Consider the following 111425-nt stretch of genomic DNA (forward strand, 5'->3'; position numbering starts at 1 on the left):
CGATCATCCCAGATCTCCTTCAAGACCGCTCGACTTACGATCGTGAGCAAGGACAGCAGTGCACCCAGGATTGCGATCTTCAGCTCAAGAGCAAGACGCTCCCACCTCGTCGGGTTTTGTCTGACCTGATCTTTCCAGAAGGCGCTCGCCGTTCCGACGAAGCGCACCTGGTTGCCGCCCGGGAAGCTCCCATCGATATCGCCGATCAGAGCGTAGGAATCGATCGGATTGGGGGTCTGCGCCACCCCGTCGACCTCGAAGCGAACGAAGTTTCCGCGGAGCTGAATGACCTCCAACTTGCCGTCCCGACCGATCCGCGAGCTTTTGTCGTCGCCATAGGACAGGCGGATCCATCCGCCGTCGCCATCGACCGATAGCGAAATATCGTCGCCGATCGTTGCATCGCCAGAGACGAGATTGCGCGTCAACCGAAGAAGAACGCCCGGATCGAGGGGTGGATTCCTGAGCACCCTTTTTTCCGATCGCATCAGTTGTCGGATAGGGATCGGCCTGCAGGCCGACCGCTTCGTCTCGGTGGTCCTCGTCGGCGCGGCGATATCGATATCCAAGGGCTTATCGTCGACGCTAAGCCGGAGCCGTTGCCCCGACAGCTTCGGCCGGTCTTCCGAACCATCGATCAAGATGGCGGACAGATAGTAGGCATGGTCCGCCACCTTTCGGGAGATGTTGAGTTTGGTTTCGGCCCCGACGAACTGGGTTACTCTTCGAGTGGAAGCCGCGCTGTCGTCACCTCCGGACAGATAGAAGAGTATCGGCGTATCAGCCTTCAATTCGGCACGCCCGAATGACGTCGAAAGGCTCGGAACGGTGAGGTTGGAATAGCCCTCGCCGAAGGCGAGATTGACTTTAGAAACCCGGCCGAGGGAAAAGCCCTCTGTGTTGCGGCCCTTGTAGGCCACCGCCTCTTCGGCCGTGCAACCATCGTAGAACTCGACCGAAGCGCTGAACGCGCCGGCCCGTTGCGATTTCCATTCTGATCTCAGGTTACCCTTGGGGTGGAGCCAATTGATGGAAGCCTGACTGGCCTCACCCGGTATCATCCGAAATTCCGACTGCGGCCGCCTTTCGGTTGGCTTGGCCGTGACGAACATCCCATCCGCCGGGTTGGAGACCACGGCATCGAACCTAACAGGCGTCGGTCGATAGAGAGCCTCGACCAGGACGTAGGTCGAGACATTGATTGCAAGTCCGAAGACCACCACCGTCAAGGTCGCCGCCGCGGAACGCCTCCAAGTTTGAAATGGCAGATGCCGGTATACCGTATCCGCCAATAGCATGATCGATACGATCAGGGCCGCTGCGACGAAGCCTCCCGCGCAATCGGCCATGGCGATGCCGATGGCCCGATCGCCGTTCGCTCGATCGAAGACAAGCAAGAACAACAGATCCACACAAACCAATATAAATACTAGAGAAAAAATAAGTGTAAAAAACAGGTCTTTAGCTTTTGACCGGATTGAAGCGATCAAAGCGACTAAAACACTGATTATAAATAGTTGGTAAGTTATGCTACCGTATAACCACGTAGACAAGCTTGGGAAATGGATCAAGCTGCTTTTGTAAGCGGATTCATAAATCGACGCAGCCCCGCTGCTTATAAAAAGAGATACATAATAAAATATAATTGGGCCTGGTGATATCACCAGAAAAATCGCCAGTATCAGATTTACTAGCGCAAATCGCCTATCGTAAATCCCGACCAATACCTCGCGAGAGAGTGGGATCTTGATTTTCCGTATCGCTCGGAAAGCCGAATGGGCTAGCAGTCGAGGTCTCCTGAACATTCTTGCGACCAGACCTCATGACCTCCTCCAAAAACCGCTGAGACGGAATCGATGGATGGGCGTTTCTCGCGTTAAACTGGGTATATTCCGATCGTTCGCCTGTGGAAAGATAGCTCGACTTCTGGCACGTACGAGAATCGTGGATCGACGCCCACGCCCGACCCGACAACGTCTACTTCCGTGCGATGCGTCGGCGTCAGCATTTGCCGCTGCGAGCGTCCTATTCCCTAATCTGCCCAGCGCCCCGCTTGGGTCGAATGCTGCCAATCCGCCTTGCAGTGCTGAGTGTCAGGTTTCAGGCAGTGCTTCAATGTCCGCCCTAGGTCGATTTCGACTTCGACATACTCCGCGGCAAGGCCCGCTTTCGGGCAAGGAGCCAGAGTCCGTCTCTCGCGCGTTTCGGACGCTGGAGGCGCCGACAGTTCACATGTCGTCGCCGATTCTGCGCCGGCTGCACTCGCGACATTGAATGCCCGCGCAATCGACAGTTTCAGCGGCAGCTTCCGTGATCGCAGCGTCATTGCGGAATCACGAATCGGCATCGGTGATTTCATCGCCGTAACGATCTGGGAGGCGGGCGCCGGCGGCCTGTTCTCCGCGCCGCTGTCGACCGACCGATTCACGCCGGGGTCGCGTACGGCAACGATCCCGGAGCAGGCTGTTGCCCGCGACGGAACCATCTCCGTCCCCTATGCCGGCCGCGTCAGAGTGGCAGGCAAGACTGCGGCGGAGGTTCAGGAGACGATCGAGGAGCGGCTCGCCGGCAAGGCGATCCAGCCGCAGATCCTGGTCACGATGAGCAAGCAGATCAGCAACACCGTCGCCGTCACCGGCGAGGTCGCATCAGGTGGCCGCATTCCGCTGTCCAACAAAGGCGACCGGGTCCTCGAAGTGATTGCCGCAGCCGGCGGCATTCGCGCCCCTGTCAACGAGACGGAAGTCCGCCTGACGCGGGGCCCGCGGACGCTCGCTGTCCCGATGATCACGATCGTCAACAATCCCAACGAGAACATCTATCTCCGCGGCGGCGATACGCTGACCCTGGTGCGCAACCCGAGGACCTTCATCGCTGCGGGCGCGACCGGCCGGAACGCCGAGATCCCATTCGAGGCCGACGCCATGAACCTCGCCCAGGCGCTGGCTAAAGCCGGCGGCCTGCTCGACTTCCGCGCCGATCCCGAAGGCGTGTTTCTGTACCGGTTCGAATCGGCGGAGACGCTTCGGCGCATCAAGCCGGATAGTCCGCTCCTCGCCTATGGCCGGCAGGTCCCGGTCATCTATCGCGTGAACCTGCGTGACCCGAACGGGCTCTTTGTTGCGCAAGGGCTGCGCATGCAGCGCGGGGATATCCTCTACGTCTCGAATGCGCCGCTGACGGACGTGCAGAAGGCGTTCTCGATCTTCCAGAGCCTGGCGTCGCCTGCGGTGCAAGGCGTCAGCATTGCCTCCGGATACCGATAACAGCTCGACCGTCCCAAGCCCGTGCGAGGGCTTCAGGAATTACTCAGCACCGCGACGGCATAGACGCAGGTCCGGTCGCTCTCGTTCTTGAAGACGCAATCGCTGGGAGGGCCGAGCTCGAGGCAATCGTCTTCCTTCATCTCGTGCCGCGTCTGCCCTTCCACGAAGACGAGCTCTCCATCCAGCACCCAGATCAGTTGGCGCATGAAGGCGTAGGCCGAGGCGGGCATCGGCACCTCCTTCCCGGCCGGCAATTCGATGCGCACCAGGTCGAGCGGCAGGTCAGAGCGCGGCGAGACATGGCGGCGCACATAGCCGGTCTGCGGATCGACCCATAGCGGCTGATCGGCCTTGCGCAGGAGCCGCCCCTGCTGCATCTCCGCCCGCGCCATCAACGTCGACATGCTCAGGCCGAAGGCTCCGGAGAGCTTGCCAAGCAAGGTCGCCGTCGGGCTGCTCTCCGCTCGCTCCACCTTGAAGATCATGGCGCGGGATACCGACGCCTTTTCGGCAAGATCGGACAGCGACCAGCCCCTGCCCTCCCGCTCGATGCGAATGCGAGCGCCAATGCGCTGATCGATGCCGTCAGATTTTGCCATGCGTGATACTATAGTGGACGGATCCGCAAAATCAAAAGCGGATGACGGTCGGTATCCCCTCCCCGATGCAAGCCGCTCCCGCCCGACACTCCGCCATCGGCGAAAGCCGGTCTTGCCGCACATTTCCCTCGCGCCGACGGCGGTTGACTCGCCCCGGTCGATCCTGCTGTCTGCAGGCGAGCGCGACGATGCGCGGTTGGCAAGGGATGGTGCTGTCGTTGAGCGTCCAGGACAGTTCGACCGGCTCGGGAGCTCCGGGGGAGACCCGCAAAACACTGGAGATCGCGCTCGGCCGTCAGATCCGCGCGATCCGGCGCTCGCATGATTTGTCGGTCGCCGATCTCGCGACGGCTGCCGGGATTTCGGCCGGCATGCTGTCGAAGATCGAGAACGGGCAGATCTCGCCCTCGCTCAACACGATCGCGGCCATCGCCGCCAGCGTCAACGTGCCGATCAGCACGCTCTTTGCCGCCTTCGAGGAGAAGAGCGACTGCTCCTATGTGCCGGCCGGCAAGGGCGTCAACATCGAGCGGCGCGGCACCAAGGCCGGGCATGTCTATGAGCTTCTGGGCCATGCGCTTGGCGGCGATGTGGTGGTCGAACCCTATCTCATCACGCTGCGCGAGGACGCCTCGCCCTTCACCGGCTTCCAGCATGCCGGCGTCGAGTTCATCTACATGCTCAGCGGCGAGGTGGTCTATCGGCATGCCGAGGGGCGCTATCGCTTGAAGCCGGGCGACGCGCTCTTGTTCGACTCCGGGGCGCTGCATGGGCCGGAGGAGTTCGTGCAATTGCCGATGACCTATCTGTCGATCATCGTCTATCCGCGCCAGGCGCCTTAGATTTCTTGACAAGAACTTTTGTTTCTTGACAGGATAAGTACCCATGCTAGGACTCTGCCCATGACGGGAGGGTCACATGTGCGGGATCGTCGGCTTATTCATCAAGGCGCCTGAGCTTGAGCAAGATCTAGGCCGGCTCCTCTCCGCCATGCTCGAGACGATGAGCGATCGCGGGCCCGACAGCGCGGGCTTCGCCATCTACGGCGCGGACAAGGCCGACCTCGTCAAGCTGACGCTCAGCCATTCCGACCCTGCCGCCTTGGAGCGTCTCGCCGCCGAGCTCGACGCCCATCTCGGCTATCCCGCGGAGCTTACTATCCGCTCCAACCATCTCATCGTCTCGGTCCGCCGCGCCGACGAGGAGCGCGCGCGTGCCTTCGCGACTGCTGCAGGCCTGCGCGTCGTCGGGGCCGGCAAGCGCATGGAGATCTTCAAGGAGGTCGGGCTTCCCATCCAGGTCGCGGAGCAGTTCGGCCTCTCCGGCATGTCCGGCACGCACGGCATCGGCCATACCCGCATGGCAACTGAATCCGCCGTGACCACGAACGGCGCCCATCCCTTCTCGACCGGGCGGGACCAATGCCTCGTGCATAACGGCTCGCTCTCGAACCACAATTCGGTGCGGCGCGAGCTGACGCGCGAGGGCCTGTCCTTCGAGACCGAGAACGACAGCGAGGTCGCCGCCGGCTACCTGACCTGGCGCATGCGCGAGGGTGCGTCGCTGCGCGTGGCGCTGGAGGACAGCCTTAAGGCGCTGGACGGTTTCTACACCTTCGTGGTCGGCACCGAGAACGGCTTTGCCGTGCTGCGCGACCCTGTCTCCTGCAAGCCGGCGGTGATGGCGGAGACCAAGGACTATGTCGCATTCGGCTCGGAGTACCGGGCTCTTGCCGGCCTGCCCGGCATCGAAAGCGCCCATATCTTCGAGCCTGAACCAGCCAAGGTCTACGCCTGGGAGCGCGCCTGATGCCTGTCGTCGACCTCGCAACGGTTCCGCTGCGCTCGCTGAACGCGGATCTGCACAAGCTGCCCCAGAACACCAATGAGACGCATTGGACGATCAGGAATCCCGGCGGCAAACACGCTCTGGCGGTTGGGCTCGACGCGCCGGTGACCGTCGAGATCGAGGGGCATGTCGGCTATTATTGCGGCGGCATGAACAAGGAAGCCAGGATCGTGGTCGCCGGCAATGCCGGGGTCGGCGTCGGCGAGAACATGATGTCGGGCGAAATCCGCATCAAGGGCGACGCCAGCCAGGCGGCCGGCGCCACCGGGCGGGGCGGCCTTCTCGTCATCGAGGGTGATGCCTCGGCCCGCTGCGGCATCTCGATGAAGGGCATCGACATCGTCGTGAAGGGCTCGATCGGCCCAATGAGCGCCTTCATGGCGCAGGAGGGCAACCTCGTCGTGCTCGGCGATGCCGGCGAGGCGCTGGGCGATTCCATCTACGAGGCCAGGCTCTTCGTGCGCGGCACGGTGAGGAGCCTCGGTGCCGATTGCGTGGAGAAGCCGATGGAGGCCGCCGACCGCACGGCGCTGGCCGGCGTCATCGCGCGCGCGGGCCTCGGCGACGACGTCTCGCCGGACGAGTTCAAGCTCTACGGCTCCGCCCGCACCCTCTACCATTTCCACGTCGACAACGCCTCGGCGTATTGAGCGAGCCCCCCATGACCGCGTCACTCAAGCCCATGCCGACTGCACCGCTTAGCGACATGCCAGCGACCGCGCAGACCACGCCACGCTTCTCCGCGACCTTCGACCCGCATACGATCTCGGAGATCCAGCGCGCCGCCGCGACCGGCATCTACGACATCCGCGGCGGCGGAGCGAAGCGCAAGCTGCCGCATTTCGACGACCTGCTCTTCCTGGGCGCCTCGATCTCGCGCTACCCGCTTGAAGGCTATCGCGAGAAATGCGGCACCGATATCGTGCTCGGCGCCCGCTTCGCCAAGAAGCCGATCCATCTGAAGATCCCGATCACGATCGCTGGAATGAGCTTCGGCGCCCTGTCGGGTCCGGCCAAGGAAGCACTCGGGCGCGGGGCGACGATCGTCGGAACCTCGACGACGACGGGCGATGGCGGCATGACGCCGGAGGAGCGCGGCCACTCGCAGACACTGGTCTACCAGTACCTGCCCTCGCGCTACGGTATGAACCCGGATGACCTGCGCAAGGCCGACGCGATCGAGATCGTGATCGGCCAGGGCGCCAAGCCCGGTGGCGGCGGCATGCTGCTCGGCCAGAAAATCTCCCCGCGCGTCGCCAGGATGCGCAACCTGCCGGAAGGCATCGACCAGCGCTCGGCCTGCCGCCACCCGGACTGGACCGGGCCCGACGATCTCGAGATCAAGATCGAGGAGCTGCGCGAGATCACCGATTGGGAGAAGCCGATCTATGTGAAGGTCGGCGCGAGCCGGCCCTATTACGATACGGCGCTGGCCGTGAAATCCGGCGCCGATGTCGTGGTGCTCGACGGCATGCAGGGCGGCACGGCGGCGACGCAGGAGGTCTTCATCGAGAATGTCGGCCTGCCGATCCTGGCGGCCATCCGCCCGGCCGTGCAGGCGCTGCAGGATCTCGGCATGCATCGCAAGGTCCAGCTCATCGTCTCCGGCGGCATCAGGACCGGCGCCGATGTTGCCAAGGCGCTGGCGCTTGGCGCGGATGCGGTCGCGATCGGCACCGCGGCGCTTATCGCGCTCGGCGACAACGACCCGCGGCTGGAGGCGGAATACGCCAAGCTCGGCACCACGGCCGGCGCTTATGACGACTGGCATGAGGGGCGCGACCCGGCCGGTATCACGACGCAGGACCCCGAACTCGCCGCGCGTCTCGACCCGGTCAAGGCCGGCCGCAGATTGGCGAATTACCTCTCCGTCCTGGCGTTGGAAACGCAGACCATCGCGCGCGCCTGCGGCAAGAGCCATGTCCATAACCTCGAGCCGGAGGATCTCGTGGCGCTGACCGTGGAAGCCGCCGCCATGGCGCGCGTGCCGCTGGCCGGCACCAACTGGATTCCCGGCAGCGCCGGGTTCTGAAAACCACAGACGGGGCCGTCCAACGAGGCGGCCCTTATCGTTTGAAGAATGGGGAACTGAATGACCGTCGATCTCGCGGCCGCCGCCAAGGAGCGCGGCATCAAGTATTTCTTGATCTCCTACACCGATCTGTTCGGCGTCCAGCGCGCAAAGCTGGTTCCCGCCAGCGCCATCAACGGCATGGCGAAGAGCGGCGCCGGTTTCGCAGGTTTCGCGACCTGGCTCGACATGACGCCGGCCGACCCCGATCTCTTCGCCGTGCCCGACCCCGACAGCCTGATCCAATTGCCCTGGAAGCCGGAGGTCGGCTGGCTCGCCGCCGATCTATGGATGAACGGCAAGGAGGTCGCGCAGGCCCCGCGCAACCTGCTCAAGCGCCTGGTCGGGGATGCCGCCGCCCAAGGCTATACGATGAAGACCGGCGTCGAATGCGAGTTCTTCCTGACCACGCCCGACGGCCTCCAGGTCTGCGACAGCGCCGACAAGCAGACAAAACCCTGCTACGACCAGTCGGCGCTGATGCGCCAATACGACGTCATCGCCGAACTCTGCGACGCCATGCTGGCGCTCGGCTGGAAGCCCTATCAGAACGACCATGAGGACGCGAACGGCCAATTCGAGATGAACTGGAATTTCGGCGATGTGCTCGTCACCGCCGACCGGCATTCCTTCTTCAAATACATGGCGAAATCGATCGCCGAGAAGCATGGACTGCGCGCGACCTTCATGCCGAAGCCGTTCCTGAACCTGACCGGCAGCGGCTGCCACGCCCATGTCTCGGTCTGGAACGGCGAGCGCAATCTGTTCGAGGACGAGGCCGGCGAGCTTGGCGTCTCGCAGCTCGGCTATCACTTCATCGGCGGCGTGATCCATTCGGCCGACGCGCTCTGCGCCTTGTTCAACCCGACGGTGAATTCCTACAAGCGCATCAATGCGCCGCGCACGACCTCGGGCGCGACCTGGTCGCCCAACACCGTGACCTATTCCGGCAACAACCGCACGCATATGATCCGCATTCCCGAGGGCGGCCGGTTCGAATTGCGGCTGCCCGACGGCGCGGCCAACCCCTATCTCCTGCAAGCCGGCATCGTCGCCGCGGGCCTCGACGGCATCCGCCACAAGCGCGATCCTGGCAAGCGCCTCGACATCAATATGTACACGGACGGCCATCTGGTGGAGGGCGTCAAGAAATTGCCGCTCAACATGCTCGACGCGCTGCGCGCGCTCGAAGCGTCGGAGGTCCTGAAGGAGGGCCTTGGCGCCTTCGTTCCCGCCTATCTCAAGCTCAAGCACCAGGAATGGAACGATTACGCACGCCATCTCACCCAGTGGGAACGTGACGTGACGCTCGACTGCTGAGACAGAAGCGGCTTTCTCGGGCCGCGCCGTCAGGCGCCGACCTTGGCCAGCACATCGGCGCGCAGGAAGCGCTCGATGAACAGCATGAACAGCACGGAGGGAACGAGCAGGATCAGCGCCGTGATCGAGGCGACCTGATAATTGCCGCCCATCGCCGCGTTGTAGAGCAAGAGCGGCAGCGTCGTGACCTGCGGCACGCCGACGAAGAACGTGCCGGTGAATTCGTCGAGCGACTCCAGGAAGACGAAGATGCCGCTGGCGATGATGCCGGGCGCGGCCAAGGGCAGCGTCACCGTGAAGAAGGCGCGCAAGGGCGAGGCGCCGATATTGCGGGCGGCGAGTTCGAGATCCTTGTCGACCGCAGCAAATGCCGCCGCCGCGATCCAGACGGAATAGACCAGGCCATGGGCGGCATGGACGAGAACGACGGCGAAGACCGTGCCGTTGATGCCGATCTGGTAGAACACCCGCGCGACATTGATGTAGATCGCGACCGAGGGAAACGCCTGCGGCAGCAGGAACATCACCATGAACAGCGCCCGCATCGGCAGCTTCAGGCGCGCCAGCGCATAGCCCGCCGGGATCGACAGAGCGAGCGCGACGACGACCGTCAGCACGGCGATCCAGACCGAGGTGCCGAGCGAGGCCATGGCATCGCCGGTCGGGCGGAAGACCTGCTCCCAATAGCGTGTGCCATAGGTCACCGGCAGTTTGAACGGCGTGTACCAGCGCTCGGCGACCGACCAGAGCGCGAGATTGGCCAATGGGCCGATCAGCACGAAAGCGAAGGCGGCAAGCAGCGCAGCGGCAAGCGCCGCCCGGGCGGTCGAAGCGAGACGGATCATGGCGCCGCCTCCTTCGACAGGCCGCGCTTGAGGTAGAGGATCGCGGCGCCGGCGCTGATCAGATAGGTGATGACGCCGAGCGCGTTGGCTGTAGCGTAGTCGCCATAGGAGTTGATGCGGAAGGCCATGTCGACCGTCAGCATGGTCGGCTGCGAGCCCGCGACCATCATCGGCACGGAGAGCACCGAGAGCATCGTCACGAAGGACAGCACGAGCGCGACGAGTAGCGTCGGCATCACCTGCGGCAGGGCGAGTTCGACGAGCACGCGGACACGCGAGGCGCCGAGATTGCGGCCTGCCTCCAGCGTCGCCCGGTCGATCGAGGCGAGCGCGCCGGCGAGCAGCAGCGCGACGAAGGGGGTCTGCTTCCAGACGAAGGTCGCGATGATGCCGCGCCAGTCAAGATAGCTCACGGCGCTCAGAGGCTCCATCAGCCCGAGCGAGACGAAGGTGTTGTTCATCAGCCCGTTCTTGGCGAGGAAGGTGCGCATGCATTGCGCCGCGACGATGAAGGGGATGAACAGCGGCCAGCGATAGAGCGCCTTGAGCGTGCCGACGATCCAGGGATTCTCGCCCAAGGTCAGCGTGCCGGCGATGACGATCGCGGCAAGCGCGGTCAGCCCGCAGGACGCCAGCACGATCACCACCGTGAAGACGATGTCGGTCGAATACAGCTCATAGGCCTTGGCGAACCAGTCCAGCGTCAGCGAGCCGTCCGGCTTGGTGAAGGCCGAGATCAGCGAGAAGCCGAGCGGGTAGAGGAACAGCGCAGCGACCAGAAGAAGGCCGGGCGCGATGAGGATCAGCGCCAGTTGGCGTTGAGAGAGCATGGGCAGGCGCCGATCAGTGATGCGCGGGGACCCCATCCGTCATTGCGAGGAGCAGAGCGACGAAGCAATCCAGGGGCCGGTACACGCGGTTCTGGACTGCTTCGCGGAGCCTGTACCCGGGCTTGCCGAAGGCAAGACCCGGGTGCTCGCAATGACGGCGGAGAGGACGAAGCCGTGTCAGTTCGAGACCTTCTTCTCGTAGCCCTCGAGGATGTCGTTGAAGTAGGGCGCGATCGGGAAGGACTTGGCGTTCTTCGAGAGATCGCTCGGGGTGATGTCGGTGAAGAGCTTGTTCCAGGCCGCCTGGTCGAGCTTGCCCTCGAGGTTCTTGGCGTCGATGCCCGGATACCAGTTGAACTTCTTGACGATGCCGTCGGCCTGCACCTGCGGGCTGGTGGCGAGCGCGATGAACTCCTCGGCGAGCTTGCGGTTGGCGGTCTTCTCCGGCACCGCGTAATACATCGGCTGCCCCGGCATGCCCGGAGAAGCGAGCTTGAGCTTCATGTTCGGCGGCAGCTTGCCGTCGGCCTGCCAGGAATAGAACATGTCGACCCAGACAGGCCCCATCGCGATCTCGCCGCGGTTGAGCATGTCGAGCGTGCCGGCATTGCCTGGCGTGATGACGACCGACTTGTTGAACTCCTTGAGATCGGCGAGCGCGCCGTCCCAGGACGCCTTCACAGCCGGATCATAGGGACCCTTGATCAGCTTGTCGGCATCGCCGCCGAAGGCGTAGACCCAGCCGGCGACGAAGGCGACGCCGGACATGCCGCCCTTGATGCCGTTATAGCCGAACTGCTTGGGGTTCTTCTTGGCCCAGTCGCGCAGCTCCGCGAAGGTGTTGGGCGGGGATTTGAGCAGATCGGCATTATAGGCGAGCGCGGTCTGCGACTGGAACATCGGGATGACGAAGCCCGAAACGTCGGCACCGAGCGCGTTCTTCGCGGACTCGCTGGAGACGAGTTTCGCGGTGTCGACCTTGTCGGTGTATTTGGCGAGGAGGCCTTCCTTCACCATCGTGCCGGCGGCCTTCTGGTGGATGACGACGACGTCGAAATCGGTGGTGGCGGCGCTCTTCTGCGCGTCGAGCTTCTCATAGATCTTCTGCGAGCCGGAATCGCCGGCGCCAGTGCCGACGGACACGACCTTCACGCCGGGATGGGACTTCTCGAACATCGGTCCGAGATAGTCCTTCACATAGTCGACCATGTTCTGGTCGCCGGCGGTGGCGACGTTCAGGGTCTGGGCCGAAAGCGGAGATGCCGCCATCAGCGCCGCGAGCGAACAGGCAATGGTGAGGATGCGCATGGGTCTGACTCCTTGTTGAGTAGAACGCGGTCAGGCGGCGATCGTCCCGGCCTCGGATGCCGGGAAGATGTGGAGGCGCTGCAGCGGGATGCGCAGGCCAACTTTGGTTCCGAGTTCGTGGCGGTTGGCGTCGTCGACCGTGATCTGGCGGCCTGCGGCCTCGACCCGGTAGCGATAGACGCCGCCTGGATAGGCGCGCGCAGCGATGAGCCCCGGTACGATCAGATCGTCGACCGAGGTCGCGTCGCTGGCGTCGAGCCGCGCGACGTCGTCGCGGAAATAGGCAACCGCATCGCCGCTCGGCAAGGCGCTCGACACCTCGTTCGCGAAGCTCGCCGTGGCCTCGCCTGCACTCAAGCGAGCACCCTGCTCGGAGCGCTCGACGCGCAGCGGCAGGACGTTCTCCGCGCCCATGAAATTCGCCACGAAGGCGGTCGCCGGGCGGTCATAGACCTCCTCGGGCGTGCCGACCTGCGCGATCCTGCCCGCCTGCATGATGACGAGCCGGTCGGCCATGGTCATGGCCTCCTCGCGATCATGCGTGACATGGACGGCGGTCAGGCCCAGACGCTGCTGGATCGCGCGGATCTCATGGCGCATCGTCATGCGGATCTTGGCGTCGAGATTGGAGAGCGGCTCGTCGAGCAGCAGGATGCCGGGGTCGATGGCGAGCGACCGGCCGAGCGCGACGCGCTGGCGCTGGCCGCCCGAGAGCGCCGTGACCTTGCGGTTCTCATAGCCGGCAAGGCCGAGGAATTCGAGCATGGCGGCGACCTTGGCCGCGATCTGCGCCTTGGTGGCGCCGCGCAGCTTCAAGCCGTAGCCGATATTCTGCAGCACGGTCATATGCGGCCAGAGCGCATAGGACTGGAACACCATCGCCATGCCGCGCTTCTCCGGCGGCAGCGAGGCGACATCCTTGCCGCCGACGATGATCGAGCCGGATTCCACCGGCACGAAGCCGCTCAGCGAGCGCAAAAGCGTGGTCTTGCCGCAGCCCGACGAGCCGAGGAGCGCGGTGAAGCTGCCGGGCGTGAAATCGAGGCTGACGCCGTGCAGCACCCGCGTGCCGCCATAGGCGACATGAAGGTCGCGCACGGCAATGGCCGCGCCGCTTTGCGGCCCGTGCTGCAATTCCGTTGGCAAAACGCCGTCTCCCTTGCCGCGATCTTTTTCAGAATGATTGGAACGTCTCTTCCAATTTCTGATACGCTTGGAATAAATATAACGCCCGTCTCCGGCCGTGTGCAATAGGTTTGTGAACCTCTGATGACGCCCCTGATCCACTCCATCTGGCTGCTGCCGAAAACCGAGGACGAGACGCTGCTGGCGGAGGTGGTCGCGGAGCTGTCGCGCCGCTTCGACACGCCGCTCTTCGCACCGCATCTGACGGTGAAGGGCGACACCGACCTGCCCCTAGCGGCGCTCGAAGCCGCGATCGCCGAGGCGGCCGGCGAGGTCGCGAGGTTTGCCGAAGAGATCGCCGCGATCGAGACGAGCGAAAGCTATTTTCGCTCGTTCTATGCACGCTTCGCGGTCAGCGCGCCGCTGGCGCGATTGAAGCAGAAACTCGACGCCGACGCAGCCGACGCCTTCATGCCGCATGTTTCGCTGCTCTATGGCCCGGTCGCGCCAGAGCTGAAGGCCGCAGCGGCAGCGGAGGTCGGACGGAGGCTGAAAGGGCGAGCCATCAGCTTCGACCGGCTCTGCGTGGTGCGCTCGGGCCAGGATATCCCTATCGCCGATTGGCGCGTGATCGCGACCGCGCGGCTCCGCTGAAACAGCCGCCGGCTCAGCCCGGCGGGATCAGCGTCACACCCGAATTCGCGAAGCCGAGCTTCACCGGCGTGCCCGCGGCCAGCATCGGGCGAGCGCCGTACTGCACCACAAAGAGATCGGCGGCCTCGGTCTCGACGATGATGTCGAGGTGGTTGCCGAGATAGGTGCATTTGCGGATCGTGCCGGGCAGCCCCTCGCCCGTCGCCTCCGACAGGATCAGGCTCTCCGGCCGTACCGCGATCCGGGCTGGTCCCGGCCCAAGCCCGCGCGCCGGCAAGGAGACGCTGGCCGAGCCGATCGCGACATCGGCGCGCCCCTCCGCGACGGAGCGGATCGTCACGTCGATCAGATTGGCGTCGCCGATGAAGTCCGCGACGAAGGCGTTGGCCGGCTCCTCATAAAGCTCGCGCGGCGCGCCCTCCTGCGCGATGCGCGAATTCGACATCACGATGATGCGGTCGGAAACGGCGAGCGCCTCCTCCTGGTCATGGGTGACATAGGCGACCGTCAGATTGAGACTCTGCTGCAATTCGCGGATCTCCTCGCGGACCCGGCGGCGCAGCTTCGCGTCGAGGTTGGAAAGCGGCTCGTCGAAGAGCAGCACCTGCGGCTCCAGCACCAGTGCGCGCGCCACCGCGACGCGCTGCTGCTGCCCGCCGGAGAGCTCCGAAGGGTAACGGTTCTCGAAACCTTTCAAGCCGACGAGTGCAAGCTTCGACAGCGCCATTTCGCGCGCCACATCCTTGCCCAGCCCCTTCACCGTCGGGCCATAGGCGGCGTTCTCCAGCACGCTCATATGCGGAAACAGCGCATAGGACTGGAACACCATGCTGACGTCGCGATCGGCGGCCGAGAGCCGCGTCACATCCTTGCCGCCGATCAGGATCTGGCCCGCGCTGGCGATCTCGAGCCCGGCGATCATCCGTAGCGTCGTGGTCTTGCCGCAGCCGGAGGGGCCGAGCAGGGTGACGAGCTTGCCGGCCTCGATGGCGAAGCTGACATCGTCGACGGCCGTCACCGCGCCATAGCGCATGCTGACATTGCGGAACTCGACGGATGCGGGGCCGGCCTTCGTCAACTTGCTGCTCCTTGACTGATAGGATTGGAGACCGAACCGGAGAGTGCGACGACTTTGTGCCGGCCGACTTGGCGCCGGCCGAGCTTGCGTTCGCCGACGCCGAGCTGGATCAGTCCGATGCCAGCGGCCATGACCACGATCAGCACCGAGGAATAGGCGATGGCCAGGCCGAACTCGCCGGCCTCGACCCGGCCGACGATATAGGCGGTGGCGAGGTTGTACTCGGCCGAGACCAGGAAGATCACCGCGCTGACGGCGGTCATGCTGCGTACGAAGCTGTAGACCAGTGCCGCAACCAGCGCCGGGCGCAGCAGCGGCAGCACGACGCGCCAGAGCGTGGTGAAGCTGCGGGCGCGCAGCGTCGTCGAGGCCTCGTCCAGGCTCTTGTCGATCTGCGACAGGCCGGCGATGCCGGAGCGCACGCCGACCGGCATGTTGCGGAAGACGAAGGCGATGATCAGGATCAGCCCGGTGCCGGTGATCTCGATCGGCGGCACGTTGAAGGCCAGGATGTAGGCGACGCCGAGCACCGTGCCGGGAATGGCGAAGGAGAGCATCGTCGCGAATTCCAGGGTGCCGCGCCCGCTGAATTTCTGCCGCGTCAGCAGATAGGCGGTGAGCAGGCCGATCAGCGCCGTCAACGGCGCCGAAATCGCCGCGACCTTGAGCGTCGTGAAGAACGAGTTCCAGGCCGCGCCCTCGAAGAAGAGTCCGCGGCTGAAATCGATCGCGAAACCGGTGCGGTAGTGCTCCAGCGTCGGAGTGTAGTCGCGGCCCATCGTCTTGACGAAGCCGCCGACGAGGATGACGAGATAGATCACCAGCGTGAGCGCCACCCAGGGCGCGACCGCCAGTCCCGCAAGCCAGGTGACCCGGCGCGGCAGCGGCGTCGGCAGGCCGGCATCGCCCTTGCCCGTCACGGTCGTGTAGGACTTGCCGCCGAGCCAGCCCTGCTGCAGCCAGAAGGCGCCGAGCGTGAAGGCAAGCAGCACCATGGCGAGCACCGCTGCCTGGCCCTGGTTATAGGCCGCGCCGACGACGGCGAAGAAGATCTTGGTCGAGAGCACCTCGAAATTGCCGCCGAGCACCAGCGGATTGCCGAAATCGGCCATGCTCTCGACGAAGCCGAGCAGGAAGGCGTTGGCGATACCCGGGCGCAGCAATGGCCAGGTCACGGTCGAGAAGGTCTGCCAGCGGCCGGCCCCCAATGTCTGCGAAGCTTCCTCCAGGCTCGGACTGATGCCCTGGACCACGCCGATCAGGACGAGGAAGGCGATCGGAGCGAAGGCGAGAACCTGCGCCAGCAACACGCCGGGCAAACCATAGATCCAGCGCGAGCGCGGAATCCCGAACCAGTCCGCCATGATGCCGGTGAAGAAGCCGGAACGGCCGAAGAGCAGGATCAGCGCGAGCCCGATCACGAAGGGCGGCGTGATGATCGGCAGGACCGTCAGCGCCCGCATCAGGCGCTTGCCGGGCATCGCCGTGCGCTGGAGCAGCAGCGCGCAGGCAAGGCCGAGCAGGGTCGTGATCACCCCGGTCAGCACGGCCAGGACCAGCGTGTTCCAGGCAACGCCGCAACTCGTGCCGCTGGAGACGCAACCGAGCCCCCAGATCGTGGCGCTGAAGAACCTGTCCGAGAAGGCCGAAAGCGCGACATGGCCGTTCTGATCGACCAGCGCGCTCTTCAGGATGACCATGACGGGCCAGAAGATGAACAGCCCGATCAGCAGGACGACGATGCCGATGGCCGAGGTGGTGAACAGGTCGCCCCGGCAATAGCCGCGATAAGCCAGGCCATGGCAGGTCAGAAGCAGCAGCGAGAGCACCGTCAGGAAGGCGCCCCCGCCCATGCCGCCCTGCGCGACATCCGCGCCGAACAATGCCGTGGCCCAGCCGGCGGCCGAGCCCTTGAGGACGATGCCGAAACCCTGCAGGAAGAACGCCGCCAGCCCCACGCCGCCGGCCGCAACAAGCACACGCGCCACCTTGCCGGAATCGGCGCCGCGGCAGAACGCCGTCGCCACCAGAAGCGCCGCTCCGATCGGCAGCAGCCAGGGCGCTTGCCCGGACAAGGCGAGCGCCAAGGCGCTGCCCGCCTTGCCGAGCGGATAGCCGGAGAGCCAGCCGAACTGCACCAGGCTCATGCCCTCGGGCAGATACCAGGGCAGCACGGCATAGCCGAGCCAGCCGATCAGGAGCACGAGTTGCGTGGCGCGGCGCATGTCAGCCGTCTCCGCCCGAGGGCCCGTCGCCTACTTCGGCAGCGCCTTGACCTCGCGGTCCCATTTGGCGAGCAATCGCGTGCGCTCGGCCGAGGAGCCGTATTTGACGAAGTCGTAGTCGATCAGCTTCATCTCCGACATCTTGGGCGATTGCGGCGGCACCGGCGCATTCTTGTTCGACGGCACCTGATAGGATTTCGCCGGTCCGGCGAGCCCTTGTGCTGCGGGCGTCAGCGCCCAGTCGTAGAACTTCTTGGCGTTGTCGAGATTGCGCGCGCCCTTGACGATCGACATCGAGCCGATCTCGTAGCCCGTGCCCTCGCAGGGCGCGACCGGCTTGATCGGATCGCCCTGCACCGCGAAGACGACGGCGTCGTGGATGAAGACGATGCCGACGGCGGTCTCGCCCAGGCTCGTCGCCTTGGCCGGCGCGGCGCCCGATTTGGTGTATTGGTTGACGTTCTTGTGCAGGGCCTTGAGGTAGTCGAAGGCCTTGTCCTCGCCCATCAGCTGCACCACCGTCGCCAGCAGGTTATAGGCCGTGCCCGACGAATTGGGATCGGCGACCTGGACGTCGTCCTTGAGCTTGGGGTCGAGCAGATCGGCCCAGCATTTTGGCTCCGCCATGCCCTTGGACTTGATCTGCTGGGTGTTGAAGCCGAAGCCGAGCGCGCCGGCATAGACGCCGATCGAGCGCTGCTTGGCGGCCTTCCACTGCGAGATCGCCCAGTCGTTCAGGTCCTTGTTGGCCGGCGACTCATATTCCTGCGTCAGCCCTTCCTCGGCCGCCTGGAGATGCGGGTCGCCAGTGCCGCCCCACCAGATGTCGCCACGCGGATTGGCCGATTCCGCCTTGAGCTGGGCATAGATCTCGCCCGCCGATTTGCGCGTCATCGCGACCTTGATGCCGGTCTCCTTCTCGAAGGCGGTCGACATGGCGCGGCACCACTCTTCCTGGACGCCACAATACATCACCAGCGCGCCCTGCGCCTTCGCTGGAGACGTCGCCAACGGCGAAGCGGCAGCAACAGCGGCGAACACTCCGGCGGCAAGCCAGGATTGGGTCTTCATGGTCGTCCTCCCTGGTCGAACGTTTCGTTCGTTGTTTTGTCGTTGGCTGAACTCTGACGGCTTTCGCGCAAAGATCAACGGATCAGTTGCTGGCTAAGAAATTCCGCTGATCGCCCTCACCTCGCCGGCCAATGCCGGCGTGCAGCACAGGACGGGGTTGCCTCTTGCGATGGCGTCCCCGGTGAAGAAATCATTGAGCACGGCACCGGCTTCGCCGGCGATGACGACGCCCGCCGCGACGTCCCAGGCATTGATGTGCAATTCGACATAGGCCTCGGTGCGGCCATTCGCGACATGGCAGAGCCCGAGCGCGCCGGAACCGGAACGCTTGACCGATGCGCCTGCCGCCAGGCCGCGCCCGACCATGGCGAGATAATCGGCTGCGGGAATGCGCGTCGACCAGCCCATCTCGACATAAGCGCGCGTGATGTCGCTCGCCCCCGAAACCTGGATCGGCTGGCCGTTCATGGTCGCGCCGCGCCCGCGCCGGCCGAGATAGACCTCGTCCAAGGCCGGGGCGGCGATGATGCCGATCTCCGGCACGCCGTGATTCAGGAAGCCGATCGAGATGCACCAGTTGCGGTCGCCGCGCGCGAAATTCGAGGTGCCGTCGATCGGGTCGATGATCCAGACCGCGTCGGAATTCTCGCCGCCGCCCTCCTCGCCAATGACGGCATCCGAAGGGAACAGCACGCCGAGGCGCTGGCGCAGAAAATCCTCGACAGCGCCATCGGCGACGGTGAGCCAGTCCTGCGCGCCCTTCATGGTGACACCGAGGCTGTCGCGCTTGCGGAAATAGTCGAGCGCCATCCGGCTCGCCTCGGTGACGAGGCCGAGCACGGCATATTGGCGCAGGTCGAGTTCGGCGGGCGACATGGTCAATTCGCCTCCAGCGTGACAGTGACAGGCTTGCCCGTGCGCGCCGACTCCGTGGCGGCGTCGGCCAGGATCTGGGCCTTGAGGCCGTCGAGACCGGAGGGCCTTGCCGCCGTTCCGCCCCGGCAGGCGGCGATGAAAGCCTCGAGCTCGGCGCGATAAGCCGCTGCATAGCGCTCGAGGAAGAAGTTCTGCACGGGATCGGCGCGGAAGCCGGCAACGGTCGCAATCTCGACCGTGGTCTCGTGGATATTGCCGGCGCGCAGCATGCCCTTGGAGCCATGCACCTCGATGCGCTGGTCATAGCCATAGGTGGCGCGCCGAGAATTCGAGATCTGCGCGATCCTGCCCGAGGCGGTCTTCATCAGCACGGCAGCGGTGTCGACATCGCCGGCCTGCCCGATCGCCGGATCGACCAGCGCCGAACCCAGCGCGAAAACCTCGACCGGATCCTCGGCCAGAAGGAAGCGCGCCATGTCGAAATCATGGATCATCATGTCGCGGAACAGCCCGCCGGAACGAGAGACATACTCGACCGGCGGCGGCGAGGGATCACGCGAGATCACGCTGACGATCTCGATCGCGCCGGCCTCGCCTGCGCGCAGGCGGCGTTCGAGCGCCGCGAAGCTGGGATCGAAGCGGCGGTTGAAGCCGATCATCAAGGGCTTACCAGTCTGCGAGACCACCTCCAGGCAGCGACGGATGCGCTGCGCATCGAGATCGACCGGCTTCTCGCAGAACACCGCCTTGCCGGCCGAGACGGCCGCTTCGATGAGATCGGCATGGGTGTCGGTCGGCGTGCAGATCAAAATGGCGTCGATGCTGGCGTCGGCCAAAATGGCGTCGATGCCGGCAACATGCGCGCCCGTCCCCGCCGCCAACGCGGAAGCCGCCTCGTTCGAGGCGTCGGCGACCGCGACCAGCGCGGCATCGGCCCGCGCGGCAACGTTCAGTCCGTGAATGCGGCCGATCCGCCCGGCGCCCAGCAATCCAAATCGCATTGTCGTCATCGTCCTGTGGTCAAGCTTCGTGTCGTCGGGCTCGCATCAATCATGCGCACCCAGAATCGTCTGATCGAAATCGATATTGGAGCCGGTCATCAGACCCGATTCGCCTGACGCCAGATAAGCCACCGCCTTGGCGACCTCACGCGGATCGAGCAACCGACCGAAGGGCTGCTTGCGCGCCGCCTCGTCGAGCCAGCCATCCCTTGCATCATGGCGTAGCCGCATGATCGCATCCTCGCCCGGCGTCGCCATCCAGCCGATATTGAGGCCGTTGACCCGGATGCGCTGCGCCAGCAGGCCGAAGGCGGCGTTCTTGGTCAAGGCGGCGAGCGCCGCCTTGGAAACGCTGTAGGCGGAGAGGAAGGGCTGGCCGCCATGAGCCGACATCGACTGGATGTTGACGATCGCACCTTCGATACCGAGCCGCGCCATCGCCTCGGCCGCATCCTGAATCAGGAAGAAGGGCGCGCGCAGATTCACCGCCATGATGCGCTCATAGAGCTCGGGCGTCGTGTCGAGGATCGTGCCGCGATCGGTGTCGCCTGCGGCATTGACCAGGACGTCGATGCGCCCGAAAGCGGCCTCGGCTGCCGGCATGATCGCCTTCACGGCGTCGAGATCGGCGAGGTCGGCCTCATGAAAACGGACATCACAGCCCGCGCCGCGCAGCGACGCCGCCACGGCTTCGCCGCGCGCCCGGTTGCGGCCGGTCAGCAGCAGGCCGGCGCTGCCGCGCGATGCGAATTCGCGCGCAATCGCCTCGCCCAGCCCCTGGCTGCCGCCGGTCACGATGGCGACCTTGCCCGTCAGATCCCTGCTGAAGGCATCACGGTTCGGCACCTGGCGTCACGCTCCCATGCGCATCATTTTGATATGAGCGGATTGTTTTTCTCGTAGATTGGAATAAACATTCCGCCCGCCGGCTTACGAAGTCAAGGCCGCGCCCAAGCGGGAAACGCATGCCAGCCGAGCCACAGCCAGCCTCGCCAATCAAGGACTTCGACGGCTTCGTCGCGCTGCTGCGCCAGCGCCGGCCGATGCTGCCAAAGCGCCTGAAGCAGGTCGCCGACCACGCCCTCGCCCATCTCGACGACATGGCCTTCGGCTCGACCGCGCAGATCGCCGAACGGGCCGGCGTGCAGGCCTCGACGCTGGTGCGCTTCGCCCAGGCGCTCGACTATTCCGGCTTCAGCGAGATGCAGGAGGTCTTCCGCTCGCGCCTGCGCCGCCAGGTCGTCGACCATCGCGAGCGGCTGGCGGCGCTGCGCAGCACGCAAGCCGCGACAGGCGGCGCCGTGGCGCTGCTGGAGGGCTTCGTCCATGCCAGCGAAACCTCGCTGACGCAGGTCAAGGCAGCGATCCGACCTGCCGATCTTGAAGCGGCTGTGACCCTGCTGGCCGGAGCCCGGACGATCGTGCTGGTCGGCGCCAGACGCATGTTCCCAGTCGTCTCCTATCTCGCCTACGCCTTCGGCAAGCTCGGCATCCGCGCCGTATTGGTGGACAATGTCGCGGGGCTGGGGCCCGAGCAGGCGGCGATCGCCGACCCGGGCGACGTCGTGCTCGCGGTGAGCTACGCCCCCTATGCCGCGATGACCGTCGAGATCGCGGCAGCCGCGCATCAGCGCGGCGTGCCGGTGCTCGCCCTGACCGATAGCGCGCTCAGCCCGCTCGCCGAGAATTGCCGCCTCTGGCTCGAGGTCGCCGAGGCCGATTACGGCGCCTTCCGCTCGGTCGCCGCGACCTTCGCGGTGGCGATGACGCTGGCCGTCGCGACAGCCGAGAAATCCGGCCTCTCGGCCGATCCAGACCTCGATCGATAGAGCGCAGAGCCATGCCGACAGCCGCCTCCGACACGACGCTCGACGTCATCGCCATCGGCCGCTCCTCGGTCGATCTCTACGGCCAGCAGATCGGCGGCCGGCTGGAGGATATGGGGACCTTCGTCAAGGCCGTCGGCGGCTGCCCGACCAATATCGCCATCGGCACGGCACGGCTCGGGCTGAAATCGGCGGTGATCACCCGCGTCGGCGACGAGCAGATGGGCCGGTTCATCCTCGAGCAACTCGAACGCGAGGGCGTCGAGACGCAAGGCGTCGTCACCGATCCCAAGCGCCTGACAGCGCTGGTGATCCTGGGCGTGCGCGACGAGAAGACCTTTCCGTTGATCTTCTATCGCAGCGACTGCGCCGATGCGGCCTTGCATGAGAGCGAGATCCATGAGGCCTTCATCGCCTCGGCCAAGGCGGTCGTCGTGACGGGAACGCATTTCGCCATTCCCGATGCCGCCGCCGCGCAGAAAAAGGCGATCCGCTTCGCCCGCAAGCATGGCCGCAAGGTCGTGTTCGACGTCGATTACCGGCCCAATCTCTGGGGCCTGGCCGGCCATGCCGCCGGCGAGGAACGTTATGTCCGGTCCGATAATGTGACGCGGCATTTGCAGGAGATCCTGCCGGATTGCGACCTGATCGTCGGCACCGAGGAGGAACTCCACGCCGCCGGCGGCTCCGAGGATACGCTCACCGCCATCCGCACGATCCGCAGCTTGAGCACCGCGACCATCGTCTGCAAGCGCGGGCCGATGGGCTGCGTGGTCTTCACCGGCGCGATCCCCGCCTCGATCGAGGACGGCATCAAGGGGCCGGGCTTCCCTGTCGAGGTCTATAACGTGCTGGGCGCCGGCGACGCCTTCATGTCAGGCTTCCTGCGCGGTTTTCTGCGTGACGAGCCGATCGAGACCTGTTGCGCCTGGGCCAATGCCTGCGGCGCCTTCGCGGTCTCGCGGCTGCTCTGCTCGCCGGAGAGCCCGACCTTCCCGGAGCTGCAATATTTCCTGAAGCAGGGCTCGAAGCATCGCGCGCTGCGCCACGATGTCGAGATCAATCACGTCCATTGGGCGACGACGCGGCGACCCCAGCCCGCCGGCATCATGGCGCTCGCCATCGACCATCGTGCCCAGCTGGAGGATATGGCCGACGCCGTGGGCGCCCCGCGCGCGCGCATCGCCGCCTTCAAGACGCTCGCGGTCGCGGCCGCCGCGCGGGTCGCAGCCGGGCGGCCTGGCTTCGGCATGCTGATCGACGGCAAGCATGGCCGCGAGGCGCTGTTCCGGGCCGGCGACCACGGTTTCTGGATCGCGCGGCCGCTCGAACTGCCGGGCTCGCGGCCGCTGGTGCTCGAGACGGACGCAACCGGCTCGCTGGGGGCAACGCTGGCGGAATGGCCGGTGGATCACATCGCCAAATGCCTGTGCTTCTACCACCCGGACGACCCTGCCGAGCTCAAGGCCGCACAGGAGGCGGTGCTGAAGCGCGTTGCGCTGGCCTGCCGGCAGGTCGGGCGCGAATTGCTGGTCGAGATCATCGCCTCCAAGCACGGCCCGCTGCATGACGATAGCACGGCGCTGGTGATGGAACGGCTGTACGCCATCGGCATAAGGCCGGATTGGTGGAAGCTGGAAACCCAGCCCTCGCCCGCCGCCTGGCAGGCGATCGACACTATGATCGCGACGCGCGATCCCTATTGCCGCGGCGTGCTGTTGCTCGGGCTCGATGCGCCGGAGGACATCGTCATGCAGGCCTTCCGGGGCTCGCGCAATGCCGCCTCGGTCAAGGGCTTCGCGGTCGGCCGCACCATCTTCGGCGAGGTGGCGCGCGCATGGCTTTCGGGCGCGATCGACGACGAAGCCGCGACTGCGCGGATGGCACAGAACTTCGGCAAGCTAGCCGCTGCCTGGGAAAGCCGGTGAGGAGACAGCCGATGGCCACGATCAGGCTCACCATGGCGCAGGCGCTGGTCAAGGCGCTCGCCGCGCAGAAAACAGTGATCGACGGGCAGACCCTGCCGCTCTTTGCCGGTGTCTGGGCGATTTTCGGCCATGGCAATGTCGCGGGCCTCGGCGAGGCGCTCCATGGCGCACGCGACACGCTGCCGACCTACCGCGCCCATAACGAACAGGCGATGGCGCATGCGGCGATCGCCTTCGCCAAGGCCTCCCGGCGGCGCCGGATGATGGCAGTGACGAGCTCGATCGGCCCCGGCGCGACCAATATGGTCACCGCCGCCGCGGTCGCCCATGTCAACCGCCTGCCGCTCCTGCTCCTGCCGGGCGATGTCTTCGCCGGACGCCGGCCCGACCCGGTCCTGCAGCAGATCGAGGATTTCGGCGACGGCACCGTCTCGGCCAATGACTGCTTCAAGCCGGTCTCGCGCTATTTCGACCGGCTGACCCGGCCCGAGCAATTGATACCGGCCTTCGAGCGCACTATCGCCGTTCTCACCGATCCAGCCGAATGCGGGCCGGTGACGCTAGCCTTGTGCCAGGACGTACAGGCCGAGGCCTTTGATTATCCGGAAGGCTTCTTCGCCGAGCGCATCTGGACGCCGCGCCGCCAGCGGCCGGACGAAGTCGAACTGGCTGAAGCGGCCGCGCTGCTCAAGGCCGCGAAAAAGCCCTTCGTCGTGGTCGGTGGCGGTGTGCTCTATGGCGAGGCTGAGGCCGAACTCGCGCGCTTCTGCGAGGCGCATGGGCTGCCAGCGGCCGAGACGCAGGCCGGCAAGAGCACCCTGCCCTTCGATCATCCGCTCAATCTCGGCGCGATCGGCGTCACCGGGACCGGCGCGGCCAATGCCATGGCGGGAGAGGCCGATGTCGTGCTCGCCATCGGTACGCGCCTGCAGGACTTCACCACCGGATCCTGGTCGCTCTTCGCCAACCCTGCCTGCCGCATCATCGGGCTGAATGTGCAGGCATTCGACGCCGGCAAGCAGCGCGCCCAGCCCCTCCTTTGCGATGTCCGCGCCGGGCTCGCCGAACTCGAAGCGGCGCTTGCAGGCCACCGCGCGCCCGAGGCCTGGACGGCGCAGGCGAAGGCGGCAAAGACCGACTGGCTCACGACCGCCTCGCGTTACACCGAGGCCGGCAACGCAGCGCTCCCGAGCGACGCGCAGGTGCTGGGCGCCGTGCAGCGCTGGAGCAAGCCGTCCGATGTCGTCGTCTGTGCCGCCGGCGGCTTGCCGGGCGAGCTGCACAAGCTCTGGCAGGCCGGCGCGCCTGGCGGCTACCACATGGAATACGGCTATTCCTGCATGGGCTACGAGATCGCCGGCGGGCTCGGCGTGAAGATGGCCGACCCCGCCCGCGAGGTCGTCGTCATGGTCGGCGACGGCTCCTATCTGATGATGAACTCCGAGATTGCGACCTCGGTGATGCTGGGGCTGAAGCTCACCATCGTCGTGCTCGATAATCGCGGGTTTGGCTGCATCAACCGACTGCAGGGCGCGACCGGCGGCGCTCCGTTCAACAATCTCCTGGCCGACAGCCGTCACGAGACATTGCCGGCGATCGATTTTTCTGCCCACGCCGCCTCGCTCGGGGCGGTCTCGCGCAAGGTGGCAAGCCTTGCCGAACTCGATGAGGCGCTACGCGAGAGCAGGGCCCATGACCGCACCAGCGTCATCGTGATCGACACCGACCCGGCAATCTCGACCGATGCCGGCGGGCATTGGTGGGATGTCGCGGTGCCCGAGATTTCGACGCGAGCCGAGGTCGTCCAGGCCCGCCAACGTTATGACGACGCGCTCAAGACGCGACCATGATCGAATACCATCGTCATTGCGAGCGAAGCGAAGCAATCCAGGAGGGTGCGTGAGACTCCTGGATTGCTTCGCTTCGCTCGCAATGACGGGGAACCGTGCCTCTCTCTGATCACCTCGAAGATTACGGAACCAACGACATGCCTATCCGCATCGGCGCCAACCCCATCGGCTGGTCGAATGACGACCTGCAGGAGATCGGCGGCGCGACCTCGCTCGAAACCTGCCTGGATGAGGCCCGCCAGGCCGGTTTTGAGGGCATGGAACTCGGCCATAAATTCCCGCGCGAACCCGCCGCGCTCAAGGCTGCGCTCGCGCCTTTCGGCATGGCCTGCATCTCGGGCTGGTACTCTGCCGAATTGCTGCTGCGCGACGCCGATGCGGAAATGATCCAGCTGCGGCCGCATCTCGATCTGCTCAAGGCGATGGGTTCGAATGTCTTGGTCTTCGCCGAGACCTCGAACGCGATCCATGGCGACCGCGGCAAGCCGCTCTCGCAACGGCCGGTGATGGCGGCGGGCGACTGGGCACAATTCGGCAAGCGGGTCACCGAGATCGCCGAGCGCACGCTGAGCGAAGGCGTCCGGCTGGTCTATCACCATCATATGGGCACGATCGTCGAGAGCGAGGCGGATATCGACGCCTTCATGGCGGCAACCGGCAAGGCGGTGCATCTGCTGCTCGATACCGGCCACGCAAGCTGGGGCGGGGCCGACCCTGCCGCGCTCGCCGCGCGCTATCGGGAGCGGATCAGCCATGTCCATGCCAAGGATGTGCGAGAGAGCGTGATGGAGCAGGCCAAGGCCGGCGACTGGAGCTTTCTCGATGCCGTCCTCGGCCAGGGCGGCGATCTCGGCGTCTACACCGTGCCCGGCGACGGCATGGTCGATTATCCCGCCGTCTTCCGCGCCCTGCCCGGCTATTCCGGCTGGGTCGTGGTCGAGGCCGAGCAGGACCCTGAGAAGGCCCATCCCCTGACCTATGCCAAGAGGGGCGTCGCCCATCTGAGGCTGAGCCTGAAGGAGGCCGGGCTCGCCTGAGCCGGAGCACATCATGTCGAAACTGCTCGTCAAACCCGCCGCCCGCGATTCCGAGGGCCGCATCCACAACGTCACGCCGGCATCGGCCGGTTGGGACCATGTCGGCTTCGAGGTCTACAAGCTCACCGACGGCCAGAGCCTGTCGAAGGAGACGGGCGATCGCGAGATCTGCATCGTCCTGCTCGCGGGCAAGGTCGCGGCCAGCGCGGGCGGCACGGAGTTCGGCACGATTGGCGGCCGCAATTCCCCGTTCGAGCCCGACCCCTGGTCGCTTTATGTGCCGGCCGGAACATCCTGGAGCGTCACGGCCGAAGGCGCCTGCGAAATGGCTGTGTGCTCGGCCCCGGGCAAGCCGGGGCTCAAACCCCGCGTCATCGCGCCAAGGGATGTCGGCTGCCTGACACGCGGCCAGGGCACGAACACCCGCCATGTCCGCAACATCCTGCCCGAGACCGAGCCTGCCGAAAGCCTGCTCGTGGTCGAGGTGATCACGCCCTCGGGCTCTTGGTCGAGCTACCCGCCGCACAAGCACGACCGGGACGCGCTGCCGCAGGAATCGCTGCTGGAGGAAACCTACTACCACCGCCTCTCGCCAGCGCAGGGTTTCGCCCTCCAGCGCGTCTACACCGACGACCGCGCGCTCGACGAGACGCTCGCGGCCGAGGATGGCGATGTCGTGCTCGTGCCCAGGGGCTACCATCCGGTCGCCGCGCCGCATGGCTACGAGCTGTATTATCTCAACGTCATGGCGGGGCCGAAGCGGGTCTGGAAATTCGCCAACGACCCCGCCCATGAATGGATGCTGGAGAGCTGAGCGAGGCTGTCTGGAAACCTCCTGAGCCCTCATCCTGAGGAGCCATTCCCTTGGGAATGGCGTCTCGAAGGATGAGGGCTGGAGTTTCCAAACCGGCTCTGAGCGAAACGGCTCCACCCGGCGAGGCCACGAGGAGCGGGCAGGGTTCCGCGCGAGGGCCTCAGTTGACGCGGCGCTTTTCGAGCTTCCGCGCCAGCGTCCGGCGATGCATCCCAAGCCGCCGGGCGGTTTCCGAGATGTTGAAATCCGTCTCGACCAGGGTTTCGTGAATGCGCTCCCATTCGAGGTTCTTCAGCGAGGTCGGCCGCTGCGAAAGCGGCACCTCCGCATTGCCGGTCGACTTCTCGAAGGCCGCCTCAATATCGTCGCTGTTGGAGGGCTTCGCGAGGTAGTGGCAGGCGCCGAGCTTGATCGCCTCGACCGCCGTGGCGATGCTGGCGAAACCGGTCAGCACCACGATCTTCATCAGCGGATCGTGCCCATGCAGCAGCTTGATGCATTCCAGGCCGGAGCCGCCGACGAGCTTGAGGTCGACGACGGCATAGCCCGGGGAGGCTGTCGCCAGCAGGTCCTGCAGGCCGGCGACGCTGTCGCAGGACAAGACCACGTAGCCGCGACGCTCGAAGGAGCGGCGCAAGGCACGCGCGAAGGAAGGGTCGTCCTCGACGATCAGGAGCGTGCGCTCAGGCTGCATCGACAGCTCCCGGAGAAAGGCTCGCCAGAGGCAGCGCGAGCGTGACATGGGCGCCGCGGCCGATGCGATTGCGCGCCGTCACCGTGCCACCGAGCTTGCGCAGCACATTGACCACGAGAAAGAGCCCCAGCCCGCTGCCGGGGCGCTGCTTGGTCGAGCGATAGGGCTGGCCAAGCTCGGCGAGGATCGTCGGGTCGAAGCCCGGCCCGGCATCATCCACCGCGATGAGCAGCTCGTCGCCGCGCCGGCCGATGGTGACCCCGACCCAATGCGGCGAGGCCTCGAGCGCATTGTCGAAGACGTTGAAGATGACCTGCTTCAGGGCCGGGTCGGAGACGATGCTGTCGTCAGGGCTGAAGCGATTGTCGTAGTCGAGCGCGATGGGCGAGCGATGCGAGCGCCACTCCGCGACCAGGCCATCGACGAAGCCATTGACGGTGGTCTTCACCGGCCCCTCGCCGCGCGCTTCGCCGGAGGACATCAGGATGCCGGTGACGATCGATTTGCAGCGGTCGATCTGGCTCTGCATCTCGCCGGCCTCCTGGACGAGATCGGGATCGCTCCTGAAGACGGGCATGCGCTGCCAGTCATTCAGGATGACCGAGAGCGTCGCCAATGGCGTGCCGAGTTCATGGGCAGCGCCCGAGGCCAGCAGGCCCATCCTGACGATATGGTCTTCCTCCGCCGCGCGCTGACGCAGATCGGCGAGGTGAAAATCCCGGATGCGCAGGTTCCGGTTGATCCGCGCGATGAAGAAGACGAGCAGGCTCGCCGCCAGCACGAAGCAGACGAACATGCCCTGGATGTGCAGCGTAAGGAGCTCTCCGGCCAGTTCCGGCGGCAGCACCAGCGGCCGATAGGAGAAGATCAGCCCGATGAAGCAGCCGCTGGCGACGACGACCAGGAGCCTGGCCGCCCAGACCTCGAGCAGCACGGCGCCGAGCGCGATCTGCAGGAGATAGAGTGAGATGAAAGGGTTGCTCGCACCGCCGCTGAGATAGAGCTGGATCGTCAGCGCGGTGACGTCGAGCATCAGTTCGGCGACGAGTTCGCCATGGTTGATCTCGGTGTTCTGCCGATGGCGCAGCAGGCTGACGACGTTGAGACCGACCAGGAACAGGATGACGCCGGCCATCTGCGGCACCGGCAAGGCGATGCCGAACCAGAGCTGCACGATCAGCATGGTCAGCACCTGGCCGCCGACGGCGAACCAGCGCAGCTGCACCAGGAGCAGCAGGTTCTTCCGGCTTGTCGTGTCCTGAACGCTAATGCTCGTTCTCCACTGCGCGCCGCAGCCGATACTCGCCGCGAATGACGAAGGCCGCCGCCGCGGCGAGCATGAGCGCCAGCGTGAACCAGGTCAGCGCGTAGACGAGATGATTATTCGCAAAGCGCAGCACTGTCAGCCCGCCGACGGGAAAGCCCGCGGGACCCTGCGCCGCATCGGCATCGATGAAATAGGGCGCGACCTCGCCAAGGCCACGTACAGCCGCGATCGCGGCGACATCGCGTGAATACCAGCGATCGGCGGCGGGATCATTGTGGCGCAGGAAGCCGCCTCCGGGTTCGCTCAGGCGCAGGAGGCCCCTGACCGTGACCTGCGCATCCGGGGCTTGACCACCCGACGCGGAGGCCGGTGCGCTCAGTTGATTGCGTTGCTCAGGCGTGACGAAGCCGCGATTGACCAGCACCGTGAAGCCCGCGCCGGTGCGCAGCGGCGTCATGAGCCAGTAGCCACCGCCGCGCTCCGTCACCGCCTGCACGAAGGCTGCGCGATCCTGCTGGAAAAACCCGCTCACCTGCACCCGCCGGTATTCGTCATCCGCGACCGCCGCCCAGTTCGCCGGGCCGGGAGCTGGCACCGGCTCCGCATGGATGCGGCTCTCGACGCGAGCGATCAGCGCCTCCTTCCAGCCAAGGCGCTGTACTTGCCAGATGCCGAGCGCCAGGAAACCCAGAACGCCGATGAGGGCGACACTGCCGAGGAGGACGAGCAGGCCCATCGAGCGAGGCCCACGGCCCCGCCCGCTCGCCGCCCCATCGCCATCATCACGCGCTTGCTTGCCCAGCGTGGCAGGCGCTGCCTGCCGCCTGGCCGGGCGCATCACTGCATCTGGCTCATGTCGTGGCCGGGCATCATGTTGGTGTTGAGGTGGTACATCACCCAGAGCGAGCCGGTCAGCGCGATGACCACGAGGATGATCGTGAAGATCAGCGCCAGCATCGTCCAGCCGCCCTCCGAGCGGCCGTTCATGTGCAGGAAGAAGACCATGTGCACGACGATCTGGACCACGGCGAAGGCCATGATGATGATTGCCGTCGCCTGCTTGTTGTCCAGGACGTTGTTCATGACCAGCCAGAACGGGATGGCAGTCAGCACGACCGAGAGCAGGAAGCCGGTCAGATAGCCGCGAAACGAACCATGCGCCTCGACATGATCGCCATGGTCGCCGTGATCGCCATGCGCTTCGGAGCTCATCGCAGCATTCCCGTGAGATAGACGAAGGTAAAGACGCCGATCCAGACGACGTCGAGGAAGTGCCAGAACATGCTCAGGCACATCAGGCGGCGGCGGTTGGCCGCGATCAGCCCGTGCTTGGCGACCTGCACCATCAGCGTCACCAGCCAGATCGTGCCGAAGGTCACGTGCAGGCCGTGGGTGCCGACGAGGGTGAAGAAGGCCGACAGGAAGGCGCTGCGCTGCGGCGTCGCGCCGATCTCGATCAGGTGGTGGAACTCGTAGAGCTCGATGCTGAGGAAGGCGAGGCCGAACAGGCCGGTGACCGCCAGCCAGATCTGGGTCGCCGCGACACGGCCCTTCTCCATCGTCAGCATGGCGAAGCCATAGGTGATCGATGAAAGCAGCAGCATCGTCGTGTTCAGCGCGACCAGCGGCAGCTCGAACAGGTCCTTGGGCGAAGGCCCCGCGGCATAGTTCGCGCCGAGCACCCCATAGATCGCAAACAGCACCGCGAAGATGAGACAGTCGCTCATCAGATAGATCCAGAAGCCGAGCGCGGTGCTCGAGCCTTCCGGATGGTCGTGCTCGTCCTTCAGGTAGAAGGCGATCTCGGCATTGGCAGTCTTGGCGTCGTCTTGCGCGGCGATATCGGCTGTCGTCATGGCTCAGGCTCCCGCGCCGGCCAGGAGGCGGGTACGCTCCGCTTCCGTGCGCACCACCTCCTCGACAGGGATGTGGAAATCGCGGTGGTAGTTGAAGGTGTGGGCGATCGTCACGGCGAGCAGCGCCACGAAGCCGAGCACGGCCAGCCACCACATGTACCAGATCAGGCCGAAGGCGACGGCCATACTCAGGCCGGCGAGGATGATCCCGGTCGGCGTGTTGCTCGGCATATGGATCGACTTGTAGCCGCCGAGCGGGCGCTGATAGCCACGGCGCTTCATGTCCGACCAGGCGTCGTTGTCATGGATGACCGGCGTGAAGGCGAAATTATAGGCCGGCGGCGGCGACGAGGTCGCCCATTCCAGCGTCCTGCCGTCCCAAGGGTCGCCGGTGGTCTCGCGCAGCTTGTCGCGCCTGAGGATGCTGACGCCGATCTGCACGAGGAAGGCGACGATGCCGAGCAGGATCAGGAAGGCGCCGAAGCCCGCGATGACGAACCAAATCTGCAGGGACGGGTCGTCGAAGACACGCATCCGGCGCGTCACCCCCATCAGGCCCAGGATGTAGAGCGGCATGAAGGCGAACCAGAAGCCCACCACCCAGAACCAGAAGGAGAGCTTGCCCCAGAACGGATCGAGCTTGAAGCCGAAGGCCTTGGGCCACCAGTAGACGATGCCGGCGAAGAGCCCGAACAGCACGCCGCCGATGATGACGTTGTGGAAATGGGCGACCAGGAACAGGCTGTTGTGCAGCACGAAGTCAGCCGGCGGCACCGCCAGCAGCACGCCCGTCATGCCGCCGACCGTGAAGGTCAGCATGAAGGCGAGCGTCCACATCATCGGCAGTTCGAAGCGGATGCGGCCGCGATACATCGTGAACAGCCAGTTGAAAATCTTGGCGCCGGTCGGGATCGAGATGATCATCGTCGTGATCCCGAAGAAGGAATTCACGCTCGCCCCGGAGCCCATCGTGAAGAAATGGTGCAGCCAGACCAGATAGGACAGGATTGTGATGACGACGGTGGCGTAGACCATCGAGGTGTAGCCGAAGAGGCGCTTGCCCGAGAAGGTCGAGGTCACCTCGGAGAAGATGCCGAAGGCCGGCAGGATCAGGATGTAGACCTCCGGATGGCCCCAGATCCAGATCAGGTTCACATACATCATCGGGCTGCCGCCGAAGTCGTTCGTGAAGAAGTTGGTGCCGACATAGCGATCGAGCGAGAGCAGCGCGAGGACCGCCGTCAGCACCGGAAAGGCCGCTACGATCAGGACGTTGGTGCATAGCGACGTCCAGGTGAAGACGGGCATCTTCATCATCGTCATGCCCGGGGCCCGCATCTTCACGATGGTGCAGACGAGGTTGATGCCCGACAGCAGTGTGCCGATGCCTGCGACCTGCAGCGCCCATATGTAATAGTCGACCCCGACATCGGGGCTGTAGCCGATGCCCGAGAGCGGCGGATAGGCGAGCCAGCCGGTGCGCGCGAATTCGCCGACGAAGAGCGACATCATGACGAGGACGGCGCCGGCCGTCGTCATCCAGAAGCTGAAATTGTTGAGGAAGGGGAAGGAGACGTCGCGCGCGCCGATCTGCAGCGGCACGACGAAGTTCATCAGCCCGGTGACCATCGGCATCGCCACGAAGAAGATCATGATCACGCCATGGGCGGTGAAGACCTGGTCGTAGTGATGCGCGGTGAGGTAGCCTTCCGAGCCGTTGAAGGCCATGGCCTGCTGCAGGCGCATCATGATCGCGTCGGCAAAGCCGCGCAGCAGCATGACGAGGCCGAGCACCATGTACATGATGCCGATCTTCTTATGGTCCACGCTGGTGAACCATTCGCGCCAGAGATAGCCCCAGACGCGAAAATAAGTCAGCGCGCCGACAACGACGATGCCGCCAAGCACGACCGCGGCGAAGGTCACGAGCAGGATCGGCTCGTGCAGCGGGAACGACTCCAGCGTCAATCGGCCGAAGATCATCTTGAGGAGAGCGGAAGCGTCAGGCACCGGACTATCTCGCTTCAGGAATTGGATGGGCGGCCCGGGCCGGACAGCAGGAGCGAGTCCAGGCGACGGAGCGAGAGATTGGGCAGTGGCAGGCCGGCACCGCGGATCGCGCTCGCTTTGGGCGGAACCGGCGTCATCGGCGCCGGCGCCCGCGCCTGCATCGCCGCGGCCTCCTCGGTGGTGCAGACGCTGAGCACATAGCTCGGATCTGCGCCGAAGACCGCGCCGCGGCGGGCATATTTGTCGTAGGAGAGCGGCAGCGTATTGGCGATGCCGGCCAGGCCGAGCCCGCCCTTGGCGTCGACGGCGGCCATCTCGTTCATGCACATCTTGCCCGGCTCGACGCACATGTTGAGGATGGCGTTGAAGAGCTTCGGATCGACATTCGTATAGCGGCGCACCGGATCGTTCTCGCTCGGCCGCTCCAGCTGCAGATAACTGGCGCGATCGAGCGTCGCTCCCGCTGCCTTCGCCTGCGCGATCCAGCCGTCGAAATCGGCATCAGTCAGCCCGTGGAAGGCGAAGCGCATGCCGGAGAAGCCGGCGCCGCTATAATTCGCCGAGAAGCCCTGATAGCGGCCGGGCCGGTTGATCACCCCGTGGAGCCGCGTCTGCATGCCGGCCATCGCATAGATCTGGCCGGCGAGCGCGGGGACATAGAAGGAGTTCATCACCGAGGAGGACGTGATGCGGAAGCTGATCGGCCGGTCGACCGGGGCTGCGAGCTCGTTGACGGTCGCCACCCCGTATTCGGGGTAGATGAACAGCCATTTCCAGTCGAGCGCGACGACGTTCACCTCGAGCGGCTTGGCCGCCTGCGGGACGGGACGGCCGGCCGCGATGCGCCCGAGCTGGCGATAAGGATCGAGCAGATGAGTGCCCATCCAGGTCAGCGCGCCCAGGCAGATGATGATCAGCAGCGGCGCCGACCAGATCACCAGTTCGAGCCCGGTCGAGTGATCCCAATCGGGCTCGTAGCGCGCCTCCTTGTTGGAGTGCCGATAGCGCCAGGCGAAGAAGACCGTGAGCGCCATCACCGGTATGATGATCAGCAGCATCAGGATGGTCGAGATGACAACGAGGTCGCGCTGCTGCGCAGCCACATCCCCCGCCGGAGCGAGCACGACGAAATTGCAGCCGCCCAATAGCGCGAGCAGCGGCAGTACGGCGATGATCCGAAAACGGCTCACGGCACCAACCTGTCAGCGTTAATCTGTCAGGATGAGCGCTAGCGGCTGAGCGTCAAGCGGAACATTGGACAATTTGCCCAATCCTCGCCTAGCCTGTCATCAGTCAGAAGTGCATGAGTGAAAAGCGGACTGCCGTCAGGCTACGGGCCGGCGGATCGCCAAACGATGCGAGCTCGGGCGCACATGTCAACCACACCAACGACAGCGGAACGCGACGCCAGGATCATCAACGCGCGCCACGGCGAGATCAATCCGGGCGAGATCGCGATCGGCGTCGTCATCGGCCGGACCTCCGAGTTCTTCGACTTCTTCGTCTATGCGATCGCATCAGTGATCGTGTTCCCCAAGCTCGTCTTCCCCTATTTGGATCCGCTGACCGGCACGCTGTATTCCTTCGCCATCTTCGCCCTGGCCTTCGTGGCGCGCCCGCTCGGCACCGTCATCTTCATGGCCGTCGACCGCGCCTATGGCAAAAGCGCCAAGCTGACGATCGCGCTGTTCCTGCTCGGCACCTCGACCGTGGCCATCGCCTTCCTGCCGGGCTACGAGCAGATCGGCGCGGCCTCGATCTGGCTTCTGGCGCTGGCACGCGTCGGCCAGGGCATCGCGCTTGGCGGAACCTGGGACGGGCTGGCCTCGCTGCTCGCCCTCAACGCCCCCGACAAATATCGCGGCTGGTATGCGATGATCCCGCAGCTCGGCGCGCCGCTCGGGCTGATCGTGGCGAGCGTGCTCTTCGCCTTCTTCGTCGGTAATCTCTCGGCCGAGGATTTCTTCAGCTGGGGCTGGCGCTACCCGTTCTTCGTCGCCTTCGCGATCAATGTCGTGGCCCTGTTCGCCCGGCTGCGCATGGTCGCCACGCCGGACTACCAAAACCTGTTCGAGAACCGCGACCTCCATCCCGCGCGCATCCGCGACACGCTGCGCAGCCAGGGTGGCAGCGTGTTGATCGGCGCCTTCGCGCCGCTGGCGAGCTTTGCCATGTTCCACATGGTCACAGTCTTTCCGCTGTCCTGGGTCTTCCTGTTCACGCAGGAGGGGCCGGCGCGCTTCCTGATCATCGAAGCCGTCGGCGCCGTCTTCGGGATCGCGGCGATCGTCGCCTCCGGCCTGATCGCGGACAGGATCGGGCGGCGTTCCCTGCTCGGCGGCTGCGCGGTGGCGATCGCCGTCTTCAGCGGGTTCGCGCCGCAATTGCTCGATGGCGGCGTGGTCGGCGAGACGGTCTTCATGATCGTCGGCTTCGTGCTGCTCGGCCTGTCCTTCGGCCAGTCCTCCGGCGCCGTCGCCTCGAGCTTCTCGCCGGGCTTTCGCTATACCGGCTCGGCGCTGACCTCGGATCTCGCCTGGCTCTTCGGCGCAGGCTTCGCCCCGCTCGCAGCCCTCTTGCTCTCGACCCAGTTCGGCCTGATTTCCGCGGGCGCCTATCTGCTCTCGGGAGCGGCCTGTACCCTGGTCGCGCTGCGGCTCAACCAGAGATGGGAGAGACGCAAACCCGAGACTCCGCAAGTCTGACGAAGTCGATAATTCGGCGGAACCGCCCGTCTTCGCTTACGAAAAGCCGATTCCGGTCCCAAAATCTTCCCTATATTTGCCTGGATTTGGCCGCACTTCATTCAATCCCGGTTCATGGCGCGGCCTCGACACTGCAGCGCTCTGACTTGTCCTTGCCGGGAGGGCGCAATGCCTGGGCTTCATCTCCTCCGTCTGGCGGTCGTCGCGCTCTGCGTCGCCGTAGGTTTCAGTCCCAGCCACGCCCAGCAGCTGGAAAAGCGGATCGCGCTGGTCATCGGCAACGGCGCCTATCAGGCGAGCCCGCTGGCGACACCCGCCAATGATGCCGGCCTGATCGCACAGACCCTTCAGGCCGCCGGCTTCGACGTCGTCGGCGCGCGCGACCTCGACACCGCGACGCTGCGCGCCTCGCTGCGCGAATTCCTGGACAAGGCTGGTGCCTCCGGGCCAGACACCGTCGCGCTGGTCTATTTCGCCGGGAACGGCGTGCAATTCGAGGGCGAGAACTATCTCGTTCCTGTGGATGCGCGGATCGCGCGCGATACCGATGTGCCGCTCGAGGCGGTTCGGCTGAGCGACCTCACCAAGTCCCTGGCGGCCGTACCGTTGAAGGCGCGCATCGTCGTGCTCGATGCCGCCTATGCCAATGGCTTCGCTAGATCCGGGCAGCCTCTCGCCGGCGGCCTGGCCCTGATGCAGCCGGATGCCGGCACGTTGCTCGCCTTCAACGCCGCGCCAGGCACGATCGGCCCCGACAACAAGGGGCCCTATGGCGCCTATGCGACCGCCCTCTCGGAGATGATCAAGGAAGGCGGCCTACCGCTAGACGACCTGTTCGAGCGCGTCCGCCTGCGCGTCGACGCCCTGACGCATGGCGCCGAACTGCCCTGGCAGGTCTCGCGCGTGCAGGCGCCGTTCCTGTTCTTCGAACGCAGCCAGGCCGCCCCGCAAGCGCAAGCCGTCCGCTTCTCCGAATTGCGCTCCAGGCCGATCCGCGATTTCGATGCCGGCGAGGCTTATCTTGCGGCTTTGACGCGCGACACGATGCGCGGCTATCTCGATTTCCTCGCCGCCTATCCCAGCGACCCGCTCGCCAAGCGCGTGCGCGCCATCGTCGCCGCACGCCGCGAGGCCGCAACCTGGCGCGAGAGCGCCTTCGCCGATACGCCCGATGCCTATTGGTCCTATCTGCGGCGCTATCCGCGCGGCCCCCATGCCTATGATGCGCGCCGCCGCCTCAGCCATTTCGCGGCCGTGCTGGAGCCGCCGGCCGCCTTCGCCATGCTCGCCTATGACGTGCCGCCGCCCCCGCCGGAGGAGATCGTCTATGTCGAGCGCCCGGCCGTCTATTTCGCGGACCCGGTCTACGATCTGCCGCCCCCGCCGCCGGTGCCGGTGTTCTTCCTGCCGCCGCGGCCGGCCTATTTCGTCGACCTGCCGCCGCCCCCGCCGCCCGCCGTCGCCTTCGTGCTGCCGATCCCGGTCTATCATCCGGTTCCGGCCTGGATCGAGCGCCCGGCCTATGTCGCCCCGCCGCCGCTCAATGTCGTCAATGTCAACATCCACAACACGGTGGTGATCAACCAGGCCAATCAGACGGCGATCGTCACCAATCCGGCCGGCCAGCAAGTTGCCCCCATCCCGGCCAATCTGCTGCCGCCGCAGCCGGCCGCGCCCACGCCGGCTCCCGGTAACGGTCCGTCCAATTTCATCCAGGCGCATCCTGTCGCGAGCGCCGCGATAGCCGCCGCAGCCGTCGCATTGCCGGCCGCCGCGGCGCTGCATGGGGCGAGACAGCAAGCAAGACCTTCCGACACTCCAAGACCCGCAAATGCCCCGGGCCAGCCGCCGGTCGCGGCACCCCAGGCAGTCGCGCCGAACCCGGCTGCGCCCGTCAACAACGCCCTGCCCGGCGCTCGCCCCCAGATGCCCGCTCAGGCCGCGCCTGCCCAGGCCGCTCCAGCCGCCAATCTGCAGCCGCATGCGCAGCCGCTGCGCCCCGGCCAAGCGCCGGCCCTGCCCGCCGTTCCGGGCGCGCAACCGCTACCCACTCCCAACGCGCCTGCCACCGCCGGCCGTAACACGCCGCCGCAGACTCCCGGCGTGGCGCAGACGCCCGCCGCTCCTGCCCAGGCGAACCCGCAGGCGCCCCGCCCGGCTGGACAAGCGGCACCGCCTGCCGCCCCTGCCACCATCGCCCGCCCGTCGCCCGCCTCGCCTCCGCAGGCCGCGACAAACGATGCCGCGGCTCAACGCCAACAGCAGGCCGCACAGCAACGCGCTCAACAAGCTGCTCAACAGCAGCAGGCGGCTCAAGCCGCCGCGCAGCAACGCGCCCAGCAAGCCTCTCAGCAACAGCGACAGCAGCAAGCGGCCCAGGCCGCGGCTCAACAACGCGCCCAGCAGGCAGCTCAACAGCAGCACCAACAGCAAGCCGCTCAGGCTGCGGCACAGCAACGTGCCCAACAGGCGGCTCAGCAACGGCAGCAGCAAGCAGCTCAAGCCCAACAGCAGGCTGCCCAGCAACAGCGGCAACAACAGGCAGCCCAAGCCGCAGCGCAGCAGCGGCAGCGGCAGCAGCAAGCGGCTCAAGCCCAACAGCAGGCGACCCAGCAACGCGCCCGGCAGGCGGCTCAGCAAGCCGCCCGTCCGCACCCCGCGCCGCAGCAGCAGAAGCGGCCGAACTGCGGACATCCCGGCGAGCCGGTCTGTCACTGATCAGGTCGAGGGCTTAGAGCGTTTTCGAGCGAAGTGGACACCGGTTCGCTCGCGACAAACGCGAAGCGTTTGCGCGGAGAAAACGCGTTAAAACAAGAATAGCGGGACGCCGGAGGACGCCCCGGCCTCACCCCTCGACCTTGACGCTCCAGCTCATCGCCCGGCTTTCGCCGGGCGCCAGCAGCAGGATGCCGGGCTTCTCCGTGAACTCGCCATCCCAGCCCAGCGGGCTCGCCATGCCGAACCAGGGCTCGATGCAGAGGAAGGGCGCGCCATCGGGCTTCGACCAGATGCCGAGATCGCGATAGCCTTCCCACGAGACCTTGATGGCTCGCGCCGTACGCCCGGCCTCGTCCCTTGCAATGAAGCGGACGGAGCGGCTGGCGAGTGAAGGCAGGATCAGCGCGTCCTTCACGAACAGCTCCGGCGATAGCGGCAGGACACGGCCCTGCAGGGGCAATGGCACCCGCGCATCGAGCAATCCGTCAGTCAGCAGCACGGCGCTCCCCTCCTCCGGCGCACCGAACTCCAAGACATGACGCTCTTTGGGAACGCCGGGCATGAGCGGCCAGTTGAAGGCGGGATGCGCGCCGACGCTGCAGGGCAGCACGACATCGCCCGGATTGGTCACGCGCGTCGTCACGCTCAATGCGCCGTCAGCAATGGCGTAGGTCAATTCGAGGATGAAGCGGAATGGATAGATGGCTTGCGTCTGCGCATTCTCGGTCAGGCGCAGCACCGCACGCGCCTCGCTTCGCTCGACCCAGTCGAACAGGCTGTCACGTGCAAAGCCGTGCTGGGTCAGGTGATAGTCGCGACCCTGATGCCGCAGCCGGCCTTCCGCCAGCCGCCCGACGATCGGGAACAGCACCGGCGAGTGACGCGGCCATTGCGGCCCGGCCTGCCAGAGGAGCTCGCCCTCCTCCACGCCCAGCAAGCTGACCAGCTCGGCGCCGTCCGGCTTGATCGTCGCCGACAATGCCGCGTCGCCGATGCTGTGGCTTGCTTGCGAGGGTTGCATGCTGGTCTCTCCGGTTCTCGACGGACGGGCGCGCATCTGGCGCAGACGCAGCATTCCTAAGCCATCCCGGAAGAACTCGGCTACTCTGCCGCCGGCATCGCATGATTGCAGGCATGGCTTGCGATCGGAGACATGGAGCTTTGCGGGGAGAGATGGGCACGGTTCGCTACGAGACGGAAAACGGCATCGCCCGGCTGGTCCTCGACCAGCCGCAGAAGATGAACGCGATGAGCTATGAGATGTGGGCGAGCCTGCCGGGCCTCGTCGCCCGCGCGGAGGCCGACCGCGAGGTCCGCGCCATCGTCGTCGCTGGCGAAGGCGGGCGCGCCTTCTGCGCCGGCGCCGACATCTCGCAATTCGGCGAGAAGCGCGACAGCGCCACCGAAACCCGGGCCTATGACGAAGCCTATCTGCAAGGCTGCGCCGCGCTGGTCCATGCCGCCAAGCCGACGATCGCGCTCATTCGCGGCATCTGCTTCGGCGGTGGCTTCGGCCTGGCGATGAGCTGTGATCTCAGATTGGCACGGGCCGATTCGCGCTTCCGCGTTCCCGCCGCGCGGCTCGGCCTCGGCTATGCCTATGAGGGCGTGCGCATGCTGGTGGCCAAGCTCGGCTTCGGCCCAGCCTCCGACCTCCTGCTCAGCGCCCGGATCATCGCCGGCGAGGAGGCGCTGCGCCTGGGCGTCGTCACCGCGCTCTGGGGCGCGGACAGCTTCGAGCAAGAGGCCTGCGACTACCTCGCGCGGATCGCCGGCAATGCACCGCTGACCTTGCGCGCCCTCAAACATGCACTGAGCGAACTCGCCCGCCCGGAGAGCGAGCGGGACATCGCCGCTGTCGAGGCCTCCATCGCGGCCTGCTTCAGCAGCGCCGATTATCGCGAGGGCCAGCGCGCCTTCAAGGAGAAGCGCGAGCCGGCCTTCACCGGGGAATAGAGCCCCGGAACGACAGCCATCGCGCCATCGCAACAAGGACCAATCGCATGGATCTGAAACTGACCGGCCGCCGCGTCCTGATCACTGGCGGCTCGAAAGGCATCGGCGCAGCCTGCGCGACAACCTTCCTGGCAGAGGGCTGCTCCGTGGTCCTCGTCGCGCGCGACACTGAGCGCCTCGCGGCCACGGCGGCGGCCCTCGGCGAGGCCAACCGCGTCGCAAGCTGCGCCGCCGATCTCTCGGTCGCGGCTGAGCGCGAGCGCGTCGCAGCCAGCTACCCCGATATCGACATCCTGGTGAACAATGCCGGCGCGATCCCCGGCGGCGGACTGCTCGACCTGTCCATGGAAACTTGGGAACAGGCCTGGGCGCTGAAGGTGACGGGCTATATCCATCTGACCAAGCTCTATCTGGCGGGGATGAAGCAGCGGAAGGCCGGCATCATCGTCAACATCATCGGCGGAGCCGGGCGCAGCCCGCGCTACGACTATGTCTGCGGCGGCACCGGCAACGCCGCCCTGATGGCCTTCACCAGCGCAATCGGCGGAAAATCGGTCGATTGGGGCGTGCGCGTCTTCGGCATCAACCCTTCGCAGACCCGCACCGACCGCATCATCTCGCTCAGCAAGCGGCGCGCTGCGACCTCGCTTGGCGACGAAGCCCGCTGGGAGGAGATGCTGACGAACCTGCCATTGGACCGATTGATCGAGCCCGAGGAGATCGCCAACGCCGCCGCCTTCCTGGCCTCGCCGGCCTGCGGCTATGTCAGCGGTACCGTGCTCGATGTCGATGGCGGCGGGGCTTTTCGGGCGTGACGCTCTCCTCGTCATTGCGAGGAGCATTGGCGACGAAGCAATCCAGCGGGACGTCGAACCCTGCCGCTCCTGGATTGCTTCGTCGCTTTGCTCCTCGCAATGACGGCAAAGACGGCGCCTTCGAGACCCGTTTCGCGGCTCAATACTCGGCGTAGATCTCGATGATATTGTCCTCGGGATCGCGAAAGAACAGCGTGCGGTGACGCCAATTGGACAGATCCGTCGGCTCCCTCAGGATCGGCACGCCCTTGGCGACCAGTTCCGTATGGCAGGCATCGACAGCGGGAGGGGCCACGCGAAAGGCAAGCTGAACCGCCGCCGATCCGGGCAGTGTCTTGCCATCGTCGCAGACGCTCCAAACGCCGCGCGGCCGCAGCGCAAGCAACGCGGCGCCGACACGAAAGCTGACCCAGTTCTCAAGATCGATCTCGATCGGAAACTGCATGATGTCGCGGTAAAATGCGCGCGTTTGCGCCATCCTGCTGCACAGGATGACGGTGTAATCGAGGTTACCTATCCCGCCCAGGCTCACTACCATGCTCCTTGATCTGGGGGGTCAGCCGACGCGGTTCAGGCGCCCGCCTGTCAGCGGCTGCGGCGCGCCGGTCGTGCCGGGCAAGCTGAGCGGCAGCCCCTTGACCGAGCGGATCGCGAGATAGGCGAAGGTCTGGGCTTCCAGCGCATCGCCGTCCCAGCCCGCCGCCTCGACAGGCTCGACGGGAACGCCGAGGCGGCTCGCGAGCCGCGCCATGAAATGCCGGTTCAGCCGTCCGCCGCCCGTGACGAGCCAGCGCTTGGGCACGCCAGGCACATGGCGCAGCGAGGCGACGACGCTCTCGATGGTGAAGGCGGCGAGCGTGGCGGCGCCATCGGCATCCGGCAAGGTCTCGACCACCTGGGCGCGGCGGTGGAAATCATTGCGATCGAGCGATTTCGGTGCGGGACGGGCGAAATAGGGGTTCTGCATGAAGACCTCGACCAGATCCTGCCGCACCTGCCCGCTCGCTGCGAGCGCGCCGTCCGCGTCGTAGCTGCGGCCCTGCCGGCGCAGCACGAAATCATCGAGGATCGCGCTTGCCGGGCCGGTGTCGAAGGCGATCACGGTCTCGCCGTCGATATAGGTGACGTTGCCGACGCCACCGAGATTCAGGACCATGACTGGCTGCTCCAGCGCCTGCGCCAGCGCCCGGTGGTAGAGCGGCGCGAAGGGGGCGCCCTCTCCACCCGCCGCGACATCGGCGTAGCGGAAGCGATCGACGGTGGCGATGCCAAGTGCCTGCGCCACCGCCGGCCCATCGATGAGTTGGCGGGTGAAGCGCTGTTCGGGCCGGTGATAAACGGTCTGGCCGTGCAGGCCGACGAGATCGATTCTGGCGGGATCGAGCTTTTGCTCAGCGATGAAGCGCTCGACCGCGGCGAGATGATCGGCGGTCACCGCCGCCTCGAGCTCAATCAGCGGTTCGGTCAGCGCGCGCTCGGCCTCAGCGACCAGTGCCTGCAATTCACGCCGGGTGCTGTCGCGATAAGGGTAGGAGGCGCCGGCGCCGAAGCGCGGCGTGTGCTGGCCGTCGCTGCTGACGATCGACACGTCGATACCGTCCATCGAGGTGCCGCTGATGACGCCGATGGCGGTGAGGGTGGTCTTGTCGTCCAGCGTCACTATGTTCGCCATCCTCGGTCACGAACGCGGCGTCATCCCGGACCCGGGGGCGACTTGTCCGGGATGACGCCGCGGTTTCCACAAGCGTCATTCCAGAATCAAGCGCCTCAATCCCCCGGCTGGGCGCCCTCATAGCCGCCGATGATGACAAGATCGGATTTGCCGGCCTGGGCGAGGTACTTCACCGCCTCCTGGTATTCCGGCGAATCGTAGCAGGCACGCGCCGTCGCCTCGTCCTTGAACTCGAGGACGACGTTGTGCTTGCGACCCTCACCGCGGGCGAGCTTGTAGTCGCCGCCGCGCACCAGGAACTTCGCGCCGTATTTGGCGAAGGCGATCGCGTTCAGCGCGCGGTAGCTGTCATAGGCGGCGGTGTTCTCGACATCGACACGCGCGATCCAATAGCCCTTCGCCATGGCTTCAGACCCCCTCGACCACGACGATGTCGAGTTCGCCGGCGCCTTCGCGCAGCTTGCGCGCCTCGGCATATTCCGGCGAGTTGGCATAGGCCTTGGCGGAGGCGAAATCGGCGAATTCGAGCACGATATTGCGGGCCCGGCCCTCGCCCTCGGCCACCGTCATCTGGCCGCCGCGCACAAGCGGCGTGCCGCCATATTGTTTGATCGCTTCGGAAGCCTTGGCGGCATAGGCCGCCCATTTGGTCGCGTCGGTAACCTTGGCGCGCGCCACGACATATCCCTTGGGCATTTCCGTATCCGTCTCTGCGTGGTTCGGTTGAAGCGCGAGCTTATGAGGCCGCGGCGATCTCGTCCATGATCGCGGCAGCCGCTCCACGCGGGTCTGCCGCGCGGATGATGGGACGCCCGATGACAAGGTGGTCGACGCCGGCGCGGATCGCCTCGCCCGGCGTCAGCGTCCGTTTCTGGTCACCTGCGGCGCTCCCGGCCGGGCGGATGCCTGGCGTCACGATCAGCATGTCGGCGCCGACGACGTCGCGCACGATCTCGGTCTCGGCAGCGGAACAGACGATGCCGTCGATACCGGTGGTGCGGGCCTGCTCGGCGCGCAGGCGCACGAGGTCGCGCACGGCGAGCCCATAACCGGCATCGCGCAGATCGCCATCGTCATAGGAGGTCAGGGCCGTGACCGCGAGAAGCTTCAACGCGGCTTCCGCCCGCCCCTCGACCGCGCCGCGCATGGTCTGCGGATAGGCGTGCACGGTGAGGAAATCGACGCCAAGATTGCTCAGCGACTGCACGCCTTCCGTCACCGTATTGCCGATGTCGTGCAGCTTCAGGTCGAGAAAGACCTTCTTGCCCTCGGCCACCAGTTGCTGGGTGAGCTGCAGGCCGCCAGCGAAGGCGAGTGCGTAGCCGATCTTGTAGAAGCTCGCCTCGTCGCCGAGCTGCGAGACGATGCGATAAGCGTCCCAGATCGTCGGCACATCGAGCGCGACGATCATGCGGTCGCGGATATCGTTGATCTTCTGCGTCATTGGCCAGCCACCTCCTCCATCGCGCGCCAGGCGTGGTGCACGATTCGTGTCGCGGCGTCGAATGCGAAAAGATTGCCACCCCCGCCAGGCTGATCCCGTTTGCGCGCTATCGGCTCCGCCCCGAGATGGCAGAGAAGCAATGTGCCGACGCCGCCATGCCCGACGAACAGGACATCCCCCTCGCCCGGTTCAGCCAGCACGGCCTCGACCTCGGCCACGATCCGCGTCTGCGCATCGACCGCCCGCTCCCAGCCGCGAATGCTGAGCGTCGGCGAGGCGAAGAACGCGTCGGCCATCGCCTCGAACTCCGGCGGCGGCAGATAGCCGGTCGCCGAGCGGTCATTCTCGTGCATGGCGTGGCGGATTTCGACGGCAATGCCGAGCACTGAGGCAATGCATTGCGCCGTCTCGATCGCCTTGCGTTCGGCGGACGATACGATCCGGCGCGTGGCGCGCAGCAACGGCGCGCCTGCAAACGCCTGCGTTCGCGCCAGGCCAAGTGGCGACAAGCCCCAATCGGGCACGGGAACCGCAGGGTCGATCTGGACCTGCGGGTGGCTCAGATAGCGCGCGGTCGCCATGCCCACGCTCAAGCCGCGTCGCGCATCACCTGCTGGAACACCTGCGCCCAGACATCGCCTGTCTGCGCGCCGGAGACCGCGAGCTTGCCGTCGATGATGAAGAAAGGCACGCCGGTGACGCCGACCTTCTGGGCGTGAGCCTCCAGCCCGATAATGGTCTCGCGCAATTCGTCATTGGCGAGCTCGTCGCGGGCAGCCTGCTCGTCAAAACCCTGCTCGACTGCGATCTCGACCAGCGTCTCAAGATTGCCGATGTCGCGGCCTTCCTGGAAATAGGCCTTGAACAGCGCCGCCGTCATGTCGCTGCCACGCTGCACGGTCGAGGCGGCGGCGATCAACATATGCGCCATGCGCGTGTTCACGCTCCTGGTGACCTTGGCCCAGTTGAAGGTGATGCCGCTTTCGAGCGCCGCCTCCGAGAGCCTGACCTCGATCTCCTTGCGCTTGCCTGGGCCGAACTTGGCGTCGAGATAGGCCGTACGGTCCATCCCTTCCGCCGGCATGTCCGGGTTCAGCTCATAGGGCAGCCAGGTGATGGCGACACGGTCGGTGAGGCCATGCGCCTCGAGCGCCTTTTCCAGCCGCGCCTTGCCGACGAAGCACCAGGGGCAAACGACGTCGGAGACGATCGCAATGGGCATCTTCTCTTGCATGGCAGTGTCCTTCCATGGCCGCACGCTGGCGGTTCTATGCGTCAGGCCGGCGGGTAGCGGTGAAGCTCACCATGGCGATCCTCGGCGAAGGCCTCCGCGCCGGGCGTCTCGCAGCCCGAGAGAAAGGCGGGGCCGACCGGAATCTTGCCCGCCCCACCCGGGATGTCGAGGATATAGGTCGGCTGGCACAGCCCTGAAAGATGGCCCCTCAGGCTTTTGACCAGCGCCTGCCCCTCTTCCAGCGAAAGCCGGAACTGCGCGGTGCCGGGCGCGAGATCGGGATGGTGCAGGTAATAGGGCTTCACCCGGTTCTCGACGAAGGCGCGCATCAGCGCACCAAGCGTCTCGACATCGGCGTTGACGCCCTTGAGCAGCACGCTCTGGCTGATCAGCACATGGCCGGCCTCATTGAGGCGGGCGAGCGCCGTGCGGGCCGCATCAGTGAATTCGCGCGGGTGGTTGGCATGGACCGCGATGTAGCTCGCCTTGCCGGAGACACGAAGCGCACGGGCATAGTCTGCCGTGACTCGCTCGGGCTGGACCATCGGCACGCGGGTATGCCAGCGCGCGACCTTGATATGCGCGATGCCGGCGAGCCGCGCCGCGATCTCGCGGACACGCCTGGCGGAGAGGATCAGGGGATCGCCACCCGTCATGATGACCTCCCAGATATCGGGCCGGGAGGCGAGATAGGCCAGCGCTGCGTCGAGCTTCTCTCCGGTCAGCGCGTCCCCGCCCGGCCCGACCATCTCGCGGCGGAAGCAGAAGCGGCAATAGACCGGACAGGCATGGACAAGCTTGAGCAAGGCGCGATCGGGATAGCGATGCACCACGCCCTCGACCGGCGAATGCGCCTCGTCGCCGATGGGATCGGCCAGTTCCTGCGGCAAGGTGACGAGCTCGGCCGCGTCGGGCACGAATTGCCGCGCGATCGGGTCGGCCGGGTCGGCGGGGTCGATCAGAGCCGCCATGGCCGGCGTTACGGAGACGGCGTAGCGCCGGGCGACGGCATCGAGCCCGTCACGCTTTTCGGGCGCGACGAGCCCCTGCGCGATCAGCGCATCGATGCTGCGCATGGGCGTATGGGCGTTCATGCCTGCCTCCTGCCCGGTTCCGCCACCGGCGTCCAGAGCACATCCTCGATCCGCCGCGCGCCGGTGCAGAGCATCACCAGCCGGTCGAAGCCAAGCGCGATGCCCGAAGCCGGTGGCATCTGCGCGAGCGCGGCCAGGAAATCCTCGTCGACCGGATAGCGTTCGCCATAGATGCGCGCCTTCTCGTCCATATCGGCCTCGAAACGCCGGCGCTGTTCGGCCGGGTCGGTGAGTTCGCCGAAGGCGTTGGCGAGTTCGACGCCACAGGCATAAAGCTCGAAGCGCTCGGCAATCCTGCCATCGCCGGGCTTGGGCCGCGCCAGGGCGGCCTCGGAAATCGGATACTCGCACAGGATCGTGGCACGGCCTCGACCGAGATACGGCTCGATCCGTTCGGACAGGACGCGGCTGAAGATGTCGGACCAGCTATCGTCTTCCGCCAGCCTGATGCCGGCTGCGATGGCGGCTCCGGCAAGCGCAGCGCGATCGGTCGCGCCATCCGGCTTGATCGTCGCCAGCAGATCGATACCGGCATGGCGGACGAAGGCGTCTTGCAAGGTCAAGCGCTCAGGCTCGGCAAAGGGATCGGCCTCCACGCCGCGCCATTGCAGCAATGTGGCGCCTGCCGCCCGCGCGGCCTCGGCCAGCAACGCGGCGCTGTCGGCCATCAAAGTCTCATAGTCCTCGCCAGCCCGGTACCATTCCAGCATCGTGAATTCGGGATGATGCAGCGCCGTGCGCTCGCGGTTACGGAAGACGCGGGCGAAATCGAAGATCCGGCGCTCACCTGCCGCCAGCAGCTTCTTGGCGGCGAATTCGGGCGAGGTGTGCAGGTAATAGGGGTGACCCGCGCCGGCATCGTCGATCAAGACCGTCGCGAAGCCGTGCAGATGCGTCTCGTTGCCAGGCGAGAGCTGCAGGATCGCCGCCTCGACCTCGACGAAATCGCGCACCTCGAACCAGTGCCGGAGCGCCGCCTTGATGCGCCCGCGCGCCAACAGGGCGTGCCGCCGGTCCGCATGGATGTCCGGCCGCCAGAAGGTCGGAGCTGCGTCTTTCATAGGATCTCGGGTCAAAGCGTCTGACAGCTTCCGTTTCGGCGACGAATGCGGTAGTTGCGCGGCAACGAATTTCGAATAGCGCGCGAAGGCGCCGCGCACCAGCAAGGACATCTCACGTGGTCAAGGTCATCGCTTCATCCGTCCGCAAGGGTAACGTGCTCGAACTCGACGGGCATCTCTGCTCGGTTCTCTCGGCCGAGAGCTTCTTCCCCGGCAAGGGCACACCGACGACGCAGATCGACATGCGCCGGATCCATGACGGCACCAAGATGACGCAGCGCTATAAGACGACCGAGCAGGTCGAGCGCGCCTATGTCGAGGATCGCGACTACACCTATCTCTACCAGGACGGCGAGCAATACGTCTTCATGAACCCCGAGACCTTCGACCAGATCAACGTCGACGGCGACGTGGTCGGCGACATGGCGCCTTATCTCCAGGAAGGCATGAAAGTCTCGCTCTCGGTGTTCGAGGAGAAGGCAGTCTCGATCGAGCTGCCGCAGCGCGTCGTCGTCGAGGTCGCGGAGACCGAGCCCGTGACCAAGGGCCAGACCGCCTCGTCCTCCTACAAGCCCGCGATCCTGGTCAACGGCGTGCGCACCGCCGTGCCGCCCCATATCGGTCCTGGCGTCCGCATCGTGGTGATGACGGCCGACGGCTCCTATGTCGAGCGCGCCAAGGATTGATCTGGGCTAGGTTTGTTTGCGGCCAACCCCTGTAAAAGGCGCCGCAGCGATCGATCCTAAAAGTTGAGAGCATTGCTCCAGCGAAAAACCGGTACCCACTTTTTCGTGCAATGCTCTATATCCGCGATGCGACGGGCCCATCCGGGCCCGTTTTCGTATCCGAGGATAATCGCATGCCCATGACCGCCCGCACCGCCGCGCTTGCCGGCTTCACCCAGACGCTCAAGGCACTCGACGCCATCCTCGACAAGACGGTCGCGCAGGCCACCGAGCGCAAGATCGACCCTGCGGTTCTGCTGTCGTCGCGGCTGTCGCCCGACATGCTGCCCTTCACGCGCCAGATTCAGCTCGCCTGCGATTTCGCCAAGAATGCGGCGGCACGGGTCAGCGGGGCCGAGAATCCGAAATTTCCCGACGAAGAGACCACCGTCCCCGAGCTCAAGGCGCGTATCGCCAAGGTGCTGGCCTTCGTCGCAAACACCGATGATGCAGCGCTGGATGCCGGCCTCGCCAAGGATGTGACCTTCCCGCGCGGCCCGTCGGCGACGGTGACGATGAAGGGCGAGACCTACCTCACGCGCTTTGCCGTGCCGAACTTCTATTTCCACGCCACGACCGCCTATGCGATCCTGCGCGAGAACGGCATCCAGATCGGCAAGAGCGACTTCCTGCACGGCGTTCTCGACGCCTGATCTATAGCGGGAGGGCAAGATGAAGCCGCGCGATGCAACGCGGATCGAGCGCGCCACGGCCGACGACGCCGCCGAGATCGCCGAGCTCTATCTTGCCTCCCGCACTGATGCCCTGCCGTTCCTGCGTCGCGTCCACAGCGACGCGCAGACGCGCTGCTGGATCGCCGACACGCTTTTGGCGACGCGCGAAACCTGGATCGCCAGATCGGGGCAGAGCATCGTCGGCGTCCTCGCCTTGCAGGGCGAGGATCTCGACCAGCTCTACCTGCTGCCAGGCTGGTATCGCCGCGGCATCGGTTCGCTGCTGCTCGCCAAGGCCAAGGAGCTGAGCCCCACACGGCTCACGCTGTTCACCTTCCAGCGCAATGCCCGCGCCCGCGCCTTCTACGAAGCTCATGGCTTCCATATCGTCGAGATGGGCGACGGGACAGGCAATGAGGAGGGCGAACCGGACATCCTCTATGAATGGCGCCCGAATCGAAGCTGATGCGCGCCCTTGAAACCGCCGCATTGCTCTCCCATATAGGGATCACGGCGATGTCGAGGGCGTTCCACTGTCCTCCAGCGCCGGTGAAGACGGCCATGAGCCGAACGTTTGACGCCGGATGTACGCGCAGCCGTTCAGGACATGGCCGTTGGTTCTTCCAGGGCCCGTAGCGGATATCCGCTGCGGGTCTTTTCGTATCAGCCCCGCAGAAACTCGTTGTTCAACCGCTCCTCGCCGAGCGTGCTCGCCGGGCCGTGGCCGGGCAGGAACTGGACGTCGTCGCCGAGCGGCAGGAGCTTGGCCTTGATGCCGGCGATCAGCGTCTCGTGGCTGCCATAGGGAAAATCGGTGCGGCCGACCGAGCCGGCGAAGACCGTATCGCCCGCCAGCAGGAAGCGCAGATCCTTCTGGAAGAAGGTGACATGGCCCGGCGTATGCCCCGGCACATGCTGGACGGAGAAGGCGACCTCCCCGACCGTGACCTCATCGCCCTCAGTGAGCCAGCGCGTCGGCGTCACCGGCCTGATGCCGCGCATGTCGAAGCGCAGGCCCGAAGCCGGCAGATCGTCGAGCAGGAACTTGTCCGCCTCATGGGGACCGATGACCGGCACCGACAAGGCGTCGGCGAGATCGGCCGCGCCGCCGGCATGGTCGATATGGCCATGCGTCAACCAGATCGCGACGGGCGTCACCGAAAGCTCGCCCAAGGCGCGCTGGATCTGCGGGACGTCGCCGCCGGGATCGACGATCGCAGCCTGCATCGTCTTGGTGCACCAGACGATCGAGCAATTCTGCTGGAAGGGCGTCACCGGCACGACGGCGATGCTGAGCGGGGCGGTCGTATCGCTAGTCATCCATCAATCCCGTGGCTGCTCAAATCAAAAACCGGCCGTGACATATCGCAGAGCCGCAGTGCGACAGCCATACTCCAAATGCCGCCCTGCCCAAACCCATTCGCCGCGGTGCGTTTCGAGGGCGAGGCGATTGCGAGGCGAATTGGGATGCACGATGAGGCACCGGGCCGGGCCCAGTCACAGCATTTTAGCAAAAGCAGCTAAGTTTCCGGCTCTCAGATAGGGCAGGCTATCCGCCATGGTACGGGATCGCACAGAACGGGATTATCGCGCTCGGGTGGCGCGTGCGGTTGCGGCTATCATCGGCAATCCGATGGCCGAGCTGCATCTCGACGACCTGGCACGCCTCGCGCATTTCTCGCCTTTCCATTTTCACCGCGTCTACGCCGGCGTGGTGGGTGAGACGGTGACCGCCACGCTCCGTCGCGTCCGGCTAGCTCTCGCGACACGCCTCCTGACCAGTTCCGATGACAGCGTCACGCAAGTGGCGCTGACTGTCGGCTATGACAGCCCGCAAGCCTTCACCCGTGCCTTTCACCAGTTCACCGGGCAGTCGCCGCGTGCATTCCGGCAGCAGATGAGGCGCTCGATCCTCACTGTCGACGGGGCGGTCGATAGCGACGACGCAGCCACGCCGACCGTGAAGATCGTCGAACGACCGGCGCAGCGGTTGCATGTGCTGCGCCATGTCGGGTCGTTCGCGACCATTCCTCACACGCACCGGCAGCTGCGTCTGCGCGCCGGCACGCGAGCCATCTCGGAGAAATGGGGCGCCTCCTTCGGCAATCCTCGATATGCCGACCGTTTCAGATACTACGCCGCCATCGCCTCGCCCGATCCCTGGCCAGAGGGTTCCGAAGTCGAAACGCTCGAGCTTCCAGGCGGCCGCTATGCCGTGCATCGGCTGGTGGGTCCGTATACCCGCATCAACGCCGCCGCACAGGCCATCTACACAAGGTGGATGCCGGGCAGCGGCTACGAGCCCGACGACCGGCCAACGCTGGAGCATTATCTCGATACGTCGTCGCGCGGGATCGCACCCGCCGCCCTGCGCACCGACCTGTTCATCCCCGTCCGCAACGCGAGCACGTCATGAATCTCCGCCGTCTGTTCCCCTGCATCGCCCTTTGCCTTGCGGCCTCACTGGCACAGGCAGCCGGGTTCAAAGCCGTCGACATCCCTGCCGAAGGCGCACTCCAGCCGCTCAAAGGAGCGGTCTGGTATCCATGCAGCCAGCAGCCGAGCGAGATGCGGTTTGGGCCTTTCGCCATGTCCGTCAGCATGAACTGCCCGCTCGGGGGTGAGAAGCGTCCGCTCATCGTGATCTCGCATGGCCGGACCGGCAGCTTCCTGGGACATCGCGATACGGCCGAAGCCCTGGCCGGCGCCGGCTTCATCGTCCTCGCCATCAATCACCCCGGCGACACCAGCCGGGACAAGAGCCGAACCGACGAGTTCTCGGTCTTCGTCGAGCGGCCGGCCGACATCAAGCGCGCGGTCGACTACATGCTCGGCTCATGGCCCGATGCGGCCTGGATCGACGCCGGACGGATCGGATTCTTCGGCTTCTCCCGGGGCGGCTATACCGGGCTCGTCGCCATCGGCGCCAATCCGTCTTTCGGCAAGCGCCTGAGACTCTGCGAGGGCAAGAGCGACCCGCTCTGCGAGCAGGTCCATGCGGGAAAACTTCCTGAGCTCAGCCATGATCCACGCATCAAGGCGGCCGTCATCGCCGACCCGCTCAGCGTCTTCTTCACGGAAGAGAGCTTCAGGAATGTGCGGGTGCCGGTTCAGCTCTGGGGCTCCGAGCGCGGCGGCGACGGCGTGACCCCGGCCAGCGTCGTTGGCATAGCCAGCCTGCTGCCGACGAAATCCGATTTCCGCACCGTGCCGGGCTCCCAGCATTTTTCCTTCCTGCCGCCCTGCCCGGTAGAGCTTGCCCAATCGGCTGCCGATGTCTGCAGCGATCAGCCCGGTTTCGACCGGGCCGCTTTCCATGCCGATTTCAACGCCAGTGTGCTCGCCTTCTTCAAGGCGCAGCTCGGCTAGAGGCTGCTATGAACCACGAGGCCGATAGACCGAAGGCCAGTCAGCGCTTGCCGCAGCGATTGGCGAGCAGCACGCGATATTCGGCAAGCTCGGAATCCATCAAGCCGACATTCTGTTCGCGCTGGGCGCCGCTCTGGCAGGTCGCGAAGACCGAGCGCGCGCTCTGCAGGAAGCCGACATGCTCGCGCCAGGTCCGGCACTGCGTCGCCTGATCGGCCGTCGCGACCACCTGCAATCGCGTCAGCTGGCGGCGCAGCGCGCCTTCGTTCTGGAACAGGTCGCGCGAGCAGGTCGCGGGCGCACCCGCCCGCCCCTGCGCCATCGCCTCGCCTGCCGTGGCGAGCACGGCAAATCCGAGGCATGCGGCGGCAAGACCCCTCATCCGAGGTTCAGCTCCTTGAAGAAGTCGTTGCCCTTGTCGTCGATGACGATGAAGGCCGGAAAATCCTCGACCTCGATGCGCCAGACCGCCTCCATCCCGAGCTCGGGATATTCCAGGACCTCGACCTTCTTGATGCAATCCTGCGCAAGCCGTGCGGCGGGACCGCCGATCGAGCCGAGATAGAAGCCGCCATGCGTCTTGCAGGCTTCCCGAACCGCGGCGGAACGGTTGCCCTTGGCGAGCATCACCATCGAACCGCCGAAGGACTGGAACTGGTCGACGAAGGAATCCATCCGGCCGGCCGTGGTCGGCCCAAACGAGCCCGAGGCCATGCCCTCGGGCGTCTTGGCCGGGCCGGCGTAATAGACCGGGTGATTCTTGAAATAATCGGGCATGCCTTGCCCGGTCTCGAGCCGTTCACGGATCTTGGCATGGGCCGAGTCGCGCGCCACGATGATCGTGCCGGTCAGAGAGAGCCGGGTCTTGACCGGATATTGCGACAGCGTCTTGAGAATCTCGCTCATCGGCCGGTTGAGATCGACCTTCACGACATCGCCGCCGAGCGAAGCATCCTCGACCTCGGGCAGGTACTTGGCCGGGTTGGTCTCCAGCGCCTCGAGATAGATGCCGTCCCTGGTGATCTTGCCCTTGGCCTGGCGATCGGCCGAGCAGGAGACGCCGAGCCCGATCGGCAGCGAGGCGCCATGGCGCGGCAGGCGAATGACGCGGACGTCATGGCAGAAATACTTGCCGCCGAACTGTGCGCCGACGCCGAGCGACTGCGTCAGCTTGTGGACCTCCTCCTCCATCTCAAGATCGCGGAAGGCATGTCCGGAGGGCGAGCCCTTGGTCGGCAGCGCGTCGAGATATTTCGTCGAGGCGAGCTTGACGGTCTTGAGGTTCTGCTCGGCCGAGGTGCCGCCGATGACGATGGCGAGATGGTAGGGCGGGCAGGCGGCAGTGCCCAGCGTCAGGATCTTCTCCTTCAGGAACGCCATCATGCGGTCCTTGGTCAGGAGCGAGGGCGTCGCCTGGAACAGGAAGGTCTTGTTGGCGGAGCCGCCACCCTTGGCGACGAAGAGGAATTTGTAGGCGGAGTCGTTAGGACCTTGGCCCTCGGCATAGATGTCGATCTGCGCCGGCAGGTTGGTCGCGGTGTTCTTCTCCTCGAACATCGAGAGCGGAGCGACCTGGGAATAGCGCAGATTGCGCTTGAAATAAGCATCGGCGACGCCTTCGCCGAGCGCCGCCTCGTCATCGCCATCGGTCCAGATTTTGCGGCCCTTCTTGCCCATGATGATCGCCGTGCCGGTGTCCTGGCACATCGGCAGCACGCCGCCGGCCGAGATATTGGCGTTCTTCAGGAGGTCATAGGCGACGAACTTGTCGTTCGAGGTCGCCTCGGGATCGTCGAGGATTTTCGCCAGCTGGGCGAGATGGCCCGGCCGCAGCAAATGGTTGATGTCGATGAAGGCCTGCTCGCTGAGCTGGCGGATCGCCTCGCGCGAGACCGTCAGAACCTCGCGATCGCCGAGTTTCTCGACCGAGACCCCTTCGCTGCCGAGCTTGCGATAAGGCGTGGCGTCGTCGCCGAGCGGGAAGAGATCGACATGCGTATAGGCCATGGACGGAGGCTCCGAGGCGGGTTGGCGCGCCACGCTCAGAACCAGCTCAGCGCAACGCCATTGTGCATGGCGTCATAGCGGCTTGGCGCGCGCTGTCCAAGCCTAGAGGCTGTTAGGGACTCTGGCTTCAAATGGTTCCAGTCAGGCCGCCTTAGCGGCCGACTCCGCCAGGATCGCGTAGATCGCGGCCGGGTCGCGGGCCTTGCGGATCTGCTCCAGCACGGCATGGTTGCGCAGCACGCGAGCAACGCGGGCGAGCGCCTTGAGATGGTCGGCGCCGGCGCCCTCGGGCGCGATCAGCACGAAGATGATGTCGACGGGCTGGCCGTCCAGCGCATCGAAATCGACCGGCTTTTCGGCCCGGGCGAACAGCCCGACCAGCCTGTCGATGCCGGGCATGCGTCCATGGGGAATCGCGATGCCATCGCCAATACCGGTGGAACCGAGGCGCTCGCGTTGAAGCAGCGCCTCGAAGAGCTCGCGCTCGGGCAAGCCGGTGATCATCGCCGCGTGTTGGGCGAGTTCCTGTAGCGCCTGCTTCTTGCCATTGGCCCGCAGCGGCGAAATCACCGCAGCCGGTGTCAGAAGATCGATCAGCGTCATGCGCCAGTCCATGCATGTCCCGTGCCGGGCCGGAGAGCCATGCAGCGCGGGTCAGATTTGAAAGCCGGGGAGCCTCCCGCTGGCCTTACGACAGCGACGCCGGGGGATCGATCCACCCGATATTGCCGTCGCGCCGGCGGTATACGACGTTCATCCGGCCATTGCCAGCATGGCGGAAGATGACGACGGGAGCGCCGGTCAAATCGAGTTCGGCGACAGCGTCGCCAACCGTCATGACATGGAAGGATTTAGTGGCTTCGGCCACGATAACCGGGTGATCTCCGGCCATATCGAGCTCGATCTCCTCGAGATCGTCGTCCGGCGCCGCAATCACATAGCTGGGGATTTCGATGCCGGCCTCGCGGCCATTGGTCGAAGCCGAGCGGTCCTTCAAGCGACGCTTGTAACGACGCAGCCGTTTCTCGATGCGTTCGGCCATCTTGTCGAGGCTGGCATAGGCGTCATGCGCCGTACCCGAGGCCTCGAGCGTGATCCCGGAGGACAGATGCAGCACGCCGTCGGTCTTGAACGCCGTGCCGTCCTTGGCGACGGTGACGTGACCTTGATAGCCGCCCTCGTAATATTTGCTGAGCGCGGCCGCGACGCGGGTCTCGGCCTGGCCGCGAAGGGCCTCGCCGACATCGAGATTCTTGCCGGAGATTCGCAAGCTCATGGAGTGCTTCCCCTTATGTAGCCATGGCCAGTAGTCGGCCATCCTTAGGAGGTAAGAACGGGGTCACGGGGATGTCAATGCGTCAGCGGGCTTTCATGACCGGCATGTCCATAAGGACGGGCGAGACAGAAAATGTACACGGAATCGCCGCACCCGAATGGAAGAATGATCCAGCCTGGCACGGCAGTCTCATCCTGACAGTCTCACCTTGGGACGCGGCTGGAATCGCGTGATGCCGCAGCGGGAGTTCGCGAAGGTACGGAAGCGAAAAACCCCGGACGGCGGCTCAGCGACCGCCCATCGCCATCGCGACCTTCTCGCGGCGGCGCTCCATCGATGAGGGAATGCGCAGCGATTCGCGGTATTTCGCGACGGTGCGCCGCGCGATGTCGATGCCGCCCGCCTTGAGCCTGGCGACGATGGCATCGTCCGAGAGCACGTCGGCCGGCGTTTCGTCGTCGATCATCTGCTTGATGCGGAAGCGCACCGCCTCGGCCGAATGCGCTTCGCCATAGCCGGTCGCAGCAATGGCGGCCGAGAAGAAATACTTCATCTCGAAAACGCCGCGCGAGCAGATCAGATATTTATTCGAGGTCACGCGCGAGACGGTCGATTCATGCATGCCGATGGCGTCCGCCACCGTCTTGAGGTTCAGCGGCCGCAGATGCTCGACGCCATGGGCGAAGAAGCCGTCCTGCTGGCGCACGATCTCGCTGGCGACCTTCAGGATGGTGCGCGCGCGCTGCTCCAGCGAGCGCGTCAGCCAGTTAGCGGTCTGCAGGCATTCGGCGATGAAGGCCTTGTCCTCATCGCTGCGCGCCGCCCTGGAGACGCGGGCATGATAGGTCTGGTTGATCAGCACGCGCGGCAGCGTGTCGGGGTTGAGGTCGACCAGCCAGGAGCCGTCAGGCGCCGAGCGAATGAAGACGTCGGGCACCACCGTCTCGGCCGTTGAGCCGCCGAAACCGCGTCCGGGCTTGGGATCGAGCCGCCGGATCTCGGCGACCATATCGGCGATGTCCTCGTCATCGACGCCGCAGATACGCTTCAGCGCCGCGAAATCGCGCTTGGCGACGAGATGGAGATTGGCGACCAACGTCTGCATCGCCGGGTCGAAGCGGTTGCGGTCACGTAGCTGGATCGAGAGGCATTCGCAGACGTCGCGCGCCGCGACGCCTGAAGGGTCGAAGCCCTGGACGATGCTCAGGACGCCTTCGATCCGCGCCACCGTGATGCCAAGCCGCTCGGCCATCTCCGCAACCGGTTCGCCGAGATAGCCCGAATCATCCACCGCATCGATCAGATGCCGGCCGATGATCCGGTCCGCCGGATCAGTGACCGCCAGATCGAGCTGGGTGCTGAGATGATCATGGAGGGACGCCTCCACCGTCAGCCCGCTCTCGAAACCGTCCGGCCCCTCCTCGAAGGAGCCTCCGGAGCCGCCATAGGCGCCGCCGATGATCGGCAGGGAATCGGCGCCGCGCGTGTCGAGCCGCGCCACGCTGGGCTGCTCACCCTGGAAGACGTTGTCGAGCCCGGTACCGAGCCGGTTTTCCATGCCTTCCTGGCTGTTCAGGCTCTCCGAGCGGGCAAAGGTCTCGGCATCGACAGCCAGCGGCCCGTCGCCGCCATTGGCGCGCAGAGGCCCCTCCGTGACATCGTCGCGCTCCAGCAACGGATTCCGCTCAAGCTCGCCCTCGACGAAGCTCTGCAGCTCCAGATGCGACAATTGCAGAAGCTTGATCGCCTGCAGGAGTTGCGGCGTCATCACCAGGGACTGGCCCTGGCGCAGCTCCATGCGCGGCATCATCGCCATTGCGCTCGTCACCCTTTCATGCCAGCGCGCCATTTCGGCACGCTTCTTGCCTGTGGCTAGAGCCTAGCGGCGCGCGAGCGGCGCGTCAAAGCCCTTGCCTCGGCATTGAGCAGCGAAGTTAATGCGCTGCAGCATGAAACCGCGATCGCGGCTGAATCACCCGGTCTCAGCGGCTCAGAGCCGGAAATCCTCGCCCAGGTAAACCCGGCGGACATCGGGATTGGCGATGATCTCGGCCGGCGAACCTTCCGTCAGCACGCGGCCGGAGTGGATGATATAGGCGCGGTCGACGAGGCCGAGCGTCTCGCGGACATTGTGGTCGGTGATCAGCACGCCGATGCCGCGATCAGTCAATTGCCGCACCAGCGCCTGGATGTCGCCGACCGCGATCGGGTCGATGCCGGCGAAAGGCTCGTCGAGCAGGATGAAGGAGGGCTTGCCGGCGAGCGCGCGCGCGATCTCGCAGCGTCGCCGCTCGCCGCCTGACAGTGCGATCGAAGGCGCCTTGCGCAACCGGGCGATGTTGAATTCCTCGAGCAGCTGGTCGAGCTGGCGCTCGCGCGCCTTGCGATTGGGCTCGACCACTTCGAGCACGGCGCGGATATTGTCCTCGACGCTCAGCCCCCGGAAGATCGAGGCCTCCTGCGGGAGATAGCCGATACCGAGCCGGGCGCGCTGGTACATCGGCAAATCGGTGATGTCGTTGCCTTCGAGCGAGATGACGCCAAGATCGGCGGGAACGAGCCCGGTGATCATGTAGAAGATCGTGGTCTTGCCGGCGCCGTTGGGGCCGAGCAGGCCAACGGCCTCACCTTGCCGCACGAACAGGCTCGCCTCCGAGACGACCGTGCGCCCGCCATAGCTCTTGCGCAGCCCGCTTACGGCGAGCACGCCCGGTCCGCCGATCGCTGCCGCGGCCGGCGTGGTGTCAGTCCGCTCGCGTGCGCCGAACATGCCGCGAATGCGGCCAAACAGGCCAAGCCCGCCGCGCGCCATGACGGCCTGAGAGAGATCGGTTTGCGGCGTGTCGGAAATGGTCACTGCGAGCGCTGGCCTGGTCTGGGAACGGAGAGGGGCCGGCGCCCCGTGAGCTGGTCTTTGCGAAGCGGTTCTTAGAGCGTTTTCGAGCGAAGTGGACACCGATTCGCGTGAAGAAAACGCGTTAAAACAAGGATATAGAGCATTTCCGCGATTCGGAGAAACGCGGAAATGCTCTAGTTCGTCGGCGTGGCAGGGCGCGCGCCGCCGGCTGCCGGCTTGGCAGGCGTGGTCTTGCCGGCCTCGTTCTTGCCGCCCTCGGTCGAGTTCGGCACGAAGAAGCCCTGCACGCGGCCGGTCTTGTTCTCGACATTGGCGATGCCGGTGACGGTGTTGTAGGTCAGCTTCTCGCCGCGCGTGATGTTGGGGCCGTCGTTCAGCGCGACATTGCCGGTCATGATCACGACATTGTTGGCGCGGTCGAAGACTGCATTGTCCGAGGTCGCGGCCTGAGTCTTGGAGACCACTGTGACCGGCCCCTTGCATTCGATGCGCTTGATGCTGCTGTCATTCGCGTTGCCGCCGGCCGACGGCGCAGCGGCGGGTGCGGCAGCGGGCGCCGCAGTCGAAGCCGTCGCCTTGGCGGCTCCAGCGCCACCCTGCTGACCGTTGCGACCCTCGTAGAACACGGTCATCACCGTGCAACGCACCGTCGTTTCGCCCTGCACCGCCACGACATTGCCGGTGAAGATGGCCCGATTCTCCTTGTCGAGCACATCGAGCTTGTCAGCGTCGATCTTGATCGGCTCCTTGCTGTCGCCGCCGAGGCCGCCGAGCGCCGAATCGCCGCCGCTACGGGCCTTCTTGCCCTGCGCCTGAGCGGCCCCGGGAACCAGGGCGGCAAAGGCAAGCGCGGCAGTCAGGACGAACAGGGCCATTTTGCCGGCCATGGCGACCTTGCCAATCGTTCCGGGAAGCTTTGACGCTTGGCGCATGTTCACTGTCTCGTTTCGGTGTCGGGAAGGCCAGCGGGCGATGCCGCCGCGCCGTCTGCCGGAACAGCCTGGCGTGGCGCCAGCAGTTCCGGCATGGGCGTGCTGCCTTGACGTTCGGGGCCGGCGAGCGTGCCGGCCGGAGCATTCACGATAACCGCACGGACGTGTCCCTGGAAAGCGATCAGCGCACCATTATCCTTCACATCGAGCGTATCGGCATCGATGGTGGTCGTGCCGAGATTGACCTTGACCGGCTCCTTCGAGACCACCGTGCCGCCTTTGAAGTCGATATCGGCGGTGCGCATGTGGATGTCATAGCCGGTTTCGGTGCGAACATGGACATCATCGACAAGCTGAAGCTTTTCCTTCTGCGTATCGAACAAGCCGGTCCGCGACGTCACTGTGACCCAGCCCTCACGCTCCATCTGGATCCGGGCATTCAGCATCATCAGCTCGACCTGCGTCGGGTTGCGGATATCCTGCAAGGCGGCCTCGGCATTGACCTCATAAGGCCGGTTATCCTTGCGGTAGCCCGAAAGCTTGGGCGTCTCCATCTTGACCTTGCCGTTCGAGATGCCGACCGCGCCGAGCGACACATTCGCCAGGCCGCGCAACGGATTCAGGAATGGCGCCACGACCAGGCCGAGCACCGCGACGACCGCCGTGATCGGGATGGCGCGGCGCAGCAGGCGCACCAATAGCGTATGCCGGCGCGCCGCCTTGAAGGCAGCCAGCCGGTGGGCGGCGTTCCCTGAGGACGGCCCCGTCCAGTCATTCGATGTCATAGCCACAGTCATGCCTCGCGCAATGGCAGTCGCTAACGGCTTTTTCGTGTCACCAGCCTGGCAGCATCGCGCCCCTCGCGCCGCCTGCTTTGCTCCAGACAGACGCTGGATGACTTAGAATTTGTCAAGTATGCGCGAAGATATCGTTTTCCGCCCAGCCAGCGAGATCGAGCTCGGCGCGATGGGGCAGGAAGCCGAAACAGGCCTGCGCCAGCTCGGTGCGGCCCTCCCGCGCCAGCATCGCATCCAGCCGTGCCTGCAGCGCATGCAAATGCAGCACGTCGGACGCCGCGTAGGTAAGCTGCGCCTCGCTCAGCGTGTCGGCGCCCCAATCCGAGGATTGCTGCTGCTTCGACAATTCGATTCCCAACAGCTCCCGGACCAGATCCTTCAGGCCGTGGCGGTCGGTATAGGTGCGCGTCAGCTTGGAGGCGATCTTGGTGCAATAGATCGGTCCGGTGACGACGCCGAAGGCCTGGCGCAGCACGGCGACGTCGAAGCGGGCGAAATGGAACAGCTTCAGCACCGAGGGATCGGTGAGCAGGCGGATCAGGTTCGCCGGCTTCTCGCCGTCCTTCAGGATCTGCACGACATCGGCGGTGCCGTCGCCGCGCGAAAGCTGCACCACGCAGAGCCGGTCGCGATGCGGGTTCAGGCCGAGCGTCTCGGTATCGATCGCGACGCTCGGGCCGGCAACGAAGCCGTCGGGCAGGTCACCGCGATGGAAACGGATGGTCATGGCGCAAACCTCGCTTTAGCGGCGCAAGCGCCCCGTGAAACCTGACTGACGCATTCACTGCGGCAGCCGCTCCGCAGCTAGCGGCGCGGCCAGCGCCATTCAAGCCTTTTCCGCGTTAACCTTCTATTCACCATAAACTTCCTCCACCCGCCGATGCATGCCAGAAACGCAGAATCGGAGCCTCGCCATGTCCCTTTTCCGCCTGCTGACCGATTTCGACGGACGCATCGGCCTTAGCCGCTTCTGGTTTGGCAGCGCGCTGGTGGCGCTGATGCTTCTCGCGATCCAGCATGGCGCGCCTGTTCTCGCCGGGCGACATGCCGGCCCGATCATCGCCTTCGCCAATGCCTTTGCCCTGTTTCCCTGGGCCGCGCTGGCGGCCAAGCGCTCGACCGATCGTGGCGGCACGTCGCTGTTCGGCATCCTGCTGGTCTGCGCCATAGTGCTGCCCGGCCAGCTCAAGCTGGTCCTGTCATCCTATGTCTGGGGGCCTTCGCTCGACACGATCGCGCTGCTTGCCTGGCTGGTCGCTCTCGTCGATCTGGGGATGCTGCCTTCCGCCCATGACGACGAGCGGGTTGCGGAGGCCGCGGCCGATGCTAAAGCGAGAGCATGGACCAAGAGCTCGACACACCCCTCCTCGCCTTCGACCCAACCGATCCCGTCGCCCTGACAAAGGCGCTGGTGCGCTGCCCGTCGGTGACGCCGGCGGAGGGCGGCGCCTTGTCGCTGCTCGCAGCCGTGCTGGCTTCGGCCGGCTACAGCGTACACCGTCCCGTCTTCAGCGCGGACGGCATGCCCGATATCGAGAACCTTTATGCCCGCATCGGCACGGAGGGACCCGTCCTCGCCATCGCCGGCCACTCCGATGTCGTGCCGGTCGGCGACGCCGAGGCCTGGACGCGCGATCCCTTCGGCGGGGAGATCGTCGACGGCGTGCTCTATGGGCGCGGCGCCTGCGACATGAAGGGCGGCCTCGCCGCCATGATTTCCGCCGCCTTGCGCTTCCGCCGCGACAACCCGCAGGCGCCCGGCTCGATCGCCTTCCTGATCACCGGCGATGAGGAAGGCCCGGCCATCAACGGCACGGTCAAGCTGCTGGCCTGGGCGCACGAGCGCGGCGAGCGCTTCGACCACTGCCTGCTCGGCGAGCCGACCAATCCCGCGAGCATGAGCGACATGATCAAGATCGGCCGGCGCGGCTCGCTGACCGGCAAGCTCACGGTCAACGGCAAACAGGGCCATGTCGGCTACCCCCACCTCGCCGACAATCCGATTCGCGGCATGGTGCGGCTGCTGGCGGCGCTCGATGCGACACCGCTCGATGGCGGCACGACGCATTTCGACCCGAGCAATCTCGAGGTCACGACGCTCGACGTCGGCAATCCGTCGAGCAATGTCGTGCCGGCCCAAGCCAAGGCCGTGTTCAACATCCGCTTCAACGACAGCTGGACCCCGGAGACACTCGCTGCCGAGATCGAGCGGCGTTTGCGCGAGGCGGCCGGCAACCTGGTGCGGTACGAGCTGACCGTCCAGCCGACCAACGCCGTCGCCTTCCTGACCGAGCCCGGCCCCTTCGTCGCCATGGTCGCGGACGCGGTCGAGGCCGAGACCGGCAAGCGCCCGGCGCTGTCGACCACCGGCGGCACCTCCGACGCCCGCTTCATCAAGAACTATTGCCCGGTGGTGGAGTACGGCGTCGTCGGCCAGACCATGCACCAGATCGACGAGCGCGTCGCCGTAGCGGACCTGACGGCGCTGGAGCGGATCACGCACAGGCTGCTCGACAGCTATTTTGCACCGCAACATAAACCTTGACCATCCCGATCGGCATGCCAATATCAACCTTAGACGAAAGTCTAAGGTTGATATTGGAGTGTCGGCCATGGCGCTTGCTGCCGATGATGTGGCGCGCTCTCTGCGCGGCTCGTGGCGTCTGATGTCCCAAGGCGCCAAGGCGCTGCCCGAACTCGATTTGTCGAGCGAAGGCTTCCTGCGCTCCTATGGCGCAGCCGTGCTGACGCTGCCGGCGATGGTCGCGGTGCTCGCGGCCGAACGGAACATCGCCGGCCTCCCCAACAGCGATGGCCTGTTTCATTCGGCGCCGCTGGTGATCGCCGTCATCGCCTCGCAGGCCGCCGCCTTCCTTTGCGTGCCGGCGCTGCTCGTCGCGCTCGCCCCGCATCTCACGCGCTCCCCTGCCCTGTCGGGCTTCATCATCGCCTGGAACTGGACGGAGATCCTCTCGGCCGGCCTGCTGGCGATCCCGGCCGCCGTGCACGCGATCGGCTGGTCGACGCCCGAGATCGCCGCGATGCAATGGCTCGCCTTCGCGGTGATCGTGGCGCGGCTGCGCTACGCCGCCGCCAAGGTGACGCTCGGCGCGGAGCATGGCCTCGCCTTGACGATCGTCTGCGCCAGCTTCCTCGGCCAGCTCGGCCTCGCGCGGCTGCTGGGGCTGTGGGGATTTTAGCGCCGGCTAACCTGGCTCGGAAACACGCCTAAGCGGCACACGGCCCAAGATCACGTTTCCGCACAATGCTCTAGTAATCCACGCCCGCCAGATACAGCCCCGAGGGCGGCGCCAGCGCCGCGCATTGCGAGCGGTCGCGCGCCGCCAGGACCTTGCCGAGCTTGTTTTCCGGCCAGCGCCCGGCCCCGACCATCTTCAGGCAGCCGACCATGGAGCGGACCTGATGGTGCAGGAAGGAGCGGGCATGGACATAGGCCACGATCTCGGCTCCCTCGCGCCGGACATCGAAGCGGTCGAGCGTGCGCATCGGGCTGTTGGCCTGGCATTCGGCGGCGCGGAAGGTGGTGAAGTCGTGATGGCCGAGCAGGGCCTTGGCCGAGCGGTCCATCGCCTCATGATCGAGCCTGACCGGAACATGCCAGATCCTGTCGCGATCGAGCGTCGGCTGGGCGCGACGGTCGAGGATGCGATAGATGTAATAGCGCCGCTTTGCCGAGATGCGGGCGTCGAAATCGCCGGGCACGATCTCGGCGCTGATGACAGCGACAGGCAGGCGCTTCAGCCGCGCATTGGTCGCGTCGCGCACGACGTCGCTGCGCCAGTCCTTGTCGAGATCGACATGGGCGACCTGATGCGTCGCATGCACCCCGGCATCGGTGCGGCCGGCGCAATGCAGGCGCACGGCATGACCGCAGAAGCCTTCGATCGATTCCTCGACGCTCTGCTGCACCGACGGCCCGTTGAGCTGGCGCTGCCAGCCCGAGAACGGCGTGCCGTCATATTCGATGACGAGCTTGTAGCGCGGCATCAGAATCGAGCGCCCCGCAAACCATCATGCGCGCCGTCATCCCGGGCAAGCGGCCCTTGGGTCCGGCCTTCGGCCTGCCCAAGGACAGGCTCCGCCGCGCCGATCCGCGATGACGTGGTGGGAAATGCTGCCATGTCAGAGCTTACCGCCGGGCTCTAACCTGGCGCCGCGCAGGAATTCCGCCCCGGTGACAGGCCGCCCGCCGGCGCGCTGGACCTGCAGCAGCCTCACCGCGCCCTCCGCGCAAGCGACGGTGCCCTCGCCGTCGAGCAAGGTGCCGGGCTCGGCCGCCCCGCCCGCCAGCGCCGTGCGCAAGATCTTCAATCGCTCCGGGCCCTTGCCGAGATCGATCTCGGCGAAGGCGCCGGGAAAAGGCGAGAGACCGCGCACGAGGTCATGCACCTGCTTGGCCGGACGCGCCCAATTCAGCTTCGCCTCGGCATTGCCGATCTTGGCGGCATAGGTCACGCCCTCCTCCGGCTGCGGCGTGAAGCGCAAGCCGCCACGGCCGAGTGCCGCCAGCGCGCGCACCATCAGATCCGCTCCGAGCGGCGCCAGCCGGTCGTGCAATTCGCCGGCCGTCATGTCCGGGCCGATCGCCAAGCTCTCAACCATGCCGACAGGGCCGGTGTCGAGGCCCGCTTCCATCTTCATGACGCAGACGCCGCTCTCGGCGTCGCCGGCCATGACGGCGCGCTGAAGCGGGGCCGCGCCGCGCCAGCGCGGCAGCAGCGAGGCGTGCAGATTCAGGCAGCCGAGCTCCGGCAGATCGAGGATCGCCTGGGGCAGGATCATGCCATAGGCGACGACGACCGCGACATCCGCCTGATGCGAGGCGATGGTCTCGACGGCCTCCTCCGACCTCAGGGTCTTGGGCGTGAAAACAGGGATGCCGAAGCGCTCGGCGGCGCGCTGCACCGGCGAGGGCTTGAGATCGAGCCCCCGGCCTGCCTGCGCCGGGGCGCGGGTGTAGCAGGACACGACCTCGTGGCCTTGCCCGATGATCTCGGTCAGGGTCGGCACGGCGAAATCGGGCGTGCCCATGAAGATGACGCGCAAACTCATACGCTGAACATGACCCCAACCGTCGCCTTCGCACTCACGCCGCGCTCTCGCGCTTGGCGACCTTGGCGAAGCGCTTGGTCACACGCTCACGCTTCAGCCGCGACAGATAATCGATGAACAGCACGCCATTGAGATGGTCGACCTCATGCTGCAGGCAGGTGGCGAGCAGGCCCTCGGCCGCGATCTCCTGGGTCTTTCCGTCCAGATCCATATAGCGAAGCTTGATCGCAGCGGGCCTTTCGACCTCCTCGTAATATTCGGGGATCGAGAGACAGCCCTCCTCATGGACATTCGTCTCCTCGGAGGTCCAGATCACCTCCGGATTGACGAAGACCATCGGGACCTTCTCCTCGTCATCGCTCTTCGAGAGATCGATCGTCACGATGCGCTTGGGCACGCCGATCTGGATCGCGGCGAGCCCGATGCCGGGCGCGTCATACATCGTCTCCAGCATGTCGGCGGCAAGCGTCTTGATCTCGGGAGTGATCGTATCGACCGGCGCGGAGACCTGGCGCAGGACGGAATCGGGCAGGATAACGAGTGGACGAATGGCCATGGGGGCTCTGCGCGGAATTTTTCGAGGTTGCCGCGACATAAGCACTTGTGCGCGGGCGGTCAAACTGTTCCGCTTTCGTTCGAAATTATCCCCTAAATCTGCTAGGCTGTTCCGATGAAAGAGATCGCCTTCATCCTGCTCGACCGCCCCGTGACCTGGGCCGAGGCCGCGCTCGGCTTCGCGGGCTTGAGTCTCCTGCTGCTCGTGCTGGTCGTCATCTCGTCCTGGCGCGGCGCCTCGCGGCGCGCGCTCGAGGCCGCGATGGCGGCTGAGCGCGCCCGCGAGATGGACGACAAGGTCGCCGAAATGAACCGCAACCAGGCGGAGCTGTCAGGTCGCCTGCAGTCGATGGCCGAGATCCTCTCGACGCGGCAGGGCGATCTCGCCCGCCTCGTCGCCGAGCGGATGGATGGCTTGCGCCAGCAGGTCGGCGCCGGGCTGGAGCAGAATGTCCGCCAGACCTCCGAGAGCCTCGGCAAATTGCAGGAGCGGCTCGCCGTCATCGACTCCGCCCAGAAGAACCTGACCGACCTGACCTCCGAAGTGGTGACGCTGAAGGACGTGCTCTCCAACAAGCAGGCGCGCGGCGCCTATGGCCAGGGCCGCATGGAGGCGATCATCCGCGACGGGCTGCCCGCCGCCTTCTTCGCCTTCCAGCCCCAGCTCTCCAACGGCAAGCGGCCCGACTGCATGGTGACCCTGCCCGGTGACGGGCGCGGCCTGGTGATCGACGCGAAATTCCCGCTGGAAAGCTTCACCTTGCTGCGCGAGGCGCGCGGCGACGAGGCGAAGAAGGCCGCAGGCGTGCGCGTGCGCAACGATGTCGGCGTGCATGTGAAGGACATCGCCGAGCGTTACTTCCTGCCGGGCGAGACCCAGGACCTGGCCCTGCTCTTCGTGCCGTCCGAATCGATCTATGCCGATCTGCACGAGCATTTCGACGACGTGATCCAGAAGGCGCATCGCGCCCGGATCATGATCGTCTCGCCCTCGCTGCTGGCGCTCGCGATCCAGCTGATGCAGTCGCTGGTGCGCGACGCCCGCATGCGCGAGGAGGCCCAGGTCATCCAGTCCGAGGTCGGCAAGCTGCTCGTCGATGTGCGCCGCCTCGGCGACCGGGCCGAAAAACTCGACCAGCATTTCCGCCAGGCCCAGGAGGATGTCTCCGGTATCCGCACCTCGGCCGGCAAGATCGCCAGCCGCGGCGAGAGGATCGGCGCGCTTGAGTTCGACGACGCCAAGACAGCCGAGCCGGCGCTGCCCTTCGCCAAGGGGCTGGCGCTGAAGGCCGCGGCGGAGTGAGCCTGGCGCCTCGCCGGCGCTCTGACCCTTACTTGAGCAACTTCTTACTTGAGCACTTGGAGCAGCGCCTTGTGGAACTCCTCGGGCGCCTCGACCTGCGGGGAGTGGCCGAGTTCGGGGAATTCGACGAGCCGCGCATTGGGAATGGACTTGGCCGCCTCCCGTCCAAGCTGTTGATAGAGGCCGAGCGTCTTCTGCAACTCGGGTGAGGCGCGGTTGGCTCCCGGAGCGGTGCGGTCCTTGCCGCCGATCATCAGGGTCGTCGGCACCTGAATATTCGGGAATTCCTGGACGACCGGCTGGGTGAAGACCATGTCCGAGGTCTGCGCCTGGTTCCAGGCGACCGCCTGCTTGCCGTCGCCGGCATACATCCCCGCGAGCATCGCGACCCATTGGTCGTATTCGGGCTTCCAGTTGCCGTTGTAATAGAAGCGCTGCTGATAGGCCTTGATGCTCTCGAAGCTCGCCTTCAGCTCGCCCTGAAAGGCTGCGTCGAGCGTGGCATAGGGAACGCCCTTTGCCTGCCAGTCCTCGAGCCCGAGAGGATCGACCAGCACGAGGCGCTCGACCGTCCCGGGATACATCAGCGCATAGCGGGCCGCGAGCATGCCGCCCATTGAATGCCCCACGATGATGGCGCGCTGGATGCCGAGCTCCTTCAGCAGCCCCGCCGTATTGGCTGCCAATTGCTGAAAGCTGAACTGATAGCCCGCCGGCTTAGACGATTTGCAGAAGCCGATCTGGTCGGGCGCCACGACGCGGTAGCCGGCCTGCGTCAGGAGCTTGATGGTCGCCTCCCAGGTTCCGGCGCAGAAATTCTTGCCATGCAGGAGCATGACCGGCTCACCATTCGCCTGGCCGCTCGCCGGAATGTCGAGATAGGCCATTTCAAGCGGCTGGTGCTGCGAGGTGAAGCCGTGGATCTTGACCGGATAGGCATAGTCGAAGCCTTCCAGCCGGGGTCCGTAAGCGGCAATACCCGGTTGCTGGGCGCTGGCCGGCGCCGCCAGGGCGAGCAGAATGGCGGTAGCGGTGGCGATACGCATGGGGCGTCCTTCCGTTAGAGCATTGCCCGAAAAAGTGGGCCCCGGTTTTTCGCTGGAGCAATGCTCTCAAATTTTTAGAATCGATCACGTCGCATTCGGGCGAAACCGTCTGAATGCGACGTGATCGAGAGATGCGGACGCCTTGATAGTCTGCGAAGGCCTACCCCGCTGCCGCCATCTCGCCCGCCCCGGATGACGATCCGCTGAGCGAACGCTGCAGAAGCCGGAGCGCGCCGACAGATCCTGGCTAACCTCAGGCGCGGTTCAGCGCCGCCGAGAGCTCCGGCTTCACGTTCAGCGTCTGGAACACCACGCAATAGCGCTCGGTCAGCTTCAGCAGCGTGTCGAGCTTCTCCTGCGGGGCGTCGGTCTCGACATCGAAGGAGAGGCGGATCGCCTTGAAGCCGACGGGGGCGTCCTTGGCGACGCCGAGCGTGCCGCGGAAATCGAGATCGCCCTCGGCCCGGACGGTGCCCTTCTTCAACTCGATCTCGAGCGCGGTCGCGACCGCCTTCAGCGTCACGCCGGCGCAGGCAACGAGCGCCTCGAGCAGCATGTCGCCGGAGCAGAGCTCGGCCCCCGAGCCACCCGTCGCCGGGTGCAGGCCGGCAAGCGCAATGGCGCGGCCGGTCTCGACCTTGCAGGCGATATGCTGGTCGTCGAGCTCGCCCCGCGCCTTCAGCGTGATGACGGCCGCATCGGGCGTCTCGCGATACTGGTCCTTGAGCGGGGCCTGGAGGGCGCGCAGGGCTGTGACGTCCATGGTTTCAACCTTCTCAAGATAAACATCGCTTCTTGGGACAAGCGACGATGCCCGTCGCAGATAGTGCTGCCGACCGGATCAGGCCAGAGCGGCTGTCGCAAGACTGGGCGGCATCCTACCACCACATCCCCGCTGTCTCGGCGGTCTTGTGCTGCTGCGGCTCCTCGTCCCTCAGCGAACGGTCGAGCGTGCGCAAAACCTCGCGCTTGCTCGCCTCGAAGATGGGCGAGAGCCGGTCGCGCGGGCGGGCCAGCGGATTGTCGAGCTCGTCGAAGATGCGGCCGGGCTTGGGCTGCATCACGATGATGCGGTCGGCCAGCGTCACCGCCTCCTCGACATCATGCGTCACCATCACCACGGTCGGCCGGCTTTCCTCCCAGAGCGCCAGCAGATGGCCGTGCAGGCTCGCCCGCGTCGTCGCATCGAGCGCCGAGAACGGCTCGTCCATCAGCAGCAGCTTCGGCCGGGTGATCAGCGCCCGCGCGATGGCGACGCGCTGCTGCTGGCCGCCGGAAAGCTCGCGCGGCCAGCGTTTCTCATGGCCGGCGAGCCCGACGCGGACGAGCGCATTGGTCACCAGCCCTTCGCGCTCGAAGGCGGAGAGATGCGAAAGCCCGAAGGCGACATTGTCGGTGACGCTGAGCCAGGGGAACAATCGCGGCTCCTGGAAGATCACGCCGACATCGGCGCGCGGCTCCAGGATCGCCTCGCCATCGAGCAGGATGCGCCCGGCGCTCGGCCGGTCGAGGCCCGCGATCAAGCGCAGCAAGGTGGTCTTGCCGCAGCCAGAGCCACCGACGAGGGCGAGGATCTCGCCCGCCGCCACGCTGGCGGTGATCGCCGACAAGGCGTGTGTGCCATCGGCATAGGTTTTCGAGAGGGTCTCGAAGCTCAGCATCGGGGATGCCTTTCAGAGCGTGTCGCGGCCGAGATCCTGCCAGGCGAGGAAAGGCCGCGTAATGGCGAGCAGCAGCCCGTCGGCCAGCTTGCCGAGCACGGCGAAGCTGATGATGGCCGCGATGATGGTGTCGGGGCGGCCGAGCTGCTGGCCGTCCACGAGCAGGTAGCCGAGGCCCTCGCTCGCGCCCATGATCTCGGCGGCGACCACGAACATGAAGCCGAGGCCCAGCCCTGAGCGCAGCGCCGTGAACCAGGCCGGCAGGATCGCCGGCAGCAGGACACGCCGGACCATGGCGAGCCGACCGAGCCGGAAGACGCGACCGACCTCGACGATCCGGCGATCGATGCCCTGGATCGCGGCCGCCACCCCGAGATAGACCGGGAAGAACACGCCGACCGCGATCAGCGCGACCTTGGACGCCTCGAAGATGCCGAACCACAGGATGAAGAGCGGCACCCAGGCGATCGAGGGGATCGCGCGCAGCGCCTGAAGCGTCGGGTCGAGCAGGCCGCGTGCGACAGGCAGCGCGCCCGTCAATGCGCCCAGCACCGTGCCGACGCCCGCGCCCAGGCCGAAGCCGGCGCCGACGCGCCAGAGCGTCGCCGTAACATGGGTCAGGAGCTCGCCCGAGACCGCCAGGCCCCAGAGCGTCCGCCCAACCACGCTGGGCGGCGGCATCAGCCGGCCATTGGCGATGCCGGCCCGGACCAGGAGCTCCCAGAGCGCGGCGAGCGCGATCGGCAGCAGCCAGCCGGCGAGACCGAGGCGACGAGAGCTGGGGCGACGAGATCTGGCGCCTGGCGAACCCGGAGTTTTCGCCTCGGTCCCAGCCGCGATCTCCAGCGTGCTCATCGCGCCTCGACCGCCTCAGTTCGTCGCGGCGAAGCGCCGATCGAGCAGATCGTCGACGACCGCCTTGATATCGGCCGTCGCAGGCAGCACGCCGGCTTCCTTCAGGGCGAGGCCGGCGGCGATGATCGTATCGGCCTGCGCCTGGCCGATGCTGGAATGCGTCAGCTCGGTGCGGGTGAGCTGGCGCTCGATCACGGCATCCGAGAGCTTGGTGTAGTCGACCAGCGTCTTCTTCAGCTCGGCTGGGTTGGCAAGCGCATAGGCCCTGGCCTCCTCATAGGCGGCGATGACCTTGCGCACGAGGGCCGGGTTTTCGCTGGCGAAGGCCTCGCGGACGTTGAGGATGCCCCAGGTATTGTCCTGCGCCTTGCGGTGGAAGAGTTTTGCGCCGCTCTCGACCTCGGCGGCCGCCATCAGCGGGTCAAGCCCGGCCCAGGCGTCGACATCGCCGCGCTCCAAGGCGAGGCGGCCATCGGCATGCTGCAGCAGGACGAGCTTGACGTCCTTCTCGGTCAATTTGGCCTCAGCCAGCGCCCTGACCAGGAAGATATGCGGATCGGTGCCGCGCGTCACGGCGACGCGCTTGCCCTTGAGGTCGGCGACCGCGGTGATCTCGCTCTTGGCGCCGGTGACCAGGGCCGTCCATTCCGGCCGCGAATAGACATAGATCGACTTGATCGGGTTGCCGTTGATCTTGCCTATCAGGGCGGCAGCACCCGCGGTCGAGCCGAAATCGAGCGAACCGGCATTAAGGAATTCGAGCGCCTTGTTGGAGCCGGCCGACTGGACCCAGCGCACGGCGATGCCCTCGGGGGCGAGCGCCTTTTCGAGGATGCCACGCTCCTTCAGCACGAGGCTGACGGGGTTGTAGGTCGCGTAGTCGATGCGGATTTCCTTGGGGGCCTGCGCAAAGGCGGCTGCTGCGCCCAGAGCAAGCGAAGCAGCGGCGAAACCGGCGATGGCGAGGCGGCGTGTGATGAGGCTCATGATCGATCCCTTGTTGCGATGACGCGCAGGGATCGGGACAGACTCGCAAGCCTGCCCTTGGCCCCGACGCTTTAGCTGCACTTATTTCGCGCCCGCAAGCTGCTGGCTCAAATCGGCGCGTATCCGTCTTTTAGGTCCGCTCGTTCTGTTTGTCAAACACGACATTCGGTAATGTTGAATTATCAATTACACATAAAAATGATGTGTAATTTATCTGCTTTGCGAATCCCGTCAGCATGTTAACGAGCGCAATGGGCCGAGGCCGCATGGCCCGGAATCGAGGGTGAGCCGCCGTGTCGTCCGTCGCCGATCAGCCGCGCCTCGCGCTCGCCGAGGTGCTGGAGAATCCCGCCCAGGCCGTCGCGAACCTCATCGCCCGATTGGGCAAACCCTCCACCGCCGAGATGCGCCAGGCGCTGGTGACGCATCTGCGCGGCGTGCTCGAGGAAGGCCATGCCTCGGCCAAGGATCTGCTCGCCGGCCCGCGCAACGGCCTCGCCTGCGCCGAGCGCATCTCCGCGACGATGGACGGGATCGTCGCCTGCCTGCATATCGCGGCGAGCGAGCATTTCTATCAGGCGGTCAACCCGTCGCAATCCGAGCGCATCGCCGTCGTCGCGGTCGGCGGCTATGGCCGCGGCACGCTCGCGCCGGGCTCCGATGTCGACCTGCTGTTCCTGTTCCCGCACAAGCAGACCGCCTGGGGCGAGAGCGTGGTCGAGGCGATGCTCTACCCGCTCTGGGACCTGAAGCTGAAGGTCGGCCACTCCGTGCGCTCGATCGACGACTGCATGCGCGAGGCGCGCGCCGACATGACGATCCGGACCGCGCTGCTCGAAGCGCGTTTCCTCATCGGCGACAGGTCGCTCTTCGACGAGATGGTGCGCCGCTTCGGGGCCGAGGTGATAGAGGGCACGGCGCCCGCCTTCACCGAGGCCAAGCTCGCCGAGCGGGAGACCCGGGTGCGCCGTGCCGGCACCTCACGCTATCTGGTCGAGCCCAACGTCAAGGACGGCAAGGGCGGCCTGCGCGACCTCAACACCCTGTTCTGGATCGCGAAATACGCCTATCGCGTCGATGATGTCAGCGAACTGGTCGCAGCCGGCCTGTTCGAACGCAAGGAACTTGTGATGTTCCAGCGTTCGGAGGAGTTTCTCTGGCGCGTGCGCTGCTGGATGCATTTTATCACCGGCCGGGCCGAGGAGCGCCTGTCCTTCGACCTCCAGCGCCAGGTCGCCGCCGCGATCGGCTATGCCGGGCGCAGCGGCCAGGCGCCGGTCGAACGCTTTATGAAGGCCTATTTCCTCGTCGCCAAGGATGTCGGCGATCTGACCGCCATCGTTTGTGCGGCGCTGGAGGCGCGCCAGCAGAAGCCGCGCGCCTCGCTCTCGCGCCTGCTTGGCTCCTTCGCCAAACGCAAACGCGTGCGCGCACTCGGCCATCCCGATTTCACGCTGAAGAGCCAGCGCCTCAACGTGATCGACGACAACGCCTTCCGGCGCGATCCGGTCAACCTGCTGCGGCTCTACGAGATCGCCAGCCGCGACGACATCGCCATCCACCCCGACACCAGCCGGCTGGTGACGCAGTCGCTGCGCCTGGTCACGGCGCAATTGCGCCACGATCCCGAAGCCAACCGCATCTTCCTGGAGATCCTGACCGGGCGGCGCTCGCCGGAGCCGGTGCTGCGGCGGATGAACGAGTCGGGGCTGCTGGGACGCTTCATCCCGGATTTTGGCCGCGTCGTCGCGATGATGCAGTTCAACATGTATCACCACTATACTGTCGACGAGCACCTGATCCGCTCGATCGGCGTCCTGGCGGAAATCGATGCCGGCGTTCTCGAAATCGAGCATCCGCTCGCCAACGAGATCATGCCGACGGTCGCCAACCGCCGGGCGCTCTATGTCGCGCTGTTCCTGCACGACATCGCCAAGGGCCGGCTCGAGGACCACTCGATCGCCGGTGCCAAGATCGCCCGCAAGCTCTGCCCCCGGCTGGGTCTGAGCGAGGCGCAGACCGAGACGGTCGCCTGGCTGGTCGAGCATCATCTCGACATGTCGACCGTCGCCCAGAGCCGCGACCTCGGCGACCCCAAGACGATCGAGACCTTTGCCGCGACCGTGCAGACGCTGGAGCGATTGAAGCTCTTGCTCATCCTCACTGTCGCCGACATCAAGGCGGTCGGCCCCGGCGTCTGGAACGGCTGGAAGGGCCAGCTTCTGCGCACGCTCTATTATGAGACCGAGATCGTGCTCGCCGGCGGCTATTCCGTGATCGAGCGCAAGGCCCGCGTCGAGAAGAAGCAGGATGCGCTGAAGGAACAACTCGCCGATTGGCCTGAGACCGAGCGGAACGCCTATCTCGCCCGCCATTATCCGCCCTACTGGATCAAGACCGACCTCGCCCGCCAGGAGAAGCACGCCCGCTTCCTGCGGCAGGCCGAGAACGAGGGCCGCACCACGGCGACCGCCGTCGAGACCGACCAGTTCCGCGGCATCACCGAGCTCACCATCCTGGCGCCCGACCATCCGCGCCTGCTGGCGATCGTCACCGGAGCCTGCGCAGCGGCCGGCGGCAACATCGCCGATGCGCAGATCTTCACCACCACCGATGGGCTCGTGCTCGACACGATCTCGGTCTCGCGCGCCTTCGACCGGGACGACGACGAACTGCGCCGGGCCGAGCGGATCGCCGCTGCGATCGAGCGTGCGCTGAAGGGCGAGATCAGGATCGCGGATCTGGTGGCGCAGCGCCGCGCCCCGCCGCCGCGCGGCCAGACCTTCCAGCTCGCGCCCGAGGTCATCATCGACAATGTGCTCTCGGCCCGCCACACGGTACTCGAGGTCTCGGGGCTCGACCGGCCCGGCCTGCTCTACGATTTGACCACCGCGATCGGGAAGCTCAACCTCAACATCGCCTCGGCCCATATCGCCACTTTCGGCGAGAAGGCGGTCGACGTGTTCTATGTCACCGACCTGACGACGGCGAAGATCGTCTCGACCGCGCGCCAGCTCGCCATCCGCAGAGCGCTACTCGACGTCTTCGCCTTCGATCACGACAAGCCGGCTGCGGCCAAGGCCAAGGCACCCGTGCGCGCTTGATTTCGCAGGCGACAAGCCCGATATCGGCCCGGAACGCCGTTGCGCCCTTCGCGTGCGCCGGCCCCCGATCCGCCTGGAATTACGATCTATTTGGAATTGGATGACGCCATGACGCAGAAGCCTGCGAAAGAAGAGCCCGAGATCGACACCGCGACCAACGAGGAACTGGCCAATGAAGCCGCCTCCAACGCCGAGGCCGATTTCGCCCGACTGGCATCCGAGCGCGACGACTTCAAAGACAAGCTGCTGCGCACGCTGGCCGACATGGAAAATCTGCGCCGGCGCACCGAGCGTGAAATCTCCGATGCCAAGGCCTATGCGGTGACGAGCTTCGCCCGCGATATGCTGGCCTCGGCCGACAATCTGCGCCGGGCGCTGGAAAGCGTGCCCGAAGCCGCGCGCAGCGGAGCCGAAGCGGCGCTGGCGGCGCTGATCGAAGGCGTCGAGCTGACCGAGCGCGATCTGCTGAAGACGCTGGAGCGCCACGGCGTGCGCAAGATCGATCCGCAGGGCGAGAAGTTCGACCCCAACCTGCATCAGGCGATGTTCGAGGCGCCCGATGCCGAAACACCCAAGGGCATGGTCTCCAAGGTCGTGCAGTCGGGCTACAAGATCGGCGAGCGCGTGTTGCGGCCCGCCCTGGTCGGCGTCTCGGCCGGCGCCCCCAAGCCGCAGGAACCCTCGACCCCGGACACCTCCGGCAGCACTCCGTCCGGCCACTGAGACGTGCTCGAAGCCGCCGGCGTCGCCGTCTTTGCATTGACTGGCGCGCTGGTCGCGACCCGCAAGGGCATGGATCCGTTCGGCTTCATCCTGCTCGCGACGGTGACCGGCGTCGGCGGCGGCACGCTGCGCGATCTCCTGCTCGGGCGCCTCGTCTTCTGGGTGCGCGACCCCAGCGATGTCCTGGTCTGCTCGGGCGTCGCGCTTGGCGCCTGGGCCATCGCTTATCTGAAACCCGGCATGCTTGATGGCTGGGCCGGCAAGCGCCTGCTGATCTGGGCCGACTCGGCCGGGCTTGCGCTCTTCGCCGTTGCCGGCACGCTGAAGGCGCTCGATGTCGGAGTCTCGCCTTTGTCGGCGATCGCACTGGGAGCGATGACCGCCTCCTTCGGCGGCATCCTGCGCGACATCCTGGCCGGCGACCGACCCATGGTGCTGTGGAGCCGCGATTTCTACGTCACGGCCGCAGCCGCAGGGGCAGCGATGACCGCACTTCTGTCGAGCCTGGTGATCGAACCGATCATCGTCATGCTCGTCGGCATCGTGACCACCTTCGGCCTGCGGGCCGGGTCGATCCTGTTCGGCTGGTCATTCCCCAACCTGCCGGGCTCGGGATCGTCCTGACGACATCACTGCGGCTTGGTCACGCGCCGCAATGTCAGGTTGATCCGCCCGCCTTGCGGCAGCAGGCTCGACGAGCCCGCCAGGATGCGGTCGATGCCGTGATAGGCGAGCCTGGCCTCCCCGCCGAACAGCAAGGCATCGCCCGAGGCGAGCTTCAGCGACACCGTCTTGCCGCCCCGCTGCGTGCCGCCGATGCGGAACATGGCGGTGTCGCCGAGCGACAATGACAGCACCGGCGCCTCGAAATCCTGCTCGTCGCGGTCCTGGTGCAGGCCCATCTTGGCGCTCGCCTCATAGAAATTGACCAGGCAGGCCTCGGGCGGATGCAGATAATCCGCAAGCTCCCGCCAGGCCTGCGTCAGCAGCGCCGGCATCGGCGGCCAGGCCAGGCCCGTCTCGGGGTGGAGCGGCTGGTAGCGATAGCCGCGCTCGTCGGAGACCCAGCCGAGCGAGCCGCAATTGGTCATCCGTACCGAGAAGGGTTTTCCGGTCCTGGGCATGCGCGGGGAGAAGAAGGGCGCCTGCCGCGCCACCTCGCGCAGATCGGCGACGAGCACGGCCTGCGCCTTGGCTGGGAGATAGCCCGGCCAATGAACTACGCCGGGCGCGATCGCGAGGCGCGTCATGCCCAGTTGCGTCATTCCCGGACGCTCAGAGACTGTCGAGCCCGAGCACATCGGCCATGGAATAGAGCCCGGGCTTGCGGCCCCTGCCCCAGAGCGCGGCCTTGACCGCCCCTTGTGCGAAGAGACTGCGATCCTCCGCGACATGGGAGAGCTCCAGCCGCTCTCCGGTCCCCGCGAAGATCACCTTGTGGTCGCCGACAACGGTGCCGCCGCGCAGCGCCGCGAAACCGATCGTGCCGGGCTGGCGCGCGCCGGTGTGGCCGTCGCGCACGGCGACGCGGGTCTCGGTCAGATCGACCGCCCGGCCCTCTGCCGCCGCCTCGCCCAGCATCACGGCCGTGCCCGAGGGCGCATCGACCTTCATGCGGTGGTGCATCTCGACGATCTCGATGTCCCAATCCGTGCCGAGCGTGGCCGCGACCTTGCGCACGAGGCCGGCCAGCAGATTGACACCGAGGCTCATATTGCCGGAGCGGATGATGGCAGCATGGCGGGCGGCGGCCTCCAGTTGCGCCAGATGCTGCGGCTCCAGCCCGGTGGTGCCGACGATATGGGCGATGCGCGCCTGCGCGGCGAGAGCGGCGAAAGAGACCGTCGATTCAGGCGTCGTGAAATCGAGCACGCCCTCGGCCTCGACGAAGGCCGGCAGGGCCTCGTCGGTTACATCGACGCCGCAGGCCGGCAAGCCGGCGAGCACGCCGGCATCCTGCCCGACCACACCAGAACCCGGCCGCTCGACCGCAGCCGACAGGACGCAGCCCGGCGTCTCATGGATCGCTTTGATCAGCATCCGGCCCATGCGCCCGGCGGCGCCGACGACGACAAGACGCATGTCGCTCATGAGGAGAACTCCGGAAAGCAGGTTGGCCTATCCGCCCGCCTATAGGACGAATCGGACAGGCGCGACACCCAAAACCCGGGCCAGACGAAAAACGGCCGGGTTGCCCCGGCCGTCCTATCATTCAGCATTGCTGGATCAGGCTGCGGCTCAGGCCGCGGCCTGGATCCCCGAGAGCTTCCAGGCGCCGCCGCGCTCGCGCAGGAAGGTCCAGTGTTCGGTGACCTCCTGGGGAACGGTGGCGTTGCCATCGACGACCTTGCCGCTGGCGCGCTCATACAGCGCGTTGATCAGGCTGAAGCGCATCGCGACCGTGGCGTATTCGGCATCGCCCTCGCGCCAGGCTTCCGCGAGGTCGCCCTTCAGCAGCTTGACCTCGGAGACGCGGTCGACAAGGCCCTTTTTGGCGTTGCCCGAGAGATCCTCGTCGAAATAGCCGAACATCTCCGGCGTGACGCGCTGGCGCAGGCCAGGCTCGTCCTCATTGGAATAGGCCGCGTTGACCTCCGTCAGCAGGCGCTCGAAGGCGTTGAAATCCTCGCCCGTCAGCTGGACCGGCTGGGTCTGCGGCGCGGCGGAACCGCCGCCCATCATGCCCATGCGGGCAGCCTGGTTCTGGGCCTGCGGCTGGTAAGCCTCGCGCGGCAGCGGCGCGCCGGCGCCGGCCAGCTGCGGCTCGGACCGGCGACGGAAGAAGCGCAGCGCCAGCCAGATCAGGCCGCCGATCAACGCGATCTGCATCAGGAAGCCGAAGACGCCGGCAAGCGAGGCCAGGCCGCTGAAGAAGCCCGAGCCCGACAGCATGCCGAACAGGCCCGCACCGAGCAGGCCGGCGCCGAGGCCCATCATCAGGTTGCGCGCCATCGAAGGCCGGGCCGCCTGGGCGGCGGCAGCTCCGCCGGCAGCGCCCGCCATCGGAGCGGCAGGCGACGGCGTCGCGCTGCGCTGGAAGGGCTGCGCCCCGTTGGGAGCCGTATCCGTGCGCGAAGGCGCTGATTCGGTGCGCGAGCCGCGGCTGCCGAAGCTCTTGCCACCGCCGGGCCGCGCCTCAGCGACCACGGGAACGATCAGCAGCGCACCAGCGAGAAAAGCGATAGCCCGGCCACGCCGGGCGAGCGAAATCAAAGACATGGTTCCTCCCGGAGCCCGCCTCGGGCTCTCTTCCAGCCAATATGGTCGGCCATCATTGCGGTTACAAGACCGATCTCGCCAAGTATCTACGACTAAAGTCGTAGATCGCTCCGGCAAAAGATTTGAGAGCCATCGGGAGTCGTGCTAGTTTCCGCCTGCTTGACCGGCCCAGCCGGCAGCGAGAGGGATCGAGCCATGCGCAGGATCTCATCGAGACTGGTTCCGGCGCTGCCGTGTTGGTCGCCGCAGCCTTGGTTTATGGCTTTGGCTCTGTTGCTCTTGCTCGGCGCGCCGGCCCGGGCCGAAGACCGCGCCATCCCGTTCGATCCGCCGCGCCTGGCGCAGTCGCCCGAGCCGCTCTGCTACTGCTGGAGCGAGGGCCGCAAGATCGCCGAAGGCGCCATCGCCTGCATCAGGACGACGCAAGGACGGCGATTGGCGGCCTGTGGCCGGGTCATCAACATGATGTCCTGGGAGGTCACCGAGAACCCCTGCCCGGAAAGCTAGAGCATTTTCGAGCGAAGTGGACACCGGTTCGCGTGAAGAAAATGCGATAAAACAAGCAGCTAGAGTATCGGCCCGAAAAGTGGGAACCGGTTTTCGGGACAAGTCGATGCATAATCAAAGCCCCAAAACGAAAGCGCCGCCAGGAGTGTCCCCGGCGGCGCTCGTCAAAGGCTCTTGTGGTCCATTCGACTCGAGACTGACGTCTGTCAGAACGCTCCCAGCACGATTGCCATCATGAAAATGAAGGCCGCACCCATGACCAAACGGTCGAGACGTAGCGTGAGGCTCATCACATCCTCCTGTGTCATTGACCTGTCGCGAGGCTAGCAGAACTGGCGAAGGCTGCAAGGGGGCAGCAAGGTGACGAGACGAGGGCGCAGCCAAGAGTATGGCTAAAATTTGATTAAAGCATTGAATTGTTTTGGGGACAGTTTCGGTTAGCGGATTGGTTCAACACGCGTTTCCAGCGCCTTCGCCGCCGCGATGACACGATCATCGGCGCCAAATCCAGCTATGACCTGAATCCCGACCGGCAGACCGCGCGGGCCGCGCATCACCGGGATCGTCAGGCATGGCACGCCCAGCAGGGTCCAGAGCCGGTTGAAGCGGGCATCGCCCGTCGAGGCCAGCGTGTCGGGCGCCTCGCCGGGGGCGGCATAGCTCACCACGACATCGACCTGACCGAAGAAGGCGCGGGCCGCGTCGCGGCCACGCCGCGAGATCCGGCGCGCCTCGTCATATTGCGTCGGCGTGATGCTGCGGGCGCCGTCGAGATAGGCGCGCAGCTTCGGCGCGATCTGCTCGCGATGCTCGGCATATTCCCAGGCCAAAGCCTGCGTCGCCTCAAAGCCCTGCAGCGGCACATGGGCATGAAAGGCTTCCGACAAGGCCTGCGGGCTTTCGAGCTCGACGAGCTGCGCCCCGGCCTCGGTCGCAATCTCGCAGAAGCGTTGCAACGCCGCCTCAGCAGCCTGCTCGGGCGCGCCGGCGAAATCCTGCCGGGTCACGCCGATGCGCAGGCCCTTCAGCGCCGCCGCGGCGGCGTCAAGCTCCGGTCGGCCCGTAATCGTGGCGAGCGCCAGGCCGAGATCATCGGCGCTTGCCGCCATCAGACCCAGCGTATCGAGCGACCAGGAGAACGGCTTCACCCCGACAGTCGGCAGCAGCGCATAGGACGGCTTGATCCCGGCCACGCCGCAATAGGCGCTCGGCCGGATCACCGAGCCGCCGGTCTGCGTGCCGATGGCGAGCGGGACCATGCCGGCCGCCACCCCCGCGGCCGAACCCGCCGAGGACCCGCCGGGGCTCGCGTTGAGGTCATGGGGATTGCGGGTCGGCGCCGGATCGCTGGCGGCGAAGGCCGTGGTGTGGGTCTTGCCGGCGACGGTCGCACCAGTGGCCTTCAGCATCATCACGACGGCTGCGTCGGAGCGCGGCCGCCAGCCCTCATAGATCACCGAGCCCATCTGCGTCGGCAGACCGGCTGTGTCGATGATGTCCTTGACCCCGCAGGCGATGCCGGCAAAGGGACCCGCCCCCGCGACAAGCTCGGCCGGGCGGCTGGCGAAGGCCTGGATGGACGGCTCGGATTCGGCGATCCGCGCCGCGCTCAGCGCCAGTGCATCAGTTGCCGTGATCTCGCCCGCCGCAATCCGGCGCAGGATGTCGCGCAAGCTCTGCATGCTATTCTCCAATGACCTTGACGATGAGGGCTGTCCCTCGCCGTGCGAGCGGAATCGCAAGGAAGGCGGCGCCGGCCGCGCAGGGCCAGGCGATGACGAAGGCGTGCAGCCAATGCGCCACGAAATCCGACGGGAAGCCGAGATTGAGATAGGTCACCAGCGCCGTCATCAGGAAGGCCATGACGCCGGCCATGAGCACGGGAAAGATGAAACGGGCCTTGCCTGTCATGGCTGACGATCTCCGGACACTCCATGCTGTCTCGCATGCGGCGTGCCAGCCGCACCAGCCCGCTTTCGGACATGACCGACTGCGGTGATCTCACGGCTCATCGGCCTCGCCATAGCCTGCGCTCTCCCCTCGCCCAAGGGCCAATCGAGGCGTCGCATGACCTTGGGAGAGGCTTCGGCAGCGCCTTAAGCCCCTGTTAACCGCAGCGCCAAAGTTAATCCAGCTGTTGCGCGGCGGGCTCAGGCGGTTGAGAAACCGTTCACCAAACGGGTCGCATTTGATCGGTCATGCGACGCGTTCACCTCACCCTCATCGCTCTTGGCGTGATCGGCGCCGGCCTTGCCGGCTGCGGAAAATTCCAGAAGCCGCAGCGTGCGGCCTGGCGCGACCAGGCCGAAGCGGAGTGCCTGGCCTCGCGCCAGGTGCAGCTCTCCTCCTATGTCAGCCTGCGCAGCAAGCCGATCGACGGTCCCGGCACTTGCGGCATGGAAAAGCCGCTGAAGGTCGCCGCCTTCGCCAATGGCGGCATCGGGCTGACGAGTTCGGCCACGCTCGCCTGCCCCGTCGTCGCGACCACCGATAAATGGCTCGCCGAAGTCGTGCAGCCGGCCGCCCAGAACGTTCTCGGCGCGCAGGTCATCGAGATGCGCGCCGGCTCCTATTCCTGCCGCGCCATGAACAACGGCACCGGCACCAGCCGCACCTCCGAACACGCCTATGGCAATGCGCTGGACGTGTTCTCCTTCCGGCTCAATGACGGGCGCAACATCACGGTCAAGGACGGCTGGCGCGGCTCGCCGGAGGAGCAGAACTTCCTGCGCGAGGTGTTCGTCGGGGCCTGCGAGAACTTCTCGACCGTTCTCGGGCCAGGCTCGAACGTGTTCCACTACGACCATATCCATATCGACCTGGCCCGGCACGCCAAGGGTCGGCACATCTGCAATCCGGTCATCAAATACACCCCGAACTACAATCTGCCGCCGCCGGATCCGGCGCGACCGTTCCGCTCGGCCGAGCAGCCGCGCGAGCGGCGCGACGAGATCGGGGCGCTCATCGCCGGCGGTCCGATGCTGCGCCAGCCGGGCGACGGATTGCGGCCGCCGGGCTCGGTGCAGAGCGGCTATCCCGTGGCGACGAACCGCAGCGGCCAGGGCCTCGACGCGCAGCGGCGTTTCATCGAGGAGCCCGCGAGCGAGCCGCTCAACCAGTCGCGCTACCGGCCGCAGCCGCTGCCGAGCGAACAGCGCGGCCCGCTGACCTTGCCGGGTTCGGTGCCGCCGACGGAAGAGGTGATCGTCGGCGACGACGAGGGCACCGGCGTGCTCGACCAGGAAGGCATGGAGCAGGCCAAGCCCGTGATCACGCCGCAGAACGATCCGTTCGCCTATAGTTCGGGGCGGACACAGCGCCGGTAGCTGGAACTAGGCCTCGAATTAACCGCGCCACGTCATTGCGAGCGCAGCGAAGCAATCCAGGGGGACGTCGAGCGAGACCCTCTGGATTGCTTCGCTGCGCTCGCAATGACGGTAGAGATCGGTCAGCGCGACACCAGCACCTGCCGGCACTCGGCCGGCAGCGCATCGAGCGACATTGGCGGCTTGGGCTTCGGCGCCGGGCCGGTGCGCGGCTTCTTCGGCGCGAAGAAGGCGGTGCGCTGGCGCTCGATCCAGCCGGAAAGCTCCTCGCCGCAGCCATCGCCGAAATTGGGCGGCTCCTGGCCCTGGCACCCCTCCATTCCCGCCGGGCAGACCATCCGGACATGGAAATGGTAGTTGTGGCCCCACATCGGCCTGACCTTGTTAAGCCAGGCGCGGTCGCTCCCGGCCTCGCGGCACAGCGCCACTTTCAGTGCCGGGTTGACGAAGATGCGCTCGACGCGCGGCTCATTGGCGACGGTCTTGATCAGCTTGGTCTGCGCCGGCGTCCAGTTCTTCGGATCGATGTCGCGCCAGTCGGCGCGAGCCATGTTGACGGCCGGCATGTTCTCGCGCTCGTTGCGGTCGAGCCGCTCCCTGGGCATCGGCGTCAGCCAGAGATCGGCATCGAGGCCGATCTGGTGCGAGGCATGGCCGGTCAGCATCGGCCCACCGCGCGGCTGCGAGATGTCGCCGACCAGGATTCCCGGCCAGCCATTGATCCGGGGCACGTCGTGGGCAAGTTTTTCGAGATAGTCGATCAGGACCGGATGGCCCCAGTTGCGGTTGCGGTTGAGCCGCATCACCTGCCAGCTCGGCCCATCGACCGGTAAGGCCATCGCGCCCGCCAGGCAGCCGCGCGCATAGGAGCCGATGGCACGCGCGCGCATATCCGCCGGCGCGGTCTTCTGGCCGAAGAGCGCGCGCGCCGCATCGGGAAAGGCTGCGATATTGGCGGCGCGGCGCCGTGCCTCCTCATCGGCCGTATCCTGCGCATGGGCGAGCGCAGGGACGACAATGCCCGCGAGCAGGACGATGATGGCGGCGATTGGGTGATTCACGATGCGCATGGCGGCAGAATCGCCGCTCTGGCGAGTCGGTGCAAGCCCGGCGATAGCCGCACTGTGCGATGTCATCGGGCACAGCTTGCCGGCGAGGCCAGTCTGTTGGGACCGATGAAAGGAGACCCGCGCAGGAACAACAGCTCTTCTTCGAGCAGCGTTGCCTCCGGATAGGAGATATAACCGTGGAGCATCAGGGCTCTCGACCGGCATTGCCCGGTTTGACATGCAGGCGAGCGATCAGGATGGCGTAGCCCCAGTGTATGCAGCAATTCGTGTCCCATGCCCCCGATCCACCGGCAGCGGCCGGCGATCTCCGCGCCGTTGGACTGCGCGCATGCTGGCACGATCGCTTCGCCGACGAGGCCGCGCAAGTCGTTAGCGGAGACGATGGCCAGACCGTTGCCGCCCGCCCCCGACTGGCCGCAGGCGTGATCGGCATCGACATAGACGACGTAACGCGCCGTGGGGTCACCCGCCTTGGCCACGCCCAATCGCGACAGCTCCTCGGACGCATTGCGATAGAAGGCATGATAGTTCGCATGCCGTTCAGCCGACTGGAACCAGGCGGCGGGCCTGTCCGACCGGACAGTCAGTACCAACGGGTCGGCGAGCTCGAACGTCAACCCATCGGTCTTGCTGGAAAGCCAGGCCTGGAAATGCCGGGCGGCCCAACCGATTGCCTCGCGGTATGCCGGCTTCTCCTGACGATCGGCGGGCACCAGGTAGATGAAGCGGACCTCGCCGGCCCAGCCTTTCGTGGCACCGCCAGTGCAGATCGCGAGGACAAGGATCAGGAGACGAAGGAGAGGCATTGTCCAACGTCGGCCGCCACACGTTACGATTGCGTTGCCGTGCCGTCTCGTGACTCGGGCCTCAGCCCGGATGCTGGACAACACGAAGCGAAAACGTCAGCTTCCGCCTTGGCGACATCCGGGCCTCGACGCTCGCTATGATGGACGCGATCCGGAGGAAAGACGACGTCATGACGAAGCCGATGATCGACCGTCGCACCATGCTTGCTGCGCTCAGCGCGGGCTTCGCTTTGCCGCAAGCCGCTTTCGCTCAGGCCCCCTGGCCGCAGGGCCGCACGATCAAGCTCATCGTACCGTTCCCGCCCGGCGGGGCGACCGATATTCTGGGCCGGCTCGTCGCCGACAAGCTCGGCCATGCCTGGAGCACGAATCTCGTCGTCGAGAACCGGCCGGGCGCGGGCGGCAATATCGGCGTCGATGCGGCGACGCGGTCCGAGCCCAACGGCGACACGCTGCTGATCGGCTCGGTCGGGCTCGTCGCGAACCCCTATCTCTACGCCAAGGTCAATTACGACCCGATCAAGGACCTCAGCCCCATCACCATGGTCGCGATGGTGCCGAACCTGCTCGTGGTCAGCAAGGAGCTGCCGGTCAAGGACACCGCCGAGCTCGTCGCCTACGCCAAAGCCAATCCCGGCAAGCTGAGCTATGCCTCCTCGGGCGTCGGCACCTCGATCCACCTCGCCGGCGAATTGTTCCAGAAGCTGACCGGCACCAAGATGGTGCATGTGCCCTATCGCGGCTCGTCCCAGGCGATCCAGGATCTGATCGGCGGGCGCGTCGATTTGATGTTCGACAACATCACCTCGGCCCTGCCGCAGGCGCGGGCCGGCTCGATCCGCGGCTTCGGCGTCACCACCGCGACACGCTCTCCGACCGCCCAGGAATTCGCGCCGATTGCCGAGGTCGTGCCCGGCTTCGATGTCTCGTCCTGGTTTGCGCTGTTTGCTCCGGCGAAGACGCCCAAGGCGATCATCGACAGGGTCCAGTCCGACACCAAGGCCGCGATCGCGGATGCGGGCGTCCGCGCCAAGATGGATCTGCTGGCGGCCGAACCCGTCGGCAACACCCCGGCGGAGCTCGCGGCCTTCGTGCAGTCCGAGCAGAAGAAATGGGGTGACCTGATCAAGGAGGTCGGGATCAAGGCGGAATAGGCGCGCCGTTCACGGAACTTGCGGGGCGAGGCTGACGTTCTCCTGCCATATCCCGCCGGTGCAAGCCGGCGGTCCTCCTGGAGAAGGAACGCCCCATGTCCACCCTCGTCATCATCCTGGTGCTCGTGCTGCTGCTCGGCGGCGGCGGCTATTACGGCCATCGCAGCTATGGCACGACCGGCCTCGGCGGCGTGCTTGGCCTCGTGCTGGTCATCGCCGTGATCTTGTGGCTGCTCGGCGCGATCGGCGGCGTGCCCGTACGGGTCTGACGGGCGCCGCTCCGCTGACAAATCAGGCTTTGGACACTGGTAGGATCAGGCTGGCGCAGAGGCTTCCCAGACGGCCACTGCGGCAGCCAGATCCTCCAAGGAGACGCCGACCGATTTGAACAGCGTGATCTCGCCGCCCTCCGCCGCGCCTGCGATGCGGCCATGGCAGAGATCGGCCAGCGTGCCGGCGATACTGTCGGCGCTGTAGCTGCCCTCGGCGATCGCGACGGCGACATCGCCGCCCTCATCGATCGCCTTCTTCGAATCGACGATGACGCGGGCGCGGTTCAGCGCCTCGGCGTCGGCCTCGCGCATCTGCATGGTGAAGGCGCCGATCAGGTCGAGATGCGCGTCGCGCTTCAGCCATTTGCCCTGGATCAGCGGCTCGCTTGCATTGGTGGCGCAGGAGATGATGTCGGCCGTGCGCGCCTCGGCCTCGAGATCGGTGACCGCGCGGGCCTCGATGCCGTCACGCGCAAGCTCTTCCACCACCGCGACGGCAGCTTCAGGCCGGCGCGCCCAGATGGCGATATCGGTCAGCGGCCTGACCGCGCGATGCGCCTTGACCAGGAAGGGCGCGAGGCTGCCGGCCCCGACCATCAGCATGCGGCTGGCGGCAGGGCTGGCCATGTAGCGCGCTGCCAGGGCCGAAGCCGCCGCCGTGCGCCACAGCGTCAGGCGGTTGCCGTCCATCACCGCCAGGGGCTGGCCGGTGTTTCCATCCATCAGCAGATAGGCGCCCATGACGCCGGGCAGGTTGCGCTTGCCGTTGCCAAAGAAGACCGTGACGATCTTGGTGCCGATATACGCCTTCTCGGCGCTGGGTGCGCTCCAGGCCGGCATGATCAGCAGCACGGCCGGGTCGCCATCGGGGCGCTTGACGTCGTGATGGCTGCGCGGCGGCAGGGCCGCATCGCTGCGGAAGGCGTCATCGAGCGTGTCGATCAGGCCGGGAAAGGTCAGGGCGGCGTCGATCTCGCCATTGTCGAAAAGCCGCATCAGCCCCTGCCGCTGGTCAGCGCCGGCAAGGCGGAATCGGGCACGGCGGCGCGCAGCATCTGCGCCTCGCCGCGCAACGTCTCGGCCTCGCGTCGGTTGCGACGAGCCGCCTTGCGGTGCTTGCCCTGGGCAATCCAGGAGGCGAGGCCGCCGATCAGGATGCCGACCGCAATCGCCGCCAGAACGACTGCAAAGAGCGGCACGTCGAAGGCGAATACCGGCGCGTCGCGACTGAACGGGTCGAAGGACAGCGGAACCGACTTCCGATTGGCGACGGAAAACAGCACGATCGCCAGCGCAACCGGAACCAGGATCAGGGCCTTGAAGAAGGATTTCATCGGAGTTCCTTTCAGCGGCTAGAGCCGGATTTCAGATCGGATCACCAAGTGATCCGATCTGAAATCTGAATCCGTCTCTTATCAAGGAGTTAGAGCAGGATCGATGCGAAAAACCGGTTCCCACTTTTTCGCATCCTGCTCTAACGCAAGCCCTCATCCTGACCAGCTATTTCGGCGGAATAGCGTCTCCAAGGATGTTTCAGCCCGCTTTGGACTATCCGTCGAGACGCCGCTTCGCGGCTCCTCGGACGAGGGCTGAGAGAGAGGCTTTACGCCTTGCCGTTCAGCCGCAGCCGAAGCTCCTTTCCGGTCTTGAAGACCGGAACGAACTTTTCCTCGACCTCGACGGCGTCACCCGTCCGGGGATTGCGGCCGACGCGCGCGGAGCGAGCCTTGCGGGAGAAGGCTCCGAAGCCGCGCAGCTCGACCCGGTCGCCGCGCGCCAGCGCCTTGACGACCTCGTCGAGGATCGCCGTGACGATGTTTTCAATATCGCGCTGGTAGAGGTGCGTGTTGCGCTCGGCGATGCGCTGGACGAGTTCGGATTTAATCATGTGTCCAATATAACCGCTTGTATCAACATCATTTTTCGACTGCAGGCTGCCAGAGCGCCAAGGGCGCGTCAAGCCGCAAACCGATCGGTTGCTCGGCCGCACGCGCGATAAGGCTCGCCACGGTTTCGAACCCGGCGGCGCGTGCAAACGCCTCGCTGGCACTCCATAGCCCATAGGCGGATGATTCGCTGCGGCGACGCCAATCGCGGACCGCAAGATCCTTCGCCACGCCCTTCTCGCGTTCGAGCCAGGCGATGGCTTCCGGCTCGCCGCCGATCTCATCGATCAGCTTCAAAACCGCGCCCTGCCGACCGGAATGCACCCGGCCGTCGGACACGGCCGCAACCTCGGGGTCGCTGAGATGCCGGCGCTCGCGCACCAGCCGCTTGAACCAGTCGTAATTGTCGTCGACGACGCTCTGGAGCGCGGCGCGCGCCTCCGGCGAGGTCGGCTCGAAGCCGTTTGGCGCGGCCTTCAGCGGGCTCGACTTGATCTCCTCGAGCTTGACGCCGACCGTGTCGAGCAGCCGCCCGACATTGGGGAACTGGAAGAGCACGCCGATCGAGCCGACGAGCGAGGTCTGGCGCGCCACGATGCGATCGGAGCCGAGCGCGGCGATATAGCCGCCCGAGGCCGCCAGGCCATCAACCACCGAGACCATCGGCTTCTTCGCCGCCAGGCGGCGCAGCGCGTCGAACAAGGCCTCGGAGCCCGAGGTCGTACCGCCCGGGCTGTCGATCTTGAGCAGCACGGCTGAGGCCTTGCTGTCCTCCAGCGACTTGATCAGTTCGAGCGTGCGCCTGTCGCCTGAGATGAAACCGGAGATGGTGACACGGGCGATATGGGCTTGGCTGAGCGAGCCGGGTGCGCTCCCGGTCCAGGCAAGGCCTGCAACGACGGCGGCGGCAAGCACGCCGAGGACGGCAAACAGCCGCCAGAGCGTCAGCTTTCGCCTGAGGCTGCGGCGGTCGGCGAGCAGATCGGCATCGGACGACATGAGGTCAGCGCTCCGGGTTTGCGGCTCCGTGATGTAGCCTCGCCATGCCGGGCGGGCAAGACGAAGAGGTAGACTTAGGCCGCGACCGTGGCGCGCGCCCGGTCCAGCGCCAGCAAGGCAAGCCCGCTCGCCACCGAACGGAAAGCATCGCCGATATGGACACGGCTCGCCCCGAAGCGGCGGTCGAACAGCGCCCGCACCGCCGGGACGTGAGAGGTGCCGCCGGTCATGAACACGGCCTCGATCGCACCAGTGGAGACATTCGCCTCGCTCAAGGCCTTGTCGAGCGCCGTCTCGATCGCGCCGACATCGTCCGCGATCCAGCCGTCAAAATCGCTGCGGCGGATCGGAGCCTCGATCGTCACATCCATCTGGCGGAAGCTCAGCGTAGTCTCGCCGGCACCCGAAAGCGCGATCTTGGCGGCCGACACCGCGCGGTAGAGCTCATAGCCGAGATCATATTCGATCACGGTCAACAGATCCTCGAGCTTGCCGGGCTCGACCGCGTCGCGGATCAAGGCCTTGAGCTCGGCCATGGTCTCGCGGCTTTTCATCAGCGAGAGCCGGTGCCATTGCGCGAAAGCGGCGTGGTAATGTGCCGGGATCGGCAGGAGCTTCTCGAAGGAGCGATATTGCGTGCCCTTGCCGAGACGCGGCGAGATCGCGTGCTCGATGATGCGGTAGTCGAAGGTGTCGCCGGCGACACCGACGCCGGCATGGGAGAGCGGGATCGCGTCGAGCCGGCCCGCTCCGCCGGGCTCGAAGCGCATCACCGAGAAGTCGCTGGTGCCGCCGCCGAAATCCGCGACCAGCATGGTCTGCGGCGTCTTCAGGTCGCGGGCATACCAATAGGCTGCGCCGAGCGGCTCATAGGCGAAATCGACGGCAGGCATCCCGGCTTTACCGTAGGAGGCGCGCAGCCGCCCGAGCGCGAGCTCCTCATCGGGCCGCTCGCCGGCGAAGACGACGGGCCTGCCTGAGACCAGCGGCGTTTCCGCGACGTCGTCGAGGCCGGCCACGAGATCGGTCAGGAACACGCCGATCAGGTCCTCGAGCCTGAACAGCTTGCCGAACAGCCGCGTCTCCTGGAAGGCGCGGCTGGAGAGATGCGTCTTCAGCGATTGCAGAAAGCGATGCTCAGTCGTCATGCCGAGCGCCATGTCGAGCGCATCGGGCCCGCTGACATGGGCGACATGGGTCTTGGGCGGCCGGCCTTCGCGCCAGAACATCAGGGCCGAACGATAGGCGTCGACCGCGCCCTGCCGGGTCGCGAAGGACCGCGTCGTCACCGAGCCGTCGGCGCGCGCCAGGGCAACCACACTGTTGGTGGTGCCGAAATCGATGCCGATCGCCGCGGTGGTCATGTCCCGGGTTCCTGATGTTGGTCGTCATGGTCGGGCTTGACCCGGCCATCTCGCAAACCAGGCGTCCTGGTCAAAGAGATTCCCGGGTCTTCGGCGCGCTTCGCCCTGGAATGACAGGTCGAACCGAAACAAAAGCCCGCGCGGATTGCTCCGCGCGGGCTGGTCTGATGGGCCGGCCGCTTTCGCGGCCGAAACCTCACTTCTTCTCGGTCGTCGCCTTCTTGAGGGCGGCGCCCAGGATGTCGCCGAGCGAGGCGCCGGAGTCGGCGGAGCCGTACTGCGCCATCGCCTCCTTCTCCTCGGCCATTTCCAGAGCCTTGATCGAGACCTGGATCTTGCGGGCCTTCTTGTCGAACAGGATGACGCGGGCGTCGACCTTTTCGCCGGCCGCGAAGCGCTCTGGGCGCTGCTCGGCACGATCACGCGCGATTTCGGCGCGCTTGATGAAGGTGGTCATGTCGGTGCCGACGATCTTCACGTCGAGACCGGCTTCCTTGACCTCGATCACCTCAGTGGTGACGACCTGGCCCTTCTTGAACTCGCCGGCATCCACGAAGGGATCGCCGCCGAGCTGCTTCAGGCCGAGCGAAATACGCTCCTTCTCGACGTCCACATCGAGAACGACAGCCTGCAGCATGTCGCCCTTCTTGTATTCCTCGATGACCTGCTCGCCCGGACGGTTCCAGTCGAGATCCGAGAGATGGATCATGCCGTCGATATCGCCTTCGAGACCCAGGAACAGGCCGAACTCGGTCTTGTTCTTGACCTCGCCCTCGACCACCGCACCGCTCGGATGGGTCTCCGCGAAGACCTCCCAAGGGTTGCGCAGGGTCTGCTTGAGACCCAGCGAGATGCGGCGCTTGACCTGATCGACCTCGAGGATCGCGACGTCGACTTCCTGCGAGGTCGAGACGATCTTGCCGGGGTGGACGTTCTTCTTGGTCCAGGACATCTCGGAGACGTGGATGAGGCCTTCGATGCCCGGCTCCACTTCGACGAACGCGCCGTAGTCCGTGATGTTGGTGACGCGACCCTTGAGGCGCGCACCGACAGGGTAACGGGCCGCAATGCCATCCCACGGATCGGCAAGCAGCTGCTTGATGCCGAGCGAGATGCGGTGCGTGTCCTGGTTGATCTTGATGATCTTGACCTTGACCGTCTGGCCGATGGTCACAACCTCGGACGGGTGGTTGACGCGACGCCAGGCCATGTCGGTGACATGGAGCAGGCCGTCGATGCCGCCCAGGTCAACGAACGCACCGTATTCGGTGATGTTCTTGACGACGCCGTCGATGACCTGGCCCTCTTCGAGCGAAGCCACGAGCTCGGAACGAGCCTCGGCGCGGGTCTCTTCGAGGACGGTGCGGCGCGACACGACGATGTTGCCGCGGCGGCGATCCATCTTGAGGATCTCGAAGGGCTGCGGCTGGCCCATCAGCGGGCCGACGTCGCGGATCGGGCGAATGTCGACCTGCGAACGCGGCAGGAAGGCGACAGCGCCGTCGAGATCGACGGTGTAACCGCCCTTGACGGTGTTGAAGATGACGCCCGAGACCTTCTCGCGAGCCTCGAAAGCCTTCTCGAGCTTGACCCAGCTCTCCTCGCGGCGAGCCTTGTCGCGCGAGATGACGGCTTCGCCGAGCGCGTTTTCGATCCGGTCCAGATAGACCTCGACCTCGTCGCCGACCTTGATGTCCTGGTCACGGCCGGGGCCGTTGAATTCCTTGAGCGCGACGCGCCCTTCCGTCTTCAGGCCGACATCGATGATCGCCATGTCTTTTTCGATGGCGACGACGATGCCCTTGATGACGGAACCTTCGAGGGCTTCGTTCTGACCGAAGGATTCCTCGAGCAGGGCGGCGAAATCCTCGCGGCCCGAATAGCTTTCTACGGCTGACATGTATTCTCCTGACGCCAGCTCGCGGATTCCGCAAAGCCGGCAAGCGCCGATTGGGTTTGTGCCACAGGCCGGACCTGTCCGTCGGCGCCTCCTGAGAGGCCTGCCCGCTCTTCCCGCGCTCTGAGGCGCCGGGACGAGAGCGGGCGGCGCTTGGCCGCCGGCATCGATCCGCATCCGAACGATCCGCCCCAAACACGAAACGGGAGCAGGCCTAAAAGGCCGCCCCCGGCTGTGATCGATCACGGCCCTTCGGACAGGCGCGATGTAGTGCAAAGCAGACGGCAGGGCAAGGGTGCTTGTCTGTTTCGCGCAACGACGGCCAGGATGGAAACCCTTATAGTAGAGGCGCGCCTGACAGGAGACCGTCATGACCAGCGATCCCGACACACCCGATGACAGCAAGCTGACGCGCACCAAGCAGGCCTGGGCGCGGGCCGGGAAATTCCTGACCGGGCGCATCAGCCGGCCCGACAGCGAGCGGCTGCCGCCCGGCCAGCATCTGGTCAAGGATTGGCCGGTGCTCGATCTCGGCCTCCAGCCCGAGATTTCGACCGCGAACTGGACGCTCGACATCGACGGCGCGGTCGAGCATCGCCTGCATTGGCGCTGGGCGGATTTCATGATGCAGGAGCAGGCGCACGAAGTTTCCGACATCCATTGCGTCACGACCTGGTCGCGCTACGACAATCGCTGGCAGGGCGTGGCGACGCGGAGCTTGCTTGACCTCGCCCAACCGAAGCCCGAGGCCGGCTTCGTCGTGCTGCACTCCCATGATGGCTACACCACCAATCTGACGCTCGCGGATTTCGCAGGCGAGGATGCGCTGCTGGCCCATAGCTGGGAGGGCAAGCCCCTGACGGGCGAGCATGGCGGGCCGGTCAGGCTCGTGCTGCCGAAGCTCTATTTCTGGAAGAGCGCGAAATGGCTGAAGCGGATCGAATTCGTCGACCGCAACCGGCCAGGCTTCTGGGAGGTGCGCGGCTATCACGATCGCGGCGATCCCTGGCAGGAACAGCGCTACAGCGACGATTGAAAAGCGAAAAAAGCCCCATGCCCATCAAGGCCTTCGTCTTCGACGCCTATGGCACGCTCTACGACGTTCAGTCCGTCGCCGGCGCGACCGAGGCCGCCTTTCCCGGCCATGGCGAGACCATCACCCAGATCTGGCGGATGAAGCAGCTCGAATACACCTGGCTGCGCTCCGCCATGGGAGCCTACGCCGATTTCTGGACGGTGACGCGTGACGCGCTCGCTTACACGCTCGATGTCCTGGGCCTGAGCGCGAGCGAGGCGGCGATCACCGCCCTGGCCGAGGCCTACAACCATCTCGCACCCTATCCCGACAGTCTCGCCGCGCTCGATGCGCTGGCGGGCAAGCGGCTCGCCATCCTCTCCAACGGCAGCCCGGCCATGCTCGATGCGCTGGTACGCAATAGCGGTCTGGCAAATCGTTTCGAGGCCGTGCTCAGCGTCGACGCCGCGCAGGTCTACAAGCCCGATCCGCGCAGCTACCGGCTGGTCGAGGCGCGGATGGGCGTGAAGCCCGATGAGGTCGTCTTCGTCTCGTCGAATGGTTTCGATGTCGCGGGTGCGAAGCATTTCGGCTTCAAGGTCGCGCGGATCGCACGGGTTTCAGCAGCGGCGCTGCATGCCGAGATCGCGAGCACAGACCCGATCCCGCCGAAAACCTTGTTCAAGGCGCTGCGCATGCAGGAGGAGCGGCTGGGCGAGAGGCCCGATTGGGTGATCGGATCGCTGGGCGAGTTGCCGGGAGTGATCGCTGGATTCTAGCTGACAGGTACCGCCTGCGGCCCGGCCTGAAAACGACGCGATGGCTCCGCCTGATGCAGATAGACGGCGAGCGTGTCCCATGGAGGTGAGATCGCCAGTTGTGAAAGGATTCGGCAGACCTCACCACGATGGATTGCCGAATGCAAAGCGACATGCATGAGCATTTCCTGTCGCGTCATGCAGCCTTTGTCTCCATCGGTGAACGTAAAGGCGACTGGCTCGGAGAGTTTATCCGAGGCGAGCCGTCGCACATAATCCTGATACCATCGATCGACTGCGGCGACAGATTCACGAAGTTCATTTAACTCCGGAGTCTCGACGGTATTGTCCGACGTGTAACCATGCGCTCGACCGTCCAGATGCGCCGCAAATATCCTCGCTACGACATGATAGTGGTTGGTCAACCGAATGGCCGTGCGAAGCTCCGTGGCCTGCGCCTTTGGATCGATCGCCGCCAATTTATCCAGCAGATCGCTGTTTGCCCACGCTTGATAGCCATACAAAACTTGAAACAGTTCACTCATGACCGCGCTTTCCTCCATCGAAAAAATGTGAGTAAGTTCTCTACATTCTGAGTGGAGGAGCCAGATTGTCTACTCGCATTGCCAAAAAGCAGCCCGCTATGCGCAAGGAGCCGCGTCAAGCTCGCTCACGGGCAACGGTTGAGGCCGTGATCGAAGCGGGGGCTCACATTCTGAGCGAGCAGGGATGGGTGGGCTTCACCACCAACAAGGTTGCCGAGGCCGCCGGGGTCAGCATCGGATCGCTGTATCAGTATTTTCCCGACAAGGTTTCGTTGGTTGGAGCGATCCGACGAAAGCATCTCGATGACAGCCTGGCTGCGGTGAGGAATGCGCTCACGGCAGGACTGCCCCTTGCCGGATTCGTCGAGATACTCGTCTCCAACATCATCGAAGCCCACAGAATCCACCCCGGATTGCACAGAGTTCTTCTCGATGAAGCGCCGGGCCTGGAGTCGTACAGGAATCAAAATATCCAGATAGAGGCCCAGTACATTTCATACTTCACAGAAGCCGTCGCGATGCACCGGCAGAAAAAGACCGAGACTTCTGATGAAACGATCGGAATTACCATTTCGGACGCAATCGACGGCGTGATTCACAACGCCGCGCGCCGCGGGAACCTGCATGAGCCCCGCATACGCCATGAGCTGGTCAGAATGATCCGCCTGTATCTTGGGGATGCATCCTGAACACCGGCCACAACGGATGGCGCTGATTGACAGGAAAAGGGTTCCTCTCAATCAGCTTGAAGAAGTCGCAACGCTGGAGCAATTTCCGATCCGATTGGATCGTTCAATTGCTCCAGATCTTTGTTTTAACGCGTTTTCTTCACGTGAACCGGCGTCCCCTTCGCTCGAAAACGCGCTAAGCGCCCGCGATGGCACCGACGGCCTTCCCGCCCTCCAGCGCGCTGCCGCTCTCGTCCTTGAGGTCGACGCCGGTCAGCAAGCGATGGAAAGCCTGGTCGATCAGCCAGGCGAGCTTGAAGGCGGCGGCTTCGAAATCGAGCCCGCCGGGGCGGATGTTGGAGATGCAGTTGCGCGCGGCGTCGGTCAGGCCGGGACGGGGCGCGAAGGTGAGATAGGCGCCAAGCGAATCCGGCGAGGACAGGCCTGGCCGCTCGCCGATCAGCACCAGCGCCATGCGCGCACCGAGCGCATGAGCCGCCTCGTCGCCGAGCGCGACACGGGCCTGCGAGGCGATCACGACCGGCGCGAGCGTCAATCCCTGCCGCTTCAGATGCGGCAGCAACGCCGTGATGAAGGGGGCGGCATTCTGGTGGATCGCGGTCGAGGACAGGCCGTCGGCGACGATGATGACGAGATCGCAGGTGCCGCGCCGCGCCGCCAGCACGCCCCGGCTCTCCTCGGAGAGGCCACGACCGAGATCGGGCCGGCGCAGATAATCGCCGCGCGAGCGGGCCGCGCTCTCGACCATCACCGTATCCAGCGACAAGGCTGCAAGGTCCGCGGCCAGCCCCTCCGGGCGGAAGGGCTCGTGCACCGCATCGCGCGCCTGCGCATGAGCGAGGCCGAAGCGCAGCACCTCGCGCGTCGGCAGCGACGCGCCCGAGCGGCCAAGCGCGATGCGGGCCGGCGTCAATTGCGCGAGTTCGGCCCAGCGCTGAGCCGTGGAGGCAGGCTTGTCCGGCGTTTTCATGCCGCGCGATCCTGCATGGCGGCAAGCAATGCCTGCCCGCCCTGCCCCGCGCTCAATTTTCCCGAGGGATCGGTGATCTCCATCCGCCTGAGCCAGGCCTCGAATTCCGGGGCGCGCTTCAGGCCGAGCACTTCGCGGATATAGAGCTGGTCGTGGAAGGAGGTCGACTGGTAGTTCAGCATCACGTCGTCGGCGCCGGGAATGCCCATGATGAAATTGACGCCGGCCGTTCCGAGCAGCGTCAGCAGCGTGTCCATGTCGTCCTGATCGGCCTCGGCGTGGTTGGTGTAGCAGATGTCGCAGCCCATCGGCACGCCCATCAGCTTGCCGCAGAAATGGTCCTCGAGGCCGGCGCGGATGATCTGCTTGCCGTCATAGAGATATTCCGGGCCGATGAAGCCGACGACCGTGTTGACCAGGAGCGGCTCATAGGCGCGGCAGACGGCATAGGCGCGGGCCTCGACCGTCTGCTGGTCAACGCCATGATGGGCATTGGCCGAGAGCGCCGCGCCCTGGCCCGTCTCGAAATACATGACGTTGTCGCCGACCGTGCCGCGCTTCAGCGAGCGGCCGGCCTCCAGCCCCTCCTGCAGCAAGGCGAGCGTGACGCCGAAGGAGGCATTGGCTGCCTGCGTCCCTGCCACCGACTGGAAGACAAGATCGACCGGCACGCCCTGTTCGATCAGCGCCACCGAGCTCGTGACATGGGTCAGCACGCAGGCTTGGGTGGGAATCTCGAAACGGGTGATCAGCGCGTCGAGCAGGCGCAGCAGATCACCGATCGCACTCATGCTGTCCGAGGCAGGGTTGATGCCGATGACGGCATCGCCGCAGCCATAGCTCAGCCCGTCCATGGTCGAGGCGAGGATGCCGGCGACATCGTCGGTCGGATGATTGGGCTGGAGCCGGACCGCCATGGCGCCGGGCAGGCCCAGCGTGTTGCGGAAGCGGGTCACGACCCGGCACTTCCTGGCGACCAGGATCAAATCCTGGTTGCGCATCAGCTTGGAGACGGCGGCCGCCATCTCCGGCGTGATGCCGGGCGCAAGCTGGGCCAGGACCGGCGTCGTCGCCGCATCCGAGCAGAGCCAGTCGCGGAAGCCACCGACCGTCAGCGAGGAGACAAGCTTGAACGCCGCCGCATCATGGCTGTCGACGATCAAGCGCGTGACCTCGTCCTCCTCATAGGGAATCAGCGCCTCGTCGAGGAAGGTCCGCAGCGGCAGATCGGCCAGCGCCATGCGCGCCGCCATCATCTCTTCCATGCTGCCGGCGGCGAGGCCTGCGAGCTGATCGCCCGAGCGCAGGGGCGTCGCCTTCGCCAGCAACGTCTTCAAATCGGCGAAAACGTAACTCTGCCGCCCGACCGCCGCGCGATACGCCATGAAATCAATCCTCATCCCTCGCAACATGCTAATGCGGATATTGGCACGAGCAAACGCAGATGCAGCATTGCTGCCACCCGTTGCCGCGATTAACGCTCCTTGTCCGGAGAGCGGGACGTTACCCGCCGCAGGATTTGGGAAACGTCATGTCGGCTCGCAGGACCATCGGCACCTTCGACTATGTCGTGATCGGGGCGGGCTCGGCCGGCTGCGTCGTCGCCAACCGGCTCTCAGCCGATCCAAGCAAGAAGGTCCTGGTGCTGGAGGCCGGCGGCAAGGACGACTGGATCTGGTTCCACATCCCGGTCGGTTATCTCTACGCCATCGGCAATCCGCGCGCCGACTGGCTGTTCAAGACCGAGCCCCAGGCGGGCTTGGGCGGGCGCGAGCTGCCCTTCCCGCGCGGCAAGGTCGTCGGCGGCTGCTCGGCGATCAATGCGATGATCTATATGCGCGGCCAGGCGGCCGATTACGATGGCTGGCGCCAGCGCGGGCTTTCCGGCTGGGGCTGGGACGACGTCCTGCCCTATTTCCTCAAACATGAAGACCATGTCGCGCCGGGAACGGGCGAGCACCACAAGGCCGGCGGCGAATGGCGGGTCGAGAATCCGCGCGTGCGCTGGGACATCCTCGACGCGGTGCGCGATGCAGCCGAGGCGGCGGGCATCGCCAAGATCGCCGACTTCAACACCGGCGACAATGAAGGCTCCGCCTATTTCCAGGTCAACCAGCGGCGCGGCCGGCGCTGGAGCGCCTTTACCGCCTTCCTCAAGCCGGTGCTCGATGTCCGCGACAATCTCCGCATGGAGACGCGCGTCCTGGTCGAGCGCATCGTGATCGAGGACGGCCGGGCCAGCGCAGTCGAATTCACCCATGGCGAGGAGAAGCTCAGGGTCGAGGTCCGCGGCGAGATCGTGCTCAGCGCCGGCTCGTTCGGCTCGCCGGCGCTGCTGGAGCGTTCCGGCATCGGCGACGGCGCCCGCCTGCAGGCACTCGGCATCGACACGGCCGCAAACCTGCCGGGCGTCGGCGAGAACCTGCAGGACCATCTCCAGATCCGTCCGGTCTACAAGGTCGACGGCGTGCGCACACTCAACACCGACTATGCGAAACTCTGGCGCCGGCCGCTGATGGCGCTGGAATATGCGGCCTTGCGCACCGGCCCCTTGACCATGGCGCCCTCGCAGGTCGGCGCCTTCGCCAAATCCTCTCCCGACTACGCGACCGCCAATCTCGAATTCCATTTCCAGCCGCTCTCGCTCGATAAATGGGGCGACGGCTTGCATCCGTTCGGGGCCTTTACCGCCAGCGTCTGCAACTTGCGGCCATCGAGCCGGGGCAGTGTTCATCTCAAAAGCCCGACGGCGGAGGACGCGCCGGCGATCTCGCCGAATTATCTCGATACCGACGAGGACAAGCGCGTCGCCGTCGATGCGCTGAAGCTCGCGCGCAAGATCGTGGCGCAAGCGCCGCTGGCGCGCTTCCAACCGCAGGAGCACAGCCCCGGCACAGCCGCGACCTCGGACGAAGCGCTGCTGGAAGCGGCGAAAGGGCTCAGCACCACGATCTTCCACCCTGTCGGGACAGCGAAGATGGGCGTCGACGACGATCCGACAGCCGTGCTCGACGAGCGCCTGCGGGTGCGGGGCGTGCGTGGCCTGCGCGTGATCGACGCCTCGGTGATGCCGGCGATCACCTCCGGCAATACGGCAGCGCCGACGATGATGATCGCCGAGAAGGGCGCGCAGATGCTGCTGGAAGATGCAAAAGCCGCCTGACACCATGATATGAAGGCTCATGCCTGATATGAAGGCTCTTGCCGGCTCGGTCCGGCACGCTGGAGCCGCCATGCCATCACCGCCCGAACGCAGCTCGCCCGCCAAGATCTTGCCCGCCAGGATCCTCCTCGCCATCACCAGGGGCGTGCTGACGATCCTCGTGCTGCTCGACGAGATCGCGCGGCCGCTCTATCGGCCGCTGGCGGACTGGCTCGCCTCACTGGGAATCGTCGCGCGGGCGGAAGCCGCGATCGCCCGGTTGCCGCGATTGGCCATTCTCGCTTTGCTCGCGATCCCCTTCGCAGTCGCGGAGCCCTTGAAGATCGTCGGCCTGATCATGATCGGGCGCGGACAGGTCGTGGCGGGCATCGTGATCCTCGCTGTGGCCTATCTCGCCAGCTTCCTGATCGTCGAGCGGATCTACCAGGCCGGGCGGGACAAGCTTCTGAGCTATCGCTGGCTGGCCTGGCTGATGGCGGCGATCGAGACCGTCCGCGTCAAGGCGCTGACCTGGGTCAAGGCGAGCGCGGCCTATCAATCCGCCATCCGGATCCGCGACGAGGCCAGGCGCTGGTTGCGGGGCTTGCGCGCCTGAGGGGCAGTTTGGAAACTCCGCGAGCCCTCATCCTGAGGAGCCATTCCCCTGGGAATGGTGTCTCGAAGGATGCTCCAGGAGGCTCCGGTGCGAACTGGAGCATCCTTCGAGACGCCGCTGCGCGGCTCCTCAGGATGAGGGCTGCGGGTTCCAGACCGGATAGAAGCCATTCCGGCTCAGAACGTCACGTCGATCCTGCCTCGCAGCGCATGGTCGCGCGCGCCATTGCCCAAGGCGGCATTGTAGCCAAGACCCAGCGCGACATTGCCGGCGACGCGCCAGGACAGCCCGACCTCCGCAACCATTGCATCGCGCGCCACCGGCGCGGCGTAGACCTGGAAGGGGCTCGCGGCTCCAGCAAAGGCCAGCACGGCGGTCGGCGTCGTCTCCCCGAAGGCGTGACGCCAGCCCAGCATGGCGCGGGCGAAGAGCGGCGTCGCGCCAAGCTGCGTTTCCGCGCGCAGGCCCACTATGGAGAAGCCGAGGTTCTGGTCGCGGCCATTCAAGCGCAATGCGGCCGCCCCGCCCTGCTCCGTGCCTGAATCCGAATGCACGCTCACGGCGGCGACCTGGACGAAGGGCTCGAAGGCGACGGAGCCGAGCGGCAAGGCATAGCCGACCTCGGCGAAAGCCTGGGCCGTCGCCCCCTGGCCGTCGAACCGCAGCACGTCGGAAAAGCCGCTCAGCCCGACGAAGCGGGTCAGGTTGGTCTGGTTCCAGGCATAGGCGGCGCCGGCGCGGAGATTGACCGCGCCGAAACGCGCCCCGCCATAGAGCGCGGCATGGACGGCGTCCTGCGTGCCGTCCGAGCGGCGCTGGTCGATGTCGAAACGGGTGCGGGTGAAGCCTCCGGCGACGCCGACGCGCCAGGGCGTCTCGCCGCCGCCGGAATCGAGCTCCGCGCCGAACAGCATGCCGCCGCCGCGCCGATCGAGCGAGGCCGCATTGCCGTCGCCATTGCTGCTGCCCTGCGCGCCGATCGCCTCGCCCCAGAGCTGGAAGCGCCGGGTTTCGAAAGCGGGCGCGGGCAATGTCGCCATGCGCGGCCGGCCCGGCGCATCGGCCGAGAAGGCGCCGGTCACTGCACCGGGCGATGCCGAGGAGGCGAACGGCGCGCGCAGACGGTTCATGATGGTGTCGCGCACCAGATGGCTGGTCTCGATCGCGACCGAGACGGCCTGCGCATGCGCCTCGCCCGAAAGCGCGTCGAAACCGGCGCGGGCCTCCGCCAGCGTCGAGGACACCAACGCGTCATAGACGCGATTGCCCGTCCCCAGCCCCTCGGCAGCGCGACCGGCGCTCGCCTGGTTGCGGGTGACAGCCGCGTCGGGAAAGGTGACGGCATTGCGCGCCAGCGTCAGCGCTACAGCCGTTGCGTCGTAGCTCAGCGTCGGCGTCAGGAAGGCGAAATTCGAGGTCACGCCGGAAAACTGCCCGCTGACACCGCCCTGCGCAGTCAGGATGACATAGCGGGTCGAGAGACCGTAACTGCCCTGCGCTGCCAGAAGCTGGACCTGTCCGCCGGACAAGGTCGCGGTTCCCGTCGCCGCGACCAGGTCGGATGCGCCGGCCGCATTGAGTTCGACCTGATAGGTCGAGCCCGCCGCAAAAGCGACATTCCCGGCAACTTTGAGCGTGCCGATGGAATTGCCCGGCGCGACCGTGCCGCCGGAGGCGATGACGATGCTGCCGACCGTGCCCGAGCCGCCGAGCGCGCCGCCCGCCACGGTGATGGTGGAGCTGGTCAGCGAGCCATTGACGACAAGAAGCCCGGCGAGCACCGAGGTCGGGCCGGTATAGCTGTTGGTCCCGGTCAGGATCAGCTTGCCGGAACCCTGCTTGGTCAGCGTCCCCACCCCAGCGATGTTGGCGGCAAGGGTGGTGCTGTCGGTGAAATTCGCGACGATGGCGCCATCATTCTGAATGAAAGGCGTGTCGATAGCGCCCGCCAGGCCGCCATTGCCGAGATTGAGCACGCCCAAGGAGCCGATCTGCATGCCGGCCGCGGCCCTGACCAGCCCGCCATCCGCAACCGTGAGCACGCCGGCATAGTCGCCGCCGCAGCCGCAACCGGAAGAACCGACGAGCAGGCCGTTGGTCGCATTCAGGACCGAGCCCGTCCCTGTCACCAGGACGCTTGCAGTGGGAAAGCCCAGGCTGGGATCGGGATCCGAACTGATTTGGACGAAGCCGGTGGCGTTCACGACACCACCCGCGGAAATGACGAGACTACCGGAGCCGCCGACGCTGAAGTTGCCGACGATCAAGCCGTTATCGACGTTCCAGGTCGATCCGGGGCCCGTCACCGTCACGACCGGCGCAATAATGTCTCCCTCGATACCCGCGCCGCCCTTGCTGTTCATCACCGCGCCGCCGCTGATTGTCAGCGTTGCGGGCGTGAGGTTGGCGACGACCGTGAGACCTTCGACAGTCACGGTCGAGCCCGCGCCCGTGACCTCCATCACCGATTGGACGATCAGGAAGCCGGCAGGATCCACCATATTCAAGGTGCCGCCATTGCTGACGCGCAGCGTCCCGCCCGACACCACGACGCCACCGCCTCCGCCGGCCGGATTGCCGACGCTGAGCGAGCCGCCGCTGATATCAAGCGTCGGATTCGAGCAGCCGCACAGAAGCAGGAGCCCTTCGATGCTGCTCGTCCCGGTCAAGGTGAGCATCCCCGGCCCGTCCATAGAGAGCGAGCCCTTGCCGGAGATATTGCCGGAGAAGACGGTCGCGACGGCATTGGAGCCGATCGACAAGGTGGCGCCATCGCCGATGACGACTTGGCCCGCGCCCGACAGCGAGCCGATCCCGGCCGTGAGCCCGGGCACATCCGTGACCTCGATCGTCGCGCCGGTGGCAACGCTGTAATCGGAATTCGCCGAGAACGCCGTGCCGGAATTGGCGATGAGCCGGCCCTGTATGACGCTGGTCGCACCGGAATAGTTGTTGTTGCCGGAGAGGACAAGATCGCCGAGCCCCGTCTTGGTCAGGCCACCGCTGCCGACAAGGTCGCCGGTCAGCGTGAGCACGTTGCCGTTGCTGTCGATCGTGCCGCCGCCGGCATTGAATGTGACAGTGCGCGCCGAGGCCACATTGGCGGTGATGACGAGGCCGCCGCCATCGAAGGTCAGTCCGCCCGCAAAGGTGTTGCCGAGTTGGGCATCGTGGCTGATCGAGATCCAGCCCTGATTGATCGTCGTGCCGCCATCATAGGAATTGTCGAGACTGGTCAGCATCAGCGTGCCCGCACCGGTCTTGACCAGCGAGCCGCCGACACCGCTGATGGTGCCGCTGACCGTTGTCGAGGTGCCGTCGCCGCCGACCGTGAGCTCGTTGGCGCCGAGATTATAGGAGCCCGTTCCGGCGATCGAGCCGGCGCTCAGGCGATTATCGCCGAGCGGGCCGGTGCTGCCCGAGAAATTGGTCGTCGCGCCGATATTCGTCACGATTGCCGCCGTGCCGGCCGTGCTGTTGTTGGTGAAGATCAGGCTGTTCTGATTGACCAGGGTCTGCGCCTGGCCGGAATTGTTGACGATGCCCACTCCGGTGAAGGTCAGGCTGCCGCCAGGGACGATCGTGATCGTATAGCCTGACGCGCCTGCATTGAAGGTGAAGCCCCCGAGCGTCGTAGCCGCACCAACAATGATCGCAGAGTCGATGGTGGCGCCGAAGAACGCCGTGCCGGTCGGCACCGTCGCCGGCGTCCAGTTCGCGCCAGTGTTGAAGCTCGCAGAGCCTGGACTGAACAGCCAGGTCGCGTCTTGCGCGCGGGCCGGGCCCACACAAAGCAGCGACGTGCCCGCCAGCAAAGCCAGCACGGCTAAGCGGCGGCGATACGCGCCGCGCTCTTGGCCTGTCGAATCCACGAAAACGTCGCCCCCAAATCCCAGGGCGGCAACTTAAGGGAATCTTACTCTACGGCAATGGACCACCATTCACAGGCTGGGGATCGACATTCCCAGCCATGCCGCGCGACGGCCCGCGAGTCGAACGCCCGGCATGCCGTCGCTTCGGCATGCCGGAGCGAGCCAGCCTCGGCAGCACGTTCAGACGATCGTTCAGACGATCTGGTTGCGCAGCGTCGTCTCGCCCCGCGCCAGCCTGCCGAGATTGTCGAGCAGGGCGTCGACGACATTGCCCTCATAGGCCCGCGTCTCGCCGGCGCTGTGGGGCGTGATGACGACCTGCGGCAGGCCCCAGAAAGGCGAGGATGGCGGCAGCGGCTCGTCATGGAAGCAGTCGAGCCCGGCGCCGGACAGCCGTCCTTCGGCCAGGGCGGCGAGCAGCGCGGCCTCATCCACCACCTTCCCGCGTGCGACATTGATGAGGACGGCCGTGGGCTTCATCGCGGCGAGCGCCTGGACGCCGATCAGCCCTTCGGTCTCCGCCGTCAGCGGGCAGGTCAGCGCGACGATGTCGGCCTGCGCCATGACCTCGTGCAATTGATCGGGCCGGACGATCGCCTCGATATGCGGCTGCGGCTCCGGCTGGCGGCGCACGCCGATGACGCGGATGCCGAAAGCCGAGGCGAGCGCGGCCAGGCGCAGGCCGATGCGACCGAGCCCGACGATGACCATGGTCTTGCCGCCGAGTTCGTCCTCGCGCCTGGCGCGGTCGTCGATCATCGGGCGCCAATGCTTGGCCGTCTGATTGTCGCGGGCGAGATGGATCTGGCGGGTCAGGGCCAGGACCAGCGCCATGGCGTGCTCGGCGACGGCACGCTCATTCACCCCTTGCGCGCTGGCAAGGCGGATGCCGGCGGCGGCCAGGGCCGGCTTGTCGAACTGGTCGGTGCCGGCGCTGACCGACTGGATGAAGCGCAGCTTCGGCGAGGCAGCGATCAATTCGTTGCGCCAGAGGCCGGAGACGACGAGGACATCGGCCTCCGCCGAGCGCGCCTTGAGCTCGTCGAGCGAGTTCGCCGAAAAACTCCGGGCAGCGTGGCCGCGCGTCGCGAACTCGGCCTGCAATTGATAGGCGGCGTGGGAAAAACCGATCGTCAGCTCATTGTCAGGCGGCAGCGGGGGCATTCGTCTCGTTCCTCGACAGTCAAAAGGCGTGGTCAGGTTATCGGGCGTGGTCAGGTTATCGGGAGAGCGGCGTGCTGTCCCGGCGGTCAACGCATGCTAGCTTCACGCTGGACCAGGGCCGGAGGTCGCAAAGCCCTCAAGCGCCGCCTGGAGCCTGGCCCACTCAGAAGCCGCGCCTGGCAGGCCGAAACGCAACCAGCGCGCATCGTTCTGGAAGCGGCGCAGATAGAGGCCACGGCAGCCGAGATGGGTGAAGAGCGCTGGCGCGTTGCCGGTTTCGAGCAGCCTGAACAGCGCCGTGCCGCCGACGATCCTGCCATGCGGCGCGAGCAGCGCATCGAGCCGGGCGGCATCGGCCGCGCGAGCGGCTCCGGCTTGCGCGAGCCAGGGGGAATCGGCCAGCGCAGCCGCTCCGACATGCAGCGCCGGCCCCGCCACCGCCCAGGGCCCCATCGCCGCGCGCAGGGCCTCGGTCAGCCCCGGATCGCCGATCGCGAAGCCCAGGCGCAGGCCCGCCAGCCCATATGTCTTGCCGAAGGAGCGCAGCACCAGCGTCGCCGGCGGCAATTCGGGCAGGACGCTGGCCTCCGGCGTGAAATCGGCAAAAGCCTCGTCGATGACGAGCAGACCGCCGCGCGCGGCGCATCGGGCCGCCATCGCCGCGAGCCCTTGCCGCGACACGACCCGGCCATCGGGATTGTTCGGATTGACCAGCACGACGGTGCGCGCCTCGCTCGCCCGGTCCAGGTCGCTGACGGCGCGCACCTCCGCGCCCGCCTTGGCCCAGGCCTGGGCATGCTCGGCATAGGTCGGCCCCAGCACCGCGACCGGACCGGCACCGGCGAGACGCGGCAGCAGGTCGATCAGGATCTGCGTGCCGGGCGCCGCGACGATGTCCGCGCCGTCGGGCACGCGATAGGCCGCGCGCGCCGCAGCCAGCAGCGCCGCCTCGTCATCGGCGCCCGGCAGGCGCTGCCACAGGCTTTGCGGCAGCGGCGGTAGCGGATACGAGATGGGATTGATACCCGTCGAGAGATCGATCCAGGGCTCGGGCGCGCCCGCAAACAGCGCCCGCGCCTTGGCGAGATCGCCGCCATGCCAGATTTCGCCCTCAATCACGATCGATCCCGCCTCGCATGAGCCCGCCCGACACCTTGCTTCTGCTGCTCGCCGCGCTCGCGATCGAGGCCGCGCTCGGCTATCCCCAGGGCTTGTATGCGCGGATCGGCCATCCCGTCACCTGGCTTGGCGCATTGATCGCGGCGCTCGACGACAGCCTGAACCGCGAGACCGCGTCTTATGCGGCACGCAAGGCGGCCGGGCTCGCCGCGCTCGTCATCCTGCTCTGCGCGACGATCGCCTTCGCCTCGACGGCGACCCGGCTTTGCCTCGGGCTCGGGCCGCTCGGCCTGCTGCCCCTGGCGCTTCTGGCCTCGACCCTGCTGGCGCAGCGCAGCCTCTACGAACATGTCGCTGATGTCGCCGAGGGGCTGGAGCAAGGCGGGCTTTCCGAGGGACGAAAGGCGGTTGCGATGATCGTCGGGCGCAATCCCGAAAGCCTCGACGAGGCCGGGGTCTCGCGCGCCGCGATCGAGAGCCTCGCCGAGAATTTCTCCGACGGCGTCGTTGCCCCCGCCTTCTGGCTCGGCCTCGCCGGCCTGCCGGGCTGCGCACTCTACAAGGCGATCAACACCGCCGATTCGATGATCGGCCATAAGACGCCGCGCCATCTCGCCTTCGGCTGGGCGGCGGCCAGGCTCGACGACCTCGTCAATCTCCCGGCCTCGCGGCTCACCGCGCTGTTGCTGGTCGCAGCCGCAGCCCTCGACCGGGAGGCCGATGCGGCCGGAGCCTGGAAAGCCGTGCGGCGCGACGCCCATCGCCACCGCTCGCCCAATGCCGGCTGGCCGGAGGCGGCGATGGCCGGGGCGCTCGGCCTGCGCCTCGCCGGACCGCGCATCTATGGCGAGACACGCGTCGAGGATGGCTGGATGGGGGATGGCCGCGCGGAGGCGACGGCCGCCGACATCAGGCGGGCGCTCAGGCTCTATCGCGGGGCCTGCCTGATGCTGTGGGCGCTGGCGGCGGCGGGCGTGGCGATCACGATAGCCGCCTGAAAGCTCTCAGAACTCGATCCCCGCCTGCGCCTTCACGCCCGCCGCGAAATGGTGCTTCACCAGCGTCATTTCCGTAACCAGATCGGCAGCTGCGATCAGCTCCGGCTTGGCGTTGCGGCCGGTGACGACGATGTGGAGGTCGTCCCGGCGCGCAGCGAGCGTCGCGACCACCTCGTCCAATGGCAGATAATCATAGCGTAGCGCGATGTTGAGCTCGTCGAGCACAATCAGGCGGATCGTCTCGTCGGCCATCAATTCCTTCGCCTTCTCGAAGGCGCGCCCGGCCGCGGCGATGTCGCGGGCCTTGTCCTGCGTCTCCCAGGTGAAACCTTCGCCCATGCTGTGCCAAGCGATCTGATCGCCGAAGGCGTCGAGCGCCTTGCGCTCGCCCGTCGCCCAGGCGCCCTTGATGAACTGGACCACGCCGACGCGCCAGCCATGGCCGAGCGCGCGCAGCATCAGCCCGAAAGCGGCCGTCGATTTGCCCTTGCCCGGCCCGGTGTTGACGATGAGCAGGCCCTTCTCGATCGTCTTGCCCGCAACCTCGGCGTCCTGCACCGCTTTGCGCTTCTCCATCTTGGCCTTGTGGCGGGCGGCCTCTTCAGCGTCGATCGTCATGTCACGTCACCTGCATCTCACTTCACCTGCCAGCTCACTTCACCTGCCAGCTCACTTCACCTGCCAGCTCACTTCACCTGCATGGCCAGTCCGGCGACCATGAAGACCACGTGCCGGGCCCGCGCCGCAAGGTTCTGGTGCAGGCGGCCAGCCTCGTCGCGGAAGCGCCGCGCCAGGGCATTGTCGGGCACGATGCCGAGCCCGACCTCGTTCGAAACCAGCACGACATGGCCGGAGGCTTCAGCACAGGCAGCGATGAGCTCGGCGCCAACGGACACCGTATCCTGCTCCGCCAGGATCAGATTGGTCAGCCACAAGGTCAGGCAATCGACCAGGATCGGCCGCCCTGCCGGCACGGCGCGAACAGCCTCGGGCAAGGCGAGCGGCGCGTCGACCGTGACCCAGCTTGCGGAGCGCCGCGCCCGATGCTCGGCGATGCGCGCGCGCATCTCGTCGTCATAGGCCTGGGCGGTCGCGATATAGCTCCAGGGCGCCGGCAGCGCCTCGATCAGCGCCTCGGCATGGCGGCTCTTGCCCGAGCGCGCGCCGCCGAGAACCAGGGTGAGATGAGGAAGGATCGTCGCCACAGCCGAAACCTCTACCGACATAACCGTCATTGCGAGCGCAGCGAAGCAATCCAGCGTCTCACTCTATCGCTTCCCGGATTGCTTCGCTGCGCTCGGAATGACGGCGCAGTGCATTGCACAGCACCGTCCACATGGCTAATGATCATCCCCGACGGTGCCCCGGCAACGGGGTGAAAAGGGAACGCGGTGCGATACCGCGGCTGCCCCCGCAACTGTAAGCGGTGAGTTCTGCGCCATCGGCCACTGGGAGCGATCCCGGGAAGGCGGCTCAGGACGTCGAGATCCGTGAGCCAGGAGACCTGCCGTCGTCGTTCCGCAATCCAACAGGCCGCCGGCGGGGCGGCCAGGAGAAACACGATGAATACCTCCGCTTCGCTCTCGACTTCGGCCGGCGTTTCCGAACGCGCCAAGGCCGCACTAGTCGCCCTGCTGCTCGGCAGCGTGCTGATCTTCACGGTCGGCTTCGCGCATTCGAGCAGCGTCCACAACGCCGCCCACGACACGCGCCACACGCTCGCCTTCCCCTGCCACTGAGGGGATCGGACATGGTCAATCGCGTTCTCACGGTCAGTCTCCTGGCCGGGCTTCTGGCTGGGCTCGTCATCGCCGCGCTCCAGCACGTCACCACCACGCCGCTGATCCTCAAGGCGGAAACCTATGAAGCGGCGATGCGTGCCGCCGCGCCGTCTTTCGCGTCCTTTGACGGGCAGGCCCGCATCATCCTCGCCCATGGTCCCGCCGGCGACGCCGCCGGCCATGAGCATGCCGAATGGAAGCCGCAGGACGGCTTGCAGCGCACCGCCTTCACCACGCTGGTCACGGTCGCGACCGCGATCGGCTTCGCCGCGCTGCTGCTCGGCGGCATGATCGCGGCGAATGAGACGATCGACGACAGGCGCGCGCTCGCCTGGGCGGTCTGCGGCTTCCTCGCCTTCGGCCTCGTCCCGGCGGCGGGCCTCGCACCGGAATTGCCCGGCAGCGCAGCGGCCGAACTCTTGCCTCGTCAGATCTGGTGGGTCGCGACGGCGCTGGTCACGGCTGGCGGGCTCTTCGTCTTCCTGCGCATGGAAGCCGGCTGGCTCAGAGCCCTGGCCGTACTCGCCATGCTCGTGCCGCATCTGATCGGCGCGCCACATCCGGCCGCGCCGGAGAGCAAGGTTCCAGCCGAGATCGCGGCGCATTTCACCGCATTGTCGCTCTCGATCCAGGCCGCGCTCTGGCTCGCCACCGGCCTGGCGGTCGGCGTGATCTGGCCCTGGGCGACGCGACGCGCGGCCAAGGCCTGACGCCTCGCGCGCTTCTTCCCAGGGAGCGCGCATCTCGAACACGGAGGCGTTTGCATGCCCGAGGCCGATCTCACCATACATGTCTGCACCGTCTGCCGGCGCGTGCGCGAGGACCTCGCCGAAGGCTACGACCAGCCGGGACTCGGCCTCGCAGCCGCGCTCGGCGAGCGGCTTGCCGGCAAGGCCGGGATCACCGTCGAGGCGGTCGAATGCCTCGCCGTCTGCAAGCGCCCTTGCACGGTCGCCTTCGCGGCGAACGGCAAATGGACCTATCTCGTCGGCGATCTCGACGCCGAAACCCATCTCGACGATATCGTCGGCGCGGCGGAGAGCTATGCCGCCAGCGCCAACGGCATCATTCCCTGGAAAGAGCGACCCATCCCCTTCCGCAAGGGCGTGGTCGCGCGCGTGCCGCCGCTGAGCCTGCGCGAACCGGACCTGCGCAAACAAGGATCGACATCATGAATGCCTCCCTAGCCAAAGTGCCCTGCACCATCATCACCGGCTTCCTGGGCGCCGGAAAAACCACGCTGGTGCGCCATCTGCTCGAGAATGCCGGGGGCAAGCGCCTCGCCGTGCTCGTCAACGAATTCGGCGATCTCGGCTTCGACGGCTCCTTCCTCGCCGGCTGCGGCATCGAAGGCTGCACGGAAGAGGATGTGGTGGAGCTGCCCAATGGCTGCATCTGTTGCACGGTCGCCGACGATTTCGTGCCGGCGCTGGAAAAGCTGCTGAACCGGCCGAACCCGCCCGAGCACATCCTGATCGAAACCTCGGGCCTGGCCCTGCCGAAGCCGCTGGTGACGGCCTTCAACTGGCCGGCGATCCGCTCGCGCGTCACGGTCGACGGCGTCATCGCGGTGGTCGACGGGCCGGCTGTGGCCGAGGGCCAGTTCGCCGACGATCCCGAGGCGATGGCCGCTCAAGCCGCGCAGGATTCATCGGTCGAGCACGACAACCCGCTGGAGGAGGTCTTCGAGGACCAGATCCTCTGCGCCGACCTGATCCTGCTCAACAAGAGCGATCTCGTCGATGCAGAAGCCAGGGCCCGCGTCATCGCCGAGATCAGGGAGCATCTGCCAAAGGCGATCAAGATCGTCGAGACCTCGCATGGCAAGGTCGAGCCGGCGTTGATCGTGGGGCTGAACGCCGCCGCCGAGAACGATCTCGCGGCGCGCCCCTCGCATCACGGCGAGGGCGAGGACCACGACCATGACGATTTCGACTCGGTCTCGCTGCCGCTGCCGGCCGGCCTCTCGCCCGAGACACTCTCGGCCCGCATGGGCAAGGCCGCCGAGGCCGAGGGCGTGCTGCGGCTGAAGGGCTTCACCGCCGTGCCGGGCAAGCCGATGCGCCTCGTCGTGCAGGGCGTCGGCCGCCGCGTCAGCCATCATTTCGATCGGGCCTGGGGCGCTGACGAGGCGCGCGATGGCCGGCTCGTCGTGATCGGCCTTAAGGGCTTCGACCGCACCGCCGTGGAGGCCGCGCTCGCGGGCTGAACGCG

Annotated in this window: 110 protein-coding genes, 1 pseudogene and 1 riboswitch (1 of these 112 running past the window's edge); of the genes and pseudogenes, 43 read left to right on the top strand and 68 right to left on the bottom strand. The window is 66.1% G+C overall.

Features of this window, described 5'->3' with window-relative positions:
• On the bottom strand, positions 1–1397 hold the 5' portion of the coding sequence (locus J2Y55_RS23830) for a hypothetical protein (protein ID WP_310158521.1). The gene continues 31 nt to the left of window position 1, outside the view; 1397 of the gene's 1428 nt are visible here — the first part of the coding sequence; its start codon is at positions 1395–1397; its stop codon lies off the left edge, out of view.
• Positions 1398–2090: 693 nt separating this feature from the next.
• On the opposite strand from J2Y55_RS23830, the pseudogene J2Y55_RS23835 reads away from it, so the two are divergent.
• Positions 2091–2591 (top strand): annotated as a pseudogene (locus J2Y55_RS23835) (polysaccharide biosynthesis/export family protein); the annotation flags it as partial.
• Between the two features lie 9 nt (positions 2592–2600).
• The gene (locus tag J2Y55_RS23840; RefSeq protein WP_310158680.1) at positions 2601–3266 is read left to right on the top strand and encodes an SLBB domain-containing protein; all 666 of its coding nucleotides are present in this window, start codon (positions 2601–2603) and stop codon (positions 3264–3266) included.
• A 32-nt stretch (positions 3267–3298) separates the two neighbouring features.
• Here J2Y55_RS23840 and J2Y55_RS23845 read toward each other — a convergent pair whose 3' ends face one another.
• Positions 3299–3865: a helix-turn-helix domain-containing protein gene (locus tag J2Y55_RS23845; protein ID WP_310158522.1), complete on the bottom strand. Its 567-nt coding sequence runs from the start codon at positions 3863–3865 to the stop codon at positions 3299–3301.
• 188 nt (positions 3866–4053) lie between these two features.
• Between J2Y55_RS23845 and J2Y55_RS23850 the strand changes: the two genes are divergently transcribed.
• From J2Y55_RS23850 to glnT, 5 genes are all read left to right on the top strand, one after another.
• On the top strand, positions 4054–4707 hold the full coding sequence (locus tag J2Y55_RS23850; RefSeq protein WP_310158524.1) for a helix-turn-helix domain-containing protein: 654 nt from the start codon (positions 4054–4056) through the stop codon (positions 4705–4707).
• A 76-nt stretch (positions 4708–4783) separates the two neighbouring features.
• The gene (locus J2Y55_RS23855; RefSeq protein WP_310158526.1) at positions 4784–5674 is read left to right on the top strand and encodes a class II glutamine amidotransferase; all 891 of its coding nucleotides are present in this window, start codon (positions 4784–4786) and stop codon (positions 5672–5674) included.
• Positions 5674–6363, top strand: coding sequence for a GltB/FmdC/FwdC-like GXGXG domain-containing protein (locus J2Y55_RS23860; RefSeq protein ID WP_310158527.1), 690 nt, complete (start codon positions 5674–5676; stop codon positions 6361–6363). The genes J2Y55_RS23855 and J2Y55_RS23860 overlap by 1 nt, the downstream gene beginning before the upstream one ends.
• Positions 6364–6419: 56 nt before the next feature.
• Positions 6420–7745: an FMN-binding glutamate synthase family protein gene (locus tag J2Y55_RS23865; protein WP_310158681.1), complete on the top strand. Its 1326-nt coding sequence runs from the start codon at positions 6420–6422 to the stop codon at positions 7743–7745.
• A gap of 60 nt (positions 7746–7805) precedes the next feature.
• Positions 7806–9104: a type III glutamate--ammonia ligase gene (glnT, locus tag J2Y55_RS23870; protein ID WP_310158529.1), complete on the top strand. Its 1299-nt coding sequence runs from the start codon at positions 7806–7808 to the stop codon at positions 9102–9104.
• A 29-nt stretch (positions 9105–9133) separates the two neighbouring features.
• Here the strand turns inward: glnT and J2Y55_RS23875 are convergent, their stop codons facing one another.
• From J2Y55_RS23875 to J2Y55_RS23890, 4 genes are all read right to left on the bottom strand, one after another.
• Positions 9134–9949: an ABC transporter permease gene (locus J2Y55_RS23875; RefSeq protein WP_310158530.1), complete on the bottom strand. Its 816-nt coding sequence runs from the start codon at positions 9947–9949 to the stop codon at positions 9134–9136.
• Positions 9946–10779 (bottom strand): ABC transporter permease, encoded by an 834-nt coding sequence (locus tag J2Y55_RS23880; protein ID WP_103717791.1) that lies wholly within the window; start codon positions 10777–10779, stop codon positions 9946–9948. The genes J2Y55_RS23875 and J2Y55_RS23880 overlap by 4 nt, the downstream gene beginning before the upstream one ends.
• A gap of 177 nt (positions 10780–10956) precedes the next feature.
• Complete coding sequence (locus tag J2Y55_RS23885; RefSeq protein ID WP_310158534.1) at positions 10957–12087, bottom strand: ABC transporter substrate-binding protein; 1131 nt, start codon at positions 12085–12087, stop codon at positions 10957–10959.
• Positions 12088–12117: 30 nt separating this feature from the next.
• A complete protein-coding gene (locus tag J2Y55_RS23890; protein ID WP_310158536.1) occupies positions 12118–13233 on the bottom strand; it encodes an ABC transporter ATP-binding protein in 1116 nt (371 codons plus the stop codon).
• Positions 13234–13356: 123 nt separating this feature from the next.
• Between J2Y55_RS23890 and J2Y55_RS23895 the strand changes: the two genes are divergently transcribed.
• A complete protein-coding gene (locus J2Y55_RS23895; RefSeq protein ID WP_310158537.1) occupies positions 13357–13866 on the top strand; it encodes a 2'-5' RNA ligase family protein in 510 nt (169 codons plus the stop codon).
• Between the two features lie 13 nt (positions 13867–13879).
• On the opposite strand, the gene J2Y55_RS23900 is transcribed toward J2Y55_RS23895, so the two are convergent.
• The 6 genes from J2Y55_RS23900 to J2Y55_RS23925 all read right to left on the bottom strand — a co-directional run bounded on the left by J2Y55_RS23900 (position 13880) and on the right by J2Y55_RS23925 (position 20963).
• The gene (locus J2Y55_RS23900; RefSeq protein WP_310158684.1) at positions 13880–14899 is read right to left on the bottom strand and encodes an ABC transporter ATP-binding protein; all 1020 of its coding nucleotides are present in this window, start codon (positions 14897–14899) and stop codon (positions 13880–13882) included.
• Between the two features lie 41 nt (positions 14900–14940).
• Entirely contained in the window at positions 14941–17169 is a 2229-nt protein-coding gene (locus J2Y55_RS23905) for an ABC transporter permease (RefSeq protein WP_310158538.1), read from the bottom strand.
• Positions 17170–17199: 30 nt separating this feature from the next.
• Positions 17200–18240, bottom strand: coding sequence for an ABC transporter substrate-binding protein (locus tag J2Y55_RS23910; protein ID WP_310158539.1), 1041 nt, complete (start codon positions 18238–18240; stop codon positions 17200–17202).
• Positions 18241–18333: 93 nt separating this feature from the next.
• Positions 18334–19116, bottom strand: coding sequence for an inositol monophosphatase family protein (locus tag J2Y55_RS23915; RefSeq protein WP_310158540.1), 783 nt, complete (start codon positions 19114–19116; stop codon positions 18334–18336).
• Positions 19117–19118: 2 nt separating this feature from the next.
• Positions 19119–20117, bottom strand: coding sequence for an inositol 2-dehydrogenase (iolG, locus tag J2Y55_RS23920; protein WP_310158542.1), 999 nt, complete (start codon positions 20115–20117; stop codon positions 19119–19121).
• Positions 20118–20162: 45 nt separating this feature from the next.
• Complete coding sequence (locus J2Y55_RS23925; protein WP_310158543.1) at positions 20163–20963, bottom strand: SDR family oxidoreductase; 801 nt, start codon at positions 20961–20963, stop codon at positions 20163–20165.
• Positions 20964–21082: 119 nt separating this feature from the next.
• Here J2Y55_RS23925 and J2Y55_RS23930 point away from each other — a divergent pair, with 119 nt between their 5' ends.
• The 5 genes from J2Y55_RS23930 (at position 21083) to iolB (ending at position 27572) form a co-directional block, all read left to right on the top strand.
• The gene (locus J2Y55_RS23930; RefSeq protein ID WP_310158544.1) at positions 21083–21946 is read left to right on the top strand and encodes a MurR/RpiR family transcriptional regulator; all 864 of its coding nucleotides are present in this window, start codon (positions 21083–21085) and stop codon (positions 21944–21946) included.
• Positions 21947–21957: 11 nt separating this feature from the next.
• Positions 21958–23871, top strand: coding sequence for a bifunctional 5-dehydro-2-deoxygluconokinase/5-dehydro-2-deoxyphosphogluconate aldolase (locus J2Y55_RS23935; RefSeq protein ID WP_310158546.1), 1914 nt, complete (start codon positions 21958–21960; stop codon positions 23869–23871).
• 11 nt (positions 23872–23882) lie between these two features.
• On the top strand, positions 23883–25721 hold the full coding sequence (gene iolD / locus J2Y55_RS23940) for a 3D-(3,5/4)-trihydroxycyclohexane-1,2-dione acylhydrolase (decyclizing) (protein ID WP_310158547.1): 1839 nt from the start codon (positions 23883–23885) through the stop codon (positions 25719–25721).
• Between the two features lie 137 nt (positions 25722–25858).
• A complete protein-coding gene (gene iolE / locus J2Y55_RS23945; protein ID WP_310158548.1) occupies positions 25859–26758 on the top strand; it encodes a myo-inosose-2 dehydratase in 900 nt (299 codons plus the stop codon).
• Positions 26759–26771: 13 nt separating this feature from the next.
• Positions 26772–27572, top strand: coding sequence for a 5-deoxy-glucuronate isomerase (gene iolB / locus J2Y55_RS23950; protein WP_310158549.1), 801 nt, complete (start codon positions 26772–26774; stop codon positions 27570–27572).
• A 160-nt stretch (positions 27573–27732) separates the two neighbouring features.
• On the opposite strand, the gene J2Y55_RS23955 is transcribed toward iolB, so the two are convergent.
• From J2Y55_RS23955 to cyoA, 7 genes are all read right to left on the bottom strand, one after another.
• Complete coding sequence (locus J2Y55_RS23955; RefSeq protein ID WP_310158550.1) at positions 27733–28266, bottom strand: response regulator transcription factor; 534 nt, start codon at positions 28264–28266, stop codon at positions 27733–27735.
• Complete coding sequence (locus J2Y55_RS23960; RefSeq protein ID WP_310158551.1) at positions 28256–29491, bottom strand: ATP-binding protein; 1236 nt, start codon at positions 29489–29491, stop codon at positions 28256–28258. The genes J2Y55_RS23955 and J2Y55_RS23960 overlap by 11 nt, the downstream gene beginning before the upstream one ends.
• 40 nt (positions 29492–29531) lie before the next feature.
• Positions 29532–30269, bottom strand: a complete 738-nt coding sequence (locus tag J2Y55_RS23965; protein ID WP_310158552.1) for an SURF1 family protein — start codon at positions 30267–30269, stop codon at positions 29532–29534.
• A 101-nt stretch (positions 30270–30370) separates the two neighbouring features.
• A complete protein-coding gene (cyoD, locus tag J2Y55_RS23970) occupies positions 30371–30745 on the bottom strand; it encodes a cytochrome o ubiquinol oxidase subunit IV (RefSeq protein WP_310158554.1) in 375 nt (124 codons plus the stop codon).
• Positions 30742–31389, bottom strand: a complete 648-nt coding sequence (gene cyoC / locus J2Y55_RS23975) for a cytochrome o ubiquinol oxidase subunit III (RefSeq protein ID WP_310158555.1) — start codon at positions 31387–31389, stop codon at positions 30742–30744. The genes cyoD and cyoC overlap by 4 nt, the downstream gene beginning before the upstream one ends.
• Before the next feature lie 3 nt (positions 31390–31392).
• Entirely contained in the window at positions 31393–33372 is a 1980-nt protein-coding gene (gene cyoB, locus J2Y55_RS23980) for a cytochrome o ubiquinol oxidase subunit I (RefSeq protein WP_404979025.1), read from the bottom strand.
• 41 nt (positions 33373–33413) lie between these two features.
• On the bottom strand, positions 33414–34589 hold the full coding sequence (gene cyoA, locus J2Y55_RS23985) for a ubiquinol oxidase subunit II (protein ID WP_310158558.1): 1176 nt from the start codon (positions 34587–34589) through the stop codon (positions 33414–33416).
• A 183-nt stretch (positions 34590–34772) separates the two neighbouring features.
• Between cyoA and J2Y55_RS23990 the strand changes: the two genes are divergently transcribed.
• Both J2Y55_RS23990 and J2Y55_RS23995 read left to right on the top strand, forming a co-directional pair.
• Positions 34773–36104 (top strand): MFS transporter, encoded by a 1332-nt coding sequence (locus J2Y55_RS23990; protein ID WP_310158559.1) that lies wholly within the window; start codon positions 34773–34775, stop codon positions 36102–36104.
• Between the two features lie 168 nt (positions 36105–36272).
• Positions 36273–38822 carry a caspase family protein gene (locus J2Y55_RS23995; protein WP_310158561.1) on the top strand — a complete coding sequence of 850 codons (2550 nt, stop codon included), beginning with the start codon at positions 36273–36275 and terminating at the stop codon, positions 38820–38822.
• 127 nt (positions 38823–38949) lie between these two features.
• On the opposite strand, the gene J2Y55_RS24000 is transcribed toward J2Y55_RS23995, so the two are convergent.
• Entirely contained in the window at positions 38950–39843 is an 894-nt protein-coding gene (locus J2Y55_RS24000; RefSeq protein WP_310158562.1) for an aldose 1-epimerase family protein, read from the bottom strand.
• 152 nt (positions 39844–39995) lie between these two features.
• Between J2Y55_RS24000 and J2Y55_RS24005 the strand changes: the two genes are divergently transcribed.
• Positions 39996–40778 carry an enoyl-CoA hydratase gene (locus J2Y55_RS24005; RefSeq protein WP_310158563.1) on the top strand — a complete coding sequence of 261 codons (783 nt, stop codon included), beginning with the start codon at positions 39996–39998 and terminating at the stop codon, positions 40776–40778.
• Positions 40779–40825: 47 nt separating this feature from the next.
• Complete coding sequence (locus J2Y55_RS24010) at positions 40826–41593, top strand: short-chain dehydrogenase/reductase (RefSeq protein ID WP_310158565.1); 768 nt, start codon at positions 40826–40828, stop codon at positions 41591–41593.
• A gap of 139 nt (positions 41594–41732) precedes the next feature.
• Here the strand turns inward: J2Y55_RS24010 and J2Y55_RS24015 are convergent, their stop codons facing one another.
• The 9 genes from J2Y55_RS24015 to epmA all read right to left on the bottom strand — a co-directional run bounded on the left by J2Y55_RS24015 (position 41733) and on the right by epmA (position 48098).
• The gene (locus tag J2Y55_RS24015; RefSeq protein WP_310158566.1) at positions 41733–42125 is read right to left on the bottom strand and encodes a VOC family protein; all 393 of its coding nucleotides are present in this window, start codon (positions 42123–42125) and stop codon (positions 41733–41735) included.
• 24 nt (positions 42126–42149) lie between these two features.
• A complete protein-coding gene (locus tag J2Y55_RS24020; protein ID WP_310158570.1) occupies positions 42150–43253 on the bottom strand; it encodes an anhydro-N-acetylmuramic acid kinase in 1104 nt (367 codons plus the stop codon).
• 107 nt (positions 43254–43360) lie between these two features.
• The gene (locus J2Y55_RS24025) at positions 43361–43669 is read right to left on the bottom strand and encodes a DUF1330 domain-containing protein (RefSeq protein ID WP_310158572.1); all 309 of its coding nucleotides are present in this window, start codon (positions 43667–43669) and stop codon (positions 43361–43363) included.
• A gap of 4 nt (positions 43670–43673) precedes the next feature.
• Entirely contained in the window at positions 43674–43961 is a 288-nt protein-coding gene (locus J2Y55_RS24030; protein ID WP_092170381.1) for a DUF1330 domain-containing protein, read from the bottom strand.
• A 40-nt stretch (positions 43962–44001) separates the two neighbouring features.
• The gene (pyrF, locus tag J2Y55_RS24035; protein ID WP_310158575.1) at positions 44002–44709 is read right to left on the bottom strand and encodes an orotidine-5'-phosphate decarboxylase; all 708 of its coding nucleotides are present in this window, start codon (positions 44707–44709) and stop codon (positions 44002–44004) included.
• Positions 44706–45290, bottom strand: a complete 585-nt coding sequence (locus J2Y55_RS24040) for a histidine phosphatase family protein (protein WP_310158577.1) — start codon at positions 45288–45290, stop codon at positions 44706–44708. The genes pyrF and J2Y55_RS24040 overlap by 4 nt, the downstream gene beginning before the upstream one ends.
• An 8-nt stretch (positions 45291–45298) precedes the next feature.
• On the bottom strand, positions 45299–45943 hold the full coding sequence (locus tag J2Y55_RS24045; protein WP_310158580.1) for a DsbA family oxidoreductase: 645 nt from the start codon (positions 45941–45943) through the stop codon (positions 45299–45301).
• Positions 45944–45984: 41 nt separating this feature from the next.
• On the bottom strand, positions 45985–47037 hold the full coding sequence (locus J2Y55_RS24050; RefSeq protein ID WP_310158582.1) for a lysine-2,3-aminomutase-like protein: 1053 nt from the start codon (positions 47035–47037) through the stop codon (positions 45985–45987).
• Positions 47034–48098 carry an EF-P lysine aminoacylase EpmA gene (epmA, locus tag J2Y55_RS24055; RefSeq protein WP_310158584.1) on the bottom strand — a complete coding sequence of 355 codons (1065 nt, stop codon included), beginning with the start codon at positions 48096–48098 and terminating at the stop codon, positions 47034–47036. The genes J2Y55_RS24050 and epmA overlap by 4 nt, the downstream gene beginning before the upstream one ends.
• A 116-nt stretch (positions 48099–48214) precedes the next feature.
• Here epmA and efp point away from each other — a divergent pair, with 116 nt between their 5' ends.
• From efp to J2Y55_RS24070, 3 genes are all read left to right on the top strand, one after another.
• On the top strand, positions 48215–48784 hold the full coding sequence (gene efp, locus J2Y55_RS24060) for an elongation factor P (protein ID WP_092170397.1): 570 nt from the start codon (positions 48215–48217) through the stop codon (positions 48782–48784).
• A gap of 173 nt (positions 48785–48957) precedes the next feature.
• The gene (locus tag J2Y55_RS24065) at positions 48958–49476 is read left to right on the top strand and encodes a DUF1993 domain-containing protein (RefSeq protein ID WP_310158585.1); all 519 of its coding nucleotides are present in this window, start codon (positions 48958–48960) and stop codon (positions 49474–49476) included.
• A gap of 19 nt (positions 49477–49495) precedes the next feature.
• Complete coding sequence (locus tag J2Y55_RS24070; protein WP_310158587.1) at positions 49496–49963, top strand: GNAT family N-acetyltransferase; 468 nt, start codon at positions 49496–49498, stop codon at positions 49961–49963.
• A gap of 197 nt (positions 49964–50160) precedes the next feature.
• Here J2Y55_RS24070 and J2Y55_RS24075 read toward each other — a convergent pair whose 3' ends face one another.
• Positions 50161–50817: an MBL fold metallo-hydrolase gene (locus tag J2Y55_RS24075; RefSeq protein WP_310158589.1), complete on the bottom strand. Its 657-nt coding sequence runs from the start codon at positions 50815–50817 to the stop codon at positions 50161–50163.
• 238 nt (positions 50818–51055) lie between these two features.
• Here J2Y55_RS24075 and J2Y55_RS24080 point away from each other — a divergent pair, with 238 nt between their 5' ends.
• On the top strand, positions 51056–51913 hold the full coding sequence (locus J2Y55_RS24080; RefSeq protein WP_310158590.1) for an AraC family transcriptional regulator: 858 nt from the start codon (positions 51056–51058) through the stop codon (positions 51911–51913).
• Positions 51910–52866: an alpha/beta hydrolase family protein gene (locus J2Y55_RS24085; protein ID WP_310158591.1), complete on the top strand. Its 957-nt coding sequence runs from the start codon at positions 51910–51912 to the stop codon at positions 52864–52866. Before J2Y55_RS24080 ends, J2Y55_RS24085 begins: the two co-directional genes overlap by 4 nt.
• A 40-nt stretch (positions 52867–52906) precedes the next feature.
• Here the strand turns inward: J2Y55_RS24085 and J2Y55_RS24090 are convergent, their stop codons facing one another.
• The 9 genes from J2Y55_RS24090 to J2Y55_RS24130 all read right to left on the bottom strand — a co-directional run bounded on the left by J2Y55_RS24090 (position 52907) and on the right by J2Y55_RS24130 (position 61462).
• Positions 52907–53248 (bottom strand): hypothetical protein, encoded by a 342-nt coding sequence (locus J2Y55_RS24090; RefSeq protein WP_310158592.1) that lies wholly within the window; start codon positions 53246–53248, stop codon positions 52907–52909.
• On the bottom strand, positions 53245–54873 hold the full coding sequence (locus tag J2Y55_RS24095; protein ID WP_310158593.1) for a fumarate hydratase: 1629 nt from the start codon (positions 54871–54873) through the stop codon (positions 53245–53247). Before J2Y55_RS24095 ends, J2Y55_RS24090 begins: the two co-directional genes overlap by 4 nt.
• 141 nt (positions 54874–55014) lie before the next feature.
• Entirely contained in the window at positions 55015–55476 is a 462-nt protein-coding gene (ptsN, locus tag J2Y55_RS24100; RefSeq protein ID WP_092171438.1) for a PTS IIA-like nitrogen regulatory protein PtsN, read from the bottom strand.
• Positions 55477–55561: 85 nt separating this feature from the next.
• Complete coding sequence (gene hpf, locus J2Y55_RS24105) at positions 55562–56149, bottom strand: ribosome hibernation-promoting factor, HPF/YfiA family (RefSeq protein ID WP_069689898.1); 588 nt, start codon at positions 56147–56149, stop codon at positions 55562–55564.
• A 286-nt stretch (positions 56150–56435) separates the two neighbouring features.
• Positions 56436–57965 (bottom strand): RNA polymerase factor sigma-54, encoded by a 1530-nt coding sequence (gene rpoN, locus J2Y55_RS24110; RefSeq protein ID WP_310158685.1) that lies wholly within the window; start codon positions 57963–57965, stop codon positions 56436–56438.
• A gap of 174 nt (positions 57966–58139) precedes the next feature.
• Positions 58140–58919, bottom strand: a complete 780-nt coding sequence (lptB, locus tag J2Y55_RS24115; protein ID WP_310158686.1) for an LPS export ABC transporter ATP-binding protein — start codon at positions 58917–58919, stop codon at positions 58140–58142.
• A gap of 260 nt (positions 58920–59179) precedes the next feature.
• Entirely contained in the window at positions 59180–59938 is a 759-nt protein-coding gene (locus tag J2Y55_RS24120) for an LptA/OstA family protein (RefSeq protein ID WP_310158595.1), read from the bottom strand.
• 2 nt (positions 59939–59940) lie between these two features.
• Positions 59941–60723 (bottom strand): LPS export ABC transporter periplasmic protein LptC, encoded by a 783-nt coding sequence (lptC, locus tag J2Y55_RS24125; RefSeq protein WP_310158596.1) that lies wholly within the window; start codon positions 60721–60723, stop codon positions 59941–59943.
• Between the two features lie 124 nt (positions 60724–60847).
• Positions 60848–61462, bottom strand: coding sequence for a ribonuclease D (locus J2Y55_RS24130; protein ID WP_310158598.1), 615 nt, complete (start codon positions 61460–61462; stop codon positions 60848–60850).
• A 187-nt stretch (positions 61463–61649) separates the two neighbouring features.
• Here J2Y55_RS24130 and J2Y55_RS24135 point away from each other — a divergent pair, with 187 nt between their 5' ends.
• From J2Y55_RS24135 to J2Y55_RS24145, 3 genes are all read left to right on the top strand, one after another.
• On the top strand, positions 61650–62135 hold the full coding sequence (locus J2Y55_RS24135) for a DUF805 domain-containing protein (RefSeq protein WP_310158600.1): 486 nt from the start codon (positions 61650–61652) through the stop codon (positions 62133–62135).
• A complete protein-coding gene (gene dapE, locus J2Y55_RS24140) occupies positions 62075–63280 on the top strand; it encodes a succinyl-diaminopimelate desuccinylase (protein WP_310158602.1) in 1206 nt (401 codons plus the stop codon). The genes J2Y55_RS24135 and dapE overlap by 61 nt, the downstream gene beginning before the upstream one ends.
• Positions 63281–63347: 67 nt before the next feature.
• Positions 63348–63935 (top strand): hypothetical protein, encoded by a 588-nt coding sequence (locus tag J2Y55_RS24145; protein WP_310158603.1) that lies wholly within the window; start codon positions 63348–63350, stop codon positions 63933–63935.
• Positions 63936–64005: 70 nt separating this feature from the next.
• Here the strand turns inward: J2Y55_RS24145 and truA are convergent, their stop codons facing one another.
• The 3 genes from truA to J2Y55_RS24160 all read right to left on the bottom strand — a co-directional run bounded on the left by truA (position 64006) and on the right by J2Y55_RS24160 (position 66364).
• Entirely contained in the window at positions 64006–64743 is a 738-nt protein-coding gene (gene truA, locus J2Y55_RS24150; RefSeq protein ID WP_310158606.1) for a tRNA pseudouridine(38-40) synthase TruA, read from the bottom strand.
• A gap of 135 nt (positions 64744–64878) precedes the next feature.
• Positions 64879–65808, bottom strand: coding sequence for a methionyl-tRNA formyltransferase (gene fmt / locus J2Y55_RS24155; protein ID WP_310158608.1), 930 nt, complete (start codon positions 65806–65808; stop codon positions 64879–64881).
• 34 nt (positions 65809–65842) lie between these two features.
• Positions 65843–66364 carry a peptide deformylase gene (locus J2Y55_RS24160; RefSeq protein WP_310158609.1) on the bottom strand — a complete coding sequence of 174 codons (522 nt, stop codon included), beginning with the start codon at positions 66362–66364 and terminating at the stop codon, positions 65843–65845.
• Between the two features lie 114 nt (positions 66365–66478).
• Between J2Y55_RS24160 and J2Y55_RS24165 the strand changes: the two genes are divergently transcribed.
• Positions 66479–67666 carry a DNA recombination protein RmuC gene (locus J2Y55_RS24165; RefSeq protein WP_310158611.1) on the top strand — a complete coding sequence of 396 codons (1188 nt, stop codon included), beginning with the start codon at positions 66479–66481 and terminating at the stop codon, positions 67664–67666.
• A 44-nt stretch (positions 67667–67710) separates the two neighbouring features.
• On the opposite strand, the gene J2Y55_RS24170 is transcribed toward J2Y55_RS24165, so the two are convergent.
• The 5 genes from J2Y55_RS24170 to J2Y55_RS24190 form a co-directional block, all read right to left on the bottom strand.
• A complete protein-coding gene (locus J2Y55_RS24170; RefSeq protein WP_310158613.1) occupies positions 67711–68712 on the bottom strand; it encodes an alpha/beta fold hydrolase in 1002 nt (333 codons plus the stop codon).
• A gap of 253 nt (positions 68713–68965) precedes the next feature.
• A complete protein-coding gene (locus J2Y55_RS24175; RefSeq protein ID WP_310158614.1) occupies positions 68966–69475 on the bottom strand; it encodes an OsmC family protein in 510 nt (169 codons plus the stop codon).
• Positions 69476–69590: 115 nt separating this feature from the next.
• Positions 69591–70373 carry an ABC transporter ATP-binding protein gene (locus tag J2Y55_RS24180; protein WP_310158616.1) on the bottom strand — a complete coding sequence of 261 codons (783 nt, stop codon included), beginning with the start codon at positions 70371–70373 and terminating at the stop codon, positions 69591–69593.
• Positions 70374–70385: 12 nt separating this feature from the next.
• Positions 70386–71228: an ABC transporter permease gene (locus J2Y55_RS24185; protein ID WP_310158617.1), complete on the bottom strand. Its 843-nt coding sequence runs from the start codon at positions 71226–71228 to the stop codon at positions 70386–70388.
• 15 nt (positions 71229–71243) lie between these two features.
• On the bottom strand, positions 71244–72215 hold the full coding sequence (locus tag J2Y55_RS24190; RefSeq protein WP_310158618.1) for an aliphatic sulfonate ABC transporter substrate-binding protein: 972 nt from the start codon (positions 72213–72215) through the stop codon (positions 71244–71246).
• Between the two features lie 338 nt (positions 72216–72553).
• Here J2Y55_RS24190 and J2Y55_RS24195 point away from each other — a divergent pair, with 338 nt between their 5' ends.
• The 3 genes from J2Y55_RS24195 (at position 72554) to J2Y55_RS24205 (ending at position 76666) form a co-directional block, all read left to right on the top strand.
• Positions 72554–75319 (top strand): [protein-PII] uridylyltransferase, encoded by a 2766-nt coding sequence (locus tag J2Y55_RS24195; RefSeq protein ID WP_404979026.1) that lies wholly within the window; start codon positions 72554–72556, stop codon positions 75317–75319.
• A gap of 108 nt (positions 75320–75427) precedes the next feature.
• Positions 75428–76042 carry a nucleotide exchange factor GrpE gene (gene grpE / locus J2Y55_RS24200; RefSeq protein ID WP_310158619.1) on the top strand — a complete coding sequence of 205 codons (615 nt, stop codon included), beginning with the start codon at positions 75428–75430 and terminating at the stop codon, positions 76040–76042.
• 3 nt (positions 76043–76045) lie between these two features.
• Positions 76046–76666, top strand: coding sequence for a trimeric intracellular cation channel family protein (locus J2Y55_RS24205; protein WP_310158621.1), 621 nt, complete (start codon positions 76046–76048; stop codon positions 76664–76666).
• A 5-nt stretch (positions 76667–76671) separates the two neighbouring features.
• Here the strand turns inward: J2Y55_RS24205 and J2Y55_RS24210 are convergent, their stop codons facing one another.
• From J2Y55_RS24210 to J2Y55_RS24220, 3 genes are all read right to left on the bottom strand, one after another.
• Positions 76672–77307, bottom strand: coding sequence for an alpha-ketoglutarate-dependent dioxygenase AlkB family protein (locus J2Y55_RS24210; RefSeq protein WP_404979023.1), 636 nt, complete (start codon positions 77305–77307; stop codon positions 76672–76674).
• Positions 77308–77317: 10 nt separating this feature from the next.
• Positions 77318–78124, bottom strand: coding sequence for a 4-hydroxy-tetrahydrodipicolinate reductase (dapB, locus tag J2Y55_RS24215; RefSeq protein ID WP_310158690.1), 807 nt, complete (start codon positions 78122–78124; stop codon positions 77318–77320).
• 156 nt (positions 78125–78280) lie between these two features.
• Entirely contained in the window at positions 78281–79261 is a 981-nt protein-coding gene (locus J2Y55_RS24220; protein ID WP_310158622.1) for a TIM44-like domain-containing protein, read from the bottom strand.
• Between the two features lie 258 nt (positions 79262–79519).
• Between J2Y55_RS24220 and J2Y55_RS24225 the strand changes: the two genes are divergently transcribed.
• The gene (locus J2Y55_RS24225) at positions 79520–79768 is read left to right on the top strand and encodes a hypothetical protein (protein ID WP_310158623.1); all 249 of its coding nucleotides are present in this window, start codon (positions 79520–79522) and stop codon (positions 79766–79768) included.
• A 437-nt stretch (positions 79769–80205) separates the two neighbouring features.
• Here the strand turns inward: J2Y55_RS24225 and J2Y55_RS24230 are convergent, their stop codons facing one another.
• A complete protein-coding gene (locus tag J2Y55_RS24230) occupies positions 80206–81450 on the bottom strand; it encodes an amidase (RefSeq protein ID WP_310158626.1) in 1245 nt (414 codons plus the stop codon).
• A 1-nt stretch (position 81451) separates the two neighbouring features.
• A complete protein-coding gene (locus J2Y55_RS24235) occupies positions 81452–81679 on the bottom strand; it encodes a DUF2798 domain-containing protein (protein WP_310158628.1) in 228 nt (75 codons plus the stop codon).
• A gap of 287 nt (positions 81680–81966) precedes the next feature.
• Between J2Y55_RS24235 and J2Y55_RS24240 the strand changes: the two genes are divergently transcribed.
• Positions 81967–83094, top strand: coding sequence for an extensin-like domain-containing protein (locus J2Y55_RS24240; RefSeq protein WP_310158629.1), 1128 nt, complete (start codon positions 81967–81969; stop codon positions 83092–83094).
• A gap of 122 nt (positions 83095–83216) precedes the next feature.
• On the opposite strand, the gene mepA is transcribed toward J2Y55_RS24240, so the two are convergent.
• Both mepA and J2Y55_RS24250 read right to left on the bottom strand, forming a co-directional pair.
• Positions 83217–84164, bottom strand: a complete 948-nt coding sequence (mepA, locus tag J2Y55_RS24245; protein WP_310158630.1) for a penicillin-insensitive murein endopeptidase — start codon at positions 84162–84164, stop codon at positions 83217–83219.
• A 62-nt stretch (positions 84165–84226) separates the two neighbouring features.
• Complete coding sequence (locus tag J2Y55_RS24250; protein ID WP_310158631.1) at positions 84227–84970, bottom strand: hypothetical protein; 744 nt, start codon at positions 84968–84970, stop codon at positions 84227–84229.
• 170 nt (positions 84971–85140) lie between these two features.
• On the opposite strand from J2Y55_RS24250, the gene J2Y55_RS24255 reads away from it, so the two are divergent.
• The gene (locus J2Y55_RS24255) at positions 85141–86124 is read left to right on the top strand and encodes a Bug family tripartite tricarboxylate transporter substrate binding protein (RefSeq protein ID WP_310158632.1); all 984 of its coding nucleotides are present in this window, start codon (positions 85141–85143) and stop codon (positions 86122–86124) included.
• A 95-nt stretch (positions 86125–86219) separates the two neighbouring features.
• Positions 86220–86393, top strand: a complete 174-nt coding sequence (locus J2Y55_RS24260) for a DUF3309 family protein (RefSeq protein WP_310158633.1) — start codon at positions 86220–86222, stop codon at positions 86391–86393.
• Positions 86394–86438: 45 nt separating this feature from the next.
• Here J2Y55_RS24260 and lhpI read toward each other — a convergent pair whose 3' ends face one another.
• The 6 genes from lhpI to rpsA form a co-directional block, all read right to left on the bottom strand.
• Positions 86439–87392 carry a bifunctional Delta(1)-pyrroline-2-carboxylate/Delta(1)-piperideine-2-carboxylate reductase gene (gene lhpI / locus J2Y55_RS24265; RefSeq protein WP_310158635.1) on the bottom strand — a complete coding sequence of 318 codons (954 nt, stop codon included), beginning with the start codon at positions 87390–87392 and terminating at the stop codon, positions 86439–86441.
• Entirely contained in the window at positions 87392–87730 is a 339-nt protein-coding gene (locus J2Y55_RS24270; protein WP_310158636.1) for a LapA family protein, read from the bottom strand. Before J2Y55_RS24270 ends, lhpI begins: the two co-directional genes overlap by 1 nt.
• A gap of 269 nt (positions 87731–87999) precedes the next feature.
• On the bottom strand, positions 88000–88284 hold the full coding sequence (ihfB, locus tag J2Y55_RS24275; protein WP_092170498.1) for an integration host factor subunit beta: 285 nt from the start codon (positions 88282–88284) through the stop codon (positions 88000–88002).
• Positions 88285–88312: 28 nt separating this feature from the next.
• Positions 88313–89281, bottom strand: coding sequence for a signal peptide peptidase SppA (gene sppA, locus J2Y55_RS24280; RefSeq protein WP_310158638.1), 969 nt, complete (start codon positions 89279–89281; stop codon positions 88313–88315).
• Between the two features lie 74 nt (positions 89282–89355).
• Complete coding sequence (locus tag J2Y55_RS24285) at positions 89356–90645, bottom strand: Hsp70 family protein (protein WP_310158639.1); 1290 nt, start codon at positions 90643–90645, stop codon at positions 89356–89358.
• 196 nt (positions 90646–90841) lie between these two features.
• Positions 90842–92545, bottom strand: a complete 1704-nt coding sequence (rpsA, locus tag J2Y55_RS24290; protein WP_092170505.1) for a 30S ribosomal protein S1 — start codon at positions 92543–92545, stop codon at positions 90842–90844.
• A 367-nt stretch (positions 92546–92912) separates the two neighbouring features.
• On the opposite strand from rpsA, the gene J2Y55_RS24295 reads away from it, so the two are divergent.
• Both J2Y55_RS24295 and J2Y55_RS24300 read left to right on the top strand, forming a co-directional pair.
• On the top strand, positions 92913–93578 hold the full coding sequence (locus J2Y55_RS24295; protein WP_310158641.1) for a sulfite oxidase-like oxidoreductase: 666 nt from the start codon (positions 92913–92915) through the stop codon (positions 93576–93578).
• A 17-nt stretch (positions 93579–93595) separates the two neighbouring features.
• Positions 93596–94336: a haloacid dehalogenase type II gene (locus J2Y55_RS24300; protein ID WP_310158643.1), complete on the top strand. Its 741-nt coding sequence runs from the start codon at positions 93596–93598 to the stop codon at positions 94334–94336.
• Here J2Y55_RS24300 and J2Y55_RS24305 read toward each other — a convergent pair.
• Positions 94333–94860: a DinB family protein gene (locus J2Y55_RS24305; protein ID WP_310158644.1), complete on the bottom strand. Its 528-nt coding sequence runs from the start codon at positions 94858–94860 to the stop codon at positions 94333–94335. The genes J2Y55_RS24300 and J2Y55_RS24305 overlap by 4 nt on opposite strands.
• A gap of 98 nt (positions 94861–94958) precedes the next feature.
• Here J2Y55_RS24305 and J2Y55_RS24310 point away from each other — a divergent pair, with 98 nt between their 5' ends.
• Entirely contained in the window at positions 94959–95549 is a 591-nt protein-coding gene (locus J2Y55_RS24310; protein WP_310158645.1) for a TetR/AcrR family transcriptional regulator, read from the top strand.
• 175 nt (positions 95550–95724) lie between these two features.
• On the opposite strand, the gene eutC is transcribed toward J2Y55_RS24310, so the two are convergent.
• On the bottom strand, positions 95725–96519 hold the full coding sequence (gene eutC, locus J2Y55_RS24315; RefSeq protein WP_310158646.1) for an ethanolamine ammonia-lyase subunit EutC: 795 nt from the start codon (positions 96517–96519) through the stop codon (positions 95725–95727).
• Entirely contained in the window at positions 96516–97904 is a 1389-nt protein-coding gene (locus J2Y55_RS24320) for an ethanolamine ammonia-lyase subunit EutB (protein WP_310158647.1), read from the bottom strand. The genes eutC and J2Y55_RS24320 overlap by 4 nt, the downstream gene beginning before the upstream one ends.
• A 146-nt stretch (positions 97905–98050) precedes the next feature.
• Between J2Y55_RS24320 and J2Y55_RS24325 the strand changes: the two genes are divergently transcribed.
• Together J2Y55_RS24325 and J2Y55_RS24330 are read left to right on the top strand one after the other, a co-directional pair.
• Positions 98051–99682 (top strand): GMC family oxidoreductase, encoded by a 1632-nt coding sequence (locus tag J2Y55_RS24325; protein WP_310158648.1) that lies wholly within the window; start codon positions 98051–98053, stop codon positions 99680–99682.
• A gap of 19 nt (positions 99683–99701) precedes the next feature.
• Positions 99702–100277: a hypothetical protein gene (locus tag J2Y55_RS24330; protein ID WP_310158649.1), complete on the top strand. Its 576-nt coding sequence runs from the start codon at positions 99702–99704 to the stop codon at positions 100275–100277.
• Between the two features lie 176 nt (positions 100278–100453).
• On the opposite strand, the gene J2Y55_RS24335 is transcribed toward J2Y55_RS24330, so the two are convergent.
• The 3 genes from J2Y55_RS24335 to cobD form a co-directional block, all read right to left on the bottom strand.
• Positions 100454–104149, bottom strand: a complete 3696-nt coding sequence (locus J2Y55_RS24335) for an autotransporter domain-containing protein (protein ID WP_310158650.1) — start codon at positions 104147–104149, stop codon at positions 100454–100456.
• Between the two features lie 192 nt (positions 104150–104341).
• Complete coding sequence (locus J2Y55_RS24340; protein WP_310158651.1) at positions 104342–105313, bottom strand: D-2-hydroxyacid dehydrogenase; 972 nt, start codon at positions 105311–105313, stop codon at positions 104342–104344.
• Positions 105314–105415: 102 nt separating this feature from the next.
• Positions 105416–106435, bottom strand: coding sequence for a threonine-phosphate decarboxylase CobD (cobD, locus tag J2Y55_RS24345; protein ID WP_404979027.1), 1020 nt, complete (start codon positions 106433–106435; stop codon positions 105416–105418).
• A 14-nt stretch (positions 106436–106449) separates the two neighbouring features.
• Between cobD and cbiB the strand changes: the two genes are divergently transcribed.
• Positions 106450–107430, top strand: coding sequence for an adenosylcobinamide-phosphate synthase CbiB (gene cbiB / locus J2Y55_RS24350; RefSeq protein WP_310158653.1), 981 nt, complete (start codon positions 106450–106452; stop codon positions 107428–107430).
• Positions 107431–107436: 6 nt separating this feature from the next.
• Here the strand turns inward: cbiB and cobO are convergent, their stop codons facing one another.
• Both cobO and cobU read right to left on the bottom strand, forming a co-directional pair.
• Positions 107437–108048 (bottom strand): cob(I)yrinic acid a,c-diamide adenosyltransferase, encoded by a 612-nt coding sequence (cobO, locus tag J2Y55_RS24355; protein ID WP_310158655.1) that lies wholly within the window; start codon positions 108046–108048, stop codon positions 107437–107439.
• Positions 108049–108116: 68 nt separating this feature from the next.
• Positions 108117–108635 (bottom strand): bifunctional adenosylcobinamide kinase/adenosylcobinamide-phosphate guanylyltransferase, encoded by a 519-nt coding sequence (gene cobU / locus J2Y55_RS24360; RefSeq protein ID WP_404979024.1) that lies wholly within the window; start codon positions 108633–108635, stop codon positions 108117–108119.
• Positions 108636–108770: 135 nt separating this feature from the next.
• Positions 108771–108956, top strand: a riboswitch (cobalamin riboswitch).
• A gap of 36 nt (positions 108957–108992) precedes the next feature.
• On the opposite strand from cobU, the gene J2Y55_RS24365 reads away from it, so the two are divergent.
• From J2Y55_RS24365 to cobW, 4 genes are read left to right on the top strand one after another with little or no spacing between them, the layout of a single operon-like run.
• A complete protein-coding gene (locus J2Y55_RS24365; RefSeq protein WP_310158656.1) occupies positions 108993–109169 on the top strand; it encodes a CbtB domain-containing protein in 177 nt (58 codons plus the stop codon).
• A gap of 11 nt (positions 109170–109180) precedes the next feature.
• The gene (locus J2Y55_RS24370; RefSeq protein ID WP_310158657.1) at positions 109181–109921 is read left to right on the top strand and encodes a CbtA family protein; all 741 of its coding nucleotides are present in this window, start codon (positions 109181–109183) and stop codon (positions 109919–109921) included.
• A gap of 54 nt (positions 109922–109975) precedes the next feature.
• Positions 109976–110386 (top strand): DUF1636 family protein, encoded by a 411-nt coding sequence (locus tag J2Y55_RS24375; RefSeq protein ID WP_310158658.1) that lies wholly within the window; start codon positions 109976–109978, stop codon positions 110384–110386.
• On the top strand, positions 110383–111420 hold the full coding sequence (gene cobW, locus J2Y55_RS24380; RefSeq protein ID WP_310158661.1) for a cobalamin biosynthesis protein CobW: 1038 nt from the start codon (positions 110383–110385) through the stop codon (positions 111418–111420). The genes J2Y55_RS24375 and cobW overlap by 4 nt, the downstream gene beginning before the upstream one ends.
• The last annotated feature ends 5 nt before the right edge of the window (positions 111421–111425 follow it).

Origin of the sequence: Allobosea sp. BE125, assembly GCF_031456075.1 — a bacterium.
Classification (GTDB): Bacteria; Pseudomonadota; Alphaproteobacteria; order Rhizobiales; family Beijerinckiaceae; genus Allobosea.

Coding starts and splice junctions, on each gene's coding strand:
- grpE (WP_310158619.1), top strand. CDS start 75,428: ATGACGCAGAAGCCTGCGAAAGAAGAGCCCGAGATCGACACCGCGACC.
- J2Y55_RS24340 (WP_310158651.1), bottom strand. CDS start 105,313: ATGCCCCCGCTGCCGCCTGACAATGAGCTGACGATCGGTTTTTCCCAC.
- J2Y55_RS24095 (WP_310158593.1), bottom strand. CDS start 54,873: ATGGCCTATACGCATGTCGATCTCTTCCCGCTCGGCGACGACGCCACG.
- ihfB (WP_092170498.1), bottom strand. CDS start 88,284: ATGATTAAATCCGAACTCGTCCAGCGCATCGCCGAGCGCAACACGCAC.
- J2Y55_RS24225 (WP_310158623.1), top strand. CDS start 79,520: ATGGCTTTGGCTCTGTTGCTCTTGCTCGGCGCGCCGGCCCGGGCCGAA.
- J2Y55_RS23875 (WP_310158530.1), bottom strand. CDS start 9,949: ATGATCCGTCTCGCTTCGACCGCCCGGGCGGCGCTTGCCGCTGCGCTG.
- J2Y55_RS24220 (WP_310158622.1), bottom strand. CDS start 79,261: ATGTCTTTGATTTCGCTCGCCCGGCGTGGCCGGGCTATCGCTTTTCTC.
- J2Y55_RS24030 (WP_092170381.1), bottom strand. CDS start 43,961: ATGCCCAAGGGATATGTCGTGGCGCGCGCCAAGGTTACCGACGCGACC.
- J2Y55_RS24305 (WP_310158644.1), bottom strand. CDS start 94,860: ATGAGTGAACTGTTTCAAGTTTTGTATGGCTATCAAGCGTGGGCAAAC.
- fmt (WP_310158608.1), bottom strand. CDS start 65,808: ATGAGTTTGCGCGTCATCTTCATGGGCACGCCCGATTTCGCCGTGCCG.
- lhpI (WP_310158635.1), bottom strand. CDS start 87,392: ATGCGGCTTTTCGACAATGGCGAGATCGACGCCGCCCTGACCTTTCCC.
- J2Y55_RS24165 (WP_310158611.1), top strand. CDS start 66,479: ATGAAAGAGATCGCCTTCATCCTGCTCGACCGCCCCGTGACCTGGGCC.
- eutC (WP_310158646.1), bottom strand. CDS start 96,519: ATGAAAACGCCGGACAAGCCTGCCTCCACGGCTCAGCGCTGGGCCGAA.
- ptsN (WP_092171438.1), bottom strand. CDS start 55,476: ATGACGCTGATCGATCTTCTGACACCGGCTGCGGTGATTTCGCCGCTG.
- J2Y55_RS23965 (WP_310158552.1), bottom strand. CDS start 30,269: ATGGGCCTGCTCGTCCTCCTCGGCAGTGTCGCCCTCATCGGCGTTCTG.
- sppA (WP_310158638.1), bottom strand. CDS start 89,281: ATGTCGTCCGATGCCGATCTGCTCGCCGACCGCCGCAGCCTCAGGCGA.
- lptB (WP_310158686.1), bottom strand. CDS start 58,919: ATGTTCGGCGCACGCGAGCGGACTGACACCACGCCGGCCGCGGCAGCG.
- epmA (WP_310158584.1), bottom strand. CDS start 48,098: ATGAAAGACGCAGCTCCGACCTTCTGGCGGCCGGACATCCATGCGGAC.
- J2Y55_RS24270 (WP_310158636.1), bottom strand. CDS start 87,730: ATGAAATCCTTCTTCAAGGCCCTGATCCTGGTTCCGGTTGCGCTGGCG.
- J2Y55_RS24010 (WP_310158565.1), top strand. CDS start 40,826: ATGGATCTGAAACTGACCGGCCGCCGCGTCCTGATCACTGGCGGCTCG.
- cyoC (WP_310158555.1), bottom strand. CDS start 31,389: ATGACGACAGCCGATATCGCCGCGCAAGACGACGCCAAGACTGCCAAT.
- J2Y55_RS24240 (WP_310158629.1), top strand. CDS start 81,967: ATGCGACGCGTTCACCTCACCCTCATCGCTCTTGGCGTGATCGGCGCC.
- J2Y55_RS23880 (WP_103717791.1), bottom strand. CDS start 10,779: ATGCTCTCTCAACGCCAACTGGCGCTGATCCTCATCGCGCCCGGCCTT.
- J2Y55_RS24365 (WP_310158656.1), top strand. CDS start 108,993: ATGAATACCTCCGCTTCGCTCTCGACTTCGGCCGGCGTTTCCGAACGC.
- J2Y55_RS24070 (WP_310158587.1), top strand. CDS start 49,496: ATGAAGCCGCGCGATGCAACGCGGATCGAGCGCGCCACGGCCGACGAC.
- J2Y55_RS24065 (WP_310158585.1), top strand. CDS start 48,958: ATGCCCATGACCGCCCGCACCGCCGCGCTTGCCGGCTTCACCCAGACG.
- pyrF (WP_310158575.1), bottom strand. CDS start 44,709: ATGACGCAGAAGATCAACGATATCCGCGACCGCATGATCGTCGCGCTC.
- J2Y55_RS24255 (WP_310158632.1), top strand. CDS start 85,141: ATGACGAAGCCGATGATCGACCGTCGCACCATGCTTGCTGCGCTCAGC.
- glnT (WP_310158529.1), top strand. CDS start 7,806: ATGACCGTCGATCTCGCGGCCGCCGCCAAGGAGCGCGGCATCAAGTAT.
- J2Y55_RS24045 (WP_310158580.1), bottom strand. CDS start 45,943: ATGCAAGAGAAGATGCCCATTGCGATCGTCTCCGACGTCGTTTGCCCC.
- J2Y55_RS24320 (WP_310158647.1), bottom strand. CDS start 97,904: ATGGCGTATCGCGCGGCGGTCGGGCGGCAGAGTTACGTTTTCGCCGAT.
- J2Y55_RS23885 (WP_310158534.1), bottom strand. CDS start 12,087: ATGCGCATCCTCACCATTGCCTGTTCGCTCGCGGCGCTGATGGCGGCA.
- J2Y55_RS23845 (WP_310158522.1), bottom strand. CDS start 3,865: ATGGCAAAATCTGACGGCATCGATCAGCGCATTGGCGCTCGCATTCGC.
- iolB (WP_310158549.1), top strand. CDS start 26,772: ATGTCGAAACTGCTCGTCAAACCCGCCGCCCGCGATTCCGAGGGCCGC.
- J2Y55_RS24135 (WP_310158600.1), top strand. CDS start 61,650: ATGTCCCTTTTCCGCCTGCTGACCGATTTCGACGGACGCATCGGCCTT.
- J2Y55_RS23935 (WP_310158546.1), top strand. CDS start 21,958: ATGCCGACAGCCGCCTCCGACACGACGCTCGACGTCATCGCCATCGGC.
- J2Y55_RS24130 (WP_310158598.1), bottom strand. CDS start 61,462: ATGACCATCCGTTTCCATCGCGGTGACCTGCCCGACGGCTTCGTTGCC.
- dapB (WP_310158690.1), bottom strand. CDS start 78,124: ATGCGTCTTGTCGTCGTCGGCGCCGCCGGGCGCATGGGCCGGATGCTG.
- J2Y55_RS24235 (WP_310158628.1), bottom strand. CDS start 81,679: ATGACAGGCAAGGCCCGTTTCATCTTTCCCGTGCTCATGGCCGGCGTC.
- J2Y55_RS23865 (WP_310158681.1), top strand. CDS start 6,420: ATGCCAGCGACCGCGCAGACCACGCCACGCTTCTCCGCGACCTTCGAC.
- rpoN (WP_310158685.1), bottom strand. CDS start 57,965: ATGGCGATGATGCCGCGCATGGAGCTGCGCCAGGGCCAGTCCCTGGTG.
- J2Y55_RS24075 (WP_310158589.1), bottom strand. CDS start 50,817: ATGACTAGCGATACGACCGCCCCGCTCAGCATCGCCGTCGTGCCGGTG.
- J2Y55_RS24050 (WP_310158582.1), bottom strand. CDS start 47,037: ATGAACGCCCATACGCCCATGCGCAGCATCGATGCGCTGATCGCGCAG.
- J2Y55_RS24260 (WP_310158633.1), top strand. CDS start 86,220: ATGTCCACCCTCGTCATCATCCTGGTGCTCGTGCTGCTGCTCGGCGGC.
- iolE (WP_310158548.1), top strand. CDS start 25,859: ATGCCTATCCGCATCGGCGCCAACCCCATCGGCTGGTCGAATGACGAC.
- J2Y55_RS24230 (WP_310158626.1), bottom strand. CDS start 81,450: ATGCAGAGCTTGCGCGACATCCTGCGCCGGATTGCGGCGGGCGAGATC.
- J2Y55_RS23990 (WP_310158559.1), top strand. CDS start 34,773: ATGTCAACCACACCAACGACAGCGGAACGCGACGCCAGGATCATCAAC.
- J2Y55_RS24250 (WP_310158631.1), bottom strand. CDS start 84,970: ATGCCTCTCCTTCGTCTCCTGATCCTTGTCCTCGCGATCTGCACTGGC.
- J2Y55_RS24005 (WP_310158563.1), top strand. CDS start 39,996: ATGGGCACGGTTCGCTACGAGACGGAAAACGGCATCGCCCGGCTGGTC.
- J2Y55_RS24040 (WP_310158577.1), bottom strand. CDS start 45,290: ATGGCGACCGCGCGCTATCTGAGCCACCCGCAGGTCCAGATCGACCCT.
- J2Y55_RS24085 (WP_310158591.1), top strand. CDS start 51,910: ATGAATCTCCGCCGTCTGTTCCCCTGCATCGCCCTTTGCCTTGCGGCC.
- lptC (WP_310158596.1), bottom strand. CDS start 60,723: ATGACATCGAATGACTGGACGGGGCCGTCCTCAGGGAACGCCGCCCAC.
- J2Y55_RS23915 (WP_310158540.1), bottom strand. CDS start 19,116: ATGTCGCCCGCCGAACTCGACCTGCGCCAATATGCCGTGCTCGGCCTC.
- cbiB (WP_310158653.1), top strand. CDS start 106,450: ATGAGCCCGCCCGACACCTTGCTTCTGCTGCTCGCCGCGCTCGCGATC.
- J2Y55_RS23860 (WP_310158527.1), top strand. CDS start 5,674: ATGCCTGTCGTCGACCTCGCAACGGTTCCGCTGCGCTCGCTGAACGCG.
- J2Y55_RS24025 (WP_310158572.1), bottom strand. CDS start 43,669: ATGGCGAAGGGCTATTGGATCGCGCGTGTCGATGTCGAGAACACCGCC.
- J2Y55_RS24310 (WP_310158645.1), top strand. CDS start 94,959: ATGCGCAAGGAGCCGCGTCAAGCTCGCTCACGGGCAACGGTTGAGGCC.
- J2Y55_RS23850 (WP_310158524.1), top strand. CDS start 4,054: ATGCGCGGTTGGCAAGGGATGGTGCTGTCGTTGAGCGTCCAGGACAGT.
- mepA (WP_310158630.1), bottom strand. CDS start 84,164: ATGCGCATCGTGAATCACCCAATCGCCGCCATCATCGTCCTGCTCGCG.
- J2Y55_RS24185 (WP_310158617.1), bottom strand. CDS start 71,228: ATGAGCACGCTGGAGATCGCGGCTGGGACCGAGGCGAAAACTCCGGGT.
- J2Y55_RS24120 (WP_310158595.1), bottom strand. CDS start 59,938: ATGCGCCAAGCGTCAAAGCTTCCCGGAACGATTGGCAAGGTCGCCATG.
- J2Y55_RS24145 (WP_310158603.1), top strand. CDS start 63,348: ATGGCGCTTGCTGCCGATGATGTGGCGCGCTCTCTGCGCGGCTCGTGG.
- cyoD (WP_310158554.1), bottom strand. CDS start 30,745: ATGAGCTCCGAAGCGCATGGCGATCACGGCGACCATGGCGATCATGTC.
- J2Y55_RS24325 (WP_310158648.1), top strand. CDS start 98,051: ATGTCGGCTCGCAGGACCATCGGCACCTTCGACTATGTCGTGATCGGG.
- J2Y55_RS24000 (WP_310158562.1), bottom strand. CDS start 39,843: ATGCAACCCTCGCAAGCAAGCCACAGCATCGGCGACGCGGCATTGTCG.
- J2Y55_RS23995 (WP_310158561.1), top strand. CDS start 36,273: ATGCCTGGGCTTCATCTCCTCCGTCTGGCGGTCGTCGCGCTCTGCGTC.
- iolG (WP_310158542.1), bottom strand. CDS start 20,117: ATGCGATTTGGATTGCTGGGCGCCGGGCGGATCGGCCGCATTCACGGA.
- J2Y55_RS23910 (WP_310158539.1), bottom strand. CDS start 18,240: ATGAAGACCCAATCCTGGCTTGCCGCCGGAGTGTTCGCCGCTGTTGCT.
- J2Y55_RS24175 (WP_310158614.1), bottom strand. CDS start 69,475: ATGGACGTCACAGCCCTGCGCGCCCTCCAGGCCCCGCTCAAGGACCAG.
- J2Y55_RS24090 (WP_310158592.1), bottom strand. CDS start 53,248: ATGAGGGGTCTTGCCGCCGCATGCCTCGGATTTGCCGTGCTCGCCACG.
- J2Y55_RS23895 (WP_310158537.1), top strand. CDS start 13,357: ATGACGCCCCTGATCCACTCCATCTGGCTGCTGCCGAAAACCGAGGAC.
- hpf (WP_069689898.1), bottom strand. CDS start 56,149: ATGAGCTTGCGAATCTCCGGCAAGAATCTCGATGTCGGCGAGGCCCTT.
- J2Y55_RS23840 (WP_310158680.1), top strand. CDS start 2,601: ATGAGCAAGCAGATCAGCAACACCGTCGCCGTCACCGGCGAGGTCGCA.
- J2Y55_RS24330 (WP_310158649.1), top strand. CDS start 99,702: ATGCCTGATATGAAGGCTCTTGCCGGCTCGGTCCGGCACGCTGGAGCC.
- cobW (WP_310158661.1), top strand. CDS start 110,383: ATGAATGCCTCCCTAGCCAAAGTGCCCTGCACCATCATCACCGGCTTC.
- J2Y55_RS23955 (WP_310158550.1), bottom strand. CDS start 28,266: ATGCAGCCTGAGCGCACGCTCCTGATCGTCGAGGACGACCCTTCCTTC.
- cobO (WP_310158655.1), bottom strand. CDS start 108,048: ATGACGATCGACGCTGAAGAGGCCGCCCGCCACAAGGCCAAGATGGAG.
- J2Y55_RS24375 (WP_310158658.1), top strand. CDS start 109,976: ATGCCCGAGGCCGATCTCACCATACATGTCTGCACCGTCTGCCGGCGC.
- cyoB (WP_404979025.1), bottom strand. CDS start 33,372: ATGATCTTCGGCCGATTGACGCTGGAGTCGTTCCCGCTGCACGAGCCG.
- truA (WP_310158606.1), bottom strand. CDS start 64,743: ATGCCGCGCTACAAGCTCGTCATCGAATATGACGGCACGCCGTTCTCG.
- J2Y55_RS24295 (WP_310158641.1), top strand. CDS start 92,913: ATGACCAGCGATCCCGACACACCCGATGACAGCAAGCTGACGCGCACC.
- J2Y55_RS24210 (WP_404979023.1), bottom strand. CDS start 77,307: ATGACGCAACTGGGCATGACGCGCCTCGCGATCGCGCCCGGCGTAGTT.
- J2Y55_RS24160 (WP_310158609.1), bottom strand. CDS start 66,364: ATGGCCATTCGTCCACTCGTTATCCTGCCCGATTCCGTCCTGCGCCAG.
- J2Y55_RS24300 (WP_310158643.1), top strand. CDS start 93,596: ATGCCCATCAAGGCCTTCGTCTTCGACGCCTATGGCACGCTCTACGAC.
- J2Y55_RS23900 (WP_310158684.1), bottom strand. CDS start 14,899: ATGCGCTATGGCGCGGTGACGGCCGTCGACGATGTCAGCTTCGCCATC.
- J2Y55_RS23855 (WP_310158526.1), top strand. CDS start 4,784: ATGTGCGGGATCGTCGGCTTATTCATCAAGGCGCCTGAGCTTGAGCAA.
- J2Y55_RS24170 (WP_310158613.1), bottom strand. CDS start 68,712: ATGCGTATCGCCACCGCTACCGCCATTCTGCTCGCCCTGGCGGCGCCG.
- rpsA (WP_092170505.1), bottom strand. CDS start 92,545: ATGTCAGCCGTAGAAAGCTATTCGGGCCGCGAGGATTTCGCCGCCCTG.
- J2Y55_RS24180 (WP_310158616.1), bottom strand. CDS start 70,373: ATGCTGAGCTTCGAGACCCTCTCGAAAACCTATGCCGATGGCACACAC.
- J2Y55_RS24285 (WP_310158639.1), bottom strand. CDS start 90,645: ATGACCACCGCGGCGATCGGCATCGATTTCGGCACCACCAACAGTGTG.
- J2Y55_RS24370 (WP_310158657.1), top strand. CDS start 109,181: ATGGTCAATCGCGTTCTCACGGTCAGTCTCCTGGCCGGGCTTCTGGCT.
- J2Y55_RS24190 (WP_310158618.1), bottom strand. CDS start 72,215: ATGAGCCTCATCACACGCCGCCTCGCCATCGCCGGTTTCGCCGCTGCT.
- J2Y55_RS24080 (WP_310158590.1), top strand. CDS start 51,056: ATGGTACGGGATCGCACAGAACGGGATTATCGCGCTCGGGTGGCGCGT.
- iolD (WP_310158547.1), top strand. CDS start 23,883: ATGGCCACGATCAGGCTCACCATGGCGCAGGCGCTGGTCAAGGCGCTC.
- dapE (WP_310158602.1), top strand. CDS start 62,075: ATGGACCAAGAGCTCGACACACCCCTCCTCGCCTTCGACCCAACCGAT.
- J2Y55_RS23930 (WP_310158544.1), top strand. CDS start 21,083: ATGCCAGCCGAGCCACAGCCAGCCTCGCCAATCAAGGACTTCGACGGC.
- J2Y55_RS23905 (WP_310158538.1), bottom strand. CDS start 17,169: ATGCGCCGCGCCACGCAACTCGTGCTCCTGATCGGCTGGCTCGGCTAT.